General features: G+C 59.4%; 100 protein-coding genes and 4 pseudogenes. 53 read left to right on the forward strand and 51 right to left on the reverse strand.

Going from position 1 to position 104839, the window contains the following annotated elements; all coding sequences use genetic code 11:
• Positions 1-229: 229 nt before the first annotated feature.
• On the reverse strand, positions 230-676 hold the full coding sequence (locus KGA98_RS17885) for an anti-virulence regulator CigR family protein (protein WP_223502948.1): 447 nt from the start codon (positions 674-676) through the stop codon (positions 230-232).
• A 341-nt stretch (positions 677-1017) separates the two neighbouring features.
• Here KGA98_RS17885 and KGA98_RS17890 point away from each other — a divergent pair, with 341 nt between their 5' ends.
• A complete protein-coding gene (locus tag KGA98_RS17890; protein WP_223502950.1) occupies positions 1018-1254 on the forward strand; it encodes a hypothetical protein in 237 nt (78 codons plus the stop codon).
• A gap of 171 nt (positions 1255-1425) precedes the next feature.
• The gene (locus tag KGA98_RS17895) at positions 1426-2163 is read left to right on the forward strand and encodes a hypothetical protein (RefSeq protein WP_150814404.1); all 738 of its coding nucleotides are present in this window, start codon (positions 1426-1428) and stop codon (positions 2161-2163) included.
• 33 nt (positions 2164-2196) lie between these two features.
• On the opposite strand, the gene KGA98_RS17900 is transcribed toward KGA98_RS17895, so the two are convergent.
• A complete protein-coding gene (locus KGA98_RS17900) occupies positions 2197-3000 on the reverse strand; it encodes a hypothetical protein (RefSeq protein WP_223502952.1) in 804 nt (267 codons plus the stop codon).
• A gap of 648 nt (positions 3001-3648) precedes the next feature.
• Between KGA98_RS17900 and KGA98_RS17905 the strand changes: the two genes are divergently transcribed.
• Together KGA98_RS17905 and KGA98_RS17910 are read left to right on the forward strand one after the other, a co-directional pair.
• Complete coding sequence (locus KGA98_RS17905) at positions 3649-3942, forward strand: fructose-bisphosphate aldolase (protein ID WP_150814401.1); 294 nt, start codon at positions 3649-3651, stop codon at positions 3940-3942.
• 210 nt (positions 3943-4152) lie between these two features.
• Complete coding sequence (locus KGA98_RS17910) at positions 4153-4860, forward strand: CatB-related O-acetyltransferase (protein ID WP_223503064.1); 708 nt, start codon at positions 4153-4155, stop codon at positions 4858-4860.
• 129 nt (positions 4861-4989) lie between these two features.
• Here the strand turns inward: KGA98_RS17910 and KGA98_RS17915 are convergent, their stop codons facing one another.
• The 4 genes from KGA98_RS17915 to KGA98_RS17930 form a co-directional block, all read right to left on the reverse strand.
• Positions 4990-5538: a cupin domain-containing protein gene (locus KGA98_RS17915; RefSeq protein WP_007975263.1), complete on the reverse strand. Its 549-nt coding sequence runs from the start codon at positions 5536-5538 to the stop codon at positions 4990-4992.
• A gap of 436 nt (positions 5539-5974) precedes the next feature.
• On the reverse strand, positions 5975-7258 hold the full coding sequence (locus tag KGA98_RS17920) for an NAD(P)/FAD-dependent oxidoreductase (RefSeq protein ID WP_150814400.1): 1284 nt from the start codon (positions 7256-7258) through the stop codon (positions 5975-5977).
• A gap of 51 nt (positions 7259-7309) precedes the next feature.
• Complete coding sequence (locus tag KGA98_RS17925; RefSeq protein ID WP_223502953.1) at positions 7310-8800, reverse strand: aldehyde dehydrogenase; 1491 nt, start codon at positions 8798-8800, stop codon at positions 7310-7312.
• 188 nt (positions 8801-8988) lie between these two features.
• On the reverse strand, positions 8989-10365 hold the full coding sequence (locus KGA98_RS17930) for a glutamine synthetase family protein (protein WP_090456168.1): 1377 nt from the start codon (positions 10363-10365) through the stop codon (positions 8989-8991).
• A 284-nt stretch (positions 10366-10649) separates the two neighbouring features.
• Between KGA98_RS17930 and KGA98_RS17935 the strand changes: the two genes are divergently transcribed.
• From KGA98_RS17935 to KGA98_RS17955, 5 genes are all read left to right on the forward strand, one after another.
• Entirely contained in the window at positions 10650-11411 is a 762-nt protein-coding gene (locus tag KGA98_RS17935) for a gamma-glutamyl-gamma-aminobutyrate hydrolase family protein (RefSeq protein WP_223502955.1), read from the forward strand.
• 370 nt (positions 11412-11781) lie between these two features.
• Positions 11782-12924 carry a polyamine ABC transporter ATP-binding protein gene (gene potA / locus KGA98_RS17940; RefSeq protein WP_102672777.1) on the forward strand — a complete coding sequence of 381 codons (1143 nt, stop codon included), beginning with the start codon at positions 11782-11784 and terminating at the stop codon, positions 12922-12924.
• Positions 12921-13835 carry an ABC transporter permease subunit gene (locus KGA98_RS17945; RefSeq protein ID WP_150814396.1) on the forward strand — a complete coding sequence of 305 codons (915 nt, stop codon included), beginning with the start codon at positions 12921-12923 and terminating at the stop codon, positions 13833-13835. Before potA ends, KGA98_RS17945 begins: the two co-directional genes overlap by 4 nt.
• Positions 13832-14716 carry an ABC transporter permease subunit gene (locus KGA98_RS17950; RefSeq protein WP_223502958.1) on the forward strand — a complete coding sequence of 295 codons (885 nt, stop codon included), beginning with the start codon at positions 13832-13834 and terminating at the stop codon, positions 14714-14716. The genes KGA98_RS17945 and KGA98_RS17950 overlap by 4 nt, the downstream gene beginning before the upstream one ends.
• Positions 14717-14894: 178 nt before the next feature.
• The gene (locus KGA98_RS17955; RefSeq protein ID WP_150814395.1) at positions 14895-15992 is read left to right on the forward strand and encodes a polyamine ABC transporter substrate-binding protein; all 1098 of its coding nucleotides are present in this window, start codon (positions 14895-14897) and stop codon (positions 15990-15992) included.
• A gap of 150 nt (positions 15993-16142) precedes the next feature.
• On the opposite strand, the pseudogene thpR reads toward KGA98_RS17955, so the two are convergent.
• Positions 16143-16686 (reverse strand): annotated as a pseudogene (thpR, locus tag KGA98_RS17960) (RNA 2',3'-cyclic phosphodiesterase).
• Positions 16687-16808: 122 nt separating this feature from the next.
• Here thpR and KGA98_RS17965 point away from each other — a divergent pair.
• Positions 16809-17003 (forward strand): hypothetical protein, encoded by a 195-nt coding sequence (locus KGA98_RS17965; RefSeq protein WP_056727280.1) that lies wholly within the window; start codon positions 16809-16811, stop codon positions 17001-17003.
• Between the two features lie 14 nt (positions 17004-17017).
• On the opposite strand, the gene KGA98_RS17970 is transcribed toward KGA98_RS17965, so the two are convergent.
• Positions 17018-17371, reverse strand: coding sequence for a DUF1428 domain-containing protein (locus KGA98_RS17970; RefSeq protein WP_090456179.1), 354 nt, complete (start codon positions 17369-17371; stop codon positions 17018-17020).
• 17 nt (positions 17372-17388) lie between these two features.
• Positions 17389-18453: a hypothetical protein gene (locus tag KGA98_RS17975; protein ID WP_223502960.1), complete on the reverse strand. Its 1065-nt coding sequence runs from the start codon at positions 18451-18453 to the stop codon at positions 17389-17391.
• Positions 18454-18836: 383 nt separating this feature from the next.
• On the opposite strand from KGA98_RS17975, the gene KGA98_RS17980 reads away from it, so the two are divergent.
• Positions 18837-19097 (forward strand): hypothetical protein, encoded by a 261-nt coding sequence (locus tag KGA98_RS17980; RefSeq protein WP_090456182.1) that lies wholly within the window; start codon positions 18837-18839, stop codon positions 19095-19097.
• A gap of 38 nt (positions 19098-19135) precedes the next feature.
• Here the strand turns inward: KGA98_RS17980 and KGA98_RS17985 are convergent, their stop codons facing one another.
• The gene (locus tag KGA98_RS17985; protein WP_223502962.1) at positions 19136-19372 is read right to left on the reverse strand and encodes a hypothetical protein; all 237 of its coding nucleotides are present in this window, start codon (positions 19370-19372) and stop codon (positions 19136-19138) included.
• Positions 19373-19551: 179 nt separating this feature from the next.
• On the opposite strand from KGA98_RS17985, the gene KGA98_RS17990 reads away from it, so the two are divergent.
• From KGA98_RS17990 to yghX, 6 genes are all read left to right on the forward strand, one after another.
• Positions 19552-21315 carry an L-lactate permease gene (locus KGA98_RS17990; RefSeq protein WP_150814589.1) on the forward strand — a complete coding sequence of 588 codons (1764 nt, stop codon included), beginning with the start codon at positions 19552-19554 and terminating at the stop codon, positions 21313-21315.
• Positions 21316-21532: 217 nt separating this feature from the next.
• Complete coding sequence (gene glcD / locus KGA98_RS18000; protein WP_223502964.1) at positions 21533-23032, forward strand: glycolate oxidase subunit GlcD; 1500 nt, start codon at positions 21533-21535, stop codon at positions 23030-23032.
• The gene (gene glcE, locus KGA98_RS18005; RefSeq protein ID WP_223502966.1) at positions 23032-24096 is read left to right on the forward strand and encodes a glycolate oxidase subunit GlcE; all 1065 of its coding nucleotides are present in this window, start codon (positions 23032-23034) and stop codon (positions 24094-24096) included. Before glcD ends, glcE begins: the two co-directional genes overlap by 1 nt.
• A gap of 3 nt (positions 24097-24099) precedes the next feature.
• Positions 24100-25317: a glycolate oxidase subunit GlcF gene (glcF, locus tag KGA98_RS18010; protein ID WP_218497698.1), complete on the forward strand. Its 1218-nt coding sequence runs from the start codon at positions 24100-24102 to the stop codon at positions 25315-25317.
• A 19-nt stretch (positions 25318-25336) separates the two neighbouring features.
• Positions 25337-25738: a heme-binding protein gene (locus tag KGA98_RS18015; RefSeq protein WP_223502968.1), complete on the forward strand. Its 402-nt coding sequence runs from the start codon at positions 25337-25339 to the stop codon at positions 25736-25738.
• Between the two features lie 149 nt (positions 25739-25887).
• A complete protein-coding gene (yghX, locus tag KGA98_RS18020) occupies positions 25888-26775 on the forward strand; it encodes a YghX family hydrolase (protein ID WP_223502970.1) in 888 nt (295 codons plus the stop codon).
• A gap of 134 nt (positions 26776-26909) precedes the next feature.
• On the opposite strand, the gene KGA98_RS18025 is transcribed toward yghX, so the two are convergent.
• Positions 26910-27563 (reverse strand): peroxiredoxin, encoded by a 654-nt coding sequence (locus tag KGA98_RS18025; protein ID WP_056727305.1) that lies wholly within the window; start codon positions 27561-27563, stop codon positions 26910-26912.
• Between the two features lie 123 nt (positions 27564-27686).
• The gene (locus tag KGA98_RS18030; RefSeq protein ID WP_223502973.1) at positions 27687-28625 is read right to left on the reverse strand and encodes an aldo/keto reductase; all 939 of its coding nucleotides are present in this window, start codon (positions 28623-28625) and stop codon (positions 27687-27689) included.
• Positions 28626-28754: 129 nt separating this feature from the next.
• On the opposite strand from KGA98_RS18030, the gene KGA98_RS18035 reads away from it, so the two are divergent.
• The 5 genes from KGA98_RS18035 to KGA98_RS18055 all read left to right on the forward strand — a co-directional run bounded on the left by KGA98_RS18035 (position 28755) and on the right by KGA98_RS18055 (position 32817).
• Positions 28755-29543 (forward strand): alpha/beta hydrolase, encoded by a 789-nt coding sequence (locus tag KGA98_RS18035; RefSeq protein ID WP_154947398.1) that lies wholly within the window; start codon positions 28755-28757, stop codon positions 29541-29543.
• Positions 29544-29676: 133 nt separating this feature from the next.
• Positions 29677-30306 carry a hypothetical protein gene (locus KGA98_RS18040; RefSeq protein ID WP_223502975.1) on the forward strand — a complete coding sequence of 210 codons (630 nt, stop codon included), beginning with the start codon at positions 29677-29679 and terminating at the stop codon, positions 30304-30306.
• 19 nt (positions 30307-30325) lie between these two features.
• A complete protein-coding gene (locus KGA98_RS18045; RefSeq protein ID WP_223502976.1) occupies positions 30326-30991 on the forward strand; it encodes a helix-turn-helix transcriptional regulator in 666 nt (221 codons plus the stop codon).
• Positions 30992-31166: 175 nt separating this feature from the next.
• Positions 31167-32027 carry a CAP domain-containing protein gene (locus KGA98_RS18050; protein WP_223502979.1) on the forward strand — a complete coding sequence of 287 codons (861 nt, stop codon included), beginning with the start codon at positions 31167-31169 and terminating at the stop codon, positions 32025-32027.
• A gap of 388 nt (positions 32028-32415) precedes the next feature.
• A complete protein-coding gene (locus KGA98_RS18055) occupies positions 32416-32817 on the forward strand; it encodes a GFA family protein (RefSeq protein ID WP_223502981.1) in 402 nt (133 codons plus the stop codon).
• Positions 32818-33074: 257 nt separating this feature from the next.
• Here the strand turns inward: KGA98_RS18055 and KGA98_RS18060 are convergent, their stop codons facing one another.
• Together KGA98_RS18060 and KGA98_RS18065 are read right to left on the reverse strand one after the other, a co-directional pair.
• Positions 33075-33707, reverse strand: a complete 633-nt coding sequence (locus tag KGA98_RS18060) for a glutaminyl-peptide cyclotransferase (protein ID WP_090457930.1) — start codon at positions 33705-33707, stop codon at positions 33075-33077.
• A 34-nt stretch (positions 33708-33741) separates the two neighbouring features.
• Positions 33742-34962: a helix-turn-helix domain-containing protein gene (locus KGA98_RS18065; RefSeq protein ID WP_223502983.1), complete on the reverse strand. Its 1221-nt coding sequence runs from the start codon at positions 34960-34962 to the stop codon at positions 33742-33744.
• Between the two features lie 84 nt (positions 34963-35046).
• On the opposite strand from KGA98_RS18065, the gene KGA98_RS18070 reads away from it, so the two are divergent.
• Complete coding sequence (locus KGA98_RS18070; RefSeq protein ID WP_223502985.1) at positions 35047-35805, forward strand: DUF899 domain-containing protein; 759 nt, start codon at positions 35047-35049, stop codon at positions 35803-35805.
• Between the two features lie 280 nt (positions 35806-36085).
• A pseudogene (locus tag KGA98_RS18075) lies at positions 36086-36332 on the forward strand (thiamine biosynthesis protein ThiJ); the annotation flags it as partial.
• 151 nt (positions 36333-36483) lie between these two features.
• Here KGA98_RS18075 and KGA98_RS18085 read toward each other — a convergent pair.
• On the reverse strand, positions 36484-36978 hold the full coding sequence (locus tag KGA98_RS18085) for a DUF2938 domain-containing protein (protein ID WP_223502987.1): 495 nt from the start codon (positions 36976-36978) through the stop codon (positions 36484-36486).
• An 81-nt stretch (positions 36979-37059) separates the two neighbouring features.
• On the opposite strand from KGA98_RS18085, the gene KGA98_RS18090 reads away from it, so the two are divergent.
• Complete coding sequence (locus tag KGA98_RS18090) at positions 37060-37494, forward strand: helix-turn-helix domain-containing protein (RefSeq protein WP_223502989.1); 435 nt, start codon at positions 37060-37062, stop codon at positions 37492-37494.
• 105 nt (positions 37495-37599) lie between these two features.
• Here KGA98_RS18090 and KGA98_RS18095 read toward each other — a convergent pair whose 3' ends face one another.
• Positions 37600-38214, reverse strand: coding sequence for a helix-turn-helix domain-containing protein (locus tag KGA98_RS18095; protein WP_218497732.1), 615 nt, complete (start codon positions 38212-38214; stop codon positions 37600-37602).
• A gap of 184 nt (positions 38215-38398) precedes the next feature.
• Here KGA98_RS18095 and KGA98_RS18100 point away from each other — a divergent pair, with 184 nt between their 5' ends.
• From KGA98_RS18100 to KGA98_RS18115, 4 genes are all read left to right on the forward strand, one after another.
• On the forward strand, positions 38399-39535 hold the full coding sequence (locus tag KGA98_RS18100) for an NAD(P)/FAD-dependent oxidoreductase (RefSeq protein ID WP_223502991.1): 1137 nt from the start codon (positions 38399-38401) through the stop codon (positions 39533-39535).
• A gap of 26 nt (positions 39536-39561) precedes the next feature.
• Positions 39562-39942, forward strand: a complete 381-nt coding sequence (locus tag KGA98_RS18105; RefSeq protein ID WP_154908640.1) for a RidA family protein — start codon at positions 39562-39564, stop codon at positions 39940-39942.
• Between the two features lie 94 nt (positions 39943-40036).
• Positions 40037-41092 carry a hypothetical protein gene (locus tag KGA98_RS18110; protein ID WP_218497736.1) on the forward strand — a complete coding sequence of 352 codons (1056 nt, stop codon included), beginning with the start codon at positions 40037-40039 and terminating at the stop codon, positions 41090-41092.
• Positions 41093-41367: 275 nt separating this feature from the next.
• Complete coding sequence (locus KGA98_RS18115) at positions 41368-41793, forward strand: GNAT family N-acetyltransferase (protein ID WP_223502993.1); 426 nt, start codon at positions 41368-41370, stop codon at positions 41791-41793.
• 200 nt (positions 41794-41993) lie between these two features.
• Here the strand turns inward: KGA98_RS18115 and KGA98_RS18120 are convergent.
• Positions 41994-42185 (reverse strand): annotated as a pseudogene (locus tag KGA98_RS18120) (alcohol dehydrogenase catalytic domain-containing protein); the annotation flags it as partial.
• A 251-nt stretch (positions 42186-42436) separates the two neighbouring features.
• Between KGA98_RS18120 and alr the strand changes: the two are divergent.
• On the forward strand, positions 42437-43666 hold the full coding sequence (alr, locus tag KGA98_RS18125) for an alanine racemase (RefSeq protein WP_150814610.1): 1230 nt from the start codon (positions 42437-42439) through the stop codon (positions 43664-43666).
• Positions 43667-43915: 249 nt separating this feature from the next.
• Here alr and KGA98_RS18130 read toward each other — a convergent pair whose 3' ends face one another.
• The 5 genes from KGA98_RS18130 to KGA98_RS18150 all read right to left on the reverse strand — a co-directional run bounded on the left by KGA98_RS18130 (position 43916) and on the right by KGA98_RS18150 (position 50097).
• Entirely contained in the window at positions 43916-44683 is a 768-nt protein-coding gene (locus tag KGA98_RS18130; RefSeq protein WP_150814611.1) for an amino acid ABC transporter ATP-binding protein, read from the reverse strand.
• Positions 44680-45339 carry an amino acid ABC transporter permease gene (locus KGA98_RS18135; RefSeq protein ID WP_154861997.1) on the reverse strand — a complete coding sequence of 220 codons (660 nt, stop codon included), beginning with the start codon at positions 45337-45339 and terminating at the stop codon, positions 44680-44682. Before KGA98_RS18135 ends, KGA98_RS18130 begins: the two co-directional genes overlap by 4 nt.
• A 10-nt stretch (positions 45340-45349) precedes the next feature.
• Positions 45350-45997 carry an amino acid ABC transporter permease gene (locus tag KGA98_RS18140; RefSeq protein WP_102671893.1) on the reverse strand — a complete coding sequence of 216 codons (648 nt, stop codon included), beginning with the start codon at positions 45995-45997 and terminating at the stop codon, positions 45350-45352.
• Positions 45998-46060: 63 nt separating this feature from the next.
• Complete coding sequence (locus KGA98_RS18145) at positions 46061-46849, reverse strand: ABC transporter substrate-binding protein (protein ID WP_154861998.1); 789 nt, start codon at positions 46847-46849, stop codon at positions 46061-46063.
• A gap of 200 nt (positions 46850-47049) precedes the next feature.
• Positions 47050-50097, reverse strand: a complete 3048-nt coding sequence (locus KGA98_RS18150) for an aminotransferase class III-fold pyridoxal phosphate-dependent enzyme (protein WP_223503066.1) — start codon at positions 50095-50097, stop codon at positions 47050-47052.
• A 139-nt stretch (positions 50098-50236) separates the two neighbouring features.
• On the opposite strand from KGA98_RS18150, the gene KGA98_RS18155 reads away from it, so the two are divergent.
• Positions 50237-50677: an Lrp/AsnC family transcriptional regulator gene (locus KGA98_RS18155; protein ID WP_102671896.1), complete on the forward strand. Its 441-nt coding sequence runs from the start codon at positions 50237-50239 to the stop codon at positions 50675-50677.
• A gap of 168 nt (positions 50678-50845) precedes the next feature.
• Here the strand turns inward: KGA98_RS18155 and KGA98_RS18160 are convergent, their stop codons facing one another.
• Both KGA98_RS18160 and KGA98_RS18165 read right to left on the reverse strand, forming a co-directional pair.
• A complete protein-coding gene (locus KGA98_RS18160) occupies positions 50846-51928 on the reverse strand; it encodes a sterol desaturase family protein (protein ID WP_223502995.1) in 1083 nt (360 codons plus the stop codon).
• Positions 51929-52005: 77 nt separating this feature from the next.
• Positions 52006-52668 carry a hypothetical protein gene (locus tag KGA98_RS18165; protein WP_090456219.1) on the reverse strand — a complete coding sequence of 221 codons (663 nt, stop codon included), beginning with the start codon at positions 52666-52668 and terminating at the stop codon, positions 52006-52008.
• Between the two features lie 151 nt (positions 52669-52819).
• Between KGA98_RS18165 and KGA98_RS18170 the strand changes: the two genes are divergently transcribed.
• The 4 genes from KGA98_RS18170 to KGA98_RS18185 all read left to right on the forward strand — a co-directional run bounded on the left by KGA98_RS18170 (position 52820) and on the right by KGA98_RS18185 (position 55826).
• On the forward strand, positions 52820-53191 hold the full coding sequence (locus tag KGA98_RS18170; RefSeq protein WP_090456221.1) for a DUF3302 domain-containing protein: 372 nt from the start codon (positions 52820-52822) through the stop codon (positions 53189-53191).
• Between the two features lie 3 nt (positions 53192-53194).
• Positions 53195-54154 (forward strand): HlyD family secretion protein, encoded by a 960-nt coding sequence (locus KGA98_RS18175; protein WP_150814616.1) that lies wholly within the window; start codon positions 53195-53197, stop codon positions 54152-54154.
• Positions 54155-54730: 576 nt separating this feature from the next.
• A complete protein-coding gene (locus KGA98_RS18180; protein WP_090456225.1) occupies positions 54731-55129 on the forward strand; it encodes a DUF5329 domain-containing protein in 399 nt (132 codons plus the stop codon).
• A gap of 127 nt (positions 55130-55256) precedes the next feature.
• On the forward strand, positions 55257-55826 hold the full coding sequence (locus KGA98_RS18185) for a DJ-1/PfpI family protein (protein ID WP_223502997.1): 570 nt from the start codon (positions 55257-55259) through the stop codon (positions 55824-55826).
• 69 nt (positions 55827-55895) lie between these two features.
• On the opposite strand, the gene KGA98_RS18190 is transcribed toward KGA98_RS18185, so the two are convergent.
• The gene (locus KGA98_RS18190; protein WP_223502999.1) at positions 55896-56711 is read right to left on the reverse strand and encodes a lytic transglycosylase domain-containing protein; all 816 of its coding nucleotides are present in this window, start codon (positions 56709-56711) and stop codon (positions 55896-55898) included.
• A gap of 415 nt (positions 56712-57126) precedes the next feature.
• On the opposite strand from KGA98_RS18190, the gene KGA98_RS18195 reads away from it, so the two are divergent.
• Positions 57127-59028 carry a potassium transporter Kup gene (locus KGA98_RS18195; protein WP_090456231.1) on the forward strand — a complete coding sequence of 634 codons (1902 nt, stop codon included), beginning with the start codon at positions 57127-57129 and terminating at the stop codon, positions 59026-59028.
• Positions 59029-59327: 299 nt separating this feature from the next.
• Here KGA98_RS18195 and KGA98_RS18200 read toward each other — a convergent pair whose 3' ends face one another.
• Both KGA98_RS18200 and KGA98_RS18205 read right to left on the reverse strand, forming a co-directional pair.
• Complete coding sequence (locus KGA98_RS18200) at positions 59328-59507, reverse strand: hypothetical protein (protein WP_223503001.1); 180 nt, start codon at positions 59505-59507, stop codon at positions 59328-59330.
• A 199-nt stretch (positions 59508-59706) separates the two neighbouring features.
• Positions 59707-60525, reverse strand: a complete 819-nt coding sequence (locus tag KGA98_RS18205) for a CHAD domain-containing protein (RefSeq protein ID WP_223503003.1) — start codon at positions 60523-60525, stop codon at positions 59707-59709.
• A gap of 184 nt (positions 60526-60709) precedes the next feature.
• Here KGA98_RS18205 and KGA98_RS18210 point away from each other — a divergent pair, with 184 nt between their 5' ends.
• Together KGA98_RS18210 and cls are read left to right on the forward strand one after the other, a co-directional pair.
• Complete coding sequence (locus KGA98_RS18210) at positions 60710-61306, forward strand: DJ-1/PfpI family protein (protein ID WP_223503005.1); 597 nt, start codon at positions 60710-60712, stop codon at positions 61304-61306.
• A gap of 292 nt (positions 61307-61598) precedes the next feature.
• A complete protein-coding gene (gene cls / locus KGA98_RS18215) occupies positions 61599-62894 on the forward strand; it encodes a cardiolipin synthase (protein ID WP_223503007.1) in 1296 nt (431 codons plus the stop codon).
• 118 nt (positions 62895-63012) lie between these two features.
• Here the strand turns inward: cls and KGA98_RS18220 are convergent, their stop codons facing one another.
• The 7 genes from KGA98_RS18220 to KGA98_RS18250 all read right to left on the reverse strand — a co-directional run bounded on the left by KGA98_RS18220 (position 63013) and on the right by KGA98_RS18250 (position 70879).
• Positions 63013-64077: a GGDEF domain-containing protein gene (locus KGA98_RS18220; RefSeq protein ID WP_223503009.1), complete on the reverse strand. Its 1065-nt coding sequence runs from the start codon at positions 64075-64077 to the stop codon at positions 63013-63015.
• Between the two features lie 124 nt (positions 64078-64201).
• Positions 64202-65617: a purine-cytosine permease family protein gene (locus KGA98_RS18225; RefSeq protein ID WP_223503011.1), complete on the reverse strand. Its 1416-nt coding sequence runs from the start codon at positions 65615-65617 to the stop codon at positions 64202-64204.
• Positions 65618-66184: 567 nt separating this feature from the next.
• A complete protein-coding gene (locus KGA98_RS18230) occupies positions 66185-67225 on the reverse strand; it encodes an ABC transporter substrate-binding protein (RefSeq protein WP_223503014.1) in 1041 nt (346 codons plus the stop codon).
• A 35-nt stretch (positions 67226-67260) separates the two neighbouring features.
• On the reverse strand, positions 67261-68430 hold the full coding sequence (gene argE, locus KGA98_RS18235; RefSeq protein ID WP_223503016.1) for an acetylornithine deacetylase: 1170 nt from the start codon (positions 68428-68430) through the stop codon (positions 67261-67263).
• Positions 68423-69097, reverse strand: a complete 675-nt coding sequence (locus KGA98_RS18240) for a DUF1028 domain-containing protein (protein ID WP_090456242.1) — start codon at positions 69095-69097, stop codon at positions 68423-68425. Before KGA98_RS18240 ends, argE begins: the two co-directional genes overlap by 8 nt.
• 10 nt (positions 69098-69107) lie before the next feature.
• The gene (locus KGA98_RS18245) at positions 69108-69518 is read right to left on the reverse strand and encodes a RidA family protein (RefSeq protein WP_003201555.1); all 411 of its coding nucleotides are present in this window, start codon (positions 69516-69518) and stop codon (positions 69108-69110) included.
• Positions 69518-70879 carry a flavin-containing monooxygenase gene (locus KGA98_RS18250; protein ID WP_223503018.1) on the reverse strand — a complete coding sequence of 454 codons (1362 nt, stop codon included), beginning with the start codon at positions 70877-70879 and terminating at the stop codon, positions 69518-69520. Before KGA98_RS18250 ends, KGA98_RS18245 begins: the two co-directional genes overlap by 1 nt.
• A 276-nt stretch (positions 70880-71155) precedes the next feature.
• Here KGA98_RS18250 and KGA98_RS18255 point away from each other — a divergent pair, with 276 nt between their 5' ends.
• The 6 genes from KGA98_RS18255 (at position 71156) to phnE (ending at position 77214) form a co-directional block, all read left to right on the forward strand.
• Positions 71156-72532, forward strand: coding sequence for a pyridoxal-phosphate dependent enzyme (locus tag KGA98_RS18255; RefSeq protein WP_090456244.1), 1377 nt, complete (start codon positions 71156-71158; stop codon positions 72530-72532).
• On the forward strand, positions 72529-73707 hold the full coding sequence (locus KGA98_RS18260; RefSeq protein WP_223503020.1) for a trans-sulfuration enzyme family protein: 1179 nt from the start codon (positions 72529-72531) through the stop codon (positions 73705-73707). The genes KGA98_RS18255 and KGA98_RS18260 overlap by 4 nt, the downstream gene beginning before the upstream one ends.
• A gap of 276 nt (positions 73708-73983) precedes the next feature.
• A complete protein-coding gene (locus KGA98_RS18265; protein WP_102671911.1) occupies positions 73984-74835 on the forward strand; it encodes a putative selenate ABC transporter substrate-binding protein in 852 nt (283 codons plus the stop codon).
• Positions 74832-75629 carry a phosphonate ABC transporter ATP-binding protein gene (locus KGA98_RS18270; protein WP_223503022.1) on the forward strand — a complete coding sequence of 266 codons (798 nt, stop codon included), beginning with the start codon at positions 74832-74834 and terminating at the stop codon, positions 75627-75629. Before KGA98_RS18265 ends, KGA98_RS18270 begins: the two co-directional genes overlap by 4 nt.
• The gene (locus KGA98_RS18275) at positions 75623-76450 is read left to right on the forward strand and encodes a PhnE/PtxC family ABC transporter permease (protein ID WP_223503024.1); all 828 of its coding nucleotides are present in this window, start codon (positions 75623-75625) and stop codon (positions 76448-76450) included. The genes KGA98_RS18270 and KGA98_RS18275 overlap by 7 nt, the downstream gene beginning before the upstream one ends.
• Entirely contained in the window at positions 76447-77214 is a 768-nt protein-coding gene (phnE, locus tag KGA98_RS18280) for a phosphonate ABC transporter, permease protein PhnE (protein WP_223503026.1), read from the forward strand. The genes KGA98_RS18275 and phnE overlap by 4 nt, the downstream gene beginning before the upstream one ends.
• A 111-nt stretch (positions 77215-77325) precedes the next feature.
• Here phnE and KGA98_RS18285 read toward each other — a convergent pair whose 3' ends face one another.
• Positions 77326-77526, reverse strand: a complete 201-nt coding sequence (locus KGA98_RS18285) for a hypothetical protein (protein WP_223503028.1) — start codon at positions 77524-77526, stop codon at positions 77326-77328.
• Positions 77527-77709: 183 nt separating this feature from the next.
• Here KGA98_RS18285 and KGA98_RS18290 point away from each other — a divergent pair, with 183 nt between their 5' ends.
• Complete coding sequence (locus KGA98_RS18290) at positions 77710-78123, forward strand: MerR family transcriptional regulator (RefSeq protein ID WP_223503031.1); 414 nt, start codon at positions 77710-77712, stop codon at positions 78121-78123.
• Here KGA98_RS18290 and KGA98_RS18295 read toward each other — a convergent pair.
• Together KGA98_RS18295 and KGA98_RS18300 are read right to left on the reverse strand one after the other, a co-directional pair.
• Positions 78089-79069 (reverse strand): NAD-dependent epimerase/dehydratase family protein, encoded by a 981-nt coding sequence (locus KGA98_RS18295; RefSeq protein ID WP_223503033.1) that lies wholly within the window; start codon positions 79067-79069, stop codon positions 78089-78091. The genes KGA98_RS18290 and KGA98_RS18295 overlap by 35 nt on opposite strands.
• Before the next feature lie 72 nt (positions 79070-79141).
• The gene (locus KGA98_RS18300) at positions 79142-80071 is read right to left on the reverse strand and encodes a LysR family transcriptional regulator (protein ID WP_223503035.1); all 930 of its coding nucleotides are present in this window, start codon (positions 80069-80071) and stop codon (positions 79142-79144) included.
• A 238-nt stretch (positions 80072-80309) separates the two neighbouring features.
• On the opposite strand from KGA98_RS18300, the gene KGA98_RS18305 reads away from it, so the two are divergent.
• On the forward strand, positions 80310-80735 hold the full coding sequence (locus KGA98_RS18305) for an ester cyclase (RefSeq protein WP_223503037.1): 426 nt from the start codon (positions 80310-80312) through the stop codon (positions 80733-80735).
• A gap of 215 nt (positions 80736-80950) precedes the next feature.
• Here the strand turns inward: KGA98_RS18305 and KGA98_RS18310 are convergent, their stop codons facing one another.
• Complete coding sequence (locus KGA98_RS18310) at positions 80951-83086, reverse strand: calcium-binding protein (RefSeq protein WP_223503039.1); 2136 nt, start codon at positions 83084-83086, stop codon at positions 80951-80953.
• A 363-nt stretch (positions 83087-83449) separates the two neighbouring features.
• Positions 83450-83911, reverse strand: coding sequence for a hypothetical protein (locus KGA98_RS18315; RefSeq protein WP_154862025.1), 462 nt, complete (start codon positions 83909-83911; stop codon positions 83450-83452).
• A 263-nt stretch (positions 83912-84174) separates the two neighbouring features.
• On the opposite strand from KGA98_RS18315, the gene KGA98_RS18320 reads away from it, so the two are divergent.
• On the forward strand, positions 84175-84543 hold the full coding sequence (locus tag KGA98_RS18320; RefSeq protein WP_223503041.1) for a type 1 fimbrial protein: 369 nt from the start codon (positions 84175-84177) through the stop codon (positions 84541-84543).
• A 59-nt stretch (positions 84544-84602) separates the two neighbouring features.
• On the opposite strand, the gene KGA98_RS18325 is transcribed toward KGA98_RS18320, so the two are convergent.
• On the reverse strand, positions 84603-85619 hold the full coding sequence (locus tag KGA98_RS18325) for a succinylglutamate desuccinylase/aspartoacylase family protein (RefSeq protein WP_223503042.1): 1017 nt from the start codon (positions 85617-85619) through the stop codon (positions 84603-84605).
• Positions 85620-85786: 167 nt separating this feature from the next.
• Here KGA98_RS18325 and KGA98_RS18330 point away from each other — a divergent pair.
• A pseudogene (locus KGA98_RS18330) lies at positions 85787-86272 on the forward strand (TetR family transcriptional regulator C-terminal domain-containing protein); the annotation flags it as partial.
• Here KGA98_RS18330 and KGA98_RS18335 read toward each other — a convergent pair.
• The 6 genes from KGA98_RS18335 to KGA98_RS18365 form a co-directional block, all read right to left on the reverse strand.
• On the reverse strand, positions 86228-87232 hold the full coding sequence (locus tag KGA98_RS18335; protein WP_223503044.1) for a DMT family transporter: 1005 nt from the start codon (positions 87230-87232) through the stop codon (positions 86228-86230). The pseudogene KGA98_RS18330 and the gene KGA98_RS18335 sit on opposite strands and share 45 nt — an antisense overlap.
• A complete protein-coding gene (locus KGA98_RS18340) occupies positions 87232-87930 on the reverse strand; it encodes an ABC transporter permease subunit (protein WP_154908666.1) in 699 nt (232 codons plus the stop codon). Before KGA98_RS18340 ends, KGA98_RS18335 begins: the two co-directional genes overlap by 1 nt.
• A 5-nt stretch (positions 87931-87935) precedes the next feature.
• On the reverse strand, positions 87936-88649 hold the full coding sequence (locus tag KGA98_RS18345) for an ABC transporter permease (protein ID WP_057396652.1): 714 nt from the start codon (positions 88647-88649) through the stop codon (positions 87936-87938).
• Between the two features lie 167 nt (positions 88650-88816).
• Positions 88817-89599 carry a transporter substrate-binding domain-containing protein gene (locus KGA98_RS18350; RefSeq protein ID WP_090456270.1) on the reverse strand — a complete coding sequence of 261 codons (783 nt, stop codon included), beginning with the start codon at positions 89597-89599 and terminating at the stop codon, positions 88817-88819.
• A gap of 27 nt (positions 89600-89626) precedes the next feature.
• Positions 89627-91630, reverse strand: coding sequence for an aminotransferase class I/II-fold pyridoxal phosphate-dependent enzyme (locus tag KGA98_RS28550; RefSeq protein WP_317848950.1), 2004 nt, complete (start codon positions 91628-91630; stop codon positions 89627-89629).
• Positions 91631-91787: 157 nt separating this feature from the next.
• Positions 91788-93206: an MFS transporter gene (locus KGA98_RS18365; protein WP_411736670.1), complete on the reverse strand. Its 1419-nt coding sequence runs from the start codon at positions 93204-93206 to the stop codon at positions 91788-91790.
• 192 nt (positions 93207-93398) lie between these two features.
• Here KGA98_RS18365 and KGA98_RS18370 point away from each other — a divergent pair, with 192 nt between their 5' ends.
• Positions 93399-94286: a LysR family transcriptional regulator gene (locus tag KGA98_RS18370; protein ID WP_223503048.1), complete on the forward strand. Its 888-nt coding sequence runs from the start codon at positions 93399-93401 to the stop codon at positions 94284-94286.
• A gap of 15 nt (positions 94287-94301) precedes the next feature.
• Here the strand turns inward: KGA98_RS18370 and KGA98_RS18375 are convergent, their stop codons facing one another.
• Entirely contained in the window at positions 94302-94754 is a 453-nt protein-coding gene (locus KGA98_RS18375; protein ID WP_223503050.1) for a cupin domain-containing protein, read from the reverse strand.
• A 737-nt stretch (positions 94755-95491) separates the two neighbouring features.
• Here KGA98_RS18375 and KGA98_RS18380 point away from each other — a divergent pair.
• The 4 genes from KGA98_RS18380 (at position 95492) to KGA98_RS18395 (ending at position 99272) form a co-directional block, all read left to right on the forward strand.
• Complete coding sequence (locus tag KGA98_RS18380) at positions 95492-96748, forward strand: hypothetical protein (protein ID WP_223503052.1); 1257 nt, start codon at positions 95492-95494, stop codon at positions 96746-96748.
• A 40-nt stretch (positions 96749-96788) separates the two neighbouring features.
• On the forward strand, positions 96789-97802 hold the full coding sequence (locus KGA98_RS18385) for a glycosyltransferase family 2 protein (protein ID WP_223503054.1): 1014 nt from the start codon (positions 96789-96791) through the stop codon (positions 97800-97802).
• An 8-nt stretch (positions 97803-97810) separates the two neighbouring features.
• Positions 97811-98206 (forward strand): GtrA family protein, encoded by a 396-nt coding sequence (locus KGA98_RS18390; RefSeq protein WP_223503056.1) that lies wholly within the window; start codon positions 97811-97813, stop codon positions 98204-98206.
• A 661-nt stretch (positions 98207-98867) separates the two neighbouring features.
• Complete coding sequence (locus KGA98_RS18395) at positions 98868-99272, forward strand: hypothetical protein (protein WP_223503058.1); 405 nt, start codon at positions 98868-98870, stop codon at positions 99270-99272.
• Between the two features lie 89 nt (positions 99273-99361).
• Here KGA98_RS18395 and KGA98_RS18400 read toward each other — a convergent pair whose 3' ends face one another.
• From KGA98_RS18400 to KGA98_RS18420, 4 genes are all read right to left on the reverse strand, one after another.
• Positions 99362-99757 (reverse strand): lysis system i-spanin subunit Rz, encoded by a 396-nt coding sequence (locus KGA98_RS18400; RefSeq protein ID WP_223503060.1) that lies wholly within the window; start codon positions 99755-99757, stop codon positions 99362-99364.
• Between the two features lie 106 nt (positions 99758-99863).
• Positions 99864-102077, reverse strand: a complete 2214-nt coding sequence (gene katG, locus KGA98_RS18410; protein WP_223503062.1) for a catalase/peroxidase HPI — start codon at positions 102075-102077, stop codon at positions 99864-99866.
• A 294-nt stretch (positions 102078-102371) separates the two neighbouring features.
• Complete coding sequence (locus KGA98_RS18415; RefSeq protein ID WP_007976534.1) at positions 102372-102569, reverse strand: YbdD/YjiX family protein; 198 nt, start codon at positions 102567-102569, stop codon at positions 102372-102374.
• Positions 102570-102571: 2 nt separating this feature from the next.
• Positions 102572-104629 carry a carbon starvation CstA family protein gene (locus tag KGA98_RS18420; protein WP_150814372.1) on the reverse strand — a complete coding sequence of 686 codons (2058 nt, stop codon included), beginning with the start codon at positions 104627-104629 and terminating at the stop codon, positions 102572-102574.
• Positions 104630-104839 lie beyond the last annotated feature (210 nt).

Raw genomic sequence — 104839 nt, forward strand, 5'->3', positions numbered from 1 at the left:
CCTTCGCGTATGCGGAACCCATGATCGACAGGCCATCAGGGAGTAACGGAGCGGCTGCAAGCATCATGGCGCATGACATTACAGCAACGAGACTCTTGTTTTTAAAAAGCATGATTGCTTCCGTAGGAGGTTGATATCGCGTGACGTATGACGCGATATCCCTCGGACAGTTCAAGTGCCACGACAGACGGCTGGAGCACCCTCAGTCAACGGGAAAACCTTCCACACGTTAATCAAACGCACCGTCGAGAATTTCATAGACAAGCCCGGTGGCCAGCGCAACCAGGATCAGGTCCGTGCCGACCTGCTGCCATTCGTAGCCATCGTAGTGGGGCAGCCTGCCGACCAGCCGGCCATCCAGTTTTTTGGCGATGCCGGGTGGAAGCGGCTTGCCTCGGGCAAGGTTCTTTTGAATGCCCGGTGGTAAATCAGGCCCGGGGCTCCAGTAGCCCGTATTCACGCCAATGATCTGGAGCACGCTGCTGCGGTTGATGCTCGGGCCATTGCTCCAGTCCCCACCGCCGGAATTCTTGTTCTTGTTGCCATGACTGCCCTGGTTGCCATGGCTGGCCTTCCCGTTACCCTGGCCGTTACCGGGATCGGCCAGCGCCGTCGCCGAGCCGCTGATCAGGGTCAAACAGGTGATTGCTGCAATCAAAGATCGAGACCTGAACATGAGTCGCTCCTTCGTGGTGGGAAATGTTCCCTGAAATTTAGACGCTATTGACGTAGTTGGTTCCATCGAGTCACAGAGCCATGAATCGTCTGCGCTCATCCGCTCGAAGCCAGGTTTCACGTCCGGGCATTCGCCGCAACCTTCTTCGATGTGAATCCACGCTTGATACGTCGCAGATACTTCAATGCGTGGCGCTGTTTCCCGATTGTTACCTCAGCGCCGCAGTTGTCACTTCTGCGCCGCCGAACTGGCCAATAGAGTATGGCCGTCGGTGTGGAACAGGGTCGTCGAGTTGTCGGCCCGCGCTGGCACCGATCCCCCCATCACGGAAGAGGTGAATCATGAGTTTCGTCAAAGTGGAAAAAAACCAGAGCAGCGCCCCGTCGGATGCCGACATGAAAAAAGCCATGGTCGAGTCGGGCGGCAAGCCGGGAGAGGTCACCGGAACCAATGCCGCCCGCGCCCTGACCTACACCGGCGTGGTCAATCACACGGTGTACGAGAACAAGCTGATCGAGATCGCCAAGGGTAAACGCACGAGCTGGAACTTCGTCTGGGCCGATGCCCGGGCCGCCTGAGGTCAAGGCGGGGCGGCCCCGGCCCCTGATACACCCCCGATACCCGCTTGTAACACCAAGACACTTAGCCGCCCTGCCCCTCGCCCCTAGAGTGAAGCCGTCAATGGACAGCAGCGCCAAGCGCCAGCAGCCCATTGTTTGCCCAACACACCACCAAGGAAGAAGGAAACCATGAGCAAATCAATCGCTGTCAGCCAACAGAGCCAGCAGCTTCACAATGATGTGCAAGAAGCCGTCAAGTCGATCATGGGTGCAACGCAACTGAAAGCGGCGGATTACGGCCGGGTACTGAGGTCGGCCCTGGCGGCTTCGCAAAAAACCGTCACCATCGAAATCGCCGCCGGCGACCTGGCGCTGCTCAAGAAGTCAGGCTACAAGCTGTGCTTTGCCAAGAAGGTGGGTGACGCCGACTACAACGTGGTCTGGCAGTCCTATGATGCTTACCTGAGCAACAACGAGTTCAGTTGGACGCCTCAATATCAGCTGTTTGCGTCCAACCTGTTCAAGGCAAATGTGCAGGTCAAAGTCTCGACCAACATCGTCAATATCGGCCTGGGGCAAACATCGACACTCGATGAGCACGGTCTGCTGAGTTCGGCGGTTACCGGGGGACCGAACATTTCCATAACCTTTGTAAATGACTACGACCCCATCCATCCGGGTATCAACCAGTTATCTACCGGCATTGATGGCAATCAGGTCAGCACCCCCATTTACGTTGCGGTGGATCAGGTGGTCACCGGTGAAACCGTACTGACGCCGGTGGAAACCATCCTCGTGTGGTTCGAACAGAACGTACAGACCAGCACCATGTTCAGTACCTCACGCTCCAAGGCGATCGAAATCGACTTGACGTTCGATAACACCGCAGGTCGCCTTTACGAAGGCGGTCAGTGGAAAACCGTGTAACCGTCATGCCGGGGCAACCTTGCGGTTGCCCTTTCACTCCTCTTTGCCCGCCGTGGCGAAGTAGCCCGTCAGCGAGCGACAGATCGACTGCGCGAGGTCCTCCTGGGTGGCGATGCCATGGGGTCGATCACGATCGAACTGCGCCGACCAGCGAATCCGCCCCTGCGCCACATCCACCAGACGCAATGACGCTCGCACCCGCGAAGGCTCGACCCGCACGCTGCCCTCCAGGCAATAGCTGTAACGCCCGCCACGCTTGAAGTCCGGTACCGGCTCGCTGTTGCGTGCCACCCGCATCAACACATGATTGGTCCCGGTCTGCGCCTGCTCGAACGACTCGAACAGTCGGCAGCTCAACTCCTCGCACAAGCCCCGGGTAAAGTCATCGCCATCGCGGGTGAGGCAGGTAAACGGCTGGATCTGGACCACGGGATGGCGAGTGCCGACGCCCTTGGGCCGCAGCCGCTGGTAGGTCAAGCGATAACACCCGGGTGGAATGCTCAAGCGCACCGGGTCCTGCTGGCCGTTGCCGGCGTAATGCGCTGCGAGCTTGCGCCGCAAGCGCCCCACCTGCACTCGAACCACCGGATCGTCGCCCGTGCAATACACTGCCGGGTCACGACGAAACACCGCGATGCCGATGGCGTGTTCGGTCAGCGGCGTATTGCAAGCCTGAAGGTCGTGCTCGACCAGAAAGCGCAACAGACTGCCCATGCGCCTGGACTTGGCAAACAACGGGCTGACCAGCAACAGCGCCAGCACCCGCTCGATTTCTTCCCGATCGAGCGGCTCGGGACTCCCCGCCGCAGTCGAATCGGCCATGCTTTTGATCGCCATCGCCTGCCTCCGTGCAGGTTGCCGACAGGAATGGATGTCGCACTCCGTGATTACCCTTGCAGCGTGAGCAGGAATGGAACTCGGGCACTGCAACGACCAAGCGTAGCAGCCGTGTTGATATCGGCAGGCAATTGCGATGGTAGCAACCCGCCATCCGACGAACGTTCAATCTTGACGTCTGGAAAATTTGTAGGACTTGTCCCTTTGTGGCGAGGGAGCTCGTTCCCGCTGGGCTGCGAAGCGACCCTGATCCTTTGCAACTCATTTCCTCAGACCCATCGCAGTGCCCGGTTTTACGGCAGCAGAGCCGCCGAACGGGAGCAAGCTCCCTCGCCACAGGGGGCATTTGGCGTCCTACAGGCCGGTTGCAGCACAGGAGATCGACACCTAATGTGCGCCCGTCGCTGACTTGAGTTGGCGACAGGGTTTCGCAGCCCTGTAGATACGTGTAGTAACCTTGCAGTCCATCAAGCCGATGACGGTCGCATCTGCGCCCGCATGTCGCTTTATGGTGGCTGTGTGTGGGAGATCTTCGGGTCTGCCGGGTTCCTCGTATCCTCGGTCTGCGAACCCGCACATAGCTACCACCCCATTCGAATCGCAGCGACCGGGAGTAGTTCTTCTTACAGATACGAGGAAGTTTTACTTATGACGACTAACAGTCCGCATCCCCGCTTCACCCCCATGAAACAAATCGCCACCAGCTACCCCGTCCTCCTCATCGACAGCGACGCCCCGCTGCGCGAACTCCACAACTGCGCCGCCGAACGCCTCAACGCCGTCCTGCAATACCTCAACCTCATGGCCTGCACCAGCCTCCCCGACTACGCCGAAAACGACATCAACACCGTCACCAACATTTCGCGGATTCTGCTTCAGGATGTGCGGGATGTGTTTGGCGTGATCGAGCAGCGGGGGTTTGAGGGGCCGAAGAAGCAGTGACATTGTTCAAGCACAAAAAACCCGCATTTCTGCGGGTTTTCAATGGCCATCGTTCAGTTGGCTACAGCAGCCATCAGCAGACTGAAACGCGCAAAAACCGTTTTTGAGTAACGTCTAAAAAGTTCATCTACCCCGGCCGATTCATTTAGACTCGTCGTTGGCTCATGGGGCCGGGCCATGCCCGATAACGGATATCCAAGACAGCGGTTCATGAAAACAATAATTAGTTATTTGCGAAATAGTTACTGGAAAAGATGGATCCGCAAACACAAATGCAAAGTGGCGGGCGGTTTATTGTCGCTGCACAAAAGATCAACACTGACCATTGAAGAAGGCGTGACGCTTGGGCATGTGGTCATAGAGTCAAAAAAGCTGGAAATTGGTGCGCATACTTATATCCGCAGTGACTGCGTCCTTTCGGCAGTCTCATCCATTGGCAGGTTTTGCTCCATTGGCAGCAGCTGTTTTATCGGCCAACAAAAGAGCTCGCATCCGTTGGACTGGCTCAGTTCACATCCCTTTCAATATACCGACACGGCGCTGGTTTACGACCCGGAGGTTGCGGACATCACGATTGGGCATGACGTCTGGATCGGCCATAGTGCGATGATCCTGGAAGGCGTGACCATAGGCACCGGCGCGGTCATCGCAACCCGCGCCCTGGTTGCCCATGACGTGCCACCGTACGCCATTGTTGCCGGCACCCCGGCAAAAGTTGTCAAGTATCGGCACACACCCGAGTTGATTGAAGCGCTGATCAACAGCAAGTGGTGGGATGTTGATGTCGAGGTACTCAAGACATTACCGCTCAATGATCCGCAAGCCACTTTATCTCTGTTGGCCACCCTGCAGAAAGAAACGCGTGCCGACTACCAACAGATCGAAATAACCCGCAAAGGGTGCAGTATTTCGTCTTGAGCATTGGAAATGACCAACACTGCACATTCAAGAGGCCTGGCCAAAACCAGATTCAAATTATAAAAAAACCCGCATCAGAGGCGGGTTTTAACGGCTGGATCCTGATGAACCCTGCCCGCAAAGCGGTTATCAGAAGTTCGCCGGTGTGTTGGCGCTGATGATTTCCGCCTCATCCGCCCCGATATTGCGAAACCGGTGCGGCAAGGTCGTCGGGAAGTAATAGCCGTCCCCGGCGTTGAGCACACTCACCTGGCCATCCACGGTCAACTCCACGGTACCCCGGGTCACCAACCCACACTCCTCGCCTTCGGAATGCACGATCGGCTCTTCGCCCGAGCTTGCGCCCGGTGCGTATTGCTCGCGCAGCAAGCGCATCTGCCGGCTTGGCACGGACGCGCCGATCAGCAGCAGGCGCAGGCCATGGCGGCCGAGGTCGGGCTGTTCGTTGGCGCGGAAGACGTACTGGTGTTCGCGCGGCGGCTGATCGAAGGTGAAGAAGTCGGCCAGGGACATGGGGATGCCCTCCAGCAGTTTCTTCAGGGAGCTGACGGAAGGACTGACCCGATTCTGTTCGATCAGGGAGATGGTTGCATTGGTGACGCCGCTACGCCGGGCCAGCTCGCGCTGGGACAGTTTGTAGCTTTCGCGTACTAATTTGAGTCGTGAGCCCGTGTCCATGACAGCCTTATGTGCCAACCCGTAGGAGCGAGCTTGTTCGCGATTGCGATCTGACCTTCAACATTGATGTCGACTCAACCAACGCTTTCGCGAGCAGGCTCGCTCCTACAGGGATAATGGAGGGGTGGAGTGCAGGCGCGGATCACGCCGTTTTCCGGTCCCGGAAACGTGAAAGGCGGCTATTAAATCACGTTTGTTCGTAATGCTCAGCAGGTTCGATAAACGGCAGAAAAAAAGAACCTGTTGATGATAATTCTGAGTCAAGACACAAGACCTGTGGGAGCGAGCTTGCTCGCGATGGTGGCGGGTCAGTCAACATCAATGTCGAATATCAGACCGCTATCGCGAGCAAGCTCGCTCCCACAGGGGATTTGGTGTTTCTGGTATTAAAAAGCCGGCGGCACCCTTTGGGGAGATGCCGCCGGCGAGGTAAAGCTTAGATGCCGAAACGGTCACGCAGCGAGTAGTACACCGCGCCGAGGGCGGTCAACGGCGCCGAGAAGGTACGCCCGCCGATCATCGGCATGTGCGGCAGCGAGGCAAATGCATCGAAGCGCTCGGCGTCGCCACGGATCATTTCCGAGATCAGTTTGCCGGCCAGGTGCGAACAGGTGACGCCGTGGCCGCTGTAGCCCTGCATGTAGTAGGCGTTTTTTTCGATACGGCCGAATTGCGGCATGCGCGACATGGTCAGCAGGAAGTTGCCGGTCCAGCGGTAGTCGATCTTCACGTCCTTCAATTGCGGGAAGGTCTTGAGGATCTTCGGGCGGATCAGTTGTTCGATGTCGTCCGGCTCGCGTGCACCGTAGACCACGCCGCCGCCGTACAGCAGGCGGTTGTCGGCGGTCAGGCGGTAGTAGTCGAGCAGGTAGTTGCAGTCTTCCACGCAGTAGTTGTTGGTGATCAGGCTTCGGGCCTGCTTTTCAGACAACGGCTCGGTGACGACGATCTGCGAACCGCACGGCATGCTCTTGCTGGTCACGCGGTTGTCCAGGCCCTGCGGCAGGTAGGCGTTACCGGCGATCAGCAGGTACTTGGCCTTCACCACGCCTTTGGCGGTGCGCACGGTGATGGGCTCGCCGTAGGTGATTTCCACCGCCGCCGATTGCTCGTAGATCTTGCCACCCAGGCCGATGATGGCCGAGGCCTCGCCCAGGGCCAGGTTCAGTGGGTGAATGTGGCCGCCCTGCATGTCCAGCAGGCCGCCGACGTAGGCGTCGGAACCCACTTCGCGCTTGATGTCGGCCGCGTCGAGCATTTTCAGGTTCTTGTTGCCGTAACGTTCCCAGCTCTTCTTCTGTTCGGCCAGGCCCTTGAGTTGCTTTTTGTTCATCGCCGCGAAGATGCCGCCGGGGCGGTAGTCGCACTGGATGTCGTAGTGCTGTATGCGCTGACGGATGATGTCGGCGCCTTCGAAGATCATGCTGCCGAGGACTTCGGCAGTCTTGTCGCCGTAGCGCTCTTCGATGACATCGACGTCGCGGCTATAGGAGTTGACCAGTTGACCACCGTTGCGACCGCTGGCGCCGAAGCCGACTTTGGCCGCTTCGAGCACGGTCACGCTGTAGCCCGCTTCGGCGAGGAACAGGGCCGAGGACAGGCCGGTGTAGCCAGCGCCGATCACGCAGACGTCGCAGTCCACCGCCCCTTCCAGCACCGGGAAATCACCGGTGAAGTTGCGGGTGGCGGCGTAGTAGCTGTTTACATGTGCTTGTTTCATACAGTTCTCCGATGGCCGCCGACAGAGCCGGCGACCGTCGCTTTATTGTTATCAGAGCTTGATCCAGGTCGCCTTGAGTTCGGTGTACTTGTCGAACGCGTGCAGCGATTTGTCCCGACCGTTACCCGACTGCTTGAACCCGCCGAACGGCGCGGTCATGTCGCCGCCGTCGTACTGGTTGACCCAGACGCTGCCAGCACGCAGGCCACGGGCGAAGGTGTGGGCCTTGCTCAGGTTGCTGGTCCATACACCGGCGGCCAGGCCGAAGATGCTGTCGTTGGCAATCGCCAGGGCTTCATCGAAGGTGTCGAAGGTGATAACCGACAGCACCGGGCCGAAGATTTCTTCCCGGGCGATGGTCATGGCGTTGGTCACGCCGTCGAAAATCGCCGGTTCCACGTACAGGCCACCGGTGTCTTCGAGGGTGCGGCTGCCGCCGGCGATCAGTTTGGCGCCCTGCTCTTTGCCGATGCCGATGTAGCGCAGTACGTTGTCCAGTTGACGCTGGTCGACGACCGCGCCGACGGTGGTCGCAGGGTCGAGGGCGTGGCCCGGTTTCCAGGCTTGCAGGGCTTCCACCAACAATGGAATGAATTGCTCGCGAATTGAACGTTCCACCAGCAAGCGAGAACCGGCAGTGCAGACTTCACCCTGGTTGAAGGCGATGCCACTGGCCGCCGCCTGTGCTGCCGCGCGCAGATCCGGCGCGTCGGCGAACACCACGTTCGGGCTCTTGCCCCCGGCTTCGGCCCAGACGCGTTTCATGTTGCTCTGCCCGGCGTAAACCATCAGCTGCTTGGCAATCGCCGTGGAGCCGGTGAAGGCCAGCACGTCGACGTCCATGTGCAACGCCAGCGCCTTGCCAACGGTGTGGCCGTAGCCCGGCAGGACGTTGAACACACCTTTCGGGATGCCGGCATCCAGCGCCAGCTGCGCGATGCGGATCGCGGTCAGCGGGGACTTTTCCGAAGGCTTGAGGATGAACGAGTTGCCCATCGCCAGGGCCGGGGCGAATTTCCAGCTGGCCATGATCAACGGGAAGTTCCACGGCACGATGGCCGCGACCACGCCGGCCGCTTCGCGGGTCACCAGGCCCAGTTGATCCTGGGGCGTGGCGGCGACTTCGTCGTAGATCTTGTCGATGGCTTCGGCGGTCCAGCGGATCGCGTTGGCGGTCGCCGGAATGTCGATGCTCATGGAGTCGCTGATCGGCTTGCCCATGTCGAGGGTTTCGAGCAGGGCCAGTTCTTCCTGGTTCGCCAGGATCAGGTCGGCGAAACGGATCAGGATGCGCTTGCGCTCAGCCGGGGCCAGGTTGGCCCACACGCCGGATTCGAAGGTCCGGCGCGCCACGGCGACCGCTGCATTGGCATCGGCTTCGTCGGTGCTGGCGACGTTCGCCAGGAAACGACCATCCACGGGGCTGATGCATTCGAACGTCGCGCCGCTGGCGGCTGCGCAGTATTGGCCGTCAATGAATGCGCGACCTTCGATGGTTAGGGACTGGAAGCGCTGCTCCCAATCGCTGCGAGTGTTTGTCATGGTTGTGACTCGACGCAGGGGAATAGGTGGTCGCCGGATTGAACGCCAACCAATTACGACCTTGGAAATACGATCCCCTGTGGGAGCGGGCTTGCTCGCGAAGGCGATGTGTCAGTCGACATCAGTGTTGACTGTGCCGCCCTCTTCGCGAGCAAGCCCGCTCCCACAGTTGATCGGTGTGATCCGTCTTAAACGGTGTGCAAGTACCAGTTGTACTCAAGGTCGGAGATGGAGTTCTCGAACTCGGCCAGCTCGCTTTCCTTGCACGCCACGAACACGTCGATGTACATCGGGTCGATGTAGCGCGCCATGACTTCGCTGTCGTCCAGCTCGCGCAGTGCGTCGCGCAGGTTGTTCGGCAGGCTCTGCTCGTTCTGCTCGTAGCTGTTGCCTTCCACCGGTGCACCCGGTTCGATCTGGTTGGTCAGACCGTGGTGAACACCGGCCAATACCGATGCCATCAGCAGGTACGGGTTGGCGTCGGCACCGGCTACACGATGCTCGATGCGCACGGCGTCCTTGGAGCCGGTCGGTACACGCACGGCCACGGTGCGGTTATCGATGCCCCAGCTCGGCGAGTTCGGTACATAGAACTGTGCGCCGAAACGACGGTACGAGTTGACGTTCGGGCAAAGGAACGCCATCTGCGCCGGCAGGGTCTCGAGCACACCGCCGATCGCGTGTCGCAGCGCGGCGTTCTGCTCGGGATCCTCGCTGGCAAAGATGTTGTTGCCTTCTTTGTCGAGAATCGAAATGTGCACGTGCAGACCGTTACCTGCCTGGCCCGGATACGGCTTGGCCATGAAGGTGGTGTCCATCTCGTGGTCGTAGGCGATGTTCTTCACCAGACGCTTGAGCAGGACCGCGTAGTCGCAGGCCTTGATCGGGTCAGCCACGTGATGCAGGTTGACTTCGAATTGCGCCGGGGCGCTTTCCTTGACGATGGCGTCAGCCGGGATGCCCTGCTCTTTCGCGCCTTCGAGGATGTCTTGCAGGCAATCGACGTATTCGTCGAGGTCGTCGATCAGGTACACCTGGGTCGACATCGGACGCTTGCCGGACACCGGCGAACGTGGCGATTGCGGACGACCGTTCACGTTGTCCTGGTCGATCAGGTAGAACTCCAGTTCGAACGCGGCGCAGATGGTCAGGCCCATGTCGTCGAACTTGCGCACGATATTGGCCAGCACTTCACGCGGGTCGGCGAAGAATGGCTCGCCTTCGATTTCGTGCATGGTCATCAACAGTTGCGCGGTCGGGCGCTTCTGCCATGGCTCGATGCTGAGGGTGCCGGGGATCGGGTAGCAGATCCGGTCGGCATCGCCGATGTCCAGACCCAGGCCGGTGCTTTCCACCGTGGAACCATTGATGTCCAGAGCAAACAGAGAGGCCGGCAGGTTGATGCCTTTCTCGTAAACCTTATGAAGACTGGTGCGCTCGATGCGCTTGCCGCGCACCACACCGTTCATATCCGCAATCAGAAGGTCGACGTACAAAACCTCAGGATGTTTCTTAAGGAATGCGTTTGCTTCGTTGAGTTGAACGGCACGCAGAGGGACCGACATGATGCACCTATTTTTTTACTGTTAATTATTATGTTCACCGCCCTTTCACGAGCCCAGTCAATCCGAAAGGCAAAGTGAAGTCAATAGCGAACACCTGGCCTTTCAACGTTTATTTTCGGGCCTCTCAGGGGGACGAGAGTGCCAGATACGCCCTCAAACACGCGTAAACCCTGAAGATCGGACGTGCGGCGTTTAGAATTTTTTACATGAGAGTTGTTAATTAAAATCAACAAGGCTAAGCTCCGGAAAAGCTCGTTCAAGTGTGAAACTTCGAGGTGATAAAAATGGCACTCAAGCCATTGATCGGCGTTACTGCGTGCGTCAAACAGATTGGCCTGCACCCCTACCACATCAGCGGTGACAAGTACTTGCGTGCTGTCAGCGCTGCGGCGCTGGGGCTGCCTGTCGTTATTCCTTCCTTAGGCGACCTGACCGAAATCGATGACCTGCTGCCGCAGCTCGACGGTCTGTTGCTGACCGGCTCGCCGTCGAACGTGGAACCCTTCCACTATCAAGGCCCCGACAGCGCCCCCGGCACGGATCATGATCCGGCGCGGGATGCCACCACCCTTCCCCTGATCCGCGCCGCTATTGCAGCGGGCGTGCCGGTGCTCGGCATCTGCCGTGGTTTCCAGGAAATGAATGTGGCGTTCGGTGGCAGCCTGCATCAGAAGGTCCATGAACTGCCTGGCTTGCTCGACCATCGCGAGGCCGACCATCCGGACCTGGCCGTGCAATACGCACCCGCCCATGAGGTGAATGTGCAGCCCGGCGGTGTGTTCGAAACGCTGGAGCTGCCTGCGGTGTTCCACGTGAACTCGATTCACAGCCAGGGCATCGACCGCCTCGCGCCCGGCCTGCGCGCCGAAGCCGTCGCGCCCGATGGCCTGATCGAGGCGATCTCCGTCGAGCACAGCAAGGCCTTTGCCCTCGGCGTGCAATGGCACCCGGAATGGCAAGTGCTGAACAACCCTCCTTATTTGAGTATTTTCCAGGCGTTCGGCGAAGCCTGCCGGCAACGGGCGGCGCTGCGTCACTCGAGCTGACGACCTGATACCCACATTCAACGATTGACTGCCCAACGCGAGCGGGCAGGCGCTTGTGCGTGCCCCGCTCGCGAAAACAACACACTGCAATAACAACAAGTACGACCAGGCAGCCAGGATGGCGGCGCCGAATAAACCCGGCCGCAGTGCAATGCCGGTCAACCTGATGCAACCCCATGTGGGAGCGGGCTTGCTCGCGAAGGCAGCGACACAATCAACACAGATGTCGCCTGACACACCGCTTTCGCGAGCAAGCCCGCTCCCACAGGGTACTGCGTTGGACTGACGGACATCATCTGATAAGGGTTTGCAATCCACTATTAAGCCGGGCCGTGTTGGCCGGGCGACTGAAACCTGTTGGGAGTTTCACATGGCAAACGCCTCCAGCATCTACAGGAAGGCTCTTGAGGGTCACCAGGCACCGAAAAAGGTGTTGGTGAAAATCGATCGCGTCACCAAGAAGTTCGACGAAACCATCGCTGTGGACGATGTGTCCCTGGAAATCCACCAGGGTGAAATCTTCGCCCTGCTCGGTGGTTCCGGTTCTGGCAAATCGACCCTGCTGCGCATGCTCGCCGGTTTCGAGCGCCCGACCGAAGGCCGGATTCTGCTCGACGGTGTCGACATCACCGACATGCCGCCGTACGAACGACCGATCAACATGATGTTCCAGTCCTACGCGCTGTTCCCGCACATGACGGTAGCGCAGAACATCGCCTTCGGCCTCAAGCAGGACCGTTTGCCAGCGGCCGAAATCGACGCCCGGGTGCAGGAGATGCTGCGCCTGGTGCACATGACCCAGTACGCCAAGCGCAAGCCGCACCAACTGTCCGGCGGCCAGCGTCAGCGCGTGGCCCTGGCCCGTTCCCTGGCCAAGCGTCCGAAGCTGCTGCTGCTCGACGAACCGATGGGCGCACTGGATAAAAAGCTGCGTTCGCAGATGCAATTGGAGCTGGTAGAGATCATCGAGCGCGTGGGCGTGACCTGCGTGATGGTGACCCACGACCAGGAAGAGGCCATGACCATGGCCCAGCGTATCGCGATCATGCACCTGGGCTGGATCGCCCAGATCGGCAGCCCGGTGGACATTTATGAAGCACCGGTCAGCCGCATGGTCTGCGAATTCATCGGCAACGTGAACGCCTTCGACGGCACCGTGGTCGAGGACCTGGAAGGTCACGCGATCATCCACAGCCCGGACCTGGAGCAGAAGATCTACGTCGGTCACGGCGTCAGCACTTCGGTGCAGGACAAGTCGATCACCTACGCGATCCGCCCGGAAAAACTGCTGGTCAGCACCGTCAAGCCGGATAACCGCTACAACTGGTCCGCGGGCAAAGTGCATGACATCGCCTACCTGGGCGGGCACTCGGTGTTCTACGTCGAACTGCCTGGGGGCAAGATCGTCCAGTCGTTCATGGCCAACGCCGAACGCCGTGGTGCGCGTCCGACCTGGGACGATCAGGTCTACGTGTGGTGGGAAGACGACAGCGGCGTGGTACTGCGCGCATGAAAACCTTCAATCAGCAATTCCTGAGGTGGGTCCCCAGCGGGCGCAAGTTCGTCATCGGGATTCCGTTCATCTGGCTGTTCCTGTTCTTCATGTTGCCGTTCTTCCTGGTGATGAAGATCAGCTTCTCGGAAGCGGCCCTGGCCATTCCGCCCTACTCGGAGATCTACACCTTCGCCGAGCAGAAATTCCAGCTGTTGCTCAACATCGGCAACTACACCCTGCTGGGCGAGGATGAGCTGTACCTGTCCGCCTATCTGGGCTCGTTGAAGGTGGCGTTTTTCAGCACCGTGATGTGCCTGGTGATCGGTTTCCCGATGGCCTACGCCATCACCAAGGCCAGCAAGGAAGCGCAGAACGTGCTGATGCTGCTGATCATGATGCCGACCTGGACCGCGATCCTGATCCGCGTTTATGCGTGGATGGGCATCCTCAGCAACAACGGCCTGCTCAACGGGTTCCTGATGTGGACCGGGCTGACCTCGCACCCGATCGAGATCCTCAACACCAACATCGCCGTCTACATAGGCGTCGTCTATGCATACCTGCCGTTCATGGTGCTGCCGCTGTACGCCAACCTGGTCAAACATGACCAGAGCCTGCTGGAGGCCGCATCGGACCTGGGTTCGAGCACCTTCAACAGCTTCTGGAAAATCACTGTGCCTTTGGCCAAGAACGGCATCATCGCCGGTTGCATGCTGGTGTTCATTCCGGTGGTCGGTGAGTTCGTGATTCCGGAACTGCTGGGCGGCCCGGAAACCCTGATGATCGGCCGTGTGTTGTGGCAAGAGTTCTTCAACAACCGCGACTGGCCAGTGGCGTCCGCCCTGGCGGTGGTAATGCTGTTGATCCTGATTGTGCCGATTCTGCTGTTCAACCGCAGCCAGGCCAAAGAGATGGAGGCACGGGGATGAAACGCTTCGGATTTTCAAAGTTCATGCTGATTTTCGGCCTGTCGTTTATCTACCTGCCGATGCTGATTCTGGTGATCTACTCGTTCAACGCCTCCAAGCTGGTGACGGTGTGGGGTGGCTGGTCGATCAAGTGGTACGCCGGTTTGCTCGACAACAGCCAGTTGATGGGTTCGGTGCTGCGCTCGCTGGAAATCGCCTGCTACACCGCGATTGCGGCAGTCGCACTAGGGACGCTGGCCGCGTTCGTCCTGACCCGCGTCACACGCTTCAAGGGCCGCACGCTGTTCGGTGGCCTGGTCACCGCGCCGCTGGTGATGCCTGAAGTGATCACCGGCCTGTCGCTGTTGCTGCTGTTCGTGGCCATGGCGCAGTTGATCGGCTGGCCGATGGAGCGTGGCATCGTCACGATCTGGATCGCCCACACCACGTTTTGTGCCGCCTATGTGGCGGTGGTAGTCTCCGCCCGCCTTCGCGAACTGGACCTGTCCATCGAAGAAGCGGCCATGGACTTGGGTGCGAAGCCGTTCAAGGTGTTTTTCCTGATCACCATTCCGATGATCGCGCCGTCACTGGCGGCCGGCGGCATGATGTCGTTCGCCCTGTCGCTGGATGACCTGGTGCTGGCGAGCTTCGTGTCCGGCCCGGGTTCCACGACCCTGCCGATGGAAGTGTTCTCGGCGGTGCGTCTGGGCGTCAAGCCCGAGATCAACGCCGTGGCCAGCCTGATCCTGTTGGCAGTGTCGATCGTGACCTTCATGGTCTGGTACTTCAGCCGCCGTGCCGAAGAAAGCCGCAAGCGCGCGATCCAGGAAGCCATGGACCAGACCGCCAGCGAATCCTGCCAGCAACCGAAAAAGCAAATGGCGCAAGCAACGGCCTGAGGCCGCCCCTGTAGGAGCGAGCTCGCTCGCGATGGACGTCAACGATGACGCGGGCTACCTGAATTAACGCGGCGTCCTTGAGTTTTTCGCGAGCAGGCTCGCTCCTACAAGGGAGCGCGCAAGCGTTCCAGCCACAAATGTTTGCCGTGTGATCTTGAAAAAAAATGGAGTTGTACCGATGAAAATGTTTGGCAGGACTCTGCTGACACTGTCCTTATTGGGCGCAATCGCCACCGGCGCCCAGGCCAATGACAAGGTTCTGCGCGTCTATAACTGGTCGGATTACATTGGCCCGGACACCGTCAAGAAATTCGAGGACGAGACTGGCATCCAGGTGACCTACGATGTCTTCGACAGCAACGAAACCCTTGAGGCACGCCTGCTGGCGGGCAAATCCGGCTACGACATCGTCGTGCCGTCCAACAGTTTCCTGGCCAAGCAGATCAAGGCCGGTGTCTATCAGGAACTGGACAAGTCGAAGCTGTCGAACTGGAAAAACCTCAACCCGGTGCTGCTGAAAAACGCCTCCGCGAGCGATCCCGACAATGCCCACGCCATCCCGTACATGTGGGGTTCGATCGGCATCGGCTTCAACCCGCAGAAGGTCAAGGAGGTGCTCGGCGCCAACGCCCCGACCAACTCCTGGGACCTGCTGTTCAAACCGGAAAACGCCGAGAAGCTAAAAGCCTGCGGCATCAGTTTCCTCGACTCGCCGACTGAAATGATCCCGACCGCCCTGCACTACCTGGGCTACCCGGTGAACGATCAGGACAAACAGCACATCGCCGAAGCCGAGGCGCTGTTCATGAAGATTCGCCCGAACGTGGCGTACTTCCATTCGTCGAAATACATCTCGGACCTGGCCAACGGCAACATCTGCGTGGCCGTCGGTTACTCCGGCGACGTGCTGCAGGCCAAGGCCCGCGCCCAGGAGGCCGGGGACAAGGTGAAGATCGACTACAGCATCCCGAAAGAAGGCGCCGCCAGTTTCTACGACATGCTCGCCATCCCGCGCGATGCCGCCAACGTCGAGAACGCGTACCTGTTCATGAACTTCCTGATGCGCCCCGACGTGATTGCCGACATCACCAACAACATCGGCTACAGCAACGCGAACGCTGCGGCCACGCCACTGGTCGATGAAGCGATCCGCAACGATCCGGGCTCCTACCCGCCGGAAGCGGTGATGGCCACGCTCTATGCCGTGCCGGACCAGCCGATTGCCGTCCAGCGGATCATGACCCGTGGCTGGACCAAGGTGAAGCTGGGCCAGTAATCCAGAACACCACCTACCTAATGTGGGAGCGGTGGGGTTCAACATTTTCCGTTCACGCAGCGCCTTACCACCGCTGCCTCTCCTGCAAGTAGAACGGCCTCACCTGGCTCCCTCGGTTCAGGTGAATTTTGGCGCCCTCGGGCGCCTTTTTTATTGGGGATCGATCAAAGGCCATTCAGCCAGCGCCCGATAGCGGCCCTTGTGGGATTCGAACAGGGTGAACCGGTCGGCACGCAGGAAGAATTCCGGCGCCGTTGCGGACTCCGGCACCGGTGCCCGATACTGCCGTGCCAGGGTCAGATGCGGACGGTATTCCCTTGGCGCTTCCTCCAGCCCGAACGGCAACATCGCCTGTTCCAGGGCATACACCAGGCGCAACAATGCCGGGGGGCGCCTGCTCCGGCGCGAGCACCAGCGCCCCTGCCCTGCGCCACACGTCCAGCCGATCCAGCACCACCGTCAAGCGCTCGCCCGGTGTACGGATCGCCGCCGCAGCGGTACAGATATCAGCAATCTGCGCCGCGCCCACCGCCCCCAAAAACTTCAGCGTCAGGTGAAAGTTTTCCGCCGGCACCGGCCGTCCGTTGCGCAGTTGCAGCGCACTGCGCCACTGCGCTATCTCCCGGCGCTGGGCCGGGGCGCAGTTCAGCGCAAAGAACAGACGCTTGAACGGCTCGCGGGATTCGTCGTTCATGCCGGGCACCTCGTGGGAAGACTGCCTGAGTGTACTCAACACCCGCCTGCCGGCCAGCGCATTTCTGGCATCGTGGGGCAGGCGCGTTATAGTTCTAGCATCCCGAAAAACCGGAGGGGGCCATGCGACAGATCATCAGCAAGGAACCATGGTGGGCCAGACCGCCCGAGCCCGGCCAGGATGAACTCAAGCTGGAATGGGGCTGGCTGGTGCACTACAGCGAAGGCGAGCCGCGCTTCGAGTTCATCCGCGAGCGGCCGACGGACGACGAGATCCGCCAGCGCAAGAGTTGCAGGATCACCCCGACGCCGGAGTGATCCCGCGTGCGGCGTCAGGCCTGGAGGAGCAATTCGAACCCGCCGTACACCATGCGCTGGCCATCGAAGGGCATCGGATTGACGTCCGGCTTCATGCGCGGGTCCTGCATCATCTTGTCCATTCCGGCATTGCGCCTGGCCTTGTCCGGCCAGACGATCCAGCCAAAGGCAACGGTTTCGCCTTCCTTGAGTTTCACCGACATTGGAAACGAGGTGACCTTGCCTTCCGGGACATCCTCGCCCCAGCATTCGACCACGCTCAAGGCACCGTTTTCCTTGAAAATCGAGGCGGCGATTTCGGCGTGTTTGATGTATTGCTCACGGTTGGCGGTGGGTACGGCAGCGATAAAACCATCGACATAAGACATGAGTATTTCTCCTTGGGTCATGGGGTGTTCTGCTGGGTAGTCGATTGCGCTGGCGTCCAATCGACAGTGCCGGTACTCAAACCGACCGGCGGTTCGGTACGCACCGCCAGGCTGCCTTCGATCTGCCCCGCCATGTAAAGCGTGCCAGCCATGACGCCAGTGGTCGGGTTCTGCACCAGTTTGAGCCAGGCCTTGTCGAAGGTATTGCCCAGGCTGCTGCGGATCAGCGCCTCGCTGTCGGGCCGGTCATTGGCCTGAATCAGTGCGCGAATGCCCGCCACCCCTATCGTGATCAAGCCACCGGCGAGTCTCCCGGCTGCCGCGGCCACGGCGCTGGCGGCCCCGCGCGGGGCCATCTCGGCTTCCATCCGCCGGCTGGCGCGCCTGGCCACCGGCGCCATCGCGGTGTCGGTCGAGCCCACCCCCTTGTCGCCACCGGCCTTGTGGATTTTGTCGACCAGCGCGGCGAAGGCCGGCAAGGTGTTCAGCGATTCGGTGTGCACGATCTGGTACAACGAAGCGTCCCGCGCCGGCGGCGGCCCGAGGGCGATGGCCGGGATTTTCTGGATGCGCCCGTTGAGCTGGGCCATCGGCACGCCGTGGCGGGTGGAGATTTTCTGCAGCTCTTCCTTGAGGATGTCGACGTAGAACGCCGCTGCCAGACCGAGAATCGCATCGGGATCGACTTCCAATGCCGCCGGGGCCAGGACCTTCTCCTGATAGGCTTCGAGCAGGTACGCCGCCAGGCGTTTTTCCGATGCGTCCTGCTCACCCTTGGCGCTGAGGGTGTACCAGCTGACCTTCACCGACAGCCATTCCTGGGTCCAGTAGCTGCTGAACCACGGAATGAAATTTTGTTCGGTCAACTCATAGACCCGTGTGCGCCAGTACTCCATGGCGCCGCGGGCGTAGATTCTGGTCTGCTCGGTGGCTGACTGCGACGCAGCGACGATCTCCCGGTCCACTTGCTGCCAGGTGCTCGTTGAGACGATGACCGGCGCCACTTCCACTGGCGCACGCGGCGGTGTGGCGCACCCCGCCAACACCACCAGCACGGCGACGATCAGCGAACGCAGGCTCAAGATTGCGACTTCCCGCAGTGTGCACCGGACGAAATGCCCGACACTCGAAACCATCGGTTTAAGTATAGGTGGCTGTGCCCTTGAGGCCGCCTTCGCGAGCAAGCCCGCTCCCACCCTGGTTGGCGGTGAACCTGTGGGAGCGGGCTTGCTCGCGAAGGGGTCCGCATCAACAACACAAAAACCACCATCACTGGCGTCGATATTCACCATCGCCGCGATTGCCTTCCGCTTGAACGCCGTCAGCGTAGGATCAATTCCAAGCCAACACGAAACCCCGAATCGGAGGGGAACCTCATGCTGATCCATCTGCTGACCTGCCTGGCCCTGACGGCGTTCACATTGAGTGTGTTTGCCTGGTACGTCCTGAGCGAGGAACAAACATCATGATTCACACTGTCACCCTCGCCGTACGTTTTCCGGTGTTCGGCAACAATTTCTACGCGCAGGAATTCGAGTCACGTAAAGAGTTGACTCTTCTGTTCGACGAGAAGTTCGAGGCGTTGCTGATCCCGGCAGCCGATCATCACTTCAGCAACGAAGTGGTCGGGCTCAATGATCAGTTCCGTTTTTTGAATGACGTGCTGGTCGAGCATCTGCTGGACGTCGAACTGGCAAAAGGCTCGGCCCGTTCGTTCGGGTTCTGACAGCGACCGCCGGTCGCCCGGGCACGGACGGCAACCGCTCACAACGTTCGCTGGCTATTGCCGATCCCCTTGGCAATATCAATCCCCCAATCCATCGCCGCTTCCATGTCCAGCATGTGCGGCCGCGGGTCGTGGTTCTCATCGATGGCCGAGCCGTCCGGCCGATAGACACCGATGAACATACCCAACGAACCGTCCTTCAATATCTCTGCCTTGACTTTGATGTTGCATCCGTTCGATAGCGTTTCCTTGTGCTCCAAATGGCGCTCGGTCATGACTGCATTGCTCCCCTGACTGAATTCAAACCCTACTGGCCATGCTAGCTCAGCCCTCCGGAATGCGCCGATTGGCAGGACCGGAGGCCCGCCCTGACAGCGGCGCAATGCCACCTATACTCAAGGCCACCTCCCCCCTGGGGATCTGCACGTCCAACAATAAAAAGCAGAGGTGGAACATGGTCTGGCAGCAAGTCTACGATCCGTTCGGTAACCCGGTGCTTTCAACGCTCATGGCGGCTGTGCCGGTGGTGGTGATGCTGGCGTCCCTTGCGTTTTTTCATATCAAGGCGCACCTGGCGGCGTTGCTCGCCCTGGCCTCGGCCTTGCTGATCTCGATCTTCGCCTTCGGCATGCCGGCGAACATGGCCGGTTCCGCGGCGCTGTTCGGTGCGGCCAACGGCCTGCTACCGATTGGCTGGATCGTGTTGAACATCATCTTCCTGCATCGCCTGACCACCGAGAACGGTTCGTTCAAGGTGTTGCAAGACTCCCTGGCGCGCATCACCGATGACCGGCGCCTGCAATTGCTGCTGATCGCCTTCTGCTTCGGGGCGTTTTTCGAGGGCGCCGCCGGTTTCGGTACGCCGGTGGCGGTGACCGGGGCGATTCTGATCGGGCTGGGGTTTTCGCCGCTCGCCGCTTCAGGGCTGGCACTGATCGCCAACACCGCCCCCGTGGCGTTCGGCGCCCTCGGCACACCGATCATCACCCTGGCCAAGGTCACCGGACTGGATGAAATGGAGCTGTCGATGATGGTCGGCCGGCAGTTGCCGTTCTTCTCGGTGCTGGTGCCGTTCTGGTTGATCTGGGCCTTTGCCGGCTGGCGCAAGATGGTGGAAATCTGGCCGGCGATCCTGGTGGCCGGGGTCAGTTTTGCCGTGCCGCAGTTCCTGGTGTCCAACTATCACGGGCCGATGCTGGTGGACGTGATCGCCGCACTGATTTCCATGGCCTGCCTGACCGGTTTCCTCAAGGTGTGGAAACCGGCCACCGTGCATACCTCCGCCGCCCTGTCCGGCCGGGTCGACAACTCGAAGATCGACGCCGAGCACGACGAAAAGCCTGTACCCACTGCAACCTTTGCCAATGAAGCAAAACCGGCAGTGATGCGGGCGTGGATGCCGTGGCTCATCCTCACGGTCTTCGTGTTCATCTGGGGCACCCAGGGCTTCAAGAACACCTTCGACACCCGCCCCGCCATCGACCCGCAAACCAGTGCCGCCAAGCTCGATCCTCAGGGCAAGCCGATGCGCGAGGCGAACCCGCTGTTTGCGCCGGTCGTGACCTTCACCACCCTGCACTTGCAGGTCGAGAAAGTCCCGCCCGTGGTGGCCGCGCCGAAAACCGAAGAAGCGGTGTACAAGTTCACCTGGTTCACCGCCACCGGCAGCGGCATTCTGCTGGCGGCGATTGTCGGCGGTTTGCTGATGGGGTACTCGATCCCGCAACTGATTCACCAGTACCTGCGCACTTTGTGGGTGGTGCGTTATTCGCTGATCACCATTGCGGCGATGCTCGCGCTGGGCTTCCTCACGCGCTACTCGGGCCTGGATGCGACCATGGGCCTGGCTTTCGCCGCGACGGGCATTTTCTACCCGATGTTCGGCACCCTGCTCGGCTGGCTCGGCGTGGCGTTGACAGGTTCAGACACCGCGTCAAACGTGCTGTTCGGTGGCCTGCAACGGGTGACATCCGAGCAGTTGGGCATCAGCCCGGTGTTGATGGCTGCCGCCAACAGTTCCGGCGGGGTCATGGGCAAGATGGTCGACGCCCAGTCGATCGTGGTCGCCTCCACCGCCACCCGCTGGTACGGCCATGAAGGGGAAATCCTGCGCTACGTATTCTTCCACTCGATTGTGCTGGCGATCCTGGTCGGTGGCCTGGTGACGCTGCAGGCCTACGTCGCACCGTTCAGCCATATGGTGGTGGGCGGACATTGATCCCTGTGGGAGCGAGCTTGCTCGCGATGGCGGAGTGTCATTCAACATAGATGTCGACTGGTCTGCCGCTATCGCGAGCAAGCTCGCTCCCACAGTGAGTGGTGGTACGTCGAGCAGACAACGATCCCATGGACAGCTGAGCCTGACGGGCCAATGATTAAGACAGTGGACCGCGAAAACAGACCTCACGCATCAACAAAACGAGTGTCGAGCGCCGATGAACATTCTCTACGATGAACGCGTTGACGGTGCCTTGCCCGACGTCGACAAACAGGCGCTGTTGCACGCCCTGCAAACCCGCTTGCCAGCTCTTGAGATCCTGCATCAGCGCGAGGAAACCAAGCCCTACGAATGCGACGGGCTGTCGGCCTACCGCACCACGCCGATGCTGGTAGTGCTGCCCCGATCCATCGACGAAGTCCAGGGGGTGCTGCGGGTCTGCCATGAACTGCGCGTCCCCGTCGTGGCCCGGGGCGCGGGCACCGGGTTGTCCGGCGGCGCGTTGCCCCTGGAGAAAGGCGTGCTGCTGGTGATGGCGCGCTTCAACAACATCCTGCACATCGATCCAGCCGCCCGTACCGCACGGGTTCAGCCCGGCGTACGCAATCTGGCGATTTCCCAGGCAGTGGCACCCTTCGGTCTGTATTACGCGCCGGATCCGTCGTCGCAAATCGCCTGTTCCATCGGCGGCAACGTCGCGGAAAATGCCGGTGGCGTGCACTGCCTGAAGTACGGCCTGACCGTGCACAACGTGCTCAAGGTCGACATCCTCACCGTTGATGGCGAGCACCTGAGCCTGGGCTCCAACGCCCTCGACGCCCCCGGTTTCGACCTGCTGGCGCTGTTCACCGGCTCCGAAGGCCTGCTCGGGGTGATCACCGAAGTCACGGTCAAGCTGCTGCCCAAGCCGCAGACCGCCAAAGTGCTGCTGGCGGCGTTCGATTCCGTGGAAAAAGCCGGGCGCGCCGTCGGCGACATCATTGCCGCCGGCATCATCCCCGGTGGCCTGGAAATGATGGACAACCTGGCCATCCGCGCCGCCGAGGACTTCATCCACGCCGGTTATCCGGTGGATGCCCAGGCCATTCTGCTGTGCGAGCTCGATGGTGTTGAAGCCGATGTCTCAGATGACTGCGACCGGGTGCGCCAGGTACTGCAACAGGCCGGCGCCACCGAGTTACGCCAGGCCAAGGACGAAGCCGAGCGCGTGCTGTTCTGGGCCGGGCGCAAGAATGCCTTCCCGGCGGTGGGTCGCCTCTCGCCGGACTACTACTGCATGGACGGCACCATTCCCCGTCGCGAACTGCCCGGCGTACTGCACGCCATCGCCGAGCTTTCGAACGAATACGGCCTGCGGGTGGCCAACGTGTTCCATGCCGGCGACGGCAACATGCACCCGCTGATCCTGTTCGATGCCAATCAACCCGGTGAACTTGATCGAGCCGAAGCCCTGGGCGGCAAGATTCTGGAGTTGTGCGTGAAAGTCGGCGGCAGCATCACCGGTGAACACGGCGTGGGCCGCGAGAAGATCAACCAGATGTGCGCGCAGTTCAACAGCGATGAGCTGACCCTGTTCCATGCCATCAAGGCCGCCTTCGACCCCAGCGGCCTGCTCAACCCCGGCAAGAACATTCCGACCCTGCACCGCTGCGCCGAATTCGGTGCCATGCACATACATGGCGGTCAATTGCCCTTCCCCGAGCTGGAGCGCTTCTGATGCACGGCCCTGAAGATTTCGATGACAGCCAGTCACTGCTGGAACAGGTCAATCAGGCGCTGGAAAACGCCACGCCCTTGCGCATCCAGGGTTCCAACAGCAAAGCCTTTCTCGGCCGCACCACGGCCGGGGAAATTCTCGACACCCGCTCGCACCGGGGTATCGTCAGTTACGACCCGACTGAACTGGTGATCACCGCCCGTTGCGGCACACCGTTGTCGCAACTGACGCAGGTGCTGGACGCCGCGCAACAGATGCTGCCCTGCGAGCCACCGTCCTTCGGCGACGGCGCCACCGTCGGCGGCATGATCGCCTGCGGGCTGTCCGGGCCACGACGCCCGTGGTCCGGTTCGGTGCGCGATTTCGTCCTCGGCACGCGGGTCATCACAGGGCAAGGCAAGCTGTTGCGCTTCGGTGGCGAGGTGATGAAAAACGTCGCCGGCTACGACCTGTCGCGCCTGATGGCCGGCAGTTACGGCAGCCTCGGGCTGATTACCGAAGTTTCCCTCAAAGTGCTGCCCAAACCCCGGCAGTGCCTCAGTATCGGCCTGGAAATGGACGCCGAACGGGCCTTGTTGCGCCTGGCGGAATGGGGCCAGCAGCCGTTGCCGATCAGCGCGGCATGTCACGACGGTTCACGCCTGCACCTGCGGCTTGAGGGCGGTGAAGGTTCGGTATCGGCGGCCCATGAGCGCCTCGGGGGCGAACGGCTGGAATCTTGCTGGTGGGACGATCTCAACGAACAGCGCTTGAGTTTCTTCGATGAAGACCAACCGCTTTGGCGCCTGTCACTGCCGCACAACACGCCGCTTCTGTCGTTGCCGGGGCGCCAGTTGATCGACTGGGGGGGCGCCCAGCGCTGGCTGAAATCCGATGCCGAAGCGGCGTACATCCGCCAGGTCGTCGACGAGGTCGGTGGCCATGCCACCTGCTTCAGCCATGGCCTGACCGACACTCCATTCCAGCCTCTGCCCCCGGCCCTGATGCGCTATCACCGCAACCTGAAACAACAGCTCGATCCACGGGGTATCTTCAACCCCGGACGCCTGTACGCGGAGCTTTGAACCATGCAGACGACCTTGAGTGAACGCGCCAGCCAATTGCCCCGCGCCGCAGAAGCCGAAAGCATCCTGCGCACCTGCGTGCACTGCGGGTTCTGCAATGCCACGTGCCCGACCTATCAATTGCTCGGCGATGAACTGGACGGACCACGGGGTCGCATTTACCTGATCAAGCAGGTGCTGGAAGGCAACGACGTCACGCAAAAGACCCAGCAGCACCTGGACCGCTGCCTGTCGTGCCGCAACTGCGAAACCACCTGTCCGTCGGGCGTCGACTACCACAACCTGCTGGACATCGGGCGGGCGGTGGTCGATGCGGCGGTGCCACGCCCGCTCGGTCAGCGCCTGTTGCGCGAAGGGTTGCGGCAGACCGTGCCGCATCCGGATTTGTTTAAAAGCCTGATCAATGGCGGCCAAGTGTTCCGCGCACTGCTGCCCGACTCCCTGCAAAGCAAATTGCCGCGCAGTGCATACCCGGCCAAACCGCGACCCATGACCCTGCGCGAGCGTCAGGTGCTGATGCTCGAAGGTTGCGTGCAGCCCAGCCTGTCACCCAACACCAATGCCGCGGCGGCGCGGGTACTGGACCGGTTGGGGATCAGCGTCATCGCGAGCCGCGAAGCCGGTTGCTGCGGCGCCGTGGACTACCACCTGGACGCCCAGGCCGCCGGCCTCGATCGTGCCCGGCGCAACATCGACGCGTGGTGGCCGAGCCTGGAAAAAGGCGCCGAGGCGATTGTGCAGACCGCCAGCGGTTGCGGCGCCTTCATCAAGGATTACGGCCACCTGCTCGCCAGCGACCCGGCCTATGCCGACAAGGCGAAAAAGGTCAGTGCGCTGGCCAGGGATCTGGTGGAAGTGTTGCGCGACGAACCGCTGGAGCAACTCGGCATCCACGCCTCGCAACGCTTGGCCTTCCATTGCCCCTGCACCCTGCAGCACGGGCAGAAACTCGGCGGTGCCGTGGAAGCGCTGCTGACCGGACTCGGTTTCAACCTGACGTCTGTCCCCGACGGGCACCTGTGCTGCGGCTCGGCGGGCACCTATTCGCTCACCCAGCCCGAACTGTCGCGACAACTGCGCGACAACAAGCTCGACGCCCTGGAAAGCGGCCATCCCGAGGTCATTGTCACGGCCAACATCGGCTGCCAGTCGCACCTCGACGGCGCAGGGCGAACCCCGGTGCGGCACTGGATCGAACTGGTCGAAGCCAACTTGCCGTAACCGAACCCTGGAGATGCCCATGAACCGCAAAGCTGTCCTGAGCCAGGCCGAAGTCGGCCAGATCCTCACCGCCGCCCGCGCCGAAGCACAGGCCAATCAATGGGCCGTGACCATAGTGGTAGTCGATGACGGCGGCCACCCGCTGGCCCTCGAACGCCTCGATGGCTGCGCGCCAGGCAGTGCCTACATCGCCACCGAAAAGGCGCGCACCTCAGCCCTCGGGCGGCGCGAGTCGAAAAGCTATGAGGACATGGTCAACGCCGGGCGCTACGCTTTCCTCTCGGCACCCTTGCTGACTTCGCTTGAGGGTGGCGTGCCGATTGTTTTTGATGGGCAGGTGATAGGCGCTGTCGGGGTGTCGGGCGTCAAGCCTGAACAGGATGCGCAGGTAGCGAAGGCTGGGGCGCAGAGCCTGAAATGAAATGTTGGCTTCACCCTTTTCCCTGTGGGAGCGGGCTTGCTCGCGAAGAGAGAGTGTCAGTCGAAGACATTGCTGTCTGACAGACCGCTTTCGCGAGCAAGCCCGCTCCCACAGGGGCCGCGTTAAACCAGACGAGAGGAGCTGAATCCATGACCCGTCTAACCGCAAAAGACTTCGCCCCCGAACTGCTGGAACTGTACGACTACTACGCCCACGGCAAGATCAACCGCCGGGAGTTTCTCAACCGTGCGGCGCTGTTTACCTTCGGCGGTTTGACCGCTGGAGCCCTGCTCGCCGCGCTAAGCCCCAACTATGCGCTGGCCGAGCAGGTCTCCTTCACCGATCCGGAGATTATTGCCGAGTACATCACCTACCCGTCGCCCAAGGGCCACGGCCAGGTTCGCGGTTATCTGGTGCGTCCGGCCAAAGCCACCGGCAAAGTACCAGCAGTGGTGGTCGTGCACGAAAACCGCGGGCTCAACCCCTACATCGAAGATGTGGCCCGGCGGCTGGCCAAGTCCGGTTTCATCGCCCTCGCCCCGGACGGCCTGAGTTCGGTCGGCGGTTATCCGGGCAATGACGACAAGGGCCGCGAGCTTCAGGCCAAGGTCGACCCGGAAAAGCTGATGAACGACTTTTTCGCAGCCGTCGAATGGATGATGAAACACCCTGCCGCTACGGGAAAAGTCGGTATCACCGGGTTCTGCTATGGCGGTGGCGTGACCAACGCCGCCGCGGTGGCCTACCCGGAACTGGAGGCCGCCGTGTCGTTTTATGGCCGTCAGCCAACGGCCGAGGAAGTGCCCCGGATCAAGGCCCCGGTGATGCTGCACTACGGCGAACTGGACACGCGGATCAACGAAGGCTGGCCCGCCTATGAGCAAGCGTTGAAGGCCGGGGGCAAGACCTATGAGGCCTACATTTATCCGGGCTGCAATCATGGTTTCCACAACGACTCCACGCCGCGCTTCGACGAGGCGGCGGCGAAACTGGCGTGGGAGCGGACGTTGGGGTGGTTTCGCAAGTATCTGGTTTGACTGGAAGTCCGGGGCTGGCCCCTTCGCGAGCAAGCCCGCTCCCACATGGATCTCTGTCGCACACAGATCTTGTGTTCACTGGAGATCCAGTGTGGGAGCGAGCTTGCTCGCGATGGCGGTATGACTGTTGGTGACTACTTCGGCTGAGCCACGGTCCGCAGATACGGCTTCAGGGTCTTGAAGCCATCCGGGTATTTCTTCTTCGCGTCTTCATCGGACACCGAGGTCGGGATGATTACATCTTCACCCGGCCGCCAGTTCACTGGCGTGGCAACGGTGTGTTTGGCATTGAGTTGCAGGGAATCAAGCAGACGCAGCACTTCGTCGAAATTGCGCCCTGCGCTCATTGGGTAGATCAGCATGGCCTTGACCTTCTTGTCCGGGCCGACGATGAACACCGAACGCACCGTGGCGTTGTCCACTGCCGTGCGCGCGCCGCCGCTGGCATTGGGGTGGATCATGTCGTACAGCTTGGCCACCACCAGGTTTTCGTCGCCGATCAGCGGGTAGTTCACCGCCGTGCCCTGGGTCTCGGCGATGTCACCGACCCAACGGTTGTGGTCACTGACCGGGTCGACGCTGAGGCCCAGGACCTTGGTGTTGCGCTTGTCGAATTCCGGTTTGAGTTTGGCCAGGTAACCCAGTTCGGTGGTGCACACCGGGGTGAAATCCTTGGGATGGGAAAACAGGATGGCCCAGCCATCGCCGATCCATTGGTGAAAGTTGAGGGTGCCTTCGGTGGTGTCGGCGGTGAAATCCGGTGCTTCGTCGCCAATGCGGATAGCCATGTTCGATCTCCTTGCAGTGATGGACAGGGACGCCGTCAGGGCAGCGAATGCGCTTTCAACGGCATGGACGCGACTCAGTATAGGAGAGGTTCGGCGACTCGCCGCAACGGGTTGAACACGTCGCTAGCCCACCAGCGCAATCAGTTGCTGACGCTGGGCATCGGTGAGCATCGGGCCGAAACCGGCCCGGACATTTTCCGCCATGTAGCGCGGGTTGCCGGTGCCGGGAATCACGCAGGTCACCGCCGAATGTGACAGCAGGTACTTCAGTGCCAGTTGCGGCCAACTCTTGACTCCGACTTGCGCCGCCCAGCCTGGCAGCGGCTTATCTTTCAGTTTGGCCAGCAAGCCGCCACCGCCAAACGGCCGGTTGCAGATCACCGCCACTCCCCGCTCGCGGCACAACGGCAGCAGGCGTTTCTCTACGCCGCGATCATCCAGGGCGTAGTTGATCTGCAAGAAATCCACGGGCTCGGCCTTGAGTACCGCTTCCACTTCTTCATAGGCCGACGCCGTGTAATGGGTGATGCCGATGTAGCGGATGCGCCCAGCTTCCTTCCAGTGGCGCAGGGTCGGCAGGTGCGTCCGCCAGTCCAACAGGTTGTGGATCTGCATCAGGTCGATCCGGTCGGTCTGCAACAGGGCGAAGGATTGTTCCATCTGCGCGATGCCTTCTTCGCGGCCCCGGGTCCACACCTTGGTGGCCAGGAAGGCCGGCGAGCGCGGCTCATGGATCGACAGCAGGTCGCCGGTGGTCTGTTCGGCGCGACCGTACATCGGCGAGCTGTCGATCAGCTTGCCACCCTTCTCGAACAACGCGTCCAGCACTGCGGGCAAGTCCTTGTAGGCCGAAGGCTCGACATCGAAACCTCGGTAAGTGCCCAACCCTACGATCGGCAAGGACTCGTTGCTGGAAGGAATGGCGCGGGTCTGCATGGTCTTGCCTCCTGTTCCCGTCGACGGCACGGGTTGTGCCCCCGCCTGACCGAACGTGAAGACCGCCGAAGCACCGGCAGCCAGCGCGAGTATTGCTCTACGGGTGTACCCCACAGGATGGCTCATAAAACGCTTCTCACCAGTCGCCAGGGTCCGGCCTGTTGCGCCGACAATACGGATAACCCGCGCCAAGGGTCGATTGACTACACTCAGAAAGCCTTGTGGCGCCAGCCATTTTCAAACCCCGAGCAGTCAATGCCGCCCACTAACGTTAGTCGAATGTCGCGCACCCTGTTGTTACTCGTCGTCATCGTCGCTGCGTTGTACCTGGCGCTGTGCGTGGCGCTGTTCGTTTTCCAGCGAGCGCTGATTTACTACCCGCAACCGCGCGCCGTCGGGACTGCCGCGACGCTGCTCACCCTGCCGACTGCCGACGCACAGGTGCTGGTGTCCATCCGACCGCACGAGGGGCCCAACGCGCTGATTTATTTTGGCGGCAATGCCGAAGACGTCTCGCGCAACCTGCCCGGGTTCTCCCAAGCGTTCCCTGACTACGCCCTGTATCTGCTGCATTACCGGGGTTATGGCGGGAGTTCCGGCTCGCCTTCCGAAGAGGCCATTGCCCGCGATGCCATCACCTTGTTCGACCAGGTACATGCCAGCCATCCGCATGTGGCAGTGGTCGGACGCAGCCTGGGTTCCGGGGTGGCCGTGCGCCTGGCCAGCGAGCGCCCGGCGGCGCGACTGGTGCTGATCACGCCCTACAACAGCCTCGAAGGGCTCGCCGCCCGTCAGTTCCGCTGGTTTCCGGTGCGCTGGTTGTTGAAGGACAAGTTTCAGTCCTGGCGGTACGCCGCCCGCATCACCGTGCCGACATTGTTGATCGCGGCCGAGCATGACGAGGTGATTGCGCGCTCAAGCACCGAGCGCCTGTTGAGTCACTTCACCCGTGGTGTGGCGTCATTGCAGGTCATTGCGGGGACGGGCCATAACTCGATCAGTGACAGCCCCGACTACCTCAAACGTCTGCGTGAAGGGTTGTAAAACCTGAGTGCAACGTGCCTTTCCCATGACGAAATACGACCGTTAATCCGAGAGTTCATCCACGCCCAATAAAAACATATTTTTATGCCTATATTGATATTGTCGAACATTCCCACTCTCAGAGGGTGCCGTCATGAATATCAAGATCCTGGCTTTGCTCCTGCTGGCTTTCTGTGCGCAACCGGTCTGGAGCCAGACGCCTGCCGCCTCACCTGCCGCTGCCGACAGCCCCGCGCTGACCACGCGCCTGGCCCTTCGCGACCTTTGGGTAGAACACATTTTCTGGATCAGAAACTACGCGCTGGCCAATCAATCCGCCGACCAGAAGCAAGCCAAAGTGGCGGCGGACCAGGTGGTCGACAACGCCACCAAAATCGCCAACAGCATCGCCCCGCTCTACGGCCAACCGGCAGCCGATCAGTTGCTCAAGCTGCTTGCCGGTCATTGGGGCGCGGTGAAACACTACAGCGATGCCACCGTCGCGAAAGACGCGAAAGGCAAGCAGGCTGCCATCACCGAGTTGACCGGCAATGCCAAGGCGATTGCGACTTTCCTGGCCACCGCCAACCCCAATCTGCCTGAAGCCACGCTGGTCAACATGTTGTCGGCCCATGGCGGTCACCACGTCGCCCAGATCGATGAATTCTCGGCACACGATTACACCGGCGAAGCCCGCACCTGGGCGATGATGCGCACGCACATCCTGGCCCTGGCCGACGCCTTGACCGGCGCGCTGGTCAAGCAATTCCCGGACAAGTTCTGATATCGCGCGAGGGCACACCATGCTGGAAGGACTGGGCCGAACACAGCAGGACCTGCTCAACGCACTGCTGCACCATGGGGGCGGCATGAGCATTGACGAGTTGGCTGAGCACCTGGCAGTCACGCGCACGGCGATCCGCCAACACCTGGCGGCGCTGGAGCGTGACGCTCTGGTGCTGCGCGGCGAAACCCGGCCGACGGGCCGTCGCCCCGAGCAGTTGTATCAGCTCACCGACCACGCGCGGGAGCAGTTCCCTCGCCATTATCAGCTACTGGCCAGCGTATTGATTGATGAAGTCGCTGCCATCATCGGCCCTGAAGCCCTGGCCTCGCTGATGCGCAGCATGGGCCGCAAACTGGCTTCGGACCGTGAACAGCAGGTCGTGGATGAAGCCAGGATCGTGCAGCACATGAACCAGGCGGGCTACGAAGCCGAGGTGTTTTTTCGCTCAGGCGGCACCCCGGAAATCGTCGCGCATAACTGCGTGTTCCATCGCCTGGCCGCTGCCCACCCGGTGGTCTGCGAACTGGACCTGGCCTTGATTGGCGCGTTGGGCGGCGGTGAAGTCGAGCACAGCGAGTGCATGGTGCGCGGCGGGCATGTCTGTCGCTTCAGGCTGCGTCCGAGCGAAACCCCGGACGTCGCGACAGAGCCTGCTTCAGGCAATACCGATCAGCCAGCCTAGCGCTGGCGTGACAACCGTTGCTGCCGGTTTCCGACGACCTGACACCCTTCGTCGGACTCATGGCTTCGCCCGCAAATAGACAGCTGCCCGCCGTGAACCTTGTTTCAAGGCACCAGTCATAGCCCAGCGTTTTTCCCCACTTTCTTCGTTGTCATCTCATCAGAGTTGTCCGTCCATGCGCCAAACCGCCGTTGCCTTGCGCTTATCTTCGCTGTGCCTGTTTTCCCTGCTCCCCGTTTTTGCAAGCCCCGCCCACGCCGATGGGCAACGGCAACTGGTAGACGCCATCAACGACTATCGCGCCCATCCGCAACGCTGCGACCGGCGGCCCACGCAACGCTTATCACCCCTGACGCTCAAGTCGAACCTGGCCCTGCCCGTTGGCTATGGCGGTGGGTTGCGGGACCGGTTAAAGGCTTCCGGCTATCAGGCCACCATGGTGCGGTCCATCCGCGTGGTGGGTGCACGGGATGCCGAAGAAGCCTTCGATATGTTCCAGGACGAGCACTGCGCGGCACTGCTCGACAATCAATACGCCGACATCGGCGTCAGCCGCGCCGGAAGTGAGTGGCAAGTGGTGCTGGCACGGCCGGTGCTCGACGGGAAAACAGGCGATCCACGCAGCGCCGCTCAGGCGTTGCTGGCTCAGGTCAACGCAGCCCGGGCCAAACCGCGCCTGTGTGGTCGCCAGCGTTTCGCCGCCGCACGACCGCTGTCCTGGAGTGCAGCCTTGGGCTCCGCGGCACAAAGCCACAGCAAGGATATGGCCTACGGTAACTATTTCGCCCACCAGGACGCCGACGGTGACATGCCCTCCGACCGCGCCAGGGCCGCTGGCTACCGTGGCCGGCAGATCGGTGAAAACATCGCCGCCGGGCAAGGTTCACCCAGCAAGGCCATGGCCGGCTGGCTCGCCAGCCCCGGGCACTGCGCCAACCTGATGAACCCGATGTTCACCCAGGTCGGTGCCGCTTACGCCGCCAACGCGCGCAGCGACAACGGTGTTTACTGGACGATGCTGTTTGGCGCGCCTTGAGCCGCTGACCGGACCCACCTTGCGGGCATTGAAAAGCCCGCATTGAGCGGGCTTTGTGGGTGAATGTAACAAGTAGGTGGCCGGTGCTGGTCTCCGGCTTACAAGGTTTATCAGGCCTCCCACAAAAGAGTCGTGAAACTGTAATGGAACTCTTCTGCTTCACACGGCATAAGGGCTGGATCCCAGCGCGGGGATCTTTCTAACCGTGTACCCTTCGGAACGCGCCCCACGTCTCCTTGCTATCCTTTTGCGCATCAGTCTGCGTCTTCACCTACAGTTTTGAGGATAGCAAAACAGACACATTTGCCAACCGGGCTTTTAGACCGATTTCGACCAGCAGAAAACATGGCTGGACGGAAAAATACTATCGATCCACGGATGACTTTACATGGATGAGTTTCACCACGGCAGTTGCCTCTGCGGCGCCGTCAAATATCGCTTGTCGACCAAGCTGAAAGCCGTCACCCATTGCCATTGCAGCCAATGCCGAAAGGGCCATGGGGCTGCATTTGCAACCTATGCCAGCGCACCCGCCTCGGCGCTTGGCATCATGACCGGCGCAGATTCGCTGAAGGCGTATGAATCGTCCAGGGGTGTCACACGGCAGTTCTGTTCTCACTGCGGATCTTCATTGTTCTGGACTGACTCGACCGGAGCGTTTTCCGAGTGGATTTCGATTGCCCTCGGTACGCTGGATACGCCGTTACGACCAAACAAGCAAAAACATGTTTTTGTCAGCTCGAAAGCGGATTGGTACGACATCAACGATCAGCATCCACGAACGGACTGAGTGGCTGGAGCGAGCTTGCTCGCGATGAGGTCAGCACATTCAACATTGATATCGACTGACCCACCGCTATCGCGAGCAAGCTCGCTCCCACAGTGATTTCGGTTGCTCGCAGATTTTGCGTACATCCACTAACCCTGTGGGAGCGAGCTTGCTCGCGATGGCGTCAAATCAGTCAACATTGATGTTGCCTGACACTCTGCATTCGCGAGCAGGCTCGCTCCCACACAGGTTGTACTTGGTGACTTGGCAGCAGCGCCTCAGGCAGGCCGGCGCACCACCCTCACCTTGCCGCTATCGCCGCCACCGCAGAACAACCGCTCGCCACCATCGGACTCCAGCCCCGACACGCCCACGCCTTCGGGCATTTTCAGGCTCTGCAGCACTTCGCCCGTTTGCGGATCGATCCGGCGCAGTTCGCTTTCATCGCCTTCCCACGTACCGTGCCACAGCGCGCCGTCCACCCAGGTCACGCCGGTGACGAAACGGTTGGATTCGATGGTGCGCAGGATCTTGCCGTTCTCGGGGTCGATCTGGTGAATCTTGCGTTCGCGGTACTGGCCCACCCACAACGTCCCTTCGGCCCAGGTCAGCCCCGAATCGGCGCCTGCACCGGGAGCAGGAATCGTCGAGAGGATGCGACCGGTGCGGGGGTCGATCTTGTGGATGCGGTCTTCGGCGATCTGGAACAGGTGCTCCCCGTCAAACGCGGTGCCGGCATGGGCAGCGACATCAATCGAGCTCAGCAACTTGCCGCTTTCCGGGTCCAGGGCGTTGATTTTGCTGTTGCATGCGAACCAGACCTTTTCGCCGTCCCAGGTGACGCCGCACACGTGGTCGACATCGGCAAACGGGCCATATTCACGAATGATTTCAGCAGTTGCGTGTTTCATCTGGCATTCCTCGATGGGGTTGGTGCCGTTCATCCTAGCCACCGGGCAGCGGCGCCGGGAGTAACAAGGTCGTCGCGAATCCCGGCACGGGCGGCGTCATCCAGCGCCGCGCGCGACCACGGCCAAACCACTGCACCTTGCCCTGCTCCGCCAGTGCATCGAGCGCCCGTTGCACCGTGCGCTGGCTGGTACCCAGCGCCAGTGCCAGGGCGGAACTGGACCACGACTCGCCATCGGCGAGGCAGGCAAACACCGCGGCAAATTTTTCCTCGACCGGTTGCGCCAGCGTCACCACCTGCGTACACACCGGCGATTGCAGGGCATAACCGCGCGCTGTCGCGATAACGCCGGCCAATGGCTTGAGTGCTTTACGCAGCCTGCCGATTTCCACGCGAAGCCGGGCGCGATGGGATTCATCCGAAAGCTTCAGACGGAACGCCCGGGCGATCAACACTTCCCGCTCAACGTCGGCAGGCCACGCCTCGGCCAACACACGGGCGAGCACGAACAGGATCGGCCGCGTTGCGAGCGACACCGACATGCCACAACCGCGCACAACGTACCGGCAGGCGTCCACCACCAGTGACGTTGAACAGAACAACGCTTCAACATCATCGAGCAACAGCGGCCGTACTTCACCCTGGGCAATCAGGCGTGCCGCGGGGGCATCGAGCAGATACACAGCGTGTTGGACCTCAGCCATCAGGGCGGCAATCCCGGCTTGACCGGCAGCCTGCCCGGCCCTGTTCAACGCCTCCCGCGCCGCGTGCGATTGCAGGCGCCGAATGGCAATCCCCGCCAGCACCAGTTCATGGGTTGCCCGCAAGGCCGGTGGCAATGGGCCGGGGTCGAGTCCGGCCAGCAACTGCTGTGCCTCATCGAGCTGGCCGATCAGCAGCAGACGGCGGATTTGCAGATAACGCGCATGGGCGGCATTGACCCGGTCACCGTGGTGTTCAAGGGTGACCCGCGCGGCTTCGAGCGCCTTGACCGGCCACCCGAGCTCCCGCGAAGCCAGGGCGATTTCGGCCTCGGCCACCACACATCGCGCCCGGGCCAGCACTTCCTTGGGCGCAAAGGCCCGTTGCGCCCTTTTGACCAGCGCCCTGGCCCGCACCAGATCGCCCAGTTGCGCCATGGCGATACCGCGCAGGGCCAGGGCCGGCGCATCGTCGCGCAAGGCCACGCGGTCCAGTGCGCCCAGCGGATTGCCCGCCGCCAGCGCCTGTGCAGCTGCCGTGATCATCGAGTCCATCGTAATCCCGCCACGCTTGTCACTCCCATCATTCGATACCCGGGTTTAGTCTAAATCACGACCTTTCACCAGGAGCGTACAACGATGAACACCCACAAAACCGCGACCCGGGAACAATGGCTGGCGGCACGTTTGCAACTGCTTGAAGCGGAAAAGGCGCTAACCCGACGCAGCGATGATGTGGCCAGGCAACGCCAGGCATTGCCATGGTTTCGCCTCGACAAGACGTACCGCTTCGATACCGACAACGGCAGCGCCACCCTGGCCGAACTCTTTCAAGGGCGCTCGCAACTGCTGGTCTACCACTTCATGTTCGGCCCCGACTACACGGCCGGCTGCCCGTCCTGCTCAGCCATCGCCGATGGCTTCGACCCCATCGTCGTCCACCTGGCGAACCACGACGTGACCCTGATGGCGATATCCCGCGCACCCTTGGCGAAACTGCAGGCCTACAAGCGCCGAATGGGCTGGACCTTCCCCTGGGCCTCGGCCGCCGAGAGCGACTTCACCGCCGACTTCAATGTCTACTTCACCGAAGCGCAGCAGCGCGAAGGCTTGATCGAATACAACTACCAGCGCGGCGGCCATGCCATGGACGCCAGCCAGATCCCGGAACCGGTGAAACAATTCGCCGCGACCTGTGGCACCGATGCGCCGACCTATACCCGCGACAGGCCGGGGTTGAGTACGTTTGTGCTGGAGGACGGCGAGATTTATCACACCTACTCCACCTACGCGCGGGGCCTTGACGGGTTGTGGAGCATGTACCAATGGCTCGACCGCGCGCCCAAGGGACGTAATGAAACGGGGCCCTGGTGGCGTCGGCATGATGAGTACCGGTGAGCGCCCGCGGTGTCGCTGACCGCCGATGAAAACGTCCGCCAGTTTGTCCATTAGCACGAGCTTGGTCTGTGAGATCCAGCGCCGGGTCGCCCATTCCTGCCATTCCTCGGCACGGTCCAGGGTGTAGCGCGGCACAAAGTCGCCGGGGAAGCGGCCGAGGTTGTGCAGCGTCACTTCATGGTCGGTGTTGGCCATTTGCTCGAACAAATCCCTCATGGCCACTTCGAATTCGGGCGGCCACTGTTCGCCGCCCAACACCTGCTCGACCGAAGGATTGGGCTTGCTGGCTCTGGGACTGGAGCCCGTGGACCAAGCCTCTGGTATGGCAGGGGAACGTTGCAACCGCTGACGGATGCCTTGCGGCGCTCTATCTGGCGGGATGGCTGGTTGAGTCCTGGTTCGATGTCGACAAGCGCCGCGCGACGCTGCTCCCCGCTCTGCCGGCTGGGCAGCAAGAGCTCTATGATGCCTTGATCGGGCTCAGCATCCGACAAGGAGAAGTCGGCTCATCAGTAGAATTCGTCTAGCAAACAGTAAAACGCTATACGTTGCTGATCTGGCTCCACACCATAGGCGCGAAAAAATGGCGCTACCCATGCCTGTCCAAGGTTGCGCTCTATGCTTCGGACAGCCAGTGCAAGATAGTCGGTTGCATGACAAGCAAGACTCAAACCCTGCTCACCTCGAAGTCAAGGCAATCACCACCGCGGACAGGTAGAGGCCAACGCCAAAGACGGCATGATTTATTAAACTGCGCATGCAGTTCTTGGCCGGCGTCGGCGTCTTGGAGGATGTAAATCCTGCCCCCATGGCGGGCTGTATAACAAAAAGCGGGACTGCCACTGTTGCCACGCCCAAAGCGATTGCTGGCAGGAAAGTTGGTTCCTGCAGCCAGGCGACTCCTTGAATGCACGCCAGTAACACCGCGAAAGCAACACCCGTGGCGTAGTGCGCCACCCAGCCCAGGACCACTTCACCTCGCACCGGCATCGCTTGTCCAATGCTGGCATGAGCGAATTTGCCTTGGCATACATGACCTACCCAGCGCCCGACGAAAGCGAAATTCAGCGTTGGAACGCCAAAGGCCTTCATGAGGAACATCCACAAATCCATGACGACGGTAGCGCCACCCCCCAACAGAAAAACGTGTGCAACCACTTCCAGCGATGCCATACCTGCCTCTTGTTCATGGACCAATTAATCTTGCCGATGCATGATAGAAGTTGAAGTCAACTTCAAGTCAATGGGCTGAAAATGGATATCGCTGAGGTCGTCAAACGCACGGGAATTCCTGCCCACACATTGCGTTTCTACGAGAAGAAAGGCTTGATTGCGTCAGTCAGCCCGCGCGGGGCTCGTCGCCAGTTTGCGTCTGCCGTGGTTGAGCAGTTGGCTGTTATCGCACTCGGACAGGCAGGCGGTCTCTCGCTGGACGAGATACATGCCATGCTTTCCCCGAATGGTAAGGCAGTTGTTGATAGAGTCGTGCTTTTGGCCAAGGCGGATGAGATTGATGCGACTGTCAAGCAACTACAGGCGATGAGCCGGGGATTGCGGCATGCGGCGGCATGTCCAGCCCCTAGCCACGCAGAATGCCCGAGATTTCATCGGTTACTCAAGGTCGCAGCGGCTGGCGTCTTTAAACGGGGCAGGCATTCGGCGCCACATCCTGCGCCCGTTCGGCCTTGAGCACACCGCACGAGCGCAATGGAGCTCCTGGCATCCTTGGAATATGGCAGTCCCTATCTCGAGCTGGAATGTGAGTTCAACCTGGATCTGACAGCCCCCTCAGCGTCAATACTCCGACATCACCACCATCACTTCAGCGTCGGCGCCATCCTCGCCTTCCGCCAGATAAATATGACCTATTGAACTGTTGAAATAGGCTGTTTCGCGACAGCCGATGCTGATGGATTCACCCGTTTCGAATTGAATGCGCACACGACCTGAAAGGACGACGGCGAACTCTTGTCCGGGGTGACGGATGTAGTCTTCGAACTGGTTCAGTTCGCGCGCACAGATCCGCGCGTACATGGGCGTCATGCTGCGCCCGGGGAAATCCCCTGCCATCGGGTGATATTCGTAGTTGCCGGTACTGTAGCCCGCCGCACTGTCGATGGCGGTGCTGACCACCGTGGGCTGTACAGCGCTGACGCCCGCCTTGACCGGGCTGAACAGCTGGGAAATGTCCACACTCAGGGCCCGAGCGGCGGCCGCGAGTTTTTCGTAACTCACCGACACTTGTGCCAGCTCCATCTTCGACAAGGTCGACAGTGCCACCCCTGAACGCTCGGACAGTTGTTTAAGCGTCAACTTCTGGTTTTTGCGGATGACACGCAGGCGCGCGCCGACCTGGGCGCGATCTATCAAGGGATGGTCCGTGGAACACGAGACTCGATCGGAACTCATGCAGACTTCTCTGTCGTACGAAAAACGGTGCCTGGGGCTGAGCCAAGGCAAGGGCTGGAAATAATACCTCAAGGTAATGGGTTGACTGGGGAATTCTCATATCTTACATTTCTCGTATCTGAGAATTATAAAAATAAGGGGAAAACTATTTTTCCCCATCCCCAGAGACAGGAGTGACTTCGGTATGCAGGACAGCGAGTGTTTCGATTTCGCCATCATCGGCGGCGGTATTGCGGGGGCCTCCCTGGCCTATCGCTTGGCCGGGCAAGCCAGCGTTGTGGTGCTTGAGCGTGAGAGCCAGCCGGGTTATCACGCCACCGGACGCTCCGCCGCGATGTTCATGGAAAGCTATGGCACACCGCAGATCCAGGCATTGACCCGCGCCAGCCGGGACTTCTATGAGCAACCGCCAACCGGCTTCACCGAACATGCGTTGCTGGAGCCTCGCGGCTGTCTGTACGTCGCCGGTGAGGGGCAACAATCCCTGCTGCAACAAACCTTCGATGCCGGGCAGGCACAGGCTGGCAATGTTTCATTGATTGATACCGAGCAAGCTCTCGCGCTGGTGCCGTGCCTGCGCCCGGAGGCGATTGTCGGGGCGATGCTCGAAACCGACGCCCGCGACCTGGACGTCCACGCGTTGCACCAGGGTTTTTTACGGGCCATGCGCCATGCCGGTGGCGTGCTGCAGTGCGATGCACAACTGAGCGTCGCCACCCGCGAAGGTCTTCACTGGCACCTGACACTGGCCGACGGCCGCCAGTTGCGCGCACGCAACCTGGTGAATGCCGCAGGCGCCTGGGCCGATCAGGTTGCGCAGCAGTGCGGCGTGCAGCCCATTGGGTTGCAACCCTGCCGACGCAGTGCCTTTACCTTCGACGGCCCTGAGGGCATGGACTTCTCACGCTGGCCTGCGGTGATCGGCATCGACGAAAGCTTTTACTTCAAACCGGACGCTGGCCAACTGCTTGGCTCGCCGGCCAACGCCGATCCCGTCCCGCCACAGGACGTGATGCCCGAAGAGCTGGACATCGCCACCGGGATCTACCACATCGAAGCCGCCACCTCCTTGACCATCCGCCGCCCACGGCACAGCTGGGCCGGCCTGCGCTCGTTCGTCGCCGACGGCGATCTGGTGGTCGGCTGGGACGATCACTGCGAAGGCTTCTTCTGGCTGGCGGCCCAGGGCGGTTATGGCATCCAGTCCGCGGCCGGCGTGTCGCAACTGGCCTGCGCGCAATTGCTCGATCAACCCCTGCCCGAAACATTGCGCCGCCAGGGCGTCGAGCCACAACGCCTGGCACCTGGCCGCTTGCGCTGATCATCCCCCCAATGAGGTTGCATACCATGTCTGACAATTTCCAGCGTTACCCCAGCCACCTGCCCTATCCGTTCTCCAAGGCCATTCGGGTCGGAGACTTTCTATTCCTTTCAGGGCAAGTACCAATGAACCCTCTGGGTGAAGTGGTGCTCGGTGATATCCGCGAGCAAACCGAGGCCGCCATGGCCCGCATCGGCGAGACCCTGGCCGAATGCGGCGTGGGTTTTGATCAGGTGGTGAAGGCCACGGTGTGGCTATCGGACATGCAACATTTCGCCGGTTTCAACGAGGTGTACAAGCGCCACTTCGAGAATGGTTTCCCGGTGCGCTCCACCGTTGGCGGCGCCCAGTTGGCGCTGGGGGTCGATGTGGAGATCGAAGTGCAGGCCTGGGTCGGCGCCCGCTGATCCACCCCTGCTGTTTGCCAGTGCGATGCCCCGGGAGGGCCATGAACAGTGGTTCCCCATCAGCCATAACAAAAACAATTCGAGGCAAATCGTCATGAAAGAAAGTCTGAAAATAGCCGGTGCATTTGTCGGTGTGATTGTCGGTGCAGGATTCGCCTCCGGCCGGGAGCTGCAGATGATGTTCGTGGACTTCGGCGTGTGGGGACTGCTCGGGGCGGTGGTCAGCGCCGCGCTCTTCACCTTTCTCGGGATGGCATTGGCGGGCATGGGTAGCCGACTGCAGGCAAGGTCCCATAAGGACGTGGTGTATGCACTGTGCGGACGCTACCTGGGCACCTTTGTCGACCTGATGATCACCTTCTTCATGTTTGCGGTGACCGTGGTCATGTTGGCCGGCGGCGGCGCCTTGCTGGAACAACAGTTCGGCATTCCCGCCATGTTCGGCAGCGTGGCGGTGACCCTGATCGTGGTCGCCATCGTGTGCCTGGATGTGCAGAAGGTCATTGGCATGATCGGTGCCGTCACTCCGCTGCTGATCCTGACGGCGGTGGCGGTGGCCCTGTATGGCGTCGCCACCCGAGGTTTGAGTTTCGGTGAACTCAATCAACTGGCCAGCCAGCAAGACGCTGGCGCAAGCCATTGGCTGTTGGGAGCGTTGTTGTACGTGTCTTACAACATCGTGGCCGGGGTGCCGTTTCTGGCGATCATGGGCGGCGCCGCAAAATCCGAGAAGCAAGCCATCTGGGGTGGCATCTTCGGTGGCGCGTTGCTGGGGCTGCTGATGCTGGTGATGAGCCTGGGATTGCTGTCACGCCTGGACAGCGTGGCGGATTTGCCAATGCCCATGCTGTCCATCGCCACGGAGGTTTCGCCAGTCCTCGGTCTGCTTATGGCGGTGATCATTTTCCTGATGATCGTCAACACGGCCGTCGGTACCTTGTATTCCTTTTCGGCCCGGCTACTGCCGGCAGGCACTCGCAAATTCCGCGTCGGCTCAGCGGCCGCTGGCGCACTGGCTTTCGTCGGCAGTCTGGTCGGGTTTGTCAACCTGGTGGGCCAGGTCTATCCACTCTTTGGCTACCTGGGCTTTTTGCTGATTGGCGCAGTGGTCGTTGGCTGGTTACGCGTAGGACGCCTGGCCCAGGCTTAATCAGTCGATAGTGGCGTGCTGAGCAAAAAAACGATCAGTGCGACCATGACCATCAACGGAATCGGCAGGCCGTACGGGGCGATACTCATGCCAGCGGCCCAAATAGACTGTCAGCGTCCAGAGCAAACCGGTGCTGGCGTTGGCGGTCACAGATCCCGCCCCAAATATTGTTGTTCGATCAGAATCAGTGCCAGGCAGATCTGCAAATGGAGCACCGTTGCGCGGAGAACGTATATGGCACAAAGTTTCCTTCCTAACTCAATCGCTGAGGCCTCATGATCCGCGACTTTCGAAACGTTGACCTGGAGCCCGTATTGGACATTTGGCTACGAGCGTCAATCCAGGCGCATCACTTCATAGCCCCCGAATTCTGGCGTAGCCAGCTTGATGCTATGCGTGAGATCTACCTACCCGGCGCCATTCCCCGAGTGTTTGAGGCAGACGGGACGGTAGTAGGATTCTGCTCTGTAAATGGAGACACACTTGCGGCGCTATTCGTATCGCCTGAGCGTCAGGGGGACGGTATAGGTACACAGCTTCTCGCGGACGCCATGGCATCCAGGTCAACTCTACAGCTGACTGTGTATTCGGCGAATGCGCCTAGTATCCATTTCTATGAGAACCAGGGCTTTGTAGTTCTCAATGAACAACTGGACGCGCACACTGGCCACCTTGAGAAGGTGATGTGCTGGGTCGCCTAATCTGACTAATGTAGCTACAGGCGAAAGGAAAACGACAGGTCGCGCTAGCTTCAGCGTAAACGTCTGCCCAACTGACCTTGCGTTGTTAAGGGCCCGTAATTTTCGATGGGAAGACAGACAAGGAGCAATCAACAGCTGGCGCAAACCCGGCGGGTACTCCGTACCAGTCTCCGGATGTTTTCTTCGAGGACAAACAAACCCCCTACTTGCGTACGCAGATAGGCGACGCGATCCCCGGCTTGCACATTGCAGACACCGGCATCCACAACGGCGACACGCCCAGCGCCTTCCAGCCCAAGCCCGGATGGTAACGCAATGGGCACCGCTCCCTTACGTTGGGTAACGTCGAGGAAGTTGACACCAATAGCTTTTTGCTCGAGCCAAACCTCGCCTTGCGCCGATGAAGATCAGCAGCTCCAAAAGCGATTCGGTCCATTGCCTGCGTCGTAACTCGACATAAGCTTAGTGGGTAGCCATCCAGGTAACACTCATTCCTGATGCCATCGCTTAGCGCCAAGGTGAGCGCGAACAAATTCCTTACATGTTTTTACATTTTCGAACGCGGCGTACAACGTCAACTTACATCGCCTTCCAATAATCGGCATCGGAATAATAAAAAGACCGATTACATGGAGAGTTTCAAATGCCCTTTACTCGTACTGTTCTAGCGTTGTCCCTCGGCCTGTTTTTTTTGCAGAGCCAAGCCCAGGCGGCGCCGCCGCTTTCGCTTACTAACGGCAACTCCGAGCTGACTGCGCAAATCAGTAATGCCTGGATTGAAATCAACAAGACCGCGTTAGAGCACAATATCCGAGCCCTGCAAGTGGAGCTGGCCGGCAAGTCGAAACTCTGTGCGGTACTAAAAGCCGACGCTTATGGTCATGGTATCGGGTTGGTGATGCCTTCGGTGATCGCGCTCGGTGTACCGTGTGTGGCGGTCGCCAGTAACGAAGAGGCGCGAGTGGTTCGCGAAAGCGGCTTTAAAGGTCAGTTAATCCGTGTTCGCACCGCTTCCTTAGGGGAGCTGGAAAATGCTCTGCAGTACAACATCGAGGAACTGGTTGGCAACCTCGATTTCGCCCGCCAGGCGGCCGATCTTGCACATAAACACGGTCGCAAACTGCAGGTGCACATCGGCCTCAACTCAAGCGGCATGAGCCGTAACGGCGTGGAAATGGCCACCGAACAGGGCAAGAAAGACGCCGTGGCAATCACAAAGGTACCGAATCTGGAAGTGGTCGCAATCATGACCCACTTCGCGGTGGAGGATAAGGACGACGTACGCAAGGGCCTGGCAACCTTCAACGAACAAGCGGCTTGGCTGATGGACGTGGCCCAGCTCGATCGCAAGAAAATCACCCTGCACGCGGCCAACTCCTTCGCCACCCTGGAAGTACCCGAATCGCGCCTGGACATGGTGCGCACGGGCGGCGCGTTGTTTGGCGATACCGTCATTTCGCGCACTGAATATCGGCGCGTGATGCAATTCAAGTCGCATGTGGCCTCGGTCAATAACTATCCCGCTGGAAACACAGTGGGTTACGACCGCACCTTCACCCTGACACGTGATTCGAAACTCGCCAACATCACGGTCGGTTACTCCGATGGGTATCGCCGCGTGTTCACCAATAAAGGTGTGGTATTGATCAATGGACATCGCGTGCCGGTGGTGGGCAAGGTTTCGATGAACACCGTGATGGTCGATGTCTCGGATGCACCCGACGTCAAGGCAGGTGATGAAGTAGTGCTATTCGGCAAGCAAGGCGCAAACGAAGTCAGCCAGGCTGAAGTCGAAGAGATCAACGGTGCGCTTCTGGCCGACCTCTACACCGTCTGGGGCAGTGCCAACCCGAAAATACTGGTCGAGAAGTAATCCCACCACCATCGTAAATTACCGGGCACGCTCATTCGTGCACCGTTTTGCCAAGCGCGGAAAAGCTCAAATGTATGGCAGGGACCGACAGGAGAGAGGTCGCATTCTCTTGTCGGAAGGTGACCATTATGTTTTTTTCCGCGCTGACTCAACGTATCGCCGATGTCGGCGCAGTCGCCTGAGATATTCACTACTGCGCCATGGCGTTTGATCTCGCCTGCCCTCGGCGTTCAGAAGCGAAAGCGCAACTTATCTGTCGTGCAGATGCTTTTTCAAGAATGACCGGGTTCGTTCGTGGACGGGGTTTTGCAGGATCTCTTGCGGCGCCCCCTCCTCTACTACAACCCCGCCGTCCATAAAGACAATCCGGTCCGCCACTTCGCCGGCAAAGCGCATTTCATGAGTGACGATCAACATCGTCATGTGCTCCGCAGCGAGTTGCTTCATGACCAGGTTGACCTCTTCGACAAGCTCAGGGTCCAGTGCCGATGTAGCCTCATCGAACAACATGACTTTTGGTTGCATCGCCAGTGCCCTTGCTATGGCAACGCGCTGTTTCTGTCCGCCTGACAGGCGAGAAGGATACTCATCGAACTTGTTGGCCAAGCCAACTTTTGACAAGTATTCCATTGCCAACTCACGAGATGCCTTTTTTGTAAGGCCCTTGAGTTTTATCGGACCAAGAGCGATGTTTTCATACACGGTCAAATGCGGAAATAGATTGAAGTGTTGAAATACCATACCCATCTGCTGACGCACAGCATTTATATGCTGTTCAAACGCACGACCTTTCAATGGCCGATTGACTTGCTCACCCTCTAACCATATCTCGCCATCGTCAAGCACCTCCAGGTGGTTGATTGACCGCAGAAGCGTGCTTTTGCCAGATCCACTTGGGCCGATGATGGCGACAATTTGTCCGCGAGATATGGAAAGATCGATTCCCTTGAGTACTTCAAGTGCTCCGTAAGCCTTGCGAGCGCCCTTCACCTCAACCATGAATGCCTTGCTGATCATCGTGACATCTCTACCTTGTTTTCGAGAAGATGCAGACCGGCTTCGAGAACTAGATTGGCTGCATAATAAATAACCGCGACAGTCAGATAAAACTCAAACGGGCTATAGGTCTCGCTCACGGCTAGTTGCGCGCTGTACACCAACTCGGCAATACCGATTATGGAAACCAGAGAGGTGTCCTTCAGCAGGACAATCAGATTGTTTCCCAGCGGCGCAATAGTCCTGCGAAGCGCCTGCGGTACGATGATGTAACGCTGAGTCTGTCCACGGCTGAGACCAATGGAGCGGGCACCTTCAATCTGACCAGGGTCCACCGATACCACACCGGCACGAATAACGTCGGCATTGTAGACGGCAAAGTGCAAACTGAGGCCTATGATGCCTGCCACCAGGGCAGGAATATCAATCCCCACTTGTACAAGACCATAATAAATCAAGTACAACTGAAGAAGCAGTGGAGTGCCCATGAGCAACCACGTCATAAAACGCACGGGCAGCGCCAGGATCCTGGGCGCATAAAGAACGATGAGTGCAAAGGCTACCCCTGCCATCAAACTCAATATGCTGGAACTTACAAACATCACAACCGTCCACCAAAGACCGGTCGCAAGTAGCTCGGAATAGGGTGTAACTATACTAAGATCCAGGCTTTGCATCTGAATGCTCTCACCTTGCCGCGAAGCGATTATCGAGATAGTCAACAACAAATCTGACCGAGTAGACCATCACGATGTAAAGCAGTGCCGACACCATGAAAATCTCAAAAGGTTTGTACGTTGAACTGATAAAGCGTTGCGCTGTATATGAAAGCTCAACGACAGAGATCGTCGACACCAGTGCAGAACCTTTGATAAGAGCGACAGCGTTCACTCCCAGCGGCCTGATCATCAACTTTGCAGCTTGTGGCAGCGTGATAAACCATAAGGTCTGGCCACGCCCGAAACCAATCGAACGTGCAGCTTCTTCCTGGCCTGGGTCAACGTTGGTGATAGCGCCACGAATGGATTCCGCCATGTAGGCAGCGATGTTCAGGCCCAAGCCGATTACCCCTGCGGCAAACGGCTCCAGTTCAATTCCGATCTGCGGCCCACCAAAGTAAATGATGAACAGCTGAACCAGGCAGGGAGTGCCGCGAAAAACGCTTATGTAGAGTCTTGCAAGGTATCGAAATGCGAGAACAGTGGACAACCGGGCAGCAACCAGCACGATTGCGACCAGAAAACCAAGCAGAAGAGCAAGTACAGAGATTTGCACCGTAATCCAGGCCGCCTCCAGGAAAAACGGGAATGTGCGTTGTATGAGAGTCAGATCCATGGGAACGCTCGGAAAAGTCGGATTGGCTGGCCCGACGACAGGTCGGGCCATGCTGAACATGAATCAGCGGATATCGTTGCCAATCCACTTCATCGAGATCTTTTCGTAGGTGCCATCGGCGAGCATGTCTTCAAGCGCCTTTTGCATGGTCGCCTTGAGCTCAGGGTTATTCTTGCGCAGGGCAATGCCCATGCCTTCAATGCCACCATCGCTATCCGGTGGAGTAATGATGCGAACCTTCTGCCCTGTTTCTTTGACGGCGACCAACACCGGAACACTGTCCATCACTATCGCATCGATGCGCCCGGCCTCCAGGTCGACAAGCATTTCGGGAAGACCTTTGTACGTTCTCACCTTCAGGTTGCCGCGGGCCCTGGCCCATTTATCGTGTGCATCCCCAAGGGTAACGCCGACAACAACATCTTTAAGATCATCAAGACTTTTGATCGAAGAGTTGTCCTTCACTACGATCGTTCGGCCAGCGTGGTAATAAGGCCCAACAAAATCCACTGCTTTCTGGCGTTCCGGGGTAATGGTCATCGAAGCGATGATGGCGTCATATTTCTTCGCGAGAAGTCCTGCAATTATCCCGTCGAATGGCGTCGTGATGATCGTCACCTTTACCCCCATCCGCTCAGCCAGCGCCTCACTGATGGAGGCGTCGAATCCGACAATCTGGTTCTGTTCGTTTGCAAAGCTGAAGGGAGAGTATTGACCGCTCATCGCGATACGGATCTCTTTGGAATCCTGGATCGACTTCAAATCATCAGCATGAACAGCTGAGGTGGAAAGTAGCGCCGCTGCCGCCACGGTAGAAGCGACAATCAAACCCTTGAGCTTTTTAGTTAGCATGGATGGCACCTTGGAAGAATTGTTTATTATTTTCTTGGGGTTATTCACCCGGCCTTCATGAAAAGTCTTGCATAGGCACTTCTGGAAAGCACCCGGCAAGGTGTCAGCCAACCTGACACATTGCCGGAGTTGGCCGACACTATGTCGGGTAGTCACATCCTCCAATCAGGTTTCTTGTCGCACGCCCCGCCCCCTGCGATCTACCGGAGTGCGGCCTTAAAGCTTTCGTCCAGGACCTCAAGCAGAAAATCAGCGTTTGTCTGACTGAAAATCATCGATGGGCGCATTTTCAGAACATTGTCATGGGGGCCTTCAGTACCGATCAAAATACCTCGCTCCCTGGCACCATCAGCTACTTTCCTGGCCAGCTCCGTGGCTGGAACTTTCGTTTTGCGGTCCGTGACAAGTTCTATCCCGAGAAAAAGACCCAACCCGCGCACATCGCCTATTGCATCGTATCGCTGCTGCAACTTACGGAAGCCGTCAAGCAGATAGTTGCCAACGGTAAGTGCGTTGAGTTTCAGGTTATCGCGCTCAATTACATCGAGCACCGAGAGCCCTACAGCACATGAAACCGGACTGCCGGCGAAGGTATTGAAGTACTCCATGCCATTGTTGAAGCTGTCTGCAATTTCTCGCGTGGTCACAACCGCCGACATGGGATGTCCATTGCCAATGGGTTTGCCCATGGACACTGCATCGGGAACGACACCCTGGGTTTCAAAAGCCCACCAATGGCTACCTACGCGACCAAAGCCGACCTGGACTTCGTCCGCCAGGCAAAGACCGCCCTCTGCACGAACCATTGCATAGACTTCTTTCAAGTAGTTTTCCGGGAAGAAAAGTTGCCCGGCCACACTTGGAATGGACTCCGCCAAAAAGAACGCCGGGGATCTGCCCTGCTTGCGCATGAGTTCAATCTGATCCGCCACGCTTTCAGCGAAACGCTTGCCAAGTTCCTCGAACGACCAGTGATCCACACCACGGTAGGCATCCGGGACGGCCGCCTCAAACACATGATCTGCACGCCCTTTACCGGCTTTACGCTTGTACTTGTAAGGGCTGAGGTCGATCAGTTCCTGCGTGGTGCCGTGGTAAGCCCAATCCAGCACAATTGCATCGTTACGCCCCGTGTGATTGCGCGCCATACGCAGCATGAGGCTGTTTGCTTCACTTCCCGAACACCCGAAGGAAGCGACCGCCAGACCTTCAGGCAAGGTAGCCGTGAGCCGCTCTGCATACTCAACGATATTATCGTGCAGATAACGCGTGTTCGTGTTCAGGCGTGATGCCTGCCGCGAAAGCGCTTGCACCACATCTGGATGGGAGTGGCCGAGATGGCACACGTTATTGAAGCAGTCCAGATACGCCCGACCAAAGTTATCGATCAACCAGACCCCATCACCGCGAACGAACTTGATCGGATCTGAATAGGAAATCGACAGGTTTGGAAGCAACAACTCCTTACGCTTCGCAACAATCTCTGCCTTGGTGCGTCCGTCCTGGCTGTAGGTTTCCGGAGGAATCCCCGCGAGACTCGATGCATCGGGAAAAATGTCGGCCCATACCTCAATATAAGCCCGTTCACCTACGCCGATGAATTCGCTCGCTTTCAACGCGGTGTCCGTGGACATTTGAAAATGCACATGGGGAATCCATCCGCCATTTTCCGTATCCGCTCCCATGTATCCCACAAGCGCGCCAGTCTCCAGGCGGTCACCGGGCTTGAGCCGCGCCAAGGCTTCATGAGCCATATGCCCCCACAGCGTCAGGAATGGCGGGCAACCTTCAGGCGAGTGCTCGAGCATGATCAAACCACCATAACCAAGCGGCTCATGCTCGACCTCGACGCTCTGCACCACACCGGCAACAGGCGTATAGAGAGGTGTTCCAGCGGGCATGATCAAGTCGACACCGACGTGAAGGATCCGACGCTGCCCTTCAATGAATCGTGATTCAAACGCCGTGTCGGTGTAGATGGTCCTTTCCTCGCCCCATGGTCCGATACCGAGCGGCACCTTGTGTTCGGCAGAAAAATCGTTCCACCACTTCGTTGCCTGCGCTGGACGTTGCTCGGCTGAAGCGACAGTCATCACATGCGAAGCGTCTCCGAACGGAGCAATAACCTTGTTCATCGTCGCAGCGGATGGACGCACGATATCCGCAAAGGACTTGCTGTTTTCGGCCACCCAGCGGCGAACCGCACCAGCGCCTTCGATCGCGTCAAAACCACAGGCTTTACGCAGGATCGCAGTCGCCAGACGAGGGTTCATGCGATCCATCCTTTCCAGAAGGCGCCAGGCCGGAGCTTCGCTGATGCCAAGGTAGGGATTGTCTTGCGTTCGGTCGGATCGCGATGCCGACAAGGTGACGCTCGTGACCAGGCGCATCGCAATGAGATTGAAGAGGACGTCAAGCTCCTCCGGCTGCAGAGGGTACTTCTCATGGAAACCGGCCGTGAGGGCGGCAGCCGCGCCGATTGGATCTTCCGTGTCGAGAATGGAATAGGCGCAGGTGATGGCGACTTCGGCAATCAAAATCGTATGGACCGCATCGCCAAAATCGATGATGCCCGAGACTTTCTGATGATTGCGGGAATCGACGAGGATGTTCCAGTCGTTGCCGTCATTGTGAATGACTTGTGCACGCAGTCGCGAAAGCTTCGGTTGAACGGTTTTTTCGAAACGTTCTATGAAGCGTTCCAGAATGGCCCTTCTGCCAGGATCTTTCACGAAATGCAGGCGTGAACTCGAACGTGCGGCGTGACGCAAATCCCAGTCGAGATCACGTACCGCGCCTGGATGCATGAAGCCCTGAAGTGCACGATCTATCTCACCGAACGATTGGCCAAGGCTGCGCATCAATTCGAACGTGCGCTCGACCTCGGCAAGCGGCGTTCCGTGCAACCAGCTGACCAGGCGGACCGCATGGGTTTCGCCGGAGGGCGCTACCGCAGAGGCCAGGTATTCACCGGCAAGGCTTTTCTTGAGAAAAGGCACGGTAAGCTCGGGACTGTGCGTGGCGAGGTGACTGAGAATGGCTGTCTGAAACTCGCTTTCAACTCGAGGTTCAGTCGAGTTGACGACTTTCAGAATCCATCCGGCATCGGTTCCTGTATTCAACCGGTAGTTGCGGTCGCGCTCGCCATCCAGAGGCGTGGCCGTACCGATAACGTTGAAAAGCTGCTCACTCAGTTTTTCGGCATCCCCTGTCGAGAACTGGGGGGCAGGATGGGAGAGATTTGTCATGGTAATTGTTTTCCAAGCCATTTTTTTCAGATAGCTTGGCACGCAACGCCTTGGACGGCAGTAGGTATACGGTCGGCTTCAGCCTGCATATTGTCGGAATCGACCGGCACAATTTCGGTAGCAAAATTAGGGAGTTCTGATGCGCGACCTGGACACGAAAGATCGCGAAATACTCGAAATTCTTTCCAAAGAGGCTCGAATTGCCCTGAAGGCCTTGGCAGCAAGAATCGGGCTTTCAAGAAGCGCTACCAGCGAGCGAGTCATCAACCTTGAACGCAATGGTGTGATCAGAGGCTACCGAGCTGATATCGGCGAAATCGATGCCAACGTGATTCGCGCAATCCTTCTTGTATGCCTGAAACGCACACCCGCAATCAGCTTGCTGGACCTGCTTGCCCAAAACTCGCAGGTACGACGAGTCTCCTCGGTCAGTGGCCAACTCGATCTGGTCATTGAGGTCGAATCGCGAACTATTGATGATCTGAATCGAGTCAGAGATGCAGTAGCCAGTCACGAAATCGTTGAAGACATCACCACCGCTGTCGTTCTGCGGCGCGATATTGATCGGCAGAGTTCCTGATTGGCAACGGGTGTAATCAAGTCGGCGGAATCGTCGCCAGCATACCGATCAGGATGGTCAACAGCAGAAAACCACCGAGAAAAATCGTCATCTTGGCCATGGGGCCTCCCACACTATGAATTGGCGGTACAGGGGCGGCGTGTGCTGCCCGAGCGGCGTACCGAAGACTTATTGTGGGCTGGCGGCTGTATCCGTTACAGAGGCAGATTGCGCTGAAAAATACGGATCAGATCCGTTTTCAGGCTGTGCTTTCGGGGGTTTTCCCGGAAGGAGTTTGCGGGCGATGTCCACGAAAGGCGTGACGATCAACCCCTGCAGCGTCAGGTAACGCTCGTGATCCTGTTCACCGGTGCCGAAGTGAATGGCCTCGGGTGTGGACCGGGTGACGTAGAGCGTGCCGAACATCCAGTCCCACAGTGACAGATTGATGCCGAAGTTCTTGTTGAAGTGTCGCGGCGCATCGCTGTGATGAATCTGGTGTTGCGCCGGGCTGCTCAGCACCCGTTCCAGCACCGGCCCGAAGGAAAACCAGACATGGCTGTGACGCAGGTTGGCCGCCAGGCCATTGAAGATGAACACCATGTAGGTCACGCCAAACAAGGTATAGCGGCTGATCTCCCCGCCGCAGGCGTACCAGAAGACCCCGGCAAATGCGCCGACGCAGATGATATCCGTGAGCTTTTCGACCACCTCTTCCAGAAAGTGCACGCGGCTGGCCGTCGCCGGCACCAGCACGGGCGCCGAATGATGGACTTTGTGGAAGGCCCACAGATACCGCGAATGGAAAGCGCGATGGCCCCAGTAATGGCTGAAATCCTTGACCAGAAATACGCCCAGCCCATAGAGCAGGGTCAGCGCCAGGTTCTCTTCCACTTGCGTACGCGCGCCCCACAGCTGGGTGAAGAACGCGATGTAGTCCGCTGAACGCAAGACGTACGGATCGACCAGACCGACGATGGGCAGCACCAGGGCAACCTTGAGGATGGCGAGTACGAAGTAGTAGCGGTAGTCGAGCAGCGCCGAGCGATGCAGGTACACCCGGCAGCCGCCGATGAACTGCCCGAATGAGCGCGCGTCGGTCAAGCCCCGGGATTTGCGGTAGCGGAACAGGCAATAGGCGACGCTGTAAGACATGCAGAGAAAGGCTAGACCGAGTCTGCCGTTGAAGTCGAAAATGCCCAGGAACTGCCGGGTGACCGGCTCGATCACCCACTGGGATAAATGAAGATGGATTGCGGCGAAAACATCCATGCCAGGCTGCCCGACGTAAATGGAAGGGCAATTGTAAATGAGAACGAGTCTTTAGTGTGTTGAATGATGCCCGGTTTTTATCCACCCAGCGCAATGATTGCAAGGATCAACACGCCCCCCGTGGCGGCCATGATCACCCCACCCTGCCATTGCGTGGCGCCAGCGTATCTGGCGAGCAGCCAGCCTGCGATGAACAGCACCACGAGTCCGATCAGGTTGGACAGGCGGATGGCGAGCGCCGTCTGATCGAGCAGTATGAACGGCACCACCAACGGAAATGTCGAGCACACGACCAACAGGAAAACACCGAGGGCGCCCCTGAAGTCGCTCCAGCCGAGGCCGGCCCTGATCGGCAAGGGGGGCTGCTCGAGCAGCCGACGGCGCAACAACTCCAGGCCCTCACTGCCGGCCGCCGTCGCGAACTGCAACGGCAACACTTGCGCAACGAGCGCCTGACCGACCGCGGCGTCCGTGCCATTACGCAAGGCCATGTACAGCTTGATCCTGCGCGTGCGCTCGACCAGTGCGCGCAACAGGTACATGACCGCATCGGCCAGTCCCCAGGCGAGATTGCAGCCGAGCGCGGCAATCATCATCGTGCGTTCGGCGGCCTGGTCTGCCGTGGCCACGCTGATGGTGCCGGTGAACGTCATGGCCATCAGCAGGCCGAAGATCACCTCGGTAATGCGCTCGACAGGGTCAAGTACAGGCGCCCTCTCGAATTGAGCATTGGTTGGCATGAACTCACCTCGTCGGAGTGTGCTTGCACGATATCGGTCGACGCTTCGGCCAGGCACCGGTTGTTCCGGCTGGATATCCGCATCCCCGTCAAGTGTAGATTGAACGGCTACACTCAGGCGCACACGCTATCTGCTTCAAGAGGACTGGTTCATGCTTGAATACTTCGCCCTGGGCGTACTGATATTTGTAGGACTCTTCTTGTTCTACGGGATCATCCTGCTCCACGACATCCCCTATGAAATTGCCGTCCACCGCAACCACCCTCACCAGGATGCGATCCACGCCACCGGCTGGGTCAGCCTCTTCACCTTGCACGCACTCTGGCCGTTCCTGTGGATCTGGGCGATGGCCTATCGGGAGGACCGGGGCTGGGGTTTCAGTGACGGACATTCACCCAAAAGTCATGTGGTTCACCTCGAACAACAGGTCGCCGAGCTGCAAGGCCGGATCGAGCGCCTGGAGTCAGCGATGGGTACGGCACAGAACCGTGTGCCAACGGACAATCTCGGCGAGGGCATTTGAGCCATGGATCTCTTACTCATTCTGACGTATGCCGCTCTCTGCGTAGCCATCTTCAAGATCTTCCGCATCCCCCTGAACAAATGGACGGTGCCCACGGCGGTGCTGGGCGGGATCGTGATTATCGGCACGCTGATTTTCACGATGAACTACAACCACCCCTACTCCGAGGTGGCGCGTTCCTATTTCGTATCGGTTCCGGTGATACCCGTGGTCAGCGGCCAGGTGATCGATGTATCGGTGAAGACCAACCAGCCCCTGGAAAAAGGCGATGTGCTGTTTCGCATCGACCCTGCACCTTTCGAATACCGGGTGAAATCCCTCAAGGCACAGCTGATTGCCGCCCAGGCCGATCGCGCCCGGATCACCGAGTTGATCAAGCGTAACTTCAGTACCCAACGGGAACTGGATATGGTGGTCGCTCGCAGTGACGACCTGAAGGCACAACTGGACAACGCGCAGTACGAACTCGACAACACCACCGTCCGTGCGCCGAGCAAAGGCTTCGTCACCCATGTTTCACTGCGTCCGGGCATGATGGCGACCAAGTTGCCGCTGCGCCCTTCGATGGTCTTCATTCCCGCCGAAGGGCATTACTTCTCCGCGTGGATGCGCCAGAACAGCCTGTTGCGCCTGACCGAGGGCGACGAGGCCGAGGTCGCTTTCGACGGCATTCCAGGCAAGGTTTTCGAAGGCAAGGTCAAGACCGTCGTTTCGGTCATCGCCGAAGGCCAGATCCAACCGTCAGGCACACTGATCAGCTTCACCGGTTCACCACCGGCCGGCCGGGTTCCGGTGATCATTGAGATCACCGATCCCGACTATGCCCAGTACGCCGACCAGATGCCCGGCGGCGCCTACGGCCAGGCGGCGTTGTACAGCCAGCATTTCCACCACATCGCGATGATGCGCAAAATCCTTCTGCGCATGGCGGCATGGATGAATTACATCTTTCCGTTCCACTAACCTGGCAGCACCGGCAACTGGCTCAATCCTTGAATGGGGCCAGTTGCCGGTTCAGCGAACCGGCCTGATCGCGTGATTGCAGCGGCTGATCGAGCAGGCTGAGGGTCAGAGGGAGAAGGCCAGACAGTGGATCGCACCATTGTGGTACTGGAAGAATCGACAAGGAGGAGCGGAGCAGCGAGGGTCGGCGCTAAATAATCCAATACAGCAGCAGGCGAGAAGCAATCCAGTGCGACGCCTGAATTACCCCCCATGCCAGCAGGGCACACATCAACAGGTAGCCCGCAAGGAACCTGAACATCGCGTCCCTTTCCACGCAACCCTCCCGGCTTTACAGCCCTACAGGGCGTTCAATGCGAATGCGTAACCCATACTACGCCCGCCTCGCCCTTTAAGGTTTCGATTGCCAGAATGGTTTGCAGTTCCACCGGCTGGGTGATTGCACAGACTTGCCCACCGTTTTTCCAGTCATCCCATTTCCCTGTATCAAGCGGCCAGAGGCAAGTTAGTGGTTGTCCTCTATGGTATCTGTTGGAGGTAGCTCCATTCATTTCACTTTCAGGACGAGGGTCAATCATGCGGATGTGGATGGAGGGCACGGCGCGGCCCATCAGCCAATTGATGATGGCAGCGGGTATTAGCCTTATCGCAATCGTCACTAATGGGCAGGTTCAAGCCACACCTCAAGCCACTCAAGAGATAAAGGGCTTGCTGGACTTTGTCGAACACAGTGAGTGTCAGTTTGTGCGCAACGGGAGCGAATACCCAGGTCCCCGCGCTCGGGCGCATCTGGAGAAGAAACTGAATTATCTCGAAGGCAAGAACATGGTGAACAGCGCAGAAGACTTCATCGATCTTGCTGCCACTAAAAGCAGTATGAGTGACCGCGTCTATGAGGTGCGATGCTCAGAAGGCGTAGAACCGGCAAGCACCTGGTTGAAGAGGGAACTACAGAGGCAACGGCAACTTCATTGATTTTTTCTCACGTCCAGTAACAGTCAGGATGGCGTTGGGATTTTTTTCAACACAATAGACCTGAGCGGACGTTGAGATCTGTTTGTTGTCGCTTTATGTTGTTCGTTTTCATGGAGGACTCTGACTGATGGCACGCTTGGGCTTGATACTGACACCCGGTTTTGCGGACTGGGAATACGCTTTCATTGCAGGAACCGCATCCCCGTTTTACGGGATCGACGTCAGGTTTTTCACCTCTACTACGGGGCAGTTCCGCTCGCAGGGCGGATTGGCTGTAACTGTGGATAGCAGCTTGCAACAATGCCTGGACTGGAAGCCGGACGTTGTTGTCGTCATCGGCGGAATGATCTGGGAGCGTGCGGATGCACCGGATATTCGGGACTTTCTTCATGCTAGTCGTTCAAGTGGAGCGACAATTGCCGGTATCTGTGGGGGGACGCTGGCACTTGCGAGGGCCGGGCTTCTAGACACGGTTCCTCATACTTCGAACAGCGCTGACTTTTTACAACAGAATGCCGCAGGTTATGACGGGGCCACGCTTTATCGAAGCAGTCAAGTAGCCGTGGTTGCCGACCGCATCATAACTGCTCCAGGTCCTGCACCCGTTAGCTTTACCTGCGCAGTGTTCGAAGCTGCCGGGTTATCTTCAGAGATCATTTCGCAGTTCAGGTCATTGTTGGCAGCGGAACACGGGTGACCGCTTCGTCCTAAAAAACAGCCGATCAGGTGATGTGTTCGAGGTCCGCTCCTGGCCGGTTTCTGCCCCTCACGGACGGCCGCTATGGTTGCGATAGCGTTCGGTCAAGGACTGCACGAGGGTGACGTAGGATTGCGTCTCGGCGTAGGGAGGCACCCCGTTGTACTGGACCACGGACGCTTCGCCGGCGTTGTAACCTGCCAACGCCAGCATCTGGTTGCCGTTGAAGCGCTTGAGCAGCCAGGCCAGGTAGCGCACGCCGCCACGAATGTTCTGTCGTGCATCGAACGGATCGTCCACGGCGAAGCGTTCGGCGGTGGCGGGCATCAACTGCATCAGCCCCTGGGCGCCGGCTTCGGAAATGACGTTGGGGCGAAACGCCGATTCGGCATGTATCACTGCGCGGACCAGCGCCCTGTCGACACCATAATGACCCGAAGCGGCTTCGATCTCCCGTCGATAGGAATGGGTGTCCAGGCGCAGTGAGGCGACCTTGAAATCCTTCGGCGCCATGCACAGATAGCAGCCCTTGATGTAATAGAGCTCAAGGACATCGACCCGTGCGGAGATCCCGACGGGGCGCCGGCTCACATATTGACGATTACCCTTGTGGATGAAAGTCCACACCCGGATCCGCACCGCGCCTGGGGTGTCGTCCCGCACAACCCGTGGCAGCGCCATTGCCTTGGCGCCGACACCGGCGCCCGCCATGCCAGTGAAGTGAGTGCAGCGGGCGCTGGCGATGGCTTGGCTGGTGTAGCTGATCGCTCCGTCCCTGGCTTGGCACTTGAACATGGCGCTGGCGCACAGTGGAGTGACCAGCACGGCCAGCTCGATGCAGCCAAGAAAGCTCTTGCGAGCCCATCGCCATGCTCTGGAACTCATCACATCGCTCCGCACCGCAGGCGCCGATCAGGCCTGGGGCGCCCGGATCGGGCGCTGCCTTTGGAGGACCTATTCTGGGTGACCCGCCTTTTGTTCTGATAGTTATACCCCTTGTAACCGGCCTTGGAACTTGCGTTGACGTACGGGCTGCCGACGTTCCCAGGCCAGGCGCAGGTCTGATTGCTCGCACGACGCGTCGGGCCGGGGCGGGACAGGCCCAAGCCACTGGATCTGATGTTTCGAATATCTGCCGTAAATTTTTTACGCTTTCTTTACGACTGCTGTTTGCGCCCTCAAAGATACTGGCCGCGACTTTTTAGATCGTCCATGCGCCTTGAGGCTTCAGTGGCCCAGGCACATCGTTTTGCCCAAGGATGGCATGCATTTCCTCCCCGTAATTCGAGAGAAGCGACCCTTGAGTGAAACAGCAATCGGAGCACATGAAAACTCGCAATCCAAAGCGTCAGGAGTGGGCTTGCTCGTCGCCGCGGTCGGAGTGGTTTACGGGGACATTGGCACCAGCCCCCTCTACACGCTGAAAGAAGTATTTTCTGGCCACTACGGAGTTCAGGCCAACCACGACGGCGTGCTGGGTATTCTGTCGTTGGTCTTCTGGTCACTGATTTGGGTCGTCTCGATCAAATATGTGCTGTTCATCCTGCGTGCCGACAACCAGGGTGAAGGCGGCATCATGGCGTTGACGGCTTTGGCTCGCCGCGCAGCCGCCCCTTATCCGCGCATGAGTAAAATACTCGTTCTGCTTGGCCTGTTTGGTGCGGCACTTTTTTACGGGGACAGCATGATCACCCCGGCTATTTCGGTGCTCTCTGCGGTTGAAGGGCTACAGCTGGCGTTTGACGGAATTGAACACTGGGTCGTGCCTTTGTCAGTGATCGTGCTGGTGGCGCTGTTCTTGATACAGAAACACGGCACGGCTCGCATCGGCATTCTGTTCGGACCTGTGATGGTGCTGTGGTTTGTCGTGCTGGGTGCGCTGGGGGTCTATGGCATTTTACAGCGGCCGGAAGTGCTGCAAGCGCTCAATCCATACTGGGGAGCGCATTTTTTCATCGCTCATCCGGGAATCGGTGTGGCCATTCTTGGTGCAGTGGTACTCGCGCTGACGGGCGCCGAAGCACTGTATGCAGACATGGGGCACTTCGGTCGCAAACCCATTGCCCGCGCCTGGTTCATTTTGGTATTGCCAGGACTGGTACTCAATTATTTTGGCCAAGGTGCCTTGATCCTGGAAAACCCTGAGGCGGTGCGCAATCCATTTTATTTGCTCGCGCCGGGCTGGGCACTGCTGCCGATGGTCGCACTCTCTACACTGGCGACCATCATCGCTTCTCAAGCCGTGATCTCCGGCGCATTTTCCCTGACACACCAGGCCATCCAGCTTGGGTATGTCCCTCGCATGTTTATCCAGCATACCTCCAGCCAGGAGCAGGGACAGATTTACATCGGTACCGTTAACTGGGCGTTGATGGTCGGTGTTGTGCTGCTGGTACTTGGTTTCGAGTCGTCCAGTGCTTTGGCCGCCGCTTATGGGGTCGCTGTAACGGGCACCATGCTGATCACCACCATCCTGTCCTCGGCCGTCGTCCTGCTGCTATGGAAAACCCCGCGCTGGCTGGCCGTTCCGATGCTGCTCGGTTTTCTGCTGGTAGACAGCCTGTACTTCGCGGCCAATGCTCCGAAGATCTTCCAGGGCGGTGCGTTCCCGGTGATTGCTGGCATTGGCCTGTTCATTTTGATGACCACCTGGAAACGTGGCCGCAAGATCATAGTTGAACGGCTGGACGAAACCGCGCTGCCGCTACCACTGTTTATCGGTAGCATCCGCACGCAGCCCCCTCATCGGGTACAGGGTACGGCGGTATTTCTGACAGCCAGGTCCGATGCCGTTCCGCATGCGCTGCTGCACAACCTGCTGCATAACCAGGTTTTGCATGAGCAAGTGGTATTGCTTACGGTGGTGTCTGAAGACAGCCCTCGTGTGAGTGCTGATAGACGGTTTGAGGTTGAAGCGTATGGCGAAGGGTTCTTCCGGGTCAGTCTGCACTTTGGCTTTATCGAAGAGCCCGATGTCCCCTTGGCGTTGAGTCTCTGTCACTTGGCCGAGCTGGACTTCAGCCCGATGCGCACCACCTATTTCCTGAGCCGGGAAACGGTGATCCCGACCAAGCGCATCGGTATGGCCCGTTGGCGAGAAAGCCTTTTCGCCTTTTTACTCAAGAACGCCAACAGCAACCTTAAGTACTTCAAGTTGCCGTTGAATCGGGTGATAGAACTGGGCACACAGGTGGAGATGTAAGGAACTGGCAAGATCGCACTGGCGGTCTTGTTTGCTCGCAGGGTAAGAGGTGTGAATTCCACCTCGATCAACGTCTGATGCAGCAATTGATCCCGGCCATCATGAATGTCTGCTCCTGGCTGTGGATTCAACCGGTCGATGCAACAGATTGGCTAAATCGTTCAGCGGGCGTTTCATAGTTCAGTGTTTTCCGAGGGCGGCTGTTTAGCCGCCTTGCCAACTCATTGAACGCGGCATGGAGCAGGTACTGCTTCGACAATAAGCACCTGCGCTGAGTGGCACGCGCTGCTGAACAATAACTAAGCTTTGTTAGGGTGATTAGCCGCTGAAGCAAATGAGCTGGATGCAGCTTCAATCCGCTCCTGCAGCTGAGAGACATATGTTTGAGCATCTTCCAGGTTCTTAAACGATACAGAGGTGTCGTCAAGCCAGACCTTGCATCCGTTCCCTTGTTCATCTGTTTCAATTTTGACATTCATCTGCAGAGTCCTTTATGCGTTTAGTGCGGCGGAGAGTACCGCACTTTCAATGTGTGTCAAAATGAAACGAAGGCTCTAGAGCAATGCTTTCGTTGAGGGTCTTGGCTCCTTTTCAGCTTGGCGCCCTGTCAATCCACTGCGCTGAAAATAAAAATGAAATCGAAATGCCATTACTATGGAAGCGCGAAACCGTTAACTCCTACTTCGCCTGACCTCCTGTTTTCTTGGCGGTTTTAGTGATGGCTTTTTTGTCGGAGATTTTCGGAAGAAGCAATTTTAGGTCTTTCATTTCATCTTCAGCTTGGTGAAGCTCGTCGATGGAAGCCTCTACCCACAGATGCTTTAGCGGCTCAAGGTCAGGTTCAAGTTTTACCTTGAGACACCATTGGAAATGGTCATGCCAGGATCCCAAGGCGGATTGCACCGCCTTCAAGGATTTCGCCGCCTTCTTCGATAGAGGGGACAATTCTGGAAACGCGTCAGTGAGGTACCGAGCTCGCTTAACCAGGATTCGTAATTCGTGCCGATCAAACTGCGCGTCGTCCAAAGCGCGATGGAGCTTATCGATGTGCCTGGTCAGCGCCTTGACGATGACCTTTTGCATGATCTTCGAATCGCTGCCAACCCCGGATTTTCTGAATGCGGAGGGCCATTGATCCAAGGCTGCGAACAGTCCATTCAACGTAGGGTCGGTGAGTATCTTTCGACAATCTGTCTTTAAACGAGAGCGTCTGGTGGCGGCGGCTTCAGGCATGCCGCGATACTCAAGTTCGCTGACCATGACCTCCAGATCCCGCGCCGGTGTTGTCATCCGACCCACCTCGGCAGCGGCCTCGCGCAGGGCGGCTACTTCCTTCAATGAGCGCAATGGTGCAAGCAGACTTCGGATTCGTCTAACGGCGATCCTTAAATCGTGTAACGCCTCACTGTCTGTCTCTGCTTCCAGGCGACTACGTGCATGGAACAGAACGACCTCAAGGCCGAGAATTTCTTTTATGTAGGTGTTGATGAATGCCATCAGATTCGCCTGTGCCCACCTTCGTAATCAGTACAGAGCGTAGATCTTTATTGGTAGTCGGTGATGCAGATTGTTACTGCCATATTGCGGTAGTGAGTCAGAGTGTATCCATGACAATTTTTTGAATGTATTGATTATTCGATTTTACGATGGGCCACAAGATTTCTCTGGCACGAGGCTCACAATGCACATCGCCATCCTTACCTTCGAAGGTTTCAACGAACTCGATTCGCTTATCTCGTTCGGCATCCTCAACCGAGTTCAACAATCTGGTTGGCGAGTGTCTATCGCCGGTCCCACGGACAGGATGCAGTCGATGAACGGCCTGATGATCGAGGCGCAGATGTCGTTGGAGGACGCATGCGGTGCGGATGCGGTGCTGGTGGGTAGTGGGAGAATGACCCGGGACGTCGTCGCGAATGCCGCGCTGATGGCTCGTCTGAAGCTCGATCCTGCGCGCCAACTCCTGGGCGCCCAATGCTCGGGCACACTCATACTTGCAAAGCTGGGCCTGCTGGACGACGTTCCGGCCTGCACGGATCTGATCACCAAACCATGGGTTGAGGAGGCCGGCGTGGCGGTGCTCAATCAACCGTTCGTGGCCAAGGGCAATGTCGCAACCGCTGGCGGGTGCTTGTCGTCGCCGTATCTGGCCGCCTGGTTCATCTCGCGTCTTGCAGGTGAGGAGGCCGCACGCAGTGCGCTTCATTACGTTGCCCCAGTGGGGGAGAAGGACATTTACGTAACGCGTGCGATGGCGAATATTGCGCAGTTTCTATAAGGCGAGCAATGACCGCTAATGCCTATTGCTGCCTGTCGTGACGAGCAGCAATCGACCCAGTCCCGAAAAGCAACAATCGGCCAAAAGCACTCTCTGACGACGAACCCTGCCCTTGCGCAGTAGTCAAAGCAAGTGACGGCATCGCCACTCGCTATCACCGTCCTCACAAAGAGGGGGCCTGATGAATCTTTTTGCCACATGTAAGGGTGTGTGTGTTCCTCTGGCTCTGTGCATGGCTGTGCTCCTGGCATTTGTGGTTTCCTGCAGTACATTGCCCAGGATAGTGCCCGATATGGCTCGCGCGCCCTCTGCGCCAGTGCAGCTCGACGGGGTACACGGGCCTCTGTCAGCCGAGCGCAGCAAGGCCATTCTCGATCGACTCGAGTCCACCGGCGCAGAGACCGACATCTTCGACGTGCACCTCGCAATCGAAGAGTCCATCGTCGGCAGCCCGCTGACGGAAGGAAACAAGGTCGACTTGCTGCAGGACGGCCCCACCACCTACCAGTCGATGATCAAAGCCGTGGAAGCAGCGCGCGACCACATCAACATGGAGACCTACATCCTCGACGATGATGAAGTCGGCCAGCGCTTCGCCACCGCGCTGATCGCTCGGCAACGGCAAGGCGTACAGGTCAATCTGATCCGTGACAGCGTCGGAACCCTTAAAACATCATCAGCGTTTTTCTCTCAATTGACCGACGCGGGCGTCAAGGTGCTGGAGTACAACCCAGTCAATCCGGTGACGGCCAAAGCGGGCTGGGACGTGAACCAGCGCGACCACCGAAAGCTGCTGATAGTGGACGGCCGTATTGCCTTTCTCGGCGGGATCAACATCAGCAGCGTCTATTCGGGGAGCTCGTTCAATTCTTACTCGAAGACTCGCCCAAATGGTGATTTGCCCTGGCGCGATACCGACTTGCGCATCGAGGGGCCTGTGGTTGCGGAACTCCAGAAGCTGTTCATCGGAACCTGGGCTACCCAGAAAGGCGAACCACTCGCGGCTCGCCACTACTTTCCGCCGCCCGAGCGCAAAGGCACCGAGGTGGTGCGGGCCATCGGAAGCTCGCCAAATGAGCCGTTCAGCCTGATCTATGCCACGCTGATTTCGGCACTGCGTAGCGCGCAATCCGAGATATGGCTGACTAACGCCTACTTTATTCCCGACCCGCAGTTGCTGGCGGCACTCAAGGAGGCTGCAGCACGTGGCGTCGACGTCAAGCTGGTGCTGCCCAGCAGCACCGATTCGTGGCTGGTGTTCCATGCTGGACGCGCCTACTACAGCGAGCTGCTGAAAGCCAACGTCAAGCTTTACGAACGCAAAGACGCGCTACTCCACGTCAAGACAGCAGTAATCGATGGCGTGTGGTCGACTGTCGGCTCCACCAACCTCGACTGGCGTAGCTTCCTGCATAACGATGAAGTCAACGTTGTTGTGCTGGGCGCCGGGTTTGGCAAAAAAATGCAGGCGGCATTCCTGGCCGATCTGGCCAAGTCGAACGAAATCAAGATGGAAAAGTGGCAGAGCCGCTCGCTCGGTGTGAAAGCCAAGGAGCAGATGGCGCGCCTTTGGGAGTACTGGCTCTGAGTTGAGTGGCGTGTCACCGGGATGTGCTGTTCTGCACCCTGATGGGTATGTCGCTAACCCATGCCCAAGAAGCAGCGTAAACTTTCGCCAGCGACCTTGCCCCCCGTGAAACTGAAATCTACGACCCGACCGCTACGGCAGGCTGCTGACAGACCTGATTGCGCCCGTTGCGCTTGGCCTGGTACAGCGCGTCGTCTGCGCGGGTCACCAGGCTTTCCGGTGTATCGCCGGGTTGTGCATGGGCCACGCCGAACGAGGCGGTGATGGTGTCCAGCACCGTGTCGGTGCCCCGGGCCTTGACCCGCAGCGACTGGATTTTCAAACGCAGGCGCTCGGCAAAAGCGCCCGCGGCGGCCAGGTCCGGACAATCCTTGAGCACCACGCAAAACTCCTCGCCGCCATAACGTGCCGCGAACGCTTCGCCAGGGAGCGAATCACGCAGCACCCGGGCGACATGCTGAAGTACGCGGTCGCCCAAGGGGTGGCCGTACTGGTCGTTGAATTGCTTGAAGTGGTCGATATCCAGCATGACCAGCGCCACGCCCGTCGCCACGTTGCTCAAGGCCTGTTCAAGCTGGCGGTTGAAGGTGGTGCGGTTGAGCAATTCGGTCAGGCCATCGAGGGTCGCGGCCAGTTGGGCGCGCTCCAGCTTGTCACGCAGGCTTTTGATTTCATGCTGTGCCGATTGCAACTGGGCGAGGAAGTGTTCCTGCTGCCCCTGCATCAGCCGGGTGCTCTGTTGCAGTTGGGTCAGGATGCTCGGCAAGCGCTCGCTGGCTGGCTCTTCGAGCATCTGCAGGTATTGGCCGAGGCTGGCCTGGAAATCCTGGTTACCCTTCACGCTGCGCGATACATCGCGCTCCATGTCGTCGACCAGATTGATCGCGTCCTGCTGCCCGGAGCGAGCGTCTGCCAGTTCATCGCGGATGATGTACTCGCGAAACAGCTTGGCGGCCGACTCCGGCGGGAAGTAGTCGAAGTCGTTGACCACCCGGTCCAGGTGCCGATTGAGCTCCGGCTCCTGGCCCTTGCTGTAGGTGTACCAGAGCGCGTAGTGCACCGGGTTGGGCGGAATGTTGTGACGAACCATCAGCGGCACTGCCTGCTTGAGCAATGCCGCCGCCTCGCGGGAGTCTTCTGGATACAGCGCTAGAACAGTCGCACGCGTGTCTGATTGGCTCATGGTTTCACTGTGATTGTTATCATTGGCGTTTGGCAAACTTGCTGAGCATAGCCATACGCCCGGCAAACGACCATCCCGAATTACACAATCATTTCAACCCGGTACGCCTGTGCCACAGGCCCGATCAACTGTTGGTCGGCATCAACCCGGCCATGTTCTGGCGCCGACGGTAAGCCGTATCACGGTTCGCCAGCCAGTAGTACAGCGGTGTGGTGACCACCAGCCCGACCAACCACGATAAATCCGCACCATCAATGTGCACGGCCACGGGGCCGGTGTAGATCGGCGTGTTCATGAACGGGATCTGCACCACGATGCCGATGGCGTAGGCCAACAACGCCTGCGGGTTGAAGCGGCCATAGATGCCGCCGTCGATGCGGAAGATCGAGGCGATGTCGTACTCGCCCTTGTGGATCGCGTAGAAGTCGATGAGGTTGATCGCGGTCCACGGCACCAGCACCACCAGCAACGCCAGTACCAGGTCGACGAAATGCCCGATGAAATCCGCCGAGGCGCCGATGGCCGCCACGCAGCAACCGGCCAGGATGATCAGCGACAGTACCGCCCGGCTCGAAGCAGTCGGAATCCAGCGGTGGGCGAAGGTTTGCAGCAAGGTGATCACCGACAGCACGGCGCCATACAGATTCAGGGCGTTGTGGCTGATCACGCTGAGCAGGAACAGCACCAGCATCAGCGGGCCGATGGCGCCGGTGGCGAGTTTCACCGCGTCCATGGTGTCCATGCCCACCGGCGTTGCCAGCACGGCGACGGCGCCGAACACGAAGGACAGGATTGAACCCAGCGAGGAGCCGAGGTAGGTCGCCCAGAACGTCGAACTGACCTTCACGTCTTTGGGCAGGTAGCGCGAGTAGTCGGACACGTAGGGCGCGAATGCGATCTGCCACAGCGCCGCCAGCGATACCGTGGCCAGCCAGCCGGAGATGTTGAAACTGCCACGGGTCAGGAAGTCATCGGTCTGCACGTGGGTCAGGATGTAGCCGAAGCCGAGCACGATGCCGAGGCCCAGCACCCAGGTGCCGATGCGATTGAGTACGTGGATGAAGCGGTAGCCAATGATGCCGATGATCCCCGATCCAAGGCCGCCGAGGACGATGCCCACCGACACCGGCACGCTCTCGACCACGCCATGCAGCGACTTGCCGGCCAGGACGATGTTGGAAGCGAAGAAACCGATGTACATCACGCCGGCAATCACCACCACCAGCAACGCGCCCAGCGAACCGAACTGAGCGCGACTCTGGATCATCTGCGGAATGCCCATCTGCGGGCCTTGCGCCGAGTGCAGCGCCATCAGCACACCGCCGACCAGGTGGCCGACGATGATCGCGACGATGCCCCAGACCAGGTTCAGGTGAAACAACTGCACGCCAAGCGCGCCGGTAACGATGGGCAACGGCGCGATATTGCCGCCGAACCACAGGGTGAACAGATCTTTGACCTTTCCGTGGCGATCCTCAGGGGGGACGTACCCGATCGTGTGTTTCTCGATGAGCGGGGCGGATGAAGCGGTGGTGGACATGACGAACTCCAAGGCAAGGATGAGTACGTGTTCGTACTTCGGTGTGCGCGGGCATACCTGCGCATTTCTTGTTGGAGGCGATCATGGACAAAGAGCGTGGGGAGGAAAATTAGTTAATTTGTGCCTTTAAACCTTAAAAAAGATTGCGCGCTTTTCCGGAATAGTCGGCAGAAAAAACCAATAAAAATAAAATATTGATCAGAACACCATGACAACTGAACGACGAAATCCCTGTGGGAGCGAGCTTGCTCGCGATGGCGGTGAATCAGTCAACGACGATGTTGAAGCTGATGGCCTCATCGCGAGCAAGCTCGCTCCCACAGGGTCCCGTGTGCGCCACGCTTTTGTGGGAGTGAGCCTGCTCGCGATGGCGGTGTATCAGTCAACGAAGATGTTGGATCTGATGGCCTCATCGCGAGCAGGCTCGCTCCTACAGGGCTCTGTGTGCGTCAAGCTTTTGTGGGAGCGGGCTTGCTCGCGAAGACGGTGGCACATCCAACATCGATGTGACTGACATACCGCTTTCGCGAGCAAGCCCGCTCCCACAGGGGTTATGTGGTGCCTGTGTTAGCGCGCAGCCCAGGCATTGAAGCGCTGCTCAAGCTCCTCGCCATGGTCAACCCAGAACTCCGCGTCCACGGCCCGCGCGCCGGCCAGGTTGGCCTCGGCGGTCGGCAGTTGGTCCTGCACATCCTTGGGCAGCAATGGCAGGGTCTGGCGATGCACCGGCCCGTAGGGGATGGTTTCCGAGAAGACTTTTTGCGTCTGCGGCTGGCTGGCAAAGGCGATGAAGTTTTCCGCCAATGCCTTGTTCGGCGTGCCTTTGACCACCGCCCAGTATTCCGGGTCGTACAGGCTCTGCGGCCAGACGATGCTCAGTTTCATCCCTTCCTTCTGCGCCGAAGCGATCCGGCCGTTGTAGGCCGCGCTCATCACCACGTCGCCGGCCACCAGCCATTGCGCCGGCTGCGCGCCCGCCTCCCACCACTGGATGTTCGGCTTGATCTGGTCGAGCTTGGCAAAAGCCTGCGTCACGCCTTGCGGGGTTTTCAAGACCTTGTACACGTCGTCCGCCTTGACGCCGTCGGCGAGCAACGCGATTTCCAGGGTGTACTTGGCGCTCTTGCGCAGGCCGCGCTTGCCCGGGAAGTCGGCGACGTTCCAGAAGTCGGCCCAGGACTGCGGCGCCTTGGCCTGCTTGCTCTGGTCGTAGGCCATGACCATCGACCAGACATAGGTTGCGACACCGCACTCGGTCAGCGCACCCGGCACGAAGTTCGCCGAATCACCGAAGCGTCCCGCATCGAGCTTCTCGAACAGGCCCTCTTCGCAGCCACGCAACAGTTCGGGGCTTTCGACTTCCACCACGTCCCAGCTGGTGTGACCGGCGGAAACCATGGCCTTGATCTTCGACAGCTCGCCGTTGTACTCCCCGGCGATGATATTGCCCGCGCCGCTGGCGTTGAAGGGCTGGAAGTAGGCCTTATCCTGGGCCTGTTTGGTAGCACCACCGAAGGAAATCACGGTGAGGTCCTGGGGGGCCGCCCACACACTGGCACTCAACAACGCCAGGGCAAACGGAACACTGCAACGCAAGGATCTGGACATGGATCGCTTCCTCGGGGCTTATCGGCCCGTTGTTGTTATGGGTGTTCGGATTCACTCAAGTAAGCCGCCAGGCGATCCATCAGGCGGTCACAGGCCGCCATCTGATCAACGCTGACAAATTCATCGGGCTTGTGCCCCTGGTCCATGCTGCCGGGACCACAGACCACCGACGCAATGCCGGCCTGATCGAACAGCCCGCCTTCGGTGCCAAAGGCCACGGTGCTGAACTCGTCGCTGCCGCAAAGCTGGGCAATCAGCCGGGCCGCTGCGCTGTCGGCGGGTGTCGCCAGGCCGGGATAGGCCGAGATTTTTTCAAAGCGGATACCGGTATCGGTGTCCACGGCCTGCATGGCCGGCAGCAACGTCTGCTCGGCGTAGTCCTGCAGCTCATCGACGACCACTTGTGGGGCGAAGTCCGGCAAGGCGCGGATCTCGAAATCGAAACGGCAGTCCGCTGGAACGATGTTCAGCGCCGTACCGCCCTGGATCACCCCGACCTGCACGGTCGAGAACGCAGGATCGAAGCGCTTGTCGTGCAATGGCGGCCGGGCCAGGGTGGCGCCGATGTCTCCCAGCCGACCGATCAGGCGCGCGGCCTGCTCGATGGCATTGACCCCATATGGCGCGTAAGCCGAATGACAGGCGGCGCCGCGCACGTGACACCGCATCGCCAGTTTGCCCTTGTGGCCGAGCACCGGCTTGAGTTCGGTCGGCTCGCCGATCAAACACAGCGCCGGTGCCGGGATGCGTTGGGGCAACACCTCCAGCAAACCGCGCACGCCGAGGCAACCGACCTCTTCGTCATAGGAAAACGCCAAATGCACCGGGCGCTTTAAAGGGCTGGAGAGAAACATCGGCACAGCGGCCAGCACCGAGGCCAGATAGCCTTTCATGTCCGCGCTGCCGCGACCGTAAAGCTTGCCGTGCGCCTCGCTCAGGCAGAACGGTTCGACCGTCCAGGCCTGGCCGTCCACCGGCACCACATCGGTATGTCCGGACAGCACGATGCCGCCGGCCACGCTCGGGCCGACCGTGGCCAACAGATTGGCCTTGGTCCGCTCGGCGTTGTAGATCAGTTCGCAATCCACGCCGAGGCCGTGCAGGTAGTCACGTACGAACTCGATCAGCTCCAGGTTCGAATCGCGGCTGACCGTGGCGAACCCGATCAATCGCGCGAGCATGGGGCGGCTGCGCAACTCACTCATCGCCGGGCACTCCATACGCGGGGGCCAGGGTCGGATTGAGGGCGCGGGTCAGGTAGTCCTGCAATTGCGGCTCGTAGGCCGTCCACAGTTTGCCCAGCTCGCCAATCGGGTTTTCCTCGGCCCAGTCCACCCGCAGGTCGACAATCGGCCAGGTCAGGTCACCGACCACCGACAGCGCTGCCGAGTGCACCGCGCCGGCTTCGCCGCCAGCGTCCTGCCCGGCCTGCAAGGCGCTCATCAGCCGGGTGGCGAGGCAGCCTTCGCTGTTTTCGAACGCCGCGACCATTGCCTCGATCACCCCACTGTTGGCCAGCAGGTTACCGGCCGCCACACATTGGTCACCGGCCACAGCGTTATTGATGCCCAAGGCATGGTTGCCACTGAACACCGCCGTGCGCCCGTGGGCATCGACCACCGCCACCTGGCGATATTGGCTGTAGCCGTTGCGGGTCAATGAGTGGTCCAGCGCCTGGGGCGGCGCCGAGCCGTTGGCCAGTTCATCGAGGATCTGCGGGCCGAGGGCCGGCAGCGTGATGTTCTGGCTCGACACCGCGCCGACACCGGCCCGCAGCCACGGGCAGCGCGCGCCGACGGCAATGCTCGAAGAGCTGATGGCAATGCCCAACTGGCCGGTCTCGGCGCAGCGACCCACGATGGAAAAAGTCATGGCGAATTCCTTATTCAGGGATGACAGCGATCACATCAATTTCCATCAGCCACTGCGGCTGGCCGAGGGCGCTGACCACAAGGCCGGTGGAAATCGGGAACACGCCCTTGAGCCACTTGCCAACCTCCTGGTACACCGGCTCGCGATAGCGCGGGTCGATCAGGTAGGTGGTGGTCTTGACGATGTGGCTCAGGTCGCTGCCCGCCTCTTCCAGCAGTTGCTTGACGTTGCGCATGGCCTGCTCGGCCTGGGCGCGCGGATCACCGAGGCCCACCAGTTGGCCGTTGAAATCGGTGCCGACCTGACCACGCACATACACGGTGTTGCCGGCGCGCACGGCCTGGCACAAATCGTTGTCCAGCGTCTGGTTCGGGTAGGTGTCTTTGGTGTTGAACATGCGGATGCGGGTATGAGTAGGCATTAACGAACTCCCATGAGGCTGGCTTTGTGAATAGGTGCACGGGCGGCTTCGGCTTGACGCTGGGTCGCATCCCGGTAGTTGAGATAGGTGTGCTGTTTAACGATGTGATCGGCGATGTGCTTGGCGTCGTGCCAAACGCCCCAGATAAACGCGGAGCCACGACGGGACTGCCAAGGCAACCCCACGAAATACACCCCCGGCTCGGCCGACACACCGCGCTGGTGCTGCGGCTTGCCGTTTTCCTTGAAGGCATCGACCTTCAGCCAGCTGTAATCGGTGGAGTAACCAGTGGCCCAGATAATCGTGGTGACACCGGCATTGAGCAGATCCAGCTCCAGGATTGGATTGGTCACGCAATCAGGGTCCGCCAGCATGGCCCGGGCTTCGGGTTCCAGCGGCAAGTCCAGGCCATTGCGTTCGATGTAGGCGTCGGCCTTGTCGAGCAGTGCCAGATAGTTTTCATCGCCGCGCTGGATGTTGTCAGCGAGGTTGTTTTCGAAACTCACCACGGCGCCGTTGAACGCTTGGGTCAGGCCAACCAGGGTCATGCCCTGGTGAGCCAGCCGGCGGAAGTCCACGGTGTGGCCGCCACGGGCACCGCTCACGGCGATGGTCACGTGTTCCTTGCCCGGTTGCATGGCTTCGGCATCCCATTCGCCAAGCACCCCCAGCCACCAGCAGAAATCACGGTTGCGATAGGCACGCGGCGGACGATCGTGGGCGCCCACCGACAGGTAGACCTGCTTGCCGGAACGTTGCAGTTCATCGGCGATCTGCACGCCCGAGGAACCTGCGCCCACCACCAGCACCGCGCCTTCGGCCAGTTGCTGCGGGTTGTAGTATTGGGCGGAGTGAATCTGCGCGATGCCGGCGATTTGTGGGGCAATCGGCGGAATGGCCGGACGCTGGAACGGACCGGTGGCGACCACCACATGCCGGGCCTCGATCACGCCATCAGAGGTTTCAACGGTGAAACCGGGACGGTCGGTATTGCGTTCGACTTTCTTCACGTCCACGCCGGTACGGATCGGCGCGTTGAACTTGCGGGCGTAGGCTTCGAAGTACTCAGCCACCTGCTCTTTCCCGGCGAAGGCATCCGGGTCCAGACCGTCGAATTCCAGCCCCGGGAAGCGGTCGTGCCAGGCCGGGCCGTTGGCGACCAGCGAATCCCAGCGACCGGTGCGCCAGGCTTCGGCGATACGATTGCGCTCCACAACGAGGTGAGGCACACCGAGCTTGCTCAGGTGTTCACTCATGGCCACGCCGGCCTGGCCGGCGCCAACAACAAGCGTATCAATTTCGGTTTTATCAACTGTCATGGCTGTGCACTTCTGAAAGGTGGTTTGATTCAGGTCGGTCATGGCTGCCGCCTCGATTCTGATCACTGTTGTTCTTCTGCTGCGGCTATCGGTGTCAGGGTGTTGGCCGCATTCTGTTCGGAGCCGGGAAATAGCGAAATTATGTTTTTTGTGGTTGCTGGCGAGGAAAAAGCGTCGAGCCGACCGGTCGGCTGTGCAAGGTTGCGGGAGGCCTGATCCCGGCCTATGGTCCTAGCGATGCAATGCCGGCGATTGACGCCTGATGGCACAGCGCCGGTCGATGTCCACCCAGTGCGAATAGCGCAAGGAAGTGACGACATGACTGACAACTCCCGCCCTGCCGTGCTCGAACTGATCGGCAATACACCTCTGGTACGCGTCAGCCGATTCGATACCGGCCCGTGTACGCTGTTTCTCAAACTCGAATCCCAGAATCCCGGCGGCTCGATCAAGGACCGCATCGGTCTGGCGATGATCGACACCGCCGAACGCGATGGCCGCCTGCGCCCCGGCGGCACCATCGTCGAAGCCACCGCCGGCAACACCGGCCTCGGCCTGGCCCTGGTCGGCCGCGCCAAGGGTTACCGGGTGGTGCTGGTGGTGCCGGACAAGATGTCCACCGAGAAGGTCTTGCACCTCAAGGCCATGGGCGCCGAGGTGCACATCACCCGCTCCGACGTCGGCAAGGGCCATCCCGAGTATTACCAGGACGTCGCCGCACGGCTGGCGGCGGAAATTCCCGATGCGTTCTTCGCCGACCAGTTCAACAACCCGGCCAACCCGCTAGCCCACGAATGCAGCACCGCGCCGGAGATCTGGGCGCAAACCCAGCATGATGTGGACGCCATCGTCGTCGGAGTCGGTTCGGCCGGCACCCTCACCGGGCTGACCCGTTTCTTCAAACGGGTACAGCCGGACCTGGAAATGGTCCTGGCCGACCCGGTCGGTTCGGTGATGGCCGAATACAGCCGCGGTGGCACCCTCCCCACCCCCGGTTCCTGGGCGGTGGAAGGCATTGGCGAAGACTTCATCCCGTCGATTGCCGACCTGTCCAGCGTGCGCCACGCCTATTCGATCAGCGACGAAGAAAGCTTTGATCACGCCCGCCAACTGCTGCGCGCCGAAGGGATTCTCGGCGGTTCGTCGACCGGCACCTTGCTGGCGGCGGCGTTGCGTTACTGCCGCGAACAGACCCAGCCGAAACGGGTGGTCAGCTTCGTCTGCGACACCGGTACGCGTTACCTGTCGAAGGTCTACAACGACCAGTGGATGAACGATCAGGGCCTGCTGCAACGCAAGCACTACGGCGACCTGCGCGACCTGATCGCGCGGCGCTTCGAGGATGGCCGAGTGATCAGCGTCGGCCCGGATGACACGCTACTGACGGCTTTCCAGCGCATGCGCCTGGCGGATGTCTCGCAGCTGCCGGTGCTGGTGAAGGGGCAGCAACTGGTCGGCGTGATCGACGAGTCCGACATCCTGCTGGGCGTGCATGAAGACGTTGCGCACTTTCGCAGGGCCGTCTCCAGCGCCATGACCGACAAACTGCAAACCCTGTCCCCCGATGCCACCCTGGCTGAACTGGAAGCCGAGCTGGGCCGTGGACTGGTGGCGATCATCCAGGATGCCTCGGGCTTTCACGGCCTGATTACCCGAACCGACATGCTCAACCATTTGCGGAGATCCCTGCCATGAGTCAACAGGATAAAAACGCCCCGCCACAGGGCTTCGCCACCCGGGTGATCCACGCCGGGCAAGCGCCGGACCCTTCGACCGGGGCGTTGATGCCGCCGATCTACGCCAACTCCACCTACCTGCAACAGAGCCCCGGGGTGCACAAAGGCCTGGACTACGGGCGCTCGCACAACCCGACGCGCTGGGCGCTGGAACGCTGCGTGGCCGACCTCGAAGGCGGCACCCGGGGCTTTGCCTTCGCCTCGGGGCTGGCGACCATTTCCACGGTGCTCGAACTGCTCGACGCCGGCTCGCACATCGTTTCGGGCAACGACCTGTACGGCGGCACCTTCCGCCTGTTCGACAAGGTGCGCCAGCGCAGCGCCGGACACCGCTTCAGCTTCGTCGACCTGACCGACCTGGCGGCATTCGAGGCGTCCCTGCAAGACGACACACGCATGGTCATGGTCGAGACCCCGAGCAATCCGCTGCTGCGCCTCACCGACCTCTCCGCCATCGCCCGCACCTGCCGCGCCCGCGGCATCATCTGCGTGGCCGACAACACCTTCGCCAGCCCGTGGATCCAGCGCCCGCTGGAGCTTGGCTTCGACATCGTGCTGCACTCGACCACCAAATACCTCAACGGTCACTCCGACGTGATCGGCGGTATCGCCGTGGTCGGGCAGAACGCCGAACTGGCCGAGCGCCTGGGCTTCCTGCAAAACGCCGTCGGCGCCATCGCCGGCCCGTTCGATGCCTTCCTCACCCTGCGCGGCGTGAAGACCCTGGCGCTGCGCATGGAGCGACATTGCAGCAACGCACTGGAGCTGGCGCAGTGGCTGGAGCGCCAGCCACAAGTCTCACGGGTCTACTACCCTGGCCTGCCGTCGCACCCGCAACACGAACTGGCCCAGCGGCAAATGCGCGGTTTCGGCGGGATGATCGCCCTCGACCTCAACAGTGACCTGGCCGGTACCAAACGCTTCCTTGAAAGCGTGCAGATCTTCGCCCTGGCCGAAAGCCTGGGCGGCGTGGAAAGCCTGATCGAACACCCGGCAATCATGACCCACGCCACCATCCCGCCCGATACCCGCGCGGAACTGGGAATTGGCGATGGGTTGGTGCGGTTGTCGGTGGGCGTCGAGGATGTCGAGGACTTGCGGGCCGATCTGACGCAGGCGTTGGCAAGGATGTAAATCACCTGAATGGTGGGACACCGCAAAACCTGTGGGAGCGGGCTTGCTCGCGAAGACGGCGGCACATCCAACATCGATGTGACTGACACGCCGCTTTCGCGAGCAAGCCCGCTCCCACAGGTCTTCTTTTGGCCTTAGGTCTTGTTGCAACGCTGGTCAAGCACGCAAGAGCCCCTATAATCGCGCCATTTTCGTCTACCCTCACGAAGCGTCGTGCAGCAATCAGCTTGTGCGGGGCGCATCGACATTTTTCCGCTATTGAACCGGAGAACTTCCATGCTCAAACGTACCCTGGCATTGGCCGTCGGCCTGTCCCTATCCTTTTCCGCCCTGCTGGCACAGGCCGCCGATACCCTCAAGGTCAGCGCCATTCCTGATGAAGCCCCCACCGAATTGCTGCGCAAGTTCAAGCCCCTGGGCGAGTATCTGGAGAAGCAACTGGGCATGAAGGTCGAGTTCGTGCCGGTGTCCGACTACCCGGCGGTGGTCGAGGCGCTGGCCACAGACCGTATCGACATGGCCTGGCTGGGCGGCTTCACCTTCGTGCAGGCGCGACTGAAAACCGGCAATGCCATTCCACTGGTCCAGCGTGAGCAGGACGCCCAGTTCACCAGCAAATTCATCACCGCCGACCCGGCCGTCAAGTCGCTGGCCGACCTCAAGGGCAAGTCCTTTGCCTTCGGTTCGGTCTCATCGACGTCGGGCAGTCTGATGCCGCGTTACTTCATGCTGCAGGACGGCATCAAGCCGGAAACCTATTTCAGTCGCGTCGGTTACTCGGGCGCCCACGACGCCACGGTCGCCTGGGTTCAGGCTGGCAAAGTGGACGCCGGCGTACTCAATGCCAGCGTCTGGGAAAAACTGGTCAAGGCCGGCAAGGTCGACACCGACAAGGTCAAGGTGTTCGCCACCACACCGGCCTACTTCGACTACAACTGGACCGTGCGCGGCACCCTCGACCCGGCCCTGGCTGGCAAAATCAAGGCGGCCTTCCTCGCGCTCGACCCGGCCAACCCGGAGCAAAAAGCGATTCTGGATCTGCAAGCCGCCAGCCGCTTCATCGAGACCAAGCCTGAGAACTACAAGGGCATCGAGGAAGCCGCGCGCGCTGCCGACCTGCTGAAATGACCTTGCACCTGAACCGGGTCAGCGTCACCCACGGCAACGGCGTGCGTGCGCTGCATGAGGTCGACCTGCACATCGGCGCCGGTGAGCAAGTCGCAATCATCGGCCCGTCCGGTGCCGGCAAGTCGAGCCTGCTCAACGTGCTGGCCACCGCCCTGCGCCCGGATAACGGCGCGGTCGAGGTGCTCGGCGAACACGCCTGGCAGCTCGGCGCGCGTCGACGTCAGCAGTTGCGGGCGCGCATCGGCCTGGTGCATCAGGCACCACCCCTGCCACCCCGGCAACGGGTGGTCACGGCGGTGCTGGCCGGAAAGCTGGGGCAATGGGGTTTTGCCAAAAGCCTGTTGAGCCTGTTGCATCCGGTGGATGTTCCAGGCGCGCGGGCGGCGCTGCTCAAGCTGGACTTGGGTGACAAGCTGTTCGCCCAGTGCCAGCAATTGTCCGGCGGCCAACTGCAGCGCGTGGGCATTGCCCGGGTGCTGTACCAGGCGCCCGAAGTGCTGCTGGCCGATGAGCCGGTGTCGGCGATGGACCCTGTGCTGGCCGGGCACACCCTGTCAGTTCTCTGCCGACACGCCCGGGAACACCAGGTGACACTGGTCGCCAGCCTGCATGCGGTGGAACTGGCCCTGGCGCACTTCTCGCGCATCATCGGATTGCGTGAAGGGCAGATCCTGTTCGATCTTCCCGCCAGCGACGTCGACCACGATTTGCTCGATAGGCTCTACGCCAACGAGCAACTGCTGTCGCCGCCCGCGCCAGTGGCGCCCTTGAGCCTGCAGATTCCACGATGCTGACCCGCGATACACGAGACCCGGCCACCCTGCCCCGCCTGTTGCTCAGTTTGTTGGCGCTTGCCCTGTTGTGGCCCGGTATTCATTTCAGCGAACTGGACCTGGGTGTGCTGCTCCAGGCTGACAGCCAAAGTGAAATGGGTCGGTTTGTCTCGGCCTTCTGGCCACCGGCCCATGGCGAAGAGTTCCTCCAGTTGCTGTGGCAAGCCACGTTGCAAACCCTGGCCATCGCCACCGCCGGCATGGCCCTGGCCTTGCTATTGGCCGTCCCCGCCAGCCTGCTGGCCAGCCGGGCGCTCTCGTTGTCGGCGGCTTCGCGCAGCGGTCGCCCGAGCGCCTTGGGACGGTTGTTGCGCTGGCCGGTGCGCGGGTTGCTGATCTTCCTGCGCAGCGTGCCGGAAATCGTCTGGGCCTTGCTGTTCGTGCGCGCCGTCGGCCTTGGCCCGACGGCCGGGGTGCTGGCCATTGCCATCACCTACAGCGGCATGCTGGGCAAGGTCTACGCGGAGATTTTCGAATCGGTGGACCAGCGTCCCGCCCACTCGCTGCTGCAAGCCGGCAGTGGCCGGTTGGCGGCGTTCTGCTACGGCATCCTGCCCAATGTCGCGGCGGAGCTGCTGTCGTACACGGTGTATCGCTGGGAATGCGCGATCCGCGCGTCGGTGGTGATGGGCTTCGTCGGCGCCGGCGGGCTGGGCCAGCAGATCGACTTGTCGTTGCGCATGTTCGCCGGCGGTGAAGTGGCGAGCATGTTGCTGACCTTTTTCGTCCTGGTGCTGTTCGCCGATCAGATCAGCCGCCTGTTGCGCTGGAGGTTCGCATGAATCGCCTGATCAACCTGCTGCTGATCCTGTGCATTGGCGCAGCGGTCGTCGCTTCGTTCAGCTATCTGGGCATCGATCTCGGCGAACTGACGGGCAGCGGTAACCTGAAGCAGATGGGCGCCTACGTGCTGCGTTTTCTCAGCCCGGACCTGAGCGCCGGCCACCTGCAAGCCATCGGCCGTGGCGCCGTGGAAACCATGGCCATGTCGGCCCTCGGCACCCTGCTCGCGGCGGTATTCGGCCTGGTGCTGGCTTTGCCGGCGGCCGGTCGTTTCGGTTGGCCGTTGCAGAGTGTGTCGCGCCTCGTGCTTAACGCCCTGCGCGCCATTCCCGAACTGGTGTGGGCCGCGCTGATGGTGCTGGCGGCCGGACTCGGCCCCAACGCCGGGACCCTGGCATTGGCGATGCACACCACCGGGGTACTGGGTCGATTGTTCGCCGAAGCACTGGAAAACACCCCGCCGCAACCCGCCGAAGCCATCCGTCTGCAGGGCGGCAACGTCGTCTGGGCCTTCTGTTACGGCACCCTGCCCAACCTGTTTCCGCAGCTGTTGGCGTACATCCTGTACCGCTGGGAAAACAACATCCGCATGGCCAGCGTGCTGGGTTTTGTCGGTGCCGGCGGTTTGGGGCAGATGCTCTATGTCAGCCTCAGCCTGTTCCAGGAAGCCCAGGCCAGCACGGTGATACTGGCGATGTTGGTGCTGGTGTTTGCCGTCGACGGGCTGAGCAGCTGGAGTCGCCAGCGCTGGGTCAAGGCGTGATGGGGAATTGCATGGATTTGCTCACCTGATTGCATTCGGCCTGAGCAACCATTCGTATGGAGTTGACTGCCGCGTTTTATGGCTATGATCGGCAGAAAACGACTGTGGATGTTATGCGACGGTAAATTCGCCAGACTTTGGCGCGGCGTTGTCTTTGGGCTTACCCACCACGTAGTGCACCTGGATGCGCGCCGGGTCGGTCACACTCGATGCTGACATCACCGCCAACAGCTTCCAGCCGTCCTGTAACGCCATGTTCACCTCGCGGTAATTGGTCAATTCATTCACGACGTGGGCTTCATGTAACTGCATCGTTCTGCCTCCTTTGGATACTCTCAGCGTAGCAGGGTCTCGACTAGCGGCGCGGGGGTTCCTTTATGGTTGAGCGAAGTGGGATTTTCTCACTTCGGTTCGGATCGTTACGGTTGTACCAGGACAACATCTGGCCACAGCCAGTAAACTGCGGGCCGGGCTGGAGGAGAGAGAGGGCGGTGTATGTACATAGGTGAACTTGCCAAGTTGTCGGGGTGCACTCCCAAAGCCATTCGTTTGTATGAGCAACTGGGCTTGCTGACCCCACAGCGCCATGGCAGTTATCGACTGTACACGGCCCATCACTTGACACTGGTGCAGATGATCCGCAGCGCCCAGTCGGTGGGGTTCAAACTGGGGGAGATGAGTGAGTTGCTGGCAGCCAAGAAACATCAGGCACCGTTTCCCCTGGCACTGGCCAATCAGGGCATTGAGGTCAAGCGATTAGAGTTGCAAGCGCAGATCCTGGCCTTGCAGAATCGGGAGCAGCACCTGACGCAGTTGCAACAACAGATCAACCAGAAATTCGCCCCCACGTCAGTGCCTGGTGCTGCGCCCGGTATCAGCGCGCCAATAGGTGCGCAAACGCCTGCTTGAGGGCGTTCTGCGGCGAGCGCGGCTGGTAGCCCAACTCATTGATGGCCTTGTCGATGCAGTAAACCTGGCGCACCCCATAAAACATCCGCACCTGGCTGAGCAGCAATTCGGCTGGCTGGCCGGTGTACCGTGCCCGCTGCTCTTGCAGCCAGGCGATCAGTAACAGCAAGGCTTTTGGTGCGCGGCGCGGCAGACGATAGCCGGGGCAAAGCGTATTGAGCGCCTCGATTACCTCAGCCAGTGATGAAGCCCGCTGATTGGCCAGTATGTAGCGCTGGCCGGGGCGGCCTTTTTCAGCAGCGCGGATCAGGCCATCGGCCACGTCGCGCACATCGACAAAGTTAAAATGAAAGTTCGGGTCCAGCACCAGTTTGCGCGCCAGCACGGCCGCAAGAAATCCCATGGTGTCGGTCAGCCGCGTGGCATGAGGGCCAATGATTGCCGAGGGCAACACTGCAACCATCGGCAGGTCATAGGCCTGAGCAGTGTCCCAGGCGGCGCGTTCAGAGAGGATTTTTGAGAGGTAGTACGGGTTTTGCCGATCGGTGTTCCAGTTGTTTTCATTTAGACGCTGACCGTTGTGTCCAACCGCTGCCACGGAGCTGACATAGACCACGCGCCGGACCCCGGCCTCGGCGGCGGCGCGCAGTACATTACGCGTACTTTGCACGTTGACGTCGACGATCTCGGCGTGTGGATTCCTCGCCCAGTGTTTGAACACTGCCGCCACCTGGTACAGCACGTCCACCCCTTGCAGGGCCTGGCGCAGTGAGTCAGGGTCTTGCAGTTCGGCGCGTACCATCTGGCAGTCGAGCCCGTTCAGGGCTGTGCTTCGGTCCGGATCACGGACCCCCGCGCGCACTTGTTGCCCTCGGGCGAGCAGCGCCCGGACCAAGGTGTTGCCCAGATGCCCATTGGCACCAGTGACCATCGATAGCGTATTCATGGATTGCCTTATCCGCTGACTGCGGAACCTGAAACAGATAAGGCAGGGTGCGGGTTGCCCTAAGGGACAGAGTCAAGCGCTGGCGTGCATAACCTCTCTTAGTGCGTCCAATAAAGCGCAAGCGGCAGGTGACAATGTAGCGTCTGCCAGTCGGGAAACACCGATCTGCTCCAGAATTAGAGGTTCGAAAGCCGGGAGGCGAATCAACTCCTTACTGTGTGCGGGGTCAGAAATAACTGATTGCGGCAATATTCCAAGAAGATCAGTCTGTTTTAACAACCAAAGTATATTAAAGAATGATGCTGTTTCTATGGTTGCATGTGGTGGATTGATGTCCTTTCGATGAAAAATATTATCGAACTGCTTCCGTAAAGTAGTTTCTATTGGAGGCAGAATCCATGCTTCGCGCGCGAGTTCTTCCAGTTCAACCCCTGGTTGCTGAGCAAGAGGGTGGTCACGGCGCGCAACGATGATGGCGTTTTCGCTAAAAAGCGCCTCCTGAGCGACAACGACACTTGAGCTGACATCGGAAAGTCTCCCAATCAAAAAGTCCAATTCGCCCGAGATGAGCCGCGGTATCAGTTCGCCGCTTACACCATCGACTATTTTGATGCGGATGCTTGGTCGGCTTGCCCACAGTCGCGCGATGGCGGCAGGTACAAGATAACTTGACCCTGTTAACACGCTTCCTATGGCAACACGCCCGGCATGCCCCTTTCCAAGAGCGTCGATTGCTTGGGATACATGATCCAGCTGGGCAAGAATCATCCGGCTGCGCTGCACAAAGTCCCGACCAAGCTCTGTAGGCGTAACGCCTCTACGATTCCGAGTGTAGAGCTGAGCCCCTACAGCCTCCTCCAGATCCTGCAATAGCTTGCTCGCCGTGGGCTGTGAGAGGTTCAGCGAGCGTGCGGCGTGCAAGACACTGCCATATTCAAGCAATGCAATTGCCAAGCGGAAATGCCTGACTGTCGCCCATTTTTCCAACCGTTCCAGACTCATGTGGTATTCCGTCAACCGATAGCATGTCTAATATATTATAGATTTACGAATACCATAACCCCTCCTAGAATGTGCCTGACACGCGGGGTCGCTCCAATTAAACACTTTCGAAGTGTGCAAAAAGTCTTGTTCGTATCGATGTAACGTCGCTCGGATACGGCTCCTTTTGAGTGGGGCGGCCTTTATAAAAGCAGTTGAATTTATGGCTTGTTATCAATGTGAGAGAGGTAAGTGTCGCATGAACGTCAAAAATCTAGACACGGTGAAGAACTACTTTAAATATTGTGTGGATGGTAAGGATGTTGAGCGAGTTTCAGAGTATTTCGATGTCGACGTGGTCGTGCATCGACCGGACTGCGATGCTCCGATAGGTGGTTTGGAAAACTTCAAACGAGCCTTGAGCGCAAATGTTCTCGAGCGATACAAGACAATTAAAACTACTTTCAGCAAGGAAGTTGTTACAGATGACGTTGTTGTAGTCGCGTTGACACATTGTGCAACCGGTTCGAATACATGGCACGGCTTTAACGTAGAAGGCAAGAGCTTGACGTGGACGGCCCTGACGTACTTCCGGTTTAACAAAGAGGGTAAAGTGGTCGAGGAGATCGTTGAACGGAACGAACTGTTCATGGCAAAGCAACTCGGAATTATCAGTTACGAGTAACATTTAGTTAGATCCCAAGGGAAGCCAAGTCCACCGTGGTGAAAGTATGTTCTCCACGGTGGTCAGAGGCTGCTTTTGGCCGACTTCTGCCTTCCTCGACCGGCTGAAATCGACCCGACATTCGGAGTAATAAAATAAATCAGTCCCCTTTCCCCTTCTGGTTTCGCGACGCGGCATGCTCACGCCATCCCCCGGCGTGAGCATGCGCCGATCACTCAGGTAAAGGCGAAGTCCGCCTCGGTGATCGCGGCCTGTGGGACGCCGGTCAAGGTGATGCTTCCCACATCCGGCTGGCCAGTGACGGTAATGAATGCCTCACCGAACTGTTCTCCAATATCGAGACTCGCGAAGGTGAAACCGCTAGTGCTCAGGTCGATCAGGTCAGTGCCGTCCTCGAAGTCGAAGATCGTGTCCGTTCCCCACACCGCACCGAACTGGAACTTGTCCGCACCGAGGCTAGGCTCGAAGAAAACGTCACCGACCATGAAGTCGTCGACGCTGCTGCCCACCAATACGTCGGCGCCTACGCCGCCTTCCATGACGGCGCCGCTGGCGCCCGCGGTCAGGGTGTCGTTGCCGGCGTCACCGTCGAGGTTGGACTGGAAGCCGAAGGGGTCGTCGCCCCCGAACAGCTGGTCGTCGCCATCGCCGCCACTGGCATTGGCGAATTCCTGGACGATCAGGGTGTCGTTGCCGGAACCGCCGAGCAGCTCGTCGAAGCCCAGGCCGCTATCGATGACGTCGTCACCGCTGCCGCCGTCGAGGAAGTCGGCTCCTTCCAGACCGAAGATCTGGTCATTACCGCCCAGGCCGAAGATGCGATCGTCGCCATCGGTGCCGGTGAGCACGTCATTCCCCTCGGTGCCGGCGGTGATGAGGCTCGTGTTACGACCGAAGTCGCCCGCCGTCAGGTTGTGCGTGCCCTGCAGGCGCAGGGTGAAGTCGAGGCTGTCGAGCACACCGTCGTCGTTTTCGTCGGCGATCAGCCAGGTGTTGCCAGGGCGCAGGCTGTAGAACAGGTCGGTCACGCCGTTGCCACCGCCCACCAGTACGGCGCCCAGTTGCGGATTGACATTGACCTGGCCGCGGAAGAAGAACTCATTGTTGAGTTCCAGGGTGTCGCCGCCCACTACGCCTGCGCCCTGGAAGTCGACCAGGGTGTCGAAGGTGGCGAAGGGCGAGCTGGGGTTGAAGCCGGTGAAGAACTCGAATTCGTCGTCGCCGGCGCCACCGGTGAGACTGTCCTGGCCACCTTCACCCATGATCAGGTCGTTGCCGGCGCCGCCATTGAGCATGTCGTTGCCGGGGCCGGCGAACAGTTCGTCGTTGCCGTCTTCGCCGAAGATCTGGTCATTGCCGTCGCCGCCGAAGAAGTCGTCGTTGCCCACGCCGCCATTGAGGACGTCGTTGCCGTCGTCGCCGTCGAGGGTGTCGTTGCCTTCGCCGCCATTGACGACGTCGTTGCCTGCGCCGCCGGACAGGGTGGTGTCGTTGCCGGCGCCACCGTTGATGATGTCGTTGCCCTCATTGCCGGTCAGAAGGTCGCGGTCGGCGCCACCATTGATAATGTCATTTCCGGTGCCGCCGGAGATCCGGTCGATGCCCGCGTCACCGTTCAGGGTATCGTTACCGTCGCCGCCATTGATGATGTCGTTGCCGCCATTGCCGTTGATCACATCGCCGCCGCCCAGGCCGAAGATGGTGTCGGGATCGTTGGTGCCATTGATCACGTCGCCGCCTTCAGTACCGCGCAGGACGAAGGCGGTGGTGCCGAAGTCGCTCCGGGTCAGGTTGTGGATGCCGTCCAGCTGCACAGCGAAGTCAGTGGCGTCGAAGATGCCGTTGTCGTTGGAGTCGGCGAACAGCAGGGTGCTGGCGGCACCGAGGGCGAAGAAGACTTCGGTGAAGCCGTTATTGCCGAAACCGAGACTGGTTCCCACCGTGGGTACGTCGTTGCGGACGCCCTGGAAGACCAGGCGGTTGGGGAAGCTGGAGAGCCGCAGGATGTCGCCGCCGACCTGACCTGCACCTTCGAAGTCGGTGACGCGGTCCTGGCTCAGGGAGCTGGACTCGTTACCGGTTTCCACGGTCCAGAAGTAGCTGTCGATGCCGGCACCGCCGGTGAGGATATCGGCGCCTGATCCGCCGTCGAGAGTGTCGTTGTCGTTGCCTCCGAGAAGTGTGTCGTTGCCGAGGTCGCCGAAGAGGTCATCGTTGCCGTCACCGCCGTCGACATTGTCGTTGCCGCCAAGGGCAAACACGCTGTCGTTGCCGGCCAGGCCGGTTATTTGGTCGTCTTCCTCGGTGCCGAGCAGAAAGTCATCACCCAGGGTGCCAGGGATAGTAGCCATGGTTCTACCCTCCGTTGATGGAGATGGTAAGCGTGAACTGCGTTACAGCGGGTTGAGGCTAGTTAGACAACTCCAAGGGATCGCAAGTGCGCCACTTTGACCTGACCGTTTATCGCGAATGCAGCCGCGTGTTGATGAGCCCTGTAGCATTCGCCAACCCTCCACCCTGCCACATGGCTAGCTCCAGAGTTCCAGGGCAGGAGGGGTTGAAAAGCGGTCATTGCCCGGTGAAGTAATGAAATATTGAGAAACACATAAGTCTTCCTTGAGTGAACTTTCACAAACTTCTCCCATACAGTACTGCCCACGCAAAAAAACCCTTCCTGCGATTCAACACAGGAAGGGTTTTTTGTTTGCGGCCGATCAGTCTTTAGCCTGGCTCAACTTGGTGAACAACTCGGTCGGTACTTTCTTGCCATTGGAGATGTACTGGTTGGTGCGGAACTTGTACACCTCACCTTCGGACAGGAAACCATCACCGTTGGTGTCCATCGCCTTGAATTCCTCAGTGCCCTTGGGCGCCACCGCCAGCAGTTCCTTGAGCGACACGCGGCCGTCATCATCGGTGTCGGTGCGCGCGAAAGAAGCATCGCCGCACTTGCCTTCACCGCACTTGCCCTCGGCCTGGGTCTTTTGCGCGCCGGCTTCGCTGGCACCGCACTTGCCTTCGCCACACTTGCCTTCGCTGGTCTTTTCCGCAGAGGCCAATTGATAGCCCTGAGGCAAGGCTTCAGCGGAAAACGCAGTGGAAGCGAAGTTGATACCGCCGACCAGTGCAACAGCGAGCAGGCCAATACGGGTTTTGTTCGACTGGATACGAGACATGTTGATACTCCGGATCATTTGCGCGGCTGGACCACTATTGGTCGTGCCACAAGGGTTGATAAACCTGGTTGCGAGCTGCGTTGTGCCTCTCGCTTTGGCAGGTCTATTTGGCCCCGGTGGTGTATCCCGGCTGTATCCGTAAAGCGCTGGTTTTGTATGGCTGTACGAAGATGTGGCGCCCTGATACACGGCGATACAACAAAAGCCTCAAGCTTCTAGAGTTCATTGACGACCTAGACCTTACAACTCAAGGAGCGTTAAGCATGAACGGCAAACGTATAGCAGCGGGATTGAGTCTTTTGTTCGCACTCAGTGGTGCGTGCCTGGCGGCGCCGGGCACCATCAGGTTTCAAGGCAGCATTGTGGAGCCGGGCTGTCAGTCACGCGTGGGTACGCACGGCACATTCGGACTTTATCAATGCCCGGCCCAGAGTCCCGCGATGGGGATTGAGGCAAACAGCATCGCGCCAACCGCCAGTGTGAGCGCTGTCGGTCAATCCAGCGTCAAGGTCAAACTGCTCGCTGACAGTGGTCGGGAAGGTCGCTATTTCGATCAGCAGTATGCGTTGGTGGATGATGCAGGCTCCCCTGTCCGCTCGGGGAGCTACCTGATTACCCTCAGCATTCCCTGACAACTGAGCCGGGCCGATGTTGGCTGAGGCTTACACTGAACCTGTGGCGAGGGTGAGGCTTAGTTCGGGTCCAGCAACCCGCCACTCCAGTTACGCGACACCCGGCTGCCGGTGAATTTCGCCACGCCCATACCCTGCGAGATAAGTCGGTCGCGATAGCGCGTCACCAGGCGCCCCGCTTGTTCGGCGTGCAACACCACTTCGGAAGACGGATCGCCCGGACGCCCGAGAATCCGTGCAAAGCGCTGGCCTTCTTCGACGAAATCCCCCAGCTCTTTTTCGAAGATCAGCACGCCGGGTTGCGGGGCGAGGATGGTTTCCATGTGGCCCATTTCCACGGCTTCGACGGGCCATTCTGCAGGCGCCACTGACTCATCGATGACACCGCAACCGCACAGCCAGTTGTACAGTCCTGTGGCATCCTGTTCGGCAAAACGGTCGCTGACATCGCCCTGCCCGCGCAGCTCCAGGGTCGCAGCCATGCGCCCCGCTGTGACTCCGTCGCGTATCCACGGGGCAATGATGGTTTCCTCGAAGGAGCCATCGCCGCCGTCATCCCAGATGATCGCCACGTCCATCTTCATCGCCGCCGCCAGTTCGCGGCCACGGGGCCAGAAACTGCGGTGCACGTACAGGTACGGTAGCGCCTCGTCGTCGGTGTGCAGGTCAAGCATCACATCGGCCGGGACGGCCAGTTGCACCAGTTTCTTTTGCCATTGCTGAACGCAGGTCGAAGGTCGCGCCATGGCCGCCGACTGGTCGAACGAGCGATTGAAGTTATGCCCAGTGGCGTCGTGATAACGACCAAGGATCCGCCCCTGGCGAAACTGCCCGATGCCCAGCGGATTGGCCTGTGGCACCACGGTGATGTTGCCTTTGAGCCGGCCCTGGGCTTCGGCGGTGTGCAGTCGTTGCATCAGCAAGTGCAGGACCAGCATCCCGGCGATTTCATCGGCGTGTACGCCGGCTTGCAGGTGCACGTTTGGCCCGCTGTCGTCGCCTGCATAACGCCAGGCACCGACCCGCACGGCATCGCCATTGTTGTTGCGAACACTGAACGAAATATCCTGCGGCATTGGCTTCCCTCCCGTCATGAATGCTGAAAAACGTGGTATCGCTGCTGTAGCTGGTGATTGAACAGACGTTCAACTAAGCTCGGAATCGTGGTACCTCACCCAAGGACAACCCTGTGACAACCGATGCCCCGAAAAACCGCCGCGCCGAACCCGATGACCGTCGCGAAATGCTGGTGGCCGCCACTCTGCGTTGCCTGGGCCGCGACGGTCACGCCGGGATTTCCGTACGGCGCATTGCCACCGAAGCCGGCGTGTCCGTGGGGTTGCTCAACCACCATTTCGGCAGCATCGAGGCACTGATCGCCGACACCTATCAGCGGCTCGCGAACGAACTGACCACCGCCCTGCTCCAGGAAATCGAGCAGGCCCAGACACCCGCGCAAAAGATCGATGCCTTCCTGGAAGGCTCGTTCTCGCCCAGGGTCATGGACCCGAAACTGCTCGGCGTGTGGGTGGTGTTCTGGAGCCTGATCCGTCACTCCGAACACGTCAGCCAGTCCCACGAAAAAAGTTACCGCGCCTACCTCGACCTGATCCGCCAGTTGCTCGACGGGCTGGCCGCCAGCGAAGGCTTCGTGATTCACGACACGCGCCTGGCCGCCATCGGCTTATCGGCGATGCTCGACGGGCTCTGGCTCGAGTGGTGCCTGAACCCCGAGACCTTCAGCGCCGCCAACGGACTCCACATCTGCCGTTGCTGGATAAAGGGGCTGCGTCACGGAGCATTCAGCACCGACGACATCCTGTGAAGCATGCCGGCCGAAGATCATCGCCAGGGTGCCACTGACGGCGATCAGCCCGGCGCCGATCATCAGCGACATGTCCATCAGCGTGCCCCAGACCAGGCTCGACAGCGCAAACGCCCAGATCAGCCCGGTGTATTCGAACGGCGCGAGCAGGGTCGCGGTGGCGCGGCGGAAACTGGCGAACAACAGGAACTGACCGATGCCACCCACCAGGCCGGCGCCGAGCATGCCCAGCCAGGCGGGCGTCGGTGATGGCGTGTGGGTCCACGGCAGGGCAACCGCCATGCAAATCACGAACACCACGTTGGTGATCAGCATCTGCTCCAGCACTGAGGTCTGCTCATCCACCTGGCGCAGCTGGATATAGGTAAACGCCCAGCACATCGCCGCCAACAGGGTCAGGACGATCGGCAACGGATCGGTCATGTTGTCGGGGCGACAGGCAATGACCACCCCGACAAAACCGATGATCAGGCTGAACCACTGCCAACCGCTGGCGCGCTCCTTGAGGATCACCGCCGCCAGCACCGTGACCATGATCGGCGCGGAAAAATACAGGGTGGTCATCTCGGCCAGGGTCAGGTCCCTGGCCGCCGTGTAGTACAGCACCCAGGCGACGATCGACAGCAAACCACGCACCACCAGCAAGCGCCGGCTCGGTGAACGCCAGGCCCGCTGGATCAGGCGCAGGCGCCCCGCCAGCAACACCGCGGCGACCACCACCAGGCTGCGCCAGAACAGGATGGTCACCACCGAATAATCGGCCACCAGCCATTTGATGACCGCGTCCTGCAGGGCCAGGAACGCGTAGCCCAGGGTGCACAGGCCAATGCCCTGCAGCGAGCGGTCAACCATTGGCGAACTCATCAGGCTGACCTGCGCACGGGCGTCCCGCGCCGTTCGGCAAAGGCAAACAGCGCTTCGATCAGGAACGTCAGGCAGACGTAGACGGCGGCCACCAGCAACAAGGGTTCGTACACCTGCAGGGTCTGCGCGCGGACCACGTTGGCGGCGCCGAGCAGGTCAATCACGGCGATGGTCGAGGCCAGTGCCGTGGACTTGAGCAGCATCACGGTTTCCCCGGCCAGGGTCGGCAACAGCAGGCGCAGGGCTCGGGGCAAGCGCACTCGCAACAACGATTGGCGCGCCGTCATGCCAAAGGCCGACGCGGCTTCCATCTCACCCTTGGGCACCGCCAGCAGGCCACCGCGAATCACTTCGCCGACATAGGCCCCCATCGACACCACCAGGGCGAACACGATGTACCAGTAGCCATCACGCAGGTACGGCCAGAGAAAGCTGCCACGAATCAGCGGGAACTGGGCAAACAGGCTGCCCAGCCCGTAGTAGTAGATGTAGATCTGGATCAGCAACGGCGTGCCGCGCGTCACGCTGGTGTAGAACAGGCTGACCTTGGCGATCACCTTGTTTTTCGAAATCCGTGCCAGCGCCACCAGCACCGCCAGCAGGTAACCGAACACACTCGATACCAACAGAATGACGAGGGTGGTTTGCAGCCCCCGGCCCAACAGTGCCGCGTATTCAACTATCCACGCTGGAATCATTTCATTCACTCAGCCAAAGGCATCCAGCGACGAATACGTCGCTCAAGCCGACCCGACAGATAGTTCGACGCCAGCGTCACCGCGTAATACAACGCGGCAGCCGTGAGGTAGAACAACAGATAGTGGCGCGTCGACCCCGCGCCTTGCTTGGCGGTGTACAGCAACTCGTTGGTGCCGACCACGCTGATCAGCGCACTGTCCTTGATCAGGTTGATCCACAGGTTGGCCATCCCGGCCATCGCATACGGCGCCATGATCGGCAGCGTAACCCGGCGAAACAGCCCAAAACCGTTGAGGCCGAACGCCTTGGCCGCTTCGATCTGGCCGAAGGGAATCGCCTGGATCGCCGCGCGGAAAATCTCCGAGGCGTAGGCGCCCTGCACCAGCCCCAGCACCACGATGGCCGCCAGCGGGCCGCTGACATTGACCACGCCGTAGCCGAGCCGGGTCATCAGCGAATTGAGGAGCATGGAGCCGACGTAGTACAGCAGCAGAATCAGCAGCAATTCCGGAACCGCCCGGAACAACGTGGTGTAGCCGCGCATCAGCGCTGCAATCGGCTTCGGCGCACCGAGCTTGAGACACGCCACCACCAGTCCGATAGCCAGCCCGAGGACAAAGGCCCCGGCGGAAATCTGCAGGGTCATCCAGAGCCCCTTCAACAGCGCACTGCCCCATCCCTGCTCAGTGAAATTGATCAGATCGAACATTGCCGGCATTTCGTTCTCCAGTCAGTGACCTCGATAGCGCCACTTAACCCATGTGGGAGCGGGCTTGCTCGCGAAGGCGGTGTGTCAGTCGACATCATTGCTGAATGTCATACCGCTTTCGCGAGCAAGCCCGCTCCCACAGGGAATTTGTGTTACCCACAGGTTCTATTTTCAGGTCAGAACGCAGGCTTCACGCTGGTGCCGAAGTAGCTTTGGGAGAGGTCGTCGTAGTCCTTGCTCGCCAGCAGCTCCTGGATGGCCTTGTCCAGTTTGGCCTTGAGTTCGGTGTCGTCCTTGCGCAGGCCGGCACCCACGCCTTTGCCGAAGATCGGGTCATAAGGCACGGTGCCGAGATAGGCCAGGTCCTTGGCATCCGGGGTCTTGATGAATGCGGCCATGGCGGTGCCGTCGGCCATCATCAGGTCGATGCGTCCGGCAATCAGGTCGGCGTTGGCCGAGTCCTGGGTGTCGTAGTACTTAACGTCGGCGATTTTTTCGTAGTAGGTCTTCAGGTAGCTGGCGCTCACGGTCGAGTTCTGCACGCCGATGATCTTGCCCTTGAGGTCATCCGGGTACTTCTTCACCGATGCCTCTTTCGGACCGACGACGGCAATCGCCGAATCGTAGTAGGCCTTGCTGAAGGCGATCTGTTTCTCGCGTTCTTCGGTCACCGACATCGAGGAAAAGATCACGTCGATCTTCTTCGCCAGCAACGACGGAATGATGCCGTCCCACGCCACTTCCTTGATCTCGCAATCGGCTTTCATTTCGCTGCACAGTTTGTGGATCAGGTCGACTTCAAAGCCCTTCCACTCACCATTGGCCTGTTTTTCGGTGTATGGCGGATAGGGTTCGGCTGCCACTGCGAACCTGATCGGTTGTGCTTGGGCCGCGCTCATGCCGGCCAGCAATACGCAGGCCGCACCGGTCAACCAGTTTGCAAAACGTCGATTTCCCATGTTGTTTTCCCGTCTTTTTATGATGAGTTAGCGAGTCTGATGAGCGTTGACGAATTGTCGGCAACGCTCGCTGCGTGGGTGTACGAACACTTCGTCCGGCGAACCGGTTTCCTCGATCAGCCCTTGGTGCAAAAAGGCGACTTTGGAAGAGACATCGCGTGCGAAAGCCATTTCATGAGTCACCAGGATCATGGTCCGGCCTTCTTCGGCGAGGGAGCGGATCACCCGCAGCACTTCCCCGACCAGTTCCGGGTCGAGTGCCGAGGTGGGTTCATCGAACAGCATGACCTTGGGCCGCATGGCCAGGGCCCGGGCGATGGCCACCCGTTGTTGCTGTCCCCCGGAGAGAAACGCCGGGTACTCGTTGCGCTTGGCCGCCAGCCCGACGCGTTCGAGCAGGGCTTCGGCCCGTTCAGTGGCCTCCGCACGGCTTTCACGCAGGACCTGGGTCGGCGCTTCGATGAGGTTTTCCAGCACCGTGCGATGGGGCCAGAGGTTGAAGTTCTGGAACACCATGCCCAGGCTGGAACGGATGCGCACAAGCTGTTTGGCGTCCGACACCAGCGGTGCGCCGGGACGATTCTGGTTAAGGTGAATGCTTTCGCCATCGACCAGGATGCGTCCCTGGTCCGGCACTTCGAGCATGTTGATGCAGCGCAGCAAGGTACTCTTTCCCGAGCCGCTGGCACCGATCAGGGAGATCACTTCGCCCTCGCGGGCGGTCAGGGAAACACCCTTGAGCACTTCGATATTGCCGAAGCGTTTGTGCAGGCCATCGACTTCGATCATGGTCCTGGCCGCGGCCGGTTCGACGGTCGCGGTGCTGGTCACCGTGCCGATCACCGGCCTGGGCGCTTCACCATTGAGTACCTGGACAAAGCCGCGAATGCGCTGGCAGGCCTGGGCCAGTCGCTCATCACTCAGGGTGAACGACAGCCGTACAAACCCTTGGGCCGGCTCACCGAATGCCGCGGCATCGAGCACCGAGACACCGGCTTCGCGCAGCAGGCGCCAGGCGAACTCCAGCGAGGTCAGGCCGGTGCCGCGCACGTCCACCAGCACGAACATGCCGGCATCGGGATTGAGCACGCTGATGCCCGGGCAATCGGCCAGGCCGGACACCACCAGATCGCGACGCCGACGATAGATCTCGCGCATGCCGTGGGTGACTTCGTCATGGGACTGCACGGCCTTGAGCGCCGCTTCCATGACAAAACCGGGCAAGCCGTACAGCATGCTCAACACCAGGGTTTCGACATGGTTGACCAGGGCTTGATTGGCCACGACCCAGCCGATGCGCCAACCGGTCATGGCATGGGATTTGGACAGGCTGCCGATCACCACGCAGCGCTCGGCCATGCCCGGCAGCGCCGCCAGGCTTTGGTGTTCACGCTCATAGGCGAGGCTCTCGTAGACCTCGTCCACCACCACCCACAGGTCATGGGCAATGGCGAGGTCGGCGATGGCTTGCAGCTCTTCACGACCCAGCACCACGCCGGTGGGGTTGTTCGGGTTGGAGAAGAAAATCGCCCGGGTGCGCGGGGTAATGGCCTTGGCCAACACGGCGGCATCGAGGCGGAAACCCGAGTCCGCCGCACAAGGCACCCGCACCAGCGTGGCGCCGGACGCCTTGAGGGTCGCTTCGTAGGTGACGTACATCGGATCGAAGGCAATCACTTCGTCGCCGGCACCGAGCAGGCACATCGAGGTGGCGAACAAGGCGTTCTGCGCACCTGCCGTGAGAATGACGTTGGTCGCCTGCAGTTCGCGGTCGATCAATTGGCTGTAGCGGCCGGCAATGGCCTCGCGCAGGGCCTGGCGACCGGCGATTTCGGTGTAGTGGGTATCCCCTTCGCGCAGGGCGTGGATGGCGGCATCGGTAATGAAATCGGGAGTGGGGAAATCCGGGTCGCCGACGCTGAGGATGATCACGTCCTCGCCATTGCGCTGCGCAGCGCTGGCCGCGTAGTGGATATCCCAGGCGGCAACGCCTTGGCCACTGATCCGTTCAACAAAGGGTGAAAACCGCATGCCAGTGCCTCGTTCGAATTGAAGAAACGCAAGCCCGCAACCAGCCGGGGGAAGGTGGCCCTCAACATAGTCCAGACTGAACACTCGTTCAACAGAAAACTCGCGAGGCTTCGCGTTCAGCGCAAACAGGTCGTTTTCACGACAGTCGCGCCGTTTTTCAGCACGGCGCGATCAGGCGACGTGAAACGATTTTGCTGACTGCGCCAATCGCCAGGGCGACGAGGATCAGCCCGGCGGCGACCACGAACGTCAGCCGCATTCCCTGTGCGATGGCTTCGGGTTGCGCTTGCAAAACATCGTTGCTGGCCGAACCGAAGGCGAACACTGCGCCCATCACGCTAGCGCCGGTGATCAAGCCAAGATTGCGCGACAACCCGAGCAAACCGGACACCACGCCACGCTGCGGCGTCGCAATATTCGACATGACGGCGGTATTGTTGGCCGCCTGGAACAGCGCGTAACCGGCGGTAATGACCGCCAGTGGCACGATGTAGCCGAGCGCACCAAAGCCCGTCGGCACGGCGGGCAGGATGCAAGCGCCGGTCAACATGGCAATCAATCCGAGCATGCTGGATCGATGTGCGCCCAATCCGTCGACCCATCGACCCGCCGGAACCCCGGCCAGTGCAGCGACCAGCGGCCCCGTCGACATCACCAGGCCAACGCTCGCTGCATTCAACGCCAGTGCGTCGGTGAGATAAAACGGCCCCACCACCAGGGTGGCCATGACCACGGTCGTCACCAGCATGCTCATGACGAAACCTGCGCTCAACTGAGGATTGCGGAACATCGTCAGTCGAACCAGCGGTGACTCGGCTGTGCGCTCGACGAACACAAACACGCCCGCCCCGACCATCGTCACCAGCAACAGTGCCGTGTTCAGCGGACCAAAACTGCCACGCCCGAGGGTCATCGCCAGCGCATAGGCCAGCAGTGTCAAGACCAGTACCAGGGTGCCGAGGACATCGAAACCCGCTCGATCCGCCCTCCTCTCACGGCAATCTTTCGGTAAAAAACGATGCGCGAGCCCAATCGCCAAAACACTCAACGGCACATTGACCAGAAAAATCGCCTGCCACCCCAGATTGGCAATCAAAAAACCGCCGAGGGTCGGGCCGAGCGACGTGCCGATAGCCGACATGGTGCCGAGCAGGCCCATCGCACTGCCCATTTTTGCCTTGGGCACCGCCTCGCTCACCAGCGCCATGGTCAACGCCATCATGATGGCCGCGCCGATGCCCTGTAAGGCCCTTGCGGCAATCAGCAACCACAGACTGGACGCCAGGGCGCACAGGAACGAGGCGACGGCGAACACCGCAATGCCGATCAGCAGCAATCGCCGACGGCCAATGATGTCGCCGAGCCGCCCGACACTGACGATCAGCGCCGTGATCGCCAGCAGGTAAGCGAGCACCACCCATTGCACTTGCTGGAAGGAGGCCGAGAACGCTGCGGCCAGTGTCGGTAAACCAACGTTGGCAATGCTGGTGCCCAGGGACGACAGCAACATGGATAACGACAGGCTGGCCAATGCGCCCCGAATCGATATGGACTTCATTTTCTCGCGACTCCGCAAATAGGTTGTCTCGAGCCTAAGCCCGCACCTAACATGGCGGAAGACGCAGCATTTGCACTTTATACGTGCATACAACGCCACATTCGAAAATGTGGGAGCGAGCTTGCTCGCGATGGGGCCCCGCCAGCCACCATTGATGTCGACTGAAACTCTGCAATCGCGAGCAAGCTCGCTCCCACAAGGATTCACTCCATGCCCGACCTGAATCTGCTGATCACCCTGAACGTGTTGCTCGAAGAAGGCAGCGTGGCCCGCGCTGCGCAGCGTTTGCGCCTGAGCCCCTCAGCCATGAGCCGGGCGCTGGCGCGGTTGCGCGAAACTACGGGTGATCCGCTGCTGGTGCGGGCCGGTCGCGGACTGGTTCCCACGCCCCGGGCGCTGGAGCTGCGTGAGCGCGTCGGCGCGCTCGTACAGGAAGCCGAAGCCGTCCTGCGCCCCGCCGAGGCACTGGACCTCAATCAACTGGCGCGCACCTTCACCCTGCGCACCAGCGATGGCTTCGTGGAAAATTTCGGACCACCACTGATCGCCCGCCTCCACCAGGAAGCACCCGGTGTCCGCCTGAATTTCGTGCAGAAGCTGAACAAGGACAGCACGTTGCTGCGCGACGGCTCGGTGGACCTGGAAACCGGTGTGATCGGCGAATCGACCAGCCCGGAAGTGCGGACCCGGATGCTGTTTCGCGACCGGTTCATTGGCGTGGTGCGCAAGGGTCATCCACTGGCTCGAGGCGAGATGACAGCGGTTCGTTATGCCGCCGCCCGGCACATCCTGGTCTCGCGTCGGGTCCACGAAAAAGGCGTCATGGACGATGCCTTGAATGAGCTGGGACTGACGCGCGACATCGCCACCATTGTCGCTGGCTTCTCTTCGGCGATTGCTTTGGCGCGGGCTTCGGACCTGGTCGCCAGCGTACCGCAGCGGCACGTCGGCAACCTGTGCCAGGGAATGCATTGCTTTGTCCTGCCGTTCCCCACGCCGGCGATCACGGTTTCGATGCTGTGGCACCCGCGCATGGACGCCGACCCGGCCCATCGCTGGCTACGCGGGTGCGTGTGGGAGGTTTGCAGTGCGCAATGACCCGGCGGCGCTCGCCTACTCCTTCAGGATCAGCAGCGGTTCGCCTTTCTTCACGATGTAGGTCGCCAGTTCCGAGGCCTTGCCTCCACCCACGTTCTTCGCCACATGGGCGACGCCGTCAGGGATGTACAACGAATCACCGGCCTTGAGCGTCACCGGTGCCCGACCTTCCAGTTGATACTCGAAGGTACCGCTGATCACGTGCGCCACCTCTACGCCCGGGTGAGCATGTTTGGGCGAAGTCACGCCCGGATCGAAGTCCACGAGCACCTGAAGGACTTCGCGATCGGCGGCGCCCAGGTCTTCGCGTACCAGGTCGGTGCGATGCAGGCCCTGCTGCCAGCTTTTCATCGCCGGGGCCGGCTGTATTTCCTGAGCTTGAGAGAGACTCGCTACAGTTGCGAGTCCTGCGGCGGCCAGAGCCAGACCAAGCTTGCCGAGGGTGTGACGGGTGTGGATACGCAACATTGTCTTTCCTCCAATTGAACCACGCCAGACCGCGCCGAAAGTGGCGCGGTGCCGGTGGTTCCATTTGAAGGCCGCCGTGTATCGCCCGGGTGTCGGGAAACGGCGGTTTTGTATGCCCTGGTAACGGCGGGCGTTGCGGATACCTACGGATACAAACCCGCAGCTGTGGGCACGCCAAATGACCACTGGCATCGTGGTCAATGCCGAAGATAAAGTGACCGCGACCCGATCCCACTCGGGTCGCGGCAAATTCAGGCTTTTGACTACGTCAGATCGAAGCGATCCAGATTCATCATCGTGAAGGGTAGCCCTGAGGGCCGCGCAGGCTGCGGTTTTCAGGCCCTCAAAAAGCCCCCTTTGGGGTTCGTATGGTTCAGTTTGGCTATGCAATGACAGCTTTATTTGAGCGTGACATTCCCCTCCACGGCGTTCTGCCAACCCAACACAACCCCCTCCTTTATATAGCCTGGCACCACCAAGACCGTGCACACAGGTAGCCGTCGACATCCCATAGACCGGCCTGCGTGGAAGCATTGGCCTCTCCTCCTGACAGACGAGCATCCAGCAGCGGTGGGCTGTGAGCCCGACCGAAATTCTCACCATCGAATCGGAAGCTCATGGCGTGTGGCGCCACCGAAAGGAGCAGCGTCAACGTCCAGCGGGTATACTCGCTGCTTCCATTTATTTTCCGCCTCACAATTCGTGCAAGAACAAAACACATAGAGGGAAGAACAAGAATGACATCACTTAAACCGGCTGAACCAATCAGCAATAATAGAGGGGAGCACGTCACAAACAAATTCGACACCATCTCTAATACAAAATCGAAACATCTGACCAACTTAATTGCCTATGTCACACTGCTGGCAATTTGCATAGCTATATTCGAACCATTGATAAGCACGCTATCAGCAAACGCATATGACTACGTTGCTCACTTGAAGTGGGCAAGCGAAATGGAAGAAGGCCAAAAGCTGATACTGCCGCACCCGCTCTACCACCTCTTGACTATTCTCGCAAAGAACATATTTTTTATCAGCTACGCACAGTCGTCAACTATCGTAATAGTGCTGTCGATATTTTTTCTTTCAGCCTTAAACTATAAAATACTGACAGAGAATGCGCCTACAATCATCGCCATACTGTTCTCAGTCTGTCTCCTCCTTGTTACTCCATTGCAACTACTCTTCCCTATAGACCAGCACCTCTATTTCGGCTACATCGGAATCAGCATTTATCACAGCCCTACCATGCTGCTTCTAAAGCCTCTCTCCCTCCTTGCTTTCTGCTATGCGCTCAAATCAGCAAACAGCACATCGAACAACGACTTGCCCAGTGGCATCGCACTCGCTCTATCTTTGTTTTTCTGCGGAATTTCAAAGCCGAATTTCTTAATGATTGTGCTGCCTGCCTTCGTGCTATTTCTCTTGATGACCCACAGACTGAAGCCAGCACTGACGAGCAAATACATATACTTCTCATTTTTTCTCCCGATCTTCACAGTGCTTGGCCTGCAATTTTTCCAAACATTTTTCTTCCAGGACCTCTCACAAGCCACCGGTAACACGGAAAGCCATATCGTGGTTATGCCTTTTGAGACAATGGCTCACTACTCCAACTTTCTGCTTCCGAAACTCATTCTATCGATAGCGTTTCCACTGCTGGTTTTTCTGTGTTACCCAAGAAAATTTATACAAGACAAAGCTATAATTTTTTCTTCCTGCTGCCTTTTCATGGGCTTGGTTCTTACGTATTTCTTCGCGGAAAGCGGATACAGAATGTATGACGGAAATTTCTGGTGGAGCGGGCAAATGGGGCTGTACCTGGTGTTCCTGTTTTCTGTCGCCTTCTTGTTTAAAAACACAAAAAACCTTACCAAGAAGAAAACCGATAAAATAAAATACACTCTGTGTCTAGCATTATTCTTTTTGCACGCAGCTTTCGGGCTGTTTTTTTACAGGCAGGAGTTCCTTTTTAATGCGAAATTTTGGTAAAAACCTGTCGAGCCCACAACTAAATAAGACATAAAATACTATGACACCAAAAGCGGTCGGGCCACATATTTCAGTCATTGTTCCGGTTTACAAGGCCGAGAACACACTTGACGAGCTTTACTCCAGATTAAGAAAATCCCTTGAAAGGATTTCGATCGACTTTGAAATTTTGTTGATCGAAGACTGCGGGGGCGATCGCTCCTGGCAGATTATAGAGCGCCTCGCTGAGGCCGACCCCCGGGTTCGCGGCATTCAGTTAAGTCGAAACTTCGGCCAACACTATGGAATAACCGCCGGCTTGGACGCTTGCCGAGGGCAATGGGCTGTCGTAATGGACTGCGATCTTCAAGATCGCCCTGAAGAAATTCCACGCCTCTATGCCAAAGCCCAAGAAGGTTACGACATTGTTCTAGCTTTGCGGGGAAAACGAAGCGACCCCCCGCTTAAGCGAGCAACTTCCTGGCTGTTCTACAAGACGTTCAGCTACTTGGCAGACTTTGAATATAATGGCGACAGCGGAAACTTCCGTATCATCGCTCGAAAAGTTGTAGATAATGTCTGTCAAATGCGAGAGCAACTCCGCTTTTTTGGTGCACTGGTTCACTGGACAGGCTTTGCCAGTACAGGAATTGAGATTGAGCACGCGGAACGCCTGGATGGGAAAAGCACTTATACGTTTTCAAAGCTTTGGAATTTGGCTATGGAAACAATTATCGCATACTCAGACAAGCCACTTCGACTTGCGGTAAAGCTTGGTTTCTCCATGGCCTTACTGTCATTTATTTACGGGGCCTACCTCATATTCACCACCATGCTCCATGGTGCAGTAGTGCAAGGCTGGACCAGTCTCATGGTCTCGATATTCTTCATTGGCGGCATTGTGATATCAATACAAGGCATCGTTGGAATATATGTCGGAAAGACATTTGACCAAACCAAGCGGCGCCCCTTGTACATCATAGGCCAGAAAACCTACGAATCGCGACGAGAGACACAAGACATAACTGCACGTAGCTCACCGTCAGCTTCCCCCATCGAAGAAGATAGAAGGTAGTTGACTGAATGAGCTTTTTCACCTCTCCTTCTTTTGGCCAATTAATTCGCTACGGCATCGTCGGCATAGTTAATAACTCTTTGCTTTACCTCGGGTATCTGTTGATTGTGTATTCCGGGAGAGGTGAAAAACTGTCGATGACGCTAATGTATTTAACAGGCGTCGCCATTGGCTATATCGCCAACTACAAATGGACATTTTCTCAGAAAAAAAATCGAGGAGCACTAATCCGTTATGTACAGATGCATATAACCGGGTACCTGATTAATTTTATGCTCCTGTACATCCTTGTCGACACTCTGCATTACCCCCATCAGATCATTCAGATTCTTGCGATAATAGCGGTTGCGTTTTTTGGATTCTTCACATGTAAGTACTTCGTTTTTAGCGAAAACACGGCATGAGAACAAGGAGTTTTAATCATCAAAACAAGACATGAGCTACCGAATCGCCAGGTCACGCTGAATCAGGTCGCGATCTATTTGGTATTGCTATTGATCATTACCCTAACTGCTAAAGCGGGCCCCGACTTCGTATGACGCTCTGAAGGCGCATCTGCACTACTTCTGCCTTCCGCATATCCATGTCTGACCCGGCAAGCATGAAGGCTGCGTTGAACCAGTTAGTGCAAGGTGCAGCTGCTAGCCCGGCTTGCGCCAGCAACAGCCCCTTCGATCGAACCGACACTTGGACCATCGTCGACAAGCAGGACTTCGCCATCCAGATCGAAAGCCAGCAGAGAGGTGCTCGATTCCGGGTTATTCCTGAATGGATCATCCAGGGTCATCGGCATCAGTGATGCGAGTCGTAGGCTTGCTCGCAAGTCAATCCCCTGGCTCGGGCATGGTCAGCAATTGCAGCCAGTTCGCTCGTTGGTCAGCGCGCTTGAGCACGTCTGCAAACACAGCTGCGACGCGGGCAGCTGTCGACTTCTTCCAAGCCGCTCAGAGTGGAAGCGTTGGTTGCCGATCTTCCATTGATCTGGCCATCGATATGCCACTTGCGGCTGTCATAACTCCAGAGTAGCTTTGCACGCTGATCAGTTCTCAATGGGATAGGTCTTAAATGGAAATCATCATAACCACGCTGCTGATTGGCTTTTCTTTGGGGGCAGTCTGGATTTTTGCCTTATTCGTTGGGTTATGTTTCCAAGTCAAGCAGTGGTGTCATGATTGGATCAACCACACCCCTTCACCGATCGAACCGAACATAGTTCTTGAAAAAGTGCTGGTGTTTGTTGGTGCGAGCAGTTTTGACCGATTCACCTGCGTCATGGTCATCCTGACTGCCCTGGTGCTCTGGCCTTTTTCCCTTGTCCTGACGGTTCCGACAATCAGAGCCTTTCGCCAGCGTGAGCGGCGCAGGGTTGAAAAATCACTGGTATGTCAAAGCGAACCAATGCATCTCTCGCCGGATACGCCGACGCCTCTCGTGACAGCTATTAATAGTCGCTCAGCCTCGAACGTTTGATTATGTAGGTGCAGAGCAACTCTGCCACCTCCCCGCGGCACTGATAGCCCTGCTGGAAACAGCAATGGCAAAAGTATCAGACTGATTTACTAGCGTATGCCACACACATTGCGTACATAACTTTTAAGCACCTTCAAGCCTGCTTGGTCGGCAATGATGCCGGCGCGGATATCGAAAACAGTTGATCCAAAAGCTGAAGAGAGTTCGACGGTTCCTGTATCGCCCAAGCTGGCGGGGCTGGTGGAACTGGGCATGTCCCCACCAACGGCACGACAACTTTGCGCGATACGCAGCCGACGAGCAACCCGGTACTGCTTCCATGTCTTCAGCAGCGCAACATCGTCAGGGGTGGCGTCATCGATATCCACTGCGTCCTGCAGCGGGTTGATGGCTCGCGTGGCTTGATCCAGCAGGAAGTCCCTGGTGGAAGTGTTCGACGCCTTGATTTCTTCCGGCGACGAGCTTGGCCACAAAGACTGGACCATGATCGCCAAGGTTTATGGTCGCTGGATGCCCTCCGCTGATGTCGGAGCCGGAGGGCGAGCCGAGGCACTTTTTGCCGGTAATGCCAGCGTTATGACAACATCCCCTCTAGACAGTGCGGTTTAAGTCGAACCGGTCTAAATTCATCACTTTGGTCCACGCAGCGACGAAGTCCTTGACGAACTTCTGTTGCGCATCGGCGCAGGCATAGACTTCAGCCAGCGCACGCAACTGCGCGTTCGAACCGAAGACCAGGTCAACCCGGGTCCCCGTCCACTTCACTGCACCGGTTTTGCGATCACGCCCTTCATACTCTTGCTGGGCATCCGACACGGGCTTCCACTCCACGCCCATATCCAGCAGGTTGGTGAAGAAGTCGTTGGTCAAGGCTTCCGGACGCGTGGTGAACACACCGTGTTTGCTCTGGCCGACATTGATGTCCAACCCGCGCAAGCCACCCAGCAATACCGTCATTTCCGGCGCACTGAGCGTCAGCAGTTGTGCCTTGTCGATCAGCAATTTTTCGGCCGGCACCCGGTACTGTTGCTTCAGGTAATTACGGAAGCCGTCGGCAATCGGTTCAAGGAATCCGAAGGACTCGACATCGGTCTGTTCCTGGCTGGCGTCCATGCGTCCCGGGCTGAACGGCACCGTCACACTGTGGCCGGCGTTTTTCGCAGCCTGTTCGACACCCGCGCCACCGGCGAGCACGATCAGGTCGGCCAGGGAGATTTTCTTGCCATCGGTTTGCGCGCTATTGAACTCGTTCTGGATGCCTTCGAGTTTGGCCAGCACATTGGCCAGTTGCTCTGGCTGGTTGGCCTCCCAGGACTTTTGCGGTGCCAGGCGCAGACGCCCGCCGTTGGCACCGCCGCGCTTGTCGGAGCCACGGAAGCTGGAAGCCGCCGCCCAAGCTGTAGATACAAGCTGCGAGACCGACAGGCCGGACGCCAGCACCTTGCTTTTCAGGCCCGCCACGTCACTGTCATTGACCAGCGGATGATCGACGGCAGGGATCGGGTCTTGCCACAGCAGTTCTTCGTTCGGCATTTCCGGGCCGAAGTAGCGTGAGAGCGGACCCATGTCACGGTGAATCAGCTTGTACCAGGCACGGGCGAAGGCGTCGGCCAACTGGTCTGGATTGGCCAGGAAGCGCCGCGAAATCGGTTCATAGATCGGGTCGAAGCGTAGCGACAGGTCCGTGGTCAGCATGGTCGGATCGCGCCGTCTGGACGGGTCAAAGGCATCCGGAATGGTACCGGCGCCAGCGCCGTTTTTCGGCGTCCACTGGTTTGCCCCCGCCGGGCTCTTGGTCAGTTCCCATTCGTAACCGAACAGGTTCTCCAGGTAGTTGTTGCTCCACTGGGTTGGCGTGGTGGTCCAGGTGACTTCCAGGCCGCTGGAGATGGTGTCGCCACCTTTACCGGTACCGAACGTGCTCTTCCAGCCCAGGCCCTGCAGCTCGAGGCCGGCGGCTTCGGGCTCAGGTCCGACATGATCGACGGGACCTGCACCGTGGGTTTTGCCGAAGGCGTGACCGCCCGCGATCAGCGCGACGGTTTCCTCATCGTTCATTGCCATGCGCGCAAAGGTTTCACGGATATCTATCCCGGCGGAAACCGGATCGGAGTTGCCTTCAGGGCCCTCCGGGTTTACGTAGATCAGGCCCATCTGCACGGCTGCGAGGGGGGTTTCCAGAGTGCGCTCTACGGGATTTTGCCCGGCATCCTTGCCATAACGCACGTCGCCACCCAGCCACTTGCCTTCAGCCCCCCAGTAGACGTCTTCGTCCGGTTCCCAGACATCGGGGCGGCCAGCGGAAAAACCAAAGGTCTTGAAGCCCATGGATTCCAGTGCGACGTTGCCGGCGAGGACGATCAGGTCGGCCCAGGAGATTTTGTTGCCGTACTTTTGCTTGATCGGCCAGAGCAGCCGACGGGCCTTGTCGAGGCTGACGTTGTCCGGCCAGCTGTTGAGCGGCGCAAAACGTTGCTGACCGGAACCGGCACCACCCCGACCGTCACCGGTGCGATAGGTGCCTGCGGCGTGCCAGGACATGCGGATAAAGAAAGGCCCATAGTGACCGAAGTCCGCCGGCCACCAATCCTGGGAATCGGTCATCAGCGCAGTCAGGTCGTTTTTCAGCGCCTGGAAGTCCAGGCTCTTGAAGGCTTCGGCGTAGTTGAAGTCGCCTCCCAGCGGGTCAGACTTGGGCGAGTGTTGACTCAGGATCTTCAGGTTCAGTTGGTTCGGCCACCAATCGCGGTTCGTCGTGCCACCGCCAGCGGCGTGATTGAACGGGCATTTCGATTCAGTTGACATGGCATCTCCTCTTGATTTTGTTTTCAGCTAACCACCTTTGAGCGTGGCTCCGGATCACCGATTGATGAAATAGCTTTTCGGTATGGGATCCATAGCCTTGAGGCTATGACAGCCCCGCGATCAGTCGCTCCAGACCCTCCATTAAAGTCCCGGTCGGGGAAACTGTCGCTTCATCTTTGGAGATAGCTGATAAACAGTTCAAATCAGTAACGAGTTGCACAGTGGATGAGCAGCATTGGCTGCATTCCTGTACTCAATAAAAAACCGGCCTTTCAGCCGGTTTTTTTATTTCACTCAACAGCACTTCGGTCCGGCTTTACTGCCGTAACGGGCCTCCTGGCGCTCGCGGAAGAACGCCTCGTAGTCCATCACCGGCTTGTCCGGGTGCTTGGTCTGCATATGCTCGACGTAGTTGTCGTAGTCGGGCATGCCGACCATCAGACGCGCGGCCTGACCGAGGTATTTACCGAGGCGACTCAGGTCATTGAACATGATCAGGCATCCGGCAGCGCTTGATATGGCGCTTCTTTATCCGTGCGTTCCTTGGTGCCCCAGGCAGCGATGCCGACCTTGAGCGCAAAGAACAGGATGCTGAACACCACGAACAGGAACAGCGCAGTCAGGGTCGCGTTGGTGTAGGCGTTGAAGATCACATGCTGCATCTGGTCGATGCTCTTGGCCGGGGCCAGCACCTGACCATTGGCCAGCGCATCGCTGTACTTCTTCGCCAGGGCCAGGAAGCCGATCGCCGGGTTGGCGTCGAACAGCTTGATGAAGCCGGCGGTGGTGGTGCAGATCAGCAGCCATACGGCCGGCAGCAAGGTCACCCACACATAACGCTGGCGCTTCATCTTGATCAGCACCACGGTGCCGAGCATCAGCGCGATACCGGCCAGCATCTGGTTGGAGATACCGAACAGCGGCCACAGGGTGTTGATGCCACCCAGTGGATCGATCACGCCCTGGTACAGCAGATAACCCCACATGGCCACGCAACCGGCGGTGGCCACCAGGTTGGCGGTCCAGGATTCGGTGCGTTTGAGCGCCGGCACGAAAGAGCCGAGCAAGTCCTGGAGCATGAAGCGCCCGGCACGGGTACCGGCGTCGACTGCGGTGAGGATGAACAGCGCTTCGAACAGGATCGCGAAGTGGTACCAGAACGCCATGGTGTTTTCACCCGGCAGAAGCTGGTGCAGGATCTGCGCGATCCCGACCGCCAGGGTCGGCGCGCCGCCGGCACGGGCCAGGATGGTGGTTTCACCGATGTCATGGGCGACCGCTTGCAGGGCTTCCGGGGTAATGGCAAAGCCCCAGCTGCTGACGGTTTGTGCAACCGCGACCGCATCGGCACCGACTACGGCGGCCGGGCTGTTCATGGCGAAGTACACACCCGGATCGATGACCGAAGCCGCGACCATGGCCATGATCGCCACGAACGACTCCATCAGCATGCCGCCGTAACCGATGTAACGGGCATGCCCCTCACTGGCGAGCAGCTTGGGCGTGGTGCCGGAAGCAATCAGCGAGTGGAAACCGGAGACCGCGCCACAGGCGATGGTGATGAACAGGAACGGGAACAGACCGCCCTTCCAAACCGGACCGGTGCCGTCGACGAACTGGGTCAGGGCCGGCATTCTCAGCTCGGGCATGGTCACCAGGATGCCAATCGCCAGGGCGACGATGGTGCCGATTTTCAGGAAGGTGGAGAGGTAGTCACGGGGTGCCAGGATCAGCCACACCGGCAATACCGCCGCGACAAAACCGTAACCGATCAGCATCCAGGTGATCTGGATACCGGTAAAGGTAAAGGCTTTGGCCCACACCGGATCCGCGGCAATCTGCCCGCCGAGCCAGATCGAGCCCAGCAGCAACAGCACGCCGATCACCGAGATTTCACCAATGCGACCCGGGCGGATGTAGCGCATGTAGATGCCCATGAACATCGCGATCGGGATGGTCGCCATTACCGTGAAAATGCCCCAAGGGCTTTCGGCCAGGGCCTTCACCACGATCAGCGCCAGCACCGCGAGGATGATGACCATGATCAGGAAGCAGCCGAACAGCGCGATGGTGCCGGGGATGCGGCCCATTTCCTCACGGACCATGTCGCCCAGGGAACGACCGTTGCGGCGGGTGGACATGAACAGGACCATGAAGTCCTGCACCGCACCGGCCAGCACCACGCCGGCGATCAGCCACAGCGTGCCGGGCAGGTAGCCCATCTGCGCCGCCAATACCGGGCCGACCAGCGGACCTGCACCGGCAATGGCCGCGAAGTGGTGACCGAACAGGACATGTTTGTTGGTCGGCACGTAGTCCAGACCATCGTTATTGAGCACAGCCGGAGTGGCTCGATTGGGGTCGAGTTGCATCACTTTGTTGGCGATGAACAGGCTGTAGTAGCGGTAGGCAACGAGGTAGATGGCGACGGCTGCGACTACGATCCACAGGGCGTTGATCGCTTCGCCGCGGCGCAGGGCCACGACACTCAGCGCAATCGCTCCCAGGACAGCCACGGCAAACCAGGCGAGGTGTTTAGCCAGACGGGGCATAGCGTGTCTCCTGCCGACAGCCAGTGACTGCGGCGGTAATTTTTATAATTGTGTCCGCAGTGCGGAGCTGGCCCAATATCTGCGCATGTCGTCCACAAATAAATCCGCGTTACTACGTACGTGGCGTCTACGTAGTTCTACGTAGATGACGCCGATCTCCCTGTGGGAGCGGGCTTGCTCGCGAAGGCGGTGGATCAGTCAATATTGATG

The organism is Pseudomonas sp. BF-R-24 (genome assembly GCF_019947335.1).
Taxonomy (GTDB): Bacteria; Pseudomonadota; Gammaproteobacteria; order Pseudomonadales; family Pseudomonadaceae; genus Aquipseudomonas; species Aquipseudomonas jessenii.

What these genes read in the sequence shown, in the direction of transcription:
- KGA98_RS17900 (WP_223502952.1), bottom strand. Translation starts at nt 3,000, where the DNA reads ATGGCGATCAAAAGCATGGCCGATTCGACTGCGGCGGGGAGTCCCGAG.
- KGA98_RS18045 (WP_223502976.1), top strand. Translation starts at nt 30,326, where the DNA reads ATGCTGGAAGGACTGGGCCGAACACAGCAGGACCTGCTCAACGCACTG.
- KGA98_RS18055 (WP_223502981.1), top strand. Translation starts at nt 32,416, where the DNA reads ATGGATGAGTTTCACCACGGCAGTTGCCTCTGCGGCGCCGTCAAATAT.
- KGA98_RS18130 (WP_150814611.1), bottom strand. Translation starts at nt 44,683, where the DNA reads ATGATCAGCAAGGCATTCATGGTTGAGGTGAAGGGCGCTCGCAAGGCT.
- KGA98_RS18015 (WP_223502968.1), top strand. Translation starts at nt 25,337, where the DNA reads ATGAACCGCAAAGCTGTCCTGAGCCAGGCCGAAGTCGGCCAGATCCTC.
- KGA98_RS18315 (WP_154862025.1), bottom strand. Translation starts at nt 83,911, where the DNA reads ATGTCTCGTATCCAGTCGAACAAAACCCGTATTGGCCTGCTCGCTGTT.
- KGA98_RS18070 (WP_223502985.1), top strand. Translation starts at nt 35,047, where the DNA reads ATGAACACCCACAAAACCGCGACCCGGGAACAATGGCTGGCGGCACGT.
- KGA98_RS18160 (WP_223502995.1), bottom strand. Translation starts at nt 51,928, where the DNA reads ATGGATGTTTTCGCCGCAATCCATCTTCATTTATCCCAGTGGGTGATC.
- KGA98_RS18245 (WP_003201555.1), bottom strand. Translation starts at nt 69,518, where the DNA reads ATGCCTACTCATACCCGCATCCGCATGTTCAACACCAAAGACACCTAC.
- KGA98_RS18370 (WP_223503048.1), top strand. Translation starts at nt 93,399, where the DNA reads ATGCCCGACCTGAATCTGCTGATCACCCTGAACGTGTTGCTCGAAGAA.
- KGA98_RS18050 (WP_223502979.1), top strand. Translation starts at nt 31,167, where the DNA reads ATGCGCCAAACCGCCGTTGCCTTGCGCTTATCTTCGCTGTGCCTGTTT.
- glcF (WP_218497698.1), top strand. Translation starts at nt 24,100, where the DNA reads ATGCAGACGACCTTGAGTGAACGCGCCAGCCAATTGCCCCGCGCCGCA.
- KGA98_RS18385 (WP_223503054.1), top strand. Translation starts at nt 96,789, where the DNA reads ATGACACCAAAAGCGGTCGGGCCACATATTTCAGTCATTGTTCCGGTT.
- KGA98_RS18375 (WP_223503050.1), bottom strand. Translation starts at nt 94,754, where the DNA reads ATGTTGCGTATCCACACCCGTCACACCCTCGGCAAGCTTGGTCTGGCT.
- KGA98_RS18290 (WP_223503031.1), top strand. Translation starts at nt 77,710, where the DNA reads ATGTACATAGGTGAACTTGCCAAGTTGTCGGGGTGCACTCCCAAAGCC.
- KGA98_RS18230 (WP_223503014.1), bottom strand. Translation starts at nt 67,225, where the DNA reads ATGTCCAGATCCTTGCGTTGCAGTGTTCCGTTTGCCCTGGCGTTGTTG.
- KGA98_RS18350 (WP_090456270.1), bottom strand. Translation starts at nt 89,599, where the DNA reads ATGGGAAATCGACGTTTTGCAAACTGGTTGACCGGTGCGGCCTGCGTA.
- KGA98_RS17945 (WP_150814396.1), top strand. Translation starts at nt 12,921, where the DNA reads ATGAAAACCTTCAATCAGCAATTCCTGAGGTGGGTCCCCAGCGGGCGC.
- KGA98_RS18170 (WP_090456221.1), top strand. Translation starts at nt 52,820, where the DNA reads ATGCTTGAATACTTCGCCCTGGGCGTACTGATATTTGTAGGACTCTTC.
- KGA98_RS18340 (WP_154908666.1), bottom strand. Translation starts at nt 87,930, where the DNA reads ATGATTCCAGCGTGGATAGTTGAATACGCGGCACTGTTGGGCCGGGGG.
- KGA98_RS18325 (WP_223503042.1), bottom strand. Translation starts at nt 85,619, where the DNA reads ATGCCGCAGGATATTTCGTTCAGTGTTCGCAACAACAATGGCGATGCC.
- KGA98_RS17990 (WP_150814589.1), top strand. Translation starts at nt 19,552, where the DNA reads ATGGTCTGGCAGCAAGTCTACGATCCGTTCGGTAACCCGGTGCTTTCA.
- KGA98_RS18380 (WP_223503052.1), top strand. Translation starts at nt 95,492, where the DNA reads ATGACATCACTTAAACCGGCTGAACCAATCAGCAATAATAGAGGGGAG.
- KGA98_RS28550 (WP_317848950.1), bottom strand. Translation starts at nt 91,630, where the DNA reads ATGCGGTTTTCACCCTTTGTTGAACGGATCAGTGGCCAAGGCGTTGCC.
- KGA98_RS17895 (WP_150814404.1), top strand. Translation starts at nt 1,426, where the DNA reads ATGAGCAAATCAATCGCTGTCAGCCAACAGAGCCAGCAGCTTCACAAT.
- KGA98_RS18415 (WP_007976534.1), bottom strand. Translation starts at nt 102,569, where the DNA reads ATGTTCAATGACCTGAGTCGCCTCGGTAAATACCTCGGTCAGGCCGCG.
- KGA98_RS17920 (WP_150814400.1), bottom strand. Translation starts at nt 7,258, where the DNA reads ATGAAACAAGCACATGTAAACAGCTACTACGCCGCCACCCGCAACTTC.
- KGA98_RS18240 (WP_090456242.1), bottom strand. Translation starts at nt 69,097, where the DNA reads ATGACTTTTTCCATCGTGGGTCGCTGCGCCGAGACCGGCCAGTTGGGC.
- KGA98_RS18150 (WP_223503066.1), bottom strand. Translation starts at nt 50,097, where the DNA reads ATGACAAATCTCTCCCATCCTGCCCCCCAGTTCTCGACAGGGGATGCC.
- KGA98_RS18400 (WP_223503060.1), bottom strand. Translation starts at nt 99,757, where the DNA reads ATGGTCCAGTCTTTGTGGCCAAGCTCGTCGCCGGAAGAAATCAAGGCG.
- yghX (WP_223502970.1), top strand. Translation starts at nt 25,888, where the DNA reads ATGACCCGTCTAACCGCAAAAGACTTCGCCCCCGAACTGCTGGAACTG.
- KGA98_RS18305 (WP_223503037.1), top strand. Translation starts at nt 80,310, where the DNA reads ATGAACGTCAAAAATCTAGACACGGTGAAGAACTACTTTAAATATTGT.
- KGA98_RS18060 (WP_090457930.1), bottom strand. Translation starts at nt 33,707, where the DNA reads ATGAAACACGCAACTGCTGAAATCATTCGTGAATATGGCCCGTTTGCC.
- KGA98_RS18205 (WP_223503003.1), bottom strand. Translation starts at nt 60,525, where the DNA reads ATGGCATTCATCAACACCTACATAAAAGAAATTCTCGGCCTTGAGGTC.
- KGA98_RS18040 (WP_223502975.1), top strand. Translation starts at nt 29,677, where the DNA reads ATGAATATCAAGATCCTGGCTTTGCTCCTGCTGGCTTTCTGTGCGCAA.
- KGA98_RS17955 (WP_150814395.1), top strand. Translation starts at nt 14,895, where the DNA reads ATGAAAATGTTTGGCAGGACTCTGCTGACACTGTCCTTATTGGGCGCA.
- KGA98_RS18100 (WP_223502991.1), top strand. Translation starts at nt 38,399, where the DNA reads ATGCAGGACAGCGAGTGTTTCGATTTCGCCATCATCGGCGGCGGTATT.
- KGA98_RS17885 (WP_223502948.1), bottom strand. Translation starts at nt 676, where the DNA reads ATGTTCAGGTCTCGATCTTTGATTGCAGCAATCACCTGTTTGACCCTG.
- KGA98_RS18155 (WP_102671896.1), top strand. Translation starts at nt 50,237, where the DNA reads ATGCGCGACCTGGACACGAAAGATCGCGAAATACTCGAAATTCTTTCC.
- KGA98_RS18220 (WP_223503009.1), bottom strand. Translation starts at nt 64,077, where the DNA reads ATGAGCCAATCAGACACGCGTGCGACTGTTCTAGCGCTGTATCCAGAA.
- KGA98_RS18065 (WP_223502983.1), bottom strand. Translation starts at nt 34,962, where the DNA reads ATGGACTCGATGATCACGGCAGCTGCACAGGCGCTGGCGGCGGGCAAT.
- KGA98_RS18395 (WP_223503058.1), top strand. Translation starts at nt 98,868, where the DNA reads ATGGAAATCATCATAACCACGCTGCTGATTGGCTTTTCTTTGGGGGCA.
- glcD (WP_223502964.1), top strand. Translation starts at nt 21,533, where the DNA reads ATGAACATTCTCTACGATGAACGCGTTGACGGTGCCTTGCCCGACGTC.
- potA (WP_102672777.1), top strand. Translation starts at nt 11,782, where the DNA reads ATGGCAAACGCCTCCAGCATCTACAGGAAGGCTCTTGAGGGTCACCAG.
- KGA98_RS18320 (WP_223503041.1), top strand. Translation starts at nt 84,175, where the DNA reads ATGAACGGCAAACGTATAGCAGCGGGATTGAGTCTTTTGTTCGCACTC.
- KGA98_RS18300 (WP_223503035.1), bottom strand. Translation starts at nt 80,071, where the DNA reads ATGAGTCTGGAACGGTTGGAAAAATGGGCGACAGTCAGGCATTTCCGC.
- KGA98_RS18190 (WP_223502999.1), bottom strand. Translation starts at nt 56,711, where the DNA reads ATGAGTTCCAGAGCATGGCGATGGGCTCGCAAGAGCTTTCTTGGCTGC.
- KGA98_RS18310 (WP_223503039.1), bottom strand. Translation starts at nt 83,086, where the DNA reads ATGGCTACTATCCCTGGCACCCTGGGTGATGACTTTCTGCTCGGCACC.
- KGA98_RS18085 (WP_223502987.1), bottom strand. Translation starts at nt 36,978, where the DNA reads ATGGCATCGCTGGAAGTGGTTGCACACGTTTTTCTGTTGGGGGGTGGC.
- KGA98_RS17925 (WP_223502953.1), bottom strand. Translation starts at nt 8,800, where the DNA reads ATGACAAACACTCGCAGCGATTGGGAGCAGCGCTTCCAGTCCCTAACC.
- KGA98_RS18090 (WP_223502989.1), top strand. Translation starts at nt 37,060, where the DNA reads ATGGATATCGCTGAGGTCGTCAAACGCACGGGAATTCCTGCCCACACA.
- KGA98_RS17890 (WP_223502950.1), top strand. Translation starts at nt 1,018, where the DNA reads ATGAGTTTCGTCAAAGTGGAAAAAAACCAGAGCAGCGCCCCGTCGGAT.
- KGA98_RS18200 (WP_223503001.1), bottom strand. Translation starts at nt 59,507, where the DNA reads ATGAATGTCAAAATTGAAACAGATGAACAAGGGAACGGATGCAAGGTC.
- KGA98_RS18420 (WP_150814372.1), bottom strand. Translation starts at nt 104,629, where the DNA reads ATGCCCCGTCTGGCTAAACACCTCGCCTGGTTTGCCGTGGCTGTCCTG.
- KGA98_RS18140 (WP_102671893.1), bottom strand. Translation starts at nt 45,997, where the DNA reads ATGGATCTGACTCTCATACAACGCACATTCCCGTTTTTCCTGGAGGCG.
- KGA98_RS18035 (WP_154947398.1), top strand. Translation starts at nt 28,755, where the DNA reads ATGCCGCCCACTAACGTTAGTCGAATGTCGCGCACCCTGTTGTTACTC.
- KGA98_RS17915 (WP_007975263.1), bottom strand. Translation starts at nt 5,538, where the DNA reads ATGGACACGGGCTCACGACTCAAATTAGTACGCGAAAGCTACAAACTG.
- KGA98_RS18185 (WP_223502997.1), top strand. Translation starts at nt 55,257, where the DNA reads ATGGCACGCTTGGGCTTGATACTGACACCCGGTTTTGCGGACTGGGAA.
- KGA98_RS18390 (WP_223503056.1), top strand. Translation starts at nt 97,811, where the DNA reads ATGAGCTTTTTCACCTCTCCTTCTTTTGGCCAATTAATTCGCTACGGC.
- KGA98_RS17980 (WP_090456182.1), top strand. Translation starts at nt 18,837, where the DNA reads ATGATTCACACTGTCACCCTCGCCGTACGTTTTCCGGTGTTCGGCAAC.
- KGA98_RS18115 (WP_223502993.1), top strand. Translation starts at nt 41,368, where the DNA reads ATGATCCGCGACTTTCGAAACGTTGACCTGGAGCCCGTATTGGACATT.
- KGA98_RS18025 (WP_056727305.1), bottom strand. Translation starts at nt 27,563, where the DNA reads ATGGCTATCCGCATTGGCGACGAAGCACCGGATTTCACCGCCGACACC.
- KGA98_RS18285 (WP_223503028.1), bottom strand. Translation starts at nt 77,526, where the DNA reads ATGCAGTTACATGAAGCCCACGTCGTGAATGAATTGACCAATTACCGC.
- KGA98_RS18135 (WP_154861997.1), bottom strand. Translation starts at nt 45,339, where the DNA reads ATGCAAAGCCTGGATCTTAGTATAGTTACACCCTATTCCGAGCTACTT.
- cls (WP_223503007.1), top strand. Translation starts at nt 61,599, where the DNA reads ATGGCTCGCGCGCCCTCTGCGCCAGTGCAGCTCGACGGGGTACACGGG.
- KGA98_RS17950 (WP_223502958.1), top strand. Translation starts at nt 13,832, where the DNA reads ATGAAACGCTTCGGATTTTCAAAGTTCATGCTGATTTTCGGCCTGTCG.
- katG (WP_223503062.1), bottom strand. Translation starts at nt 102,077, where the DNA reads ATGTCAACTGAATCGAAATGCCCGTTCAATCACGCCGCTGGCGGTGGC.
- KGA98_RS18345 (WP_057396652.1), bottom strand. Translation starts at nt 88,649, where the DNA reads ATGCCGGCAATGTTCGATCTGATCAATTTCACTGAGCAGGGATGGGGC.
- KGA98_RS17965 (WP_056727280.1), top strand. Translation starts at nt 16,809, where the DNA reads ATGCGACAGATCATCAGCAAGGAACCATGGTGGGCCAGACCGCCCGAG.
- KGA98_RS18180 (WP_090456225.1), top strand. Translation starts at nt 54,731, where the DNA reads ATGCGGATGTGGATGGAGGGCACGGCGCGGCCCATCAGCCAATTGATG.
- KGA98_RS18250 (WP_223503018.1), bottom strand. Translation starts at nt 70,879, where the DNA reads ATGACCGACCTGAATCAAACCACCTTTCAGAAGTGCACAGCCATGACA.
- KGA98_RS18335 (WP_223503044.1), bottom strand. Translation starts at nt 87,232, where the DNA reads ATGAGTTCGCCAATGGTTGACCGCTCGCTGCAGGGCATTGGCCTGTGC.
- phnE (WP_223503026.1), top strand. Translation starts at nt 76,447, where the DNA reads ATGAATCGCCTGATCAACCTGCTGCTGATCCTGTGCATTGGCGCAGCG.
- KGA98_RS18260 (WP_223503020.1), top strand. Translation starts at nt 72,529, where the DNA reads ATGAGTCAACAGGATAAAAACGCCCCGCCACAGGGCTTCGCCACCCGG.
- KGA98_RS18095 (WP_218497732.1), bottom strand. Translation starts at nt 38,214, where the DNA reads ATGAGTTCCGATCGAGTCTCGTGTTCCACGGACCATCCCTTGATAGAT.
- KGA98_RS18265 (WP_102671911.1), top strand. Translation starts at nt 73,984, where the DNA reads ATGCTCAAACGTACCCTGGCATTGGCCGTCGGCCTGTCCCTATCCTTT.
- KGA98_RS18295 (WP_223503033.1), bottom strand. Translation starts at nt 79,069, where the DNA reads ATGAATACGCTATCGATGGTCACTGGTGCCAATGGGCATCTGGGCAAC.
- KGA98_RS17970 (WP_090456179.1), bottom strand. Translation starts at nt 17,371, where the DNA reads ATGTCTTATGTCGATGGTTTTATCGCTGCCGTACCCACCGCCAACCGT.
- KGA98_RS18110 (WP_218497736.1), top strand. Translation starts at nt 40,037, where the DNA reads ATGAAAGAAAGTCTGAAAATAGCCGGTGCATTTGTCGGTGTGATTGTC.
- argE (WP_223503016.1), bottom strand. Translation starts at nt 68,430, where the DNA reads ATGAGTGAGTTGCGCAGCCGCCCCATGCTCGCGCGATTGATCGGGTTC.
- KGA98_RS18105 (WP_154908640.1), top strand. Translation starts at nt 39,562, where the DNA reads ATGTCTGACAATTTCCAGCGTTACCCCAGCCACCTGCCCTATCCGTTC.
- KGA98_RS17985 (WP_223502962.1), bottom strand. Translation starts at nt 19,372, where the DNA reads ATGACCGAGCGCCATTTGGAGCACAAGGAAACGCTATCGAACGGATGC.
- KGA98_RS18145 (WP_154861998.1), bottom strand. Translation starts at nt 46,849, where the DNA reads ATGCTAACTAAAAAGCTCAAGGGTTTGATTGTCGCTTCTACCGTGGCG.
- KGA98_RS18225 (WP_223503011.1), bottom strand. Translation starts at nt 65,617, where the DNA reads ATGTCCACCACCGCTTCATCCGCCCCGCTCATCGAGAAACACACGATC.
- KGA98_RS18210 (WP_223503005.1), top strand. Translation starts at nt 60,710, where the DNA reads ATGCACATCGCCATCCTTACCTTCGAAGGTTTCAACGAACTCGATTCG.
- KGA98_RS17910 (WP_223503064.1), top strand. Translation starts at nt 4,153, where the DNA reads ATGAAAACAATAATTAGTTATTTGCGAAATAGTTACTGGAAAAGATGG.
- KGA98_RS17905 (WP_150814401.1), top strand. Translation starts at nt 3,649, where the DNA reads ATGACGACTAACAGTCCGCATCCCCGCTTCACCCCCATGAAACAAATC.
- KGA98_RS18275 (WP_223503024.1), top strand. Translation starts at nt 75,623, where the DNA reads ATGCTGACCCGCGATACACGAGACCCGGCCACCCTGCCCCGCCTGTTG.
- KGA98_RS18255 (WP_090456244.1), top strand. Translation starts at nt 71,156, where the DNA reads ATGACTGACAACTCCCGCCCTGCCGTGCTCGAACTGATCGGCAATACA.
- KGA98_RS18030 (WP_223502973.1), bottom strand. Translation starts at nt 28,625, where the DNA reads ATGAGCCATCCTGTGGGGTACACCCGTAGAGCAATACTCGCGCTGGCT.
- KGA98_RS17935 (WP_223502955.1), top strand. Translation starts at nt 10,650, where the DNA reads ATGGCACTCAAGCCATTGATCGGCGTTACTGCGTGCGTCAAACAGATT.
- KGA98_RS18175 (WP_150814616.1), top strand. Translation starts at nt 53,195, where the DNA reads ATGGATCTCTTACTCATTCTGACGTATGCCGCTCTCTGCGTAGCCATC.
- KGA98_RS18165 (WP_090456219.1), bottom strand. Translation starts at nt 52,668, where the DNA reads ATGCCAACCAATGCTCAATTCGAGAGGGCGCCTGTACTTGACCCTGTC.
- KGA98_RS17930 (WP_090456168.1), bottom strand. Translation starts at nt 10,365, where the DNA reads ATGTCGGTCCCTCTGCGTGCCGTTCAACTCAACGAAGCAAACGCATTC.
- KGA98_RS18270 (WP_223503022.1), top strand. Translation starts at nt 74,832, where the DNA reads ATGACCTTGCACCTGAACCGGGTCAGCGTCACCCACGGCAACGGCGTG.
- alr (WP_150814610.1), top strand. Translation starts at nt 42,437, where the DNA reads ATGCCCTTTACTCGTACTGTTCTAGCGTTGTCCCTCGGCCTGTTTTTT.
- glcE (WP_223502966.1), top strand. Translation starts at nt 23,032, where the DNA reads ATGCACGGCCCTGAAGATTTCGATGACAGCCAGTCACTGCTGGAACAG.